The organism is Pseudoalteromonas sp. LC2018020214 (assembly GCF_016598755.1).
Lineage (GTDB): Bacteria > Pseudomonadota > Gammaproteobacteria > Enterobacterales > Alteromonadaceae > Pseudoalteromonas > Pseudoalteromonas distincta.
The window spans coordinates 1,326,447-1,441,789 of sequence record NZ_CP066804.1 but is presented as its reverse complement, the minus strand read 5'-3'; the positions used below and the strand labels follow the sequence as shown (position 1 = coordinate 1,441,789).

Sequence of the window (115,343 nt, the reverse complement as noted above, 5' to 3'; positions counted from 1 at the left end):
GTAAACCTTCAACGTCACCGGCTTTAAATACTCCAGCCACTTTAATACTGGCAAGCTCAGCTGATGAAAGCTCAAAACGTGTGGCTGTATAGCGGCTTACTTCATTTAAAGCATCGCTTAGCTCTTCTCCATTAAAAATAAGCATACCGTTTTGCCATGCCAAATCGCGCTGTACGTCGTTCATTGAAAGCTGCGTAATTGGCTTTGTAACACTTTGCTCAATAACTGCTTTTTCGCCTGAGGTAACAATATTGGCATTAATTTGACGAATTTTTTGCGTGCTATTATCTGCAAGTTGATAATCTTTAAAGTCATTTGCATCAACCGCTACACTTGGGTCGGTGATCATCACTTTGCCTTCAGTAACCACCAGTTCTAAATCTGATGAAGTATTGCGTTGTACATTAAATACCGTGCCTAACGCGGTAAAACTTTTATCACCAGCCATAACACTAAATGGACGCGTGGCATCTTTTGCTACATTAAAGCGCCCTTCCCCACGACTAAGTAATAACTGCCTGCGGCCTTTACTATAAGCAACTTCTAGTAAGCTATTAGTATTAAGCTGTACTATGGTGCCGTCTGGCAACACATACGTTGCTTGCTCGCCTACTTTTGTTTTGTAAATTTTAGTGTAATTAACTTTTGCAAGCTCTTGGTTGTAGCCATTTTCTAAATTAATTAATAAGTAGCTGCATACCATTAACGCTGCAAATAAGCTCGCTGCAATTGAGTAAGAAAAAATCCACTTGTTTTTTGATGTTTTAGTATTGTTTCGCTGAGGAAATAAATGACTTAATTCGTTTAATACTGAAAGCTCATCCCAAAGCTGAGCAAGCTCGTATATAGAGTCTTGATGTGCGGTGCTTTGCATCATCCATAATTTAAATTGCTCTTTTTCATCATCAGTTAAACCACGATCAATCGCGCTTATCCAATCACATGACTTTTCTAAGATTAAATCTTTTGAATTAAATTGATGAACATTACTCATTCTGCGACCCTCTTAACTGATATAGGATGTGCCTGAGCTTTAGGATTCGTTTGAGGGCTTTGCTCATGTTCACGCATGTACAACATGGTTTGTAACAACCCTTTGGCAATGTGTTTTTCAACAGTGCTTTGGCTTAACTGCATTTGGTCTGCTATCTCTTTTTGGCTCATACCGTAAACTTTTTTTAATATAAAGCATTTACGAATCGATGAGCTTAGTTGCTCAGTAGCTCTACAAAAAAGTAAGAAACGCTCTTTAGATGTGTATTCGTCTTCGAGCTTCATTGATTTGAGTAATACGGGCAATTCGTTATCGTTTTCTAACGAATCATTAAATTTATTGTCCCACTTAGCTATATGGTTGAGTGCTAGATGTTTTGCTGTTTTTAGCATATAACTGCGGGTAAACTGGATGTCTTGTTTTAAATCAGCTTCATAGCTTTTTACAAAAGTTTCTTGCACAATATCTTCTACATCGTCGGGTTGAACAATGCGCGATACAAAACGTTTGAGCTGTTTAGAAATATCAACAAATGTTGACGTGAACTTTACTTTTTTCGTCATCCTTAACATCCACCTGTTGTTATTTTTATTATTAGGGCGTGTTGGCCTTTCGTGGTTGAATTTGCAGCAGTACGTTTGGTATTTAGGCAAGGCAGAGCCTATGTAGTATGGTTATTCCCCATAAATAGGTGATAACGCAGCATAAATACCATACATGCGCTGCCCTTTGGGTTCAATCCACAAAGGTTAACACGCCCCAATAGATTACGAGTTTTTGACATAAAAACAAGCTCAAATGTTAATTCTGGGTTATTTAAATGCATAGGAAGATAAATGAGTAAATTTTTAGATTATATACGACTTAGTTTCTTTGCATTCGGTTTACTACTTGGAGTGCAAATACCTGCATTTGTAAGTGACTTTGGCCAAGCACTATCAGCCCAGTTAATTGAAGCTAATAATGCCGTTGCGCCTTTTAAAAGTGATGCAGCTAAGTATTTCAATAATGATTTAAATAAGCTAATAAAACACTATCAAAATATTGATGATGAAATTGTGAACAAAGGGGCAAGTAATATCAGTACTCTTTACGAGCGACAGCAAGATTTACAGATAGCCGTAAATAGGTTTGAGAAATCTCCGTATATATTTACTATGATCAGTGGCATGAGCGATATAAAGCAACAAGTATGGCAACGCTTTGAAGGTCAAATCATTTTGAAAAAAGACTCTATTATAGCCGCCATTGTTGCAGCCATAATTGTTGCCTTGCTTGCAGAGCTTACTGGTTATTTGTTTTTAACTGGAGTAAAACGCTCATTTAAACACTTATTCGCAGCTCAAAAATAATGATTTCATAAAATCATAAAATACATCGGTTTTGCGGGTTGTTAAACTATTTTGCGGACGTAAAAACCAAACCGGTGCATCATCTTGTGCCATTACCCCTGGCATAACTTCAACCAAAATACCGTTTTTAAGATCTTCATTAATCGCTATTTTTGACTTAATAGCGATACCATGACCTGCAATAGCAGCTTGTGTCATATTATCGGAGTTTGAAATAGTAAAACGAGTTTTAGCATTAAAGGTATGTATTTTTTTGTGTTCGTCAAAAAGCTTTAACTGGCGTTGCCACGGCAGGCAAACCCAATAATGTTCACTCAATTGCGTTAAATTTTCAGGCATGCCGTACTTTTCTATATAGCTAGGGGCTGCACACAGTATGCGACTATTGTTTACGATTTTACGAGAAAGTAATCCTGAGTCATTTAATTTTCCCACCCTAATTGCAACATCTTGCGCGTCATCAACCACATTTACAAAATGATCCGTTATTAAAAAATCAAGCTTTAGTTCAGGGTAAGCTTGCTCAAACTCATTGAGTTTAGGCATTACGTATTTTGAAAAAACCCAAGGCGGCATGGTCACGCGTAGTAAACCACTCACCGATGAGCTACGCGCGCCAATACTATGCTCAGCATCGTGAAGAGCTTCTATTATAGCCCCCACACGCGTATAAAATATTTCACCTGCGGGAGATAACCGTACTCGCCTGCTATCTCTAAAAACAAGTACTGTAGCAAGCTCACGCTCTAGTTTACTTAAGCGATGGCTCACCGTTGCAGGCGATAAACGCTGCTCGCGGGCAGCAGCAAGTACGCCCTTATTTTCAACTACAGCTATAAATGTTTCTAGGTCGCTTAAATTATACATAAAGATGCCATTGTGCACTTTTCAATGTTTAATATTTTCGAATGAAGCTTTCAGTATTGCAATGTTTATTTAAATATCTAAAACACTATAATTGCAAATAGTCTAATTATTGAGGTTCAATCATGAGTTTAAAAGCGCAAATAGATGCCTATAACGTACAAAAAGATGCCAAATTACCGGCTGACGTTTTGGCACTAATGAACACTACAAACGAAGAGCTAATTGCACAGCATATTAAAGACAATGCATTGCAAATTGGTCAAAAAGTAGAAAACTTTAGCTTAGCCAACCATAACGGCGAAAACATTGAGCTTGCAGATTTATTAAAAAAAGGCCCGGTAATTATTAGCTTTTACCGTGGTGGCTGGTGCCCATATTGTAATTTAGAACTAAAAGCACTTAACGACTACTTACCACAATTTAAAACTCAAAGTGCTCAGTTAGTCGCAATATCACCACAACTACCTGATGAAACTCTCTCAACTGCACAAAAAAACGACCTTGAATTTGACGTGCTTTGCGATGTGAGCAATAAAGTAGCTGAGCAATTTGGTTTATTGTTTACACTTGATGAGCGTATTCAAGCGTTATATACACAATTTGGTATTGATTTTGAACACTACTACGGCGATAAAAGCTTTAAATTACCGCTACCGGCCACCTATGTGATAAACCAAGAAGGTGTTATTACATACGCATTTTTAAGCGAAGATTACACCCTACGCGCAGAACCTATTGATGTTATGACAGCACTTGAATCGGAGAATAATTAATGTCTATTTTAAAATCGTTAAAAACACTTACTCTTTCACTACTTGTGGGCACAAGCCTTGTATCTGGTTATGCAGTCGCTGATGAACCAAAAGAACAAGCAAAACCTAAAGTGCTTATTTTTGATGTAAATGAAACCCTACTTGATTTAACGTCAATGCGTACCTCTATTGGTAAAGCGCTAGGCGGACGTGAAGATTTATTACCACTGTGGTTTTCAACTATGCTGCATCATTCATTAGTAGATACAGTAAGCGGTAGTTATCACGACTTTGGGCAAATCGGTGTGGCGTCACTTCTTATGGTTGCTCAAAACAACAACATTGATATTACAAGTAAACAAGCTAAAACAGCTATTGTTACGCCTCTTTTAACGCTTCCTCCACACAGCGATGTTAAAGAAGGACTGGCAAAACTCAAAGCACAGGGCTATAAGTTAGTAAGCCTTACAAATTCTTCAAACAAAGGTGTAAAGGCACAGTTTGAAAGCGCTGGTTTAATGTCTTACTTTGATGCGCGTTACAGCATTGAAGATATTAAAATTTACAAACCAGACTTACGTGCGTATGAGTGGGTACTTAAAAAGCTAAACGTAGCACCAAATGAAGCAATGATGGTTGCAGCCCATGGCTGGGATGTTGCTGGTGCAAAAGAAGCTGGCTTACAAACCACTTTTATAGCACGCCCAGGTAAAGCACTTTACCCATTAGCTAAAAAACCAGATCATGTTGTGAAAGATTTACATGAATTAGCCGCTCTACTTAAATAAGTACACGCTGATGAATCAATACCCAAGCGGCCAATGTTAGGATGACATTGGCCGCTTTTTTGTAACTAACCCTAAATATGTCTTAGTGTATTTATTTTCATAATTAGTATGTTAAAAATTGAATGTAAACAAAGCATTTAGCCCGCTATGCGTTATTTTATCTGCTAGCAATTTAGTACTCACAACGCTACTATTAAATAAATACGTGGTGGAGAACATAATGAATAGTGAAAGATTAGGTGAGTTTGAGCAGTACTTTCAAATTAATGAAAGTATAAGAGTAAATTTATTCCCCGTATCAAACGGACAAGTTCCTAAATCGCAGCTTGAGCTTGAAGACGACATTCCCCCACTATTTAGATTAGCAAATGAAGTAAGTGAGCTTGAGCAAAGCTCGTTACGCCCACTGCGTAACTTAGGCGATATAGCACAAGAGCTAGCTACTTTTTTACAAGCGCAGTCACGTAAAATAGATTTAATAATGAGCCATATTTTGGCCTCAGAACAAGCCCAAGATAACGCAATACAATGTGATAGCTACGGCGGTGGCGGTATTCGTTTTACATCACCCGAAGTACACTCAATTGGCCAAGCATTTAGAACCAAACTGTTTTTGCACCACGAGGCCTCTGCGGTTTATTGTTACACCGAAGTTGTGGCAGTAGAAAAACAAGATAGCGAACACTACCAATACACTATGCTCTTTACCGCAATTAGAACCACAGACCAAGAACTTATTGTTAGAGCGAGTTTACATGCTCAAACCCGACAACTTAAAAAACGTCAAGAACTTGATCAAAACCAAGGCGAGCTAAACAGTGATAATTAGCTGACATCTTTATGTAAAATGCTAAACTAGCGCCATCTTAATTAGTATATAAAATTCATGAACTTTAGACTTTTACCAGAATGGGCCGAGCAAGACGCTGTTATGCTTACATGGCCTCACAAAGACACCGATTGGGCCGACAACTTAGCGCGTGTAGAACCTGTATATATTGAACTTGCTAAACACATAACAACGCAGCAACAGCTTGTTATTGTGGCGCATAACAGTGCCTTAAAAGTGCATATTACAGCATTACTAAATAGTGCTAACGTCTCTCTTAATCGTGTTCATTTTGTAGTAACGCCTACTAACGATACATGGGCGCGCGATCATGGTCCGCTTACTTGCGCCGCAATTGATTCACCAGAGCAACTAAAAGTATATGATTTTACTTTTAATGGTTGGGGCAATAAGTTTGAAAGCGCATTAGACAATCAAATTAATCGTACTTTGGTAAAAGAGCTCAGCAGCGCACACAACCAATATCAAGCGCTCGATATGGTACTTGAAGGTGGCGGTATTGAAATAAACGAGCACGGTGTGTTGCTAACAACCAGCGAATGTTTGCTTAATAAAAACCGTAACCCTGATTTAAACCCAAATGATATTGAAGCACTTTTGAAAGAGCACTTAGGCGCGACGAGTTTTTTATGGGTTGAACATGGCTATTTAGCGGGCGATGACACCGACAGCCACATTGATACCTTAGTGCGTTTTGCACCAAATAATACCCTTGTATATGTGCAGTGTGACGATAAAACTGATGAGCACTTTAGCGCACTTGATGCGATGGAAAAACAACTAAAAACCTTTAAAACTGCCGATAACACCCCATATAACTTAATTGAGTTACCGTGGCCAAAAGCCGCTTATGACGATGAGCAAACACGCTTACCGGCTACCTACGCTAACTACTTAATTATTAATAATGCTGTGCTTGTGCCAACGTATAATGATGCCAATGATGAGCGTGCTCTTGCGCAAGTTCAAAAAGCATACCCACAACACACTATTATTGGCGTAAATTGCCAACCAATTATTGAACAATTTGGCAGCCTGCACTGTATTACAATGCAATTACCTCGTGGATTTTTAGCTGGAGCAGCACAATGACAAGCCCTGCAAAATTAACCGTTGCGTTAGTGCAACAAAGCAATACCGATAACGCTCAGGACAATATGGCAAAATCAATAAGTGCCATTCGTGAAGCCGCTCAAAAAGGTGCAAAACTGGTTGTACTCCAAGAGCTACACCGAAGCCTCTATTTTTGCCAAACCGAAAATGTTGACGTATTTGATTTAGCCGAAACCATTCCAGGCCCTAGCAGTAATGCCTTAGGTGAGCTTGCTAAAGAGCTAAGCATTGTTATTGTCGCGTCTTTATTTGAAAAACGCGCTACGGGCCTTTATCACAATACTGCGGTTGTATTAGAGCAAGACGGCAGTATTGCAGGTAAATACCGCAAAATGCATATTCCTGATGATCCAGGTTTTTACGAAAAATTTTACTTTACCCCAGGTGATATCGGTTTTGAGCCTATTCAAACCTCAGTAGGTAAATTAGGCGTGCTAGTATGTTGGGATCAATGGTTTCCTGAAGCTGCACGTTTAATGGCAATGGCTGGCGCTGAGGTATTAATTTACCCAACCGCTATCGGTTGGGATCCTAACGACGACATTGCTGAGCAAACTCGTCAAAAAGATGCGTGGGTTATTAGCCAGCGTGCCCATGCTGTTGCCAATGGCGTGCCGGTAATTAGCTGTAACCGCGTTGGCCATGAAAGTGACCCTAGTGCGCAAAGCGATGGTATTTCGTTTTGGGGCAATTCGTTTATTGCAGGCCCACAAGGTGAACTATTAGCAGAGGCTAATAATACTGATGAGCAAATTTTAGTAGTAGAAATTGATCAAAAACGCTCAGAAAACGTAAGACGTATTTGGCCTTTCTTACGTGACCGTAGAATTGATCACTATAAAGACCTAACAAAAATATACCGAGACTAAGTAATCTTAACTCAAGATGGCTCTTACTTGCTAAGAGCCAACTATAAATGGAGTAATAAATGGCGTTTGAGCAATGGGCAGCCTTGCCTTGGGTAAAATCTCATAAAGATAAAATTCAATGGGGCCAGCTAAGCGGAAGTGGTTTAAGTATTGCTATTGCTGAAGGCGTTAAACAACAAGATAACTTAGTCTTAATTGTTACGCCGGATACACCAAGTGCACTGCGCCTTGAAACAGAATTAGAATATTTATTACCCGATAACCCAGTCATGGTATTTCCTGATTGGGAAACTCTGCCATACGATCATTTTTCTCCCCATCAAGATATTATTTCAGCCCGTTTGGCCACTTTAAACACCTTAAAAAAAGAACAACAAAGTGTGTTAATTGTGCCTGTATCTACTTTAATGTTGCGCACAGCCCCGGCCTCATTTATTTACGGTTCAACAATAAACTTTAAAGTAGGCGACAAGCTAGACACACATAACTTTCGTGACAACTTAGAGCAAGCTGGTTATTTAAATGTTCAACAAGTAATGGAGCACGGCGAATACGCTATACGCGGCTCTATCGTTGACTTATACCCAATGGGTAGCCCACACCCATTTAGACTCGACTTTTTTGATGACGAACTCGATACCATTCGCTTATTTGATGTAGAAACACAGCGCTCTGATGAAAAAGTAGATAAAATTGAGCTACTTCCAGCGCATGAATTTCCTACTAACGACGCTGATATTGAACGCTTTAGAATAAGCTACCGTGAAAAATTTGGCGCAAGCTCGCAACAAGATTCAGTTTACATGCAAGTAAGCAAAGGTAACTGGCCTGCAGGTATTGAATACTACATGCCATTATTTTTTGAAAAGCTCGCGACTATTTTTGACTACCTGCCAGATACAACAACCGTTATGCAGCTGGGTGATTTAGAGCACGCGGCAGATAACTTTTGGCACGATGTAAATGTACGCTATGAAAACCGCAGAGTTGACCCACTTCGTCCATTACTTGAACCTAATGCGCTTTATCAGCCAATTGAAGAGCTGTTTTCTAATTTAGGCAATTTTGCACGTATTAGATTATCCCTTGCAAAGCTTGGCACTAAAGCAGGTAATAAAAACTTAAGCGTTAGCGAGCTGCCAGCCATTCGAATTGATCATAAACAGCATGAACCTTATGGCGCGTTTATAAATTATGTAGCAGAGCAAAAAAAGAAAAAAGGCCGCATATTACTCAGTGTTGAATCGGACGGTCGTCGCGAATCATTACTGAGCATTTTAAAACCAAGCGGTTTAAAATTTAAAGAATTTGAAACACTCGAACAATTTACAAAAAGCGCGAGTGATGTAGGTTTAATAGTAAGCCCGCTTGAACAAAGTGTCATACTTGGTACTAAACCAAGCCTTTCTATTATTACCGAGCAAGAACTGCTTGGCATAAAAGTATCTCAGCGCAGACGCCGCAAGCACAAGTACGAAGCCAGCCAAGATGCGCTAATCCGTAATTTAGCTGAGCTTAAAGAAGGCCAACCTGTTGTGCATCTTGATCACGGTGTTGGGCGTTACCAAGGTTTGCAAACAATTGATGCTGCAGGTGTAGTGACTGAGTTTGTTACGATTACTTACGCAAGTGAAGCTAAACTTTACGTGCCAGTATCTGCATTGCATATGCTTAGTCGCTACTCTGGCGGTGAAGAAGCCAGCGCCCCGCTGCATAAGCTTGGCTCAGATGCGTGGGAAAAAGCAAAAAAACGTGCGGCTGAAAAAGTTCGCGATGTCGCCGCTGAATTACTCGACATTTATGCTCAGCGCCAAGCAAAACCTGGTAATAAATTTACTCTAGACGCCCCTGCATATCGCCAATTTAGCGATAGCTTTCCGTTTGAAGAAACTGACGATCAGCGCAACGCCATAGAAGCCGTATTAGGTGATATGCAATCAAAACAAGCCATGGATCGCTTAGTGTGTGGTGACGTAGGCTTTGGTAAAACAGAAGTGGCCATGCGCGCTGCTTTTGTAGCAGTTAACGATGATAAGCAGGTAGCTATTTTAGTGCCCACCACCCTGCTGGCTCAACAACACTATGAAAACTTTAAAGACCGCTTTGCTGATTTTCCTATTGAAGTAGGTGTACTTTCGCGCTTTAACTCCACTAAAGAGCAAAAAGACACACTTGAAAAAATGGCCAATGGTAAGCTCGATATAGTTATTGGTACGCATAAGCTTATTCAGCAAGACATTAAATTTAACGATTTAGGCTTGTTAATTGTTGATGAAGAACATCGCTTTGGTGTTCGCCAAAAAGAGAAAATTAAAGCACTGCGCGCCGATGTAGACATACTCACACTGACTGCAACACCAATACCTCGTACACTCAACATGGCCATGAGCGGCATGCGCGATTTATCGATAATCGCAACGCCACCGGCTAAACGTTTAGCGGTAAAAACCTTTGTACGCCAACGCGATGTAGAACTAATACGCGAAGCGGTACTGCGAGAAATTAAACGCGGTGGCCAAGTTTACTTTTTACATAACAACGTAGAAACTATTGAGCGTGTTGCACAAGAAATTAGTGAATGGGTACCTGAAGCCAGTGTGACTACAGCCCATGGCCAAATGCGCGAGCAAGAGCTTGAGCAAATAATGACTGACTTTTACCATCAAAAATACAACGTGCTGGTATGTACCACGATTATCGAAACCGGTATTGATGTGCCTACGGCTAATACCATTATCATGGACAGAGCAGATAAACTCGGCCTTGCCCAGTTACACCAATTACGTGGACGAGTTGGGCGAAGCCACCATCAAGCGTATGCCTACTTACTAACAGGTGATCCTAAAGCGCTTTCTAAAGATGCGAGTAAACGCTTACAAGCAATTGAATCATTAGAGGATTTAGGTGCAGGTTTTGCCCTCGCTACACACGATTTAGAAATTCGTGGTGCGGGTGAGCTACTTGGCGATGATCAATCAGGCCAAATGCAAACCATCGGCTTTAGTTTGTATATGGAAATGCTCGAACAAGCAGTAAATGCGCTGCGCGAAGGTAAAGAGCCAACGCTTGAAAACCTACTTCAAAAACAAACCGAAGTAGATTTAAAACTGGCTGCATTATTACCTGATGACTACATACACGATGTTAATGCACGTTTGGGTATGTATAAGCGCATTGCAAGTTGTGCTAACCTTGATGATATGGATGAACTTCAGGTAGAACTAATAGACCGCTTTGGTTTACTACCTGATGCTGCTAAAAACCTATTTAGCCTACAATTATTAAAAATGAAGGCTAGTAATTTAGGTATAACTAAAATTGAGGCAAACCCAAAAGGTGGTTACTTTGAGTTTAGCCAAGATACCAAGGTTAACCCTAGCTTCATCATTGGCTTGATACAAAGTGCGCCTAAGGTGTACAAAATGGATGGCGCAAATAAACTGCGCTTTGCAATTAGTGAGGCAAATGCCCGCGAACGCTTAAAAATGGTCACTGCAATGATTGCAGATTTCGAAAAAAAGGTTAGCCATTAATGTTGCTAAAAAAATCGCTTATTGTTTTATGCTGCTTATTTAGCAGCACTGCATTTGCAGAACGCTGGTTTGAGGTTGAGGTGCTTGTATTTAAACAGCGCCCTGCCCCGTATTTACAAGAAGACTTTAGCCTTAAGCACAAAGCTATCGAAGATAAAAATACGTTAGACTTACTGACCCCTCTTTACACTGAACAAGCAATGCAGGCCTGCATAGATGGCGATGAGCGTTTTCAAAAACGCACTTTTACTGATTCATTAGTTAATTCAAACCCGCAATCGGGTGTATGTGACAACAGTATTAACTACCTACAAAGCTACGATGAGCTACCTGTAACGCCTTTAGCACCCGCTAAAGATGATATGCAGCAAACCTATTTATTAGCGCCGCAACAGCTGCAATTCAAAGCGCAGTATAGGCAACTAGACCGCAAAGGCTTAACACCTATTCTACATACTGGCTGGCGCTTTGAAGGTGCAAGCAAGTCACGCGCCCCAAGCATGCATTTAATAGCGGGTAAGCATCTTAAAAATGAACCCAATGTAACACCTAGCTATTCAAACCCTGATTTTGTAAGTTTATTGAATTCACAACCGGCGCTATTTAACGACCCAGATCAATCAAAAGCAGAATGGGAACTAGACGGTTTATTTAAAATACATTTACGACATTATTTATACATAACAGCTAATTTTGATATTAGCCAAAAGCTAGAAAACGGCGATATAGAGTCAGCCCGTTTTTCTCAGTTTAGACGTGTAATTAGTGGTGAAGTACATTACTTTGACCACCCACGAATGGGCATGATTGTCCAGATCAGAAAATTCAAACATTAATATTAAGTAGGATATAACAATGAAAAAACTCCTTATCATCGCAGCTACATTAAGCCTTGCGGCTTGTTCTAAGGTAAGTCTTGAAAATTATGAAAAAATTAAAGTAGGCATGGATAAGACTGAAGTTGAAACTATTTTAGGCAGTGCTGATAACTGTGTTGAAAAAACACTGCATACTAACTGTATATGGGGCGATGAAGCAAAAAATATCGAGATCACACTAGTATCAGACAAAGTAACTTTATATAGCAAACATGGCTTAGCTAATAAATAAACTGACCAAATATTAGGGGCTGATTGTATCAGCCCCTTTTTAAATTAATAAAACTCATTTTTTGGAGTAGATAAGCTCAATATTAACGATTTTACTGCGATTTAACGTTATTTTATAGCGTTGATAGAGTGTTTTATCTTCCTCAGTTAGAACAAGTACCATGTTTAATTGATAACGCCTTTCTACAGCCTGCTTAGAAATTTTATTACTGTCTAAATGATATAGCTTCCCTTCACCACGTTTTAAATAACGTGCAAATGGTGCAAGATTAAATTGTAGCGTGTGCTGTAGTGTATCGTAGCCGGGCAAAAATTCTTTCGCACTAACACGTGTCTCACTTGCAAAGTGTAACCACTGCGCAGCTTGTTTATTTTGTTGACGACGTTTTGAAAAAATAGATTTCACTTCTTTAGGTATTTTTTTAAAGCGCATGTATTCAAGCCAAATTAACTGACTCGCTACTTTGTCTTTGGTAATACTATTTTTAAAACTAAATCGCCACTTAGGTCGCCCTTGTACAATGGCTCGCCAAATCATACGTGTAATATCTTCTTTAAATATTTCACGTAGCCCGTAAATAACCCCTAAAATTAAAATAAGCGTCGCGGTTACTTCCGTAAACGTTGAGCGGGCATTAAGTATTACAACCATCACAAATGCCATAATAACGGCTGTTACAGTGCCTTTAACTAATCGTTTAAGGTAACTGTTAAGAAACCGCGTTTGACGCTGTAATATTACGCCGTGCTCAATCAAGCGTTGTAACAAGCGCATTTTATTTGTTATTCGATTTGCGTCTTGCATAGTGGTTTCAGAGTTGTAGCTTTTCTCTGCTCGATACGTATTTTCGCTTTTACAAAACTGCAGTAAATCGTTACGCTCTTTTGCATAATCGCTACTACGTGGGCCTTCATCTAAAAGCTTTAAAAAAGATTGCTCAACATGCCAACTTAAATAGTTATCAGCATTGGTAAAAAATGGCAGTAGTTTTTCGTCATCTGGTGTGTAGCGACGCAGCTTTTTTAAAAGCCCTTCGCTTTGCTCATATACCTCGTTAGCACGTTTATAAAAATCTTCGGCCTCATCAATTTTTAACGCGTCTTTTATATCGGCATCAAGGGCTAAACGTACTTGGTAACAAAATAAATTAAGGTTTTGCCGGTAATCTTGTTGCTCACCTTTGTTTTTACTAACAAAACGGCTTCGCACTAAAGGCAAGTGTATATTGTTAGCGTTATACGCTAAGTGCGATTTAAAGTGGTTATTAAAGTAAGATTCTTCGGTAAGTGTTTGCGGATTGATCCCCATTTCATTAGGGATAGAAAAATACAGATCTATGCGCTGTTCAGAACGAGGAGTTAGTTCTGGTTCAATGACAAAAGATAAGTTTTCATCTTGTTTTAACAATCAGTTCTCCTTCTAAAATATCGTTTTAGTGTACTTGTCTCCTTTATTTTGTTCAATAAAAAAGGCTCAGTAAAGACTGAGCCTTAATAAGATTAATGTGCTAGTTAAAATTTAACGTTTACACCAGCAAATACACGACGGCCAAGTACATCATATGTGTACGGGTCAGTATTAGAATCGTTGTTACCTGAGTAGTATGGTGGTTGCTTATCGAATAAGTTATTTACACCCGCAGTTAACGAAACCATGTCGCTGATAAAGTAAGAACCGCTCACATCATGGTAAACAACAGATGGTGTTGTTGGTGCATAACATGTAGATTCTTTACCTAAACAGCTGTAGCTATCCATTCCTGCAATGTAACGTGCTTTGTAGTTAGCAGACCAAGCATCACCTTTAACATCTAGCTCAAAGTTTGCTTTTACATCAGCATAACCACCTATACCAGAAGTAATTAAACCAGCGTAATCAATGCTTGATTCAATAACATCAACAGTGTACTCGTCAAGGTAAGTAACATCTAATGACGTATTCCAAGCAAGGCCAGCTAAATCAAATTTGTAATTTAAGTTTAAGTCATAACCTTTTGTTTGCTCATAACCTACGTTTTGTAGTTGGTTATTAAACGCGATACGACCTGTGCTTTGGTTAAAATCGATATTTGCTGAGCTACAAAGTGCTGTTGATTGATTCGCTAAAGAGCCATCTGTTGCAAGACATGAATCAACAATGTATTGGTTGTTTACTGTAGCAATAGCGTTTTCGATTTCAATGTCGTAGTAATCTAACGTCATTGAGAAACCTTCAAACCATTCTGGTTCGTAAACTACACCAACGGTAACTGTATCAGCTAATTCAGGTGTTAATTGGTCATTACCACCAACGGTTACTTCAGCCTGATCTTGTGCACCGGTGAAGCTAACTTGCTCATAAGATGGAGAATCACCTGAGTATAGCTCAGCGACTGTAGGAGCACGGAAAGCTGTAGAACGAACACCACGAAGCATTAATTCGTCGTTTACACGCCAAGTTAAACCAAGTTTCCACGTTTCATCAGAACCAAATGTGCTGTAATCAAAAGCACGGATCGCAGCGCTTAATTCTACATTTTGTGCAAGATAAGCATCTGCAACTAAAGGAATAGCCAGCTCAAGGTATGCTTCGTTTACATCAAAACGACCGCTTGTTGCATCAACGCGTGGGTCATTTGCAAGACCTTGTGAAGTGATCGAATCTGGTGTGTACCACGCTTTTTCTTCACGGCGTTCAAGACCTGCAGCAAAACCTACAAAGCCCGCAGGTACTTCCATTAACTCACCAGAAAGCGCAGCTGTAATCATAAATAATTGACTACCGCCTGAGTTTTGCTCAGTGTAAACATAATCACTAAAGCTACTGCTTGACCATGAAGCTTGTGAAAGTGGGTTAAAGTTACCAGCTTCAATTTCGCTTTGAATTGAACCCATATTGTGAAGGTTGCTTAAGCGATCTACTGAGTCATTACGACCAAAAATTACTGATGTATCCCACTCTAAACCGTTATCTAAATAACCTGCAGCACCGATAACAGAACGAACTGTATCAACTACTTGAGATGAATCACGTGTACCAGTGTCAACCATACGACGGCCGTAAGAAACTTCATCACCGTAATTAATATTTTGGTCGATTAAAGAATCACCCATCCACTCAGCGTAGTCAAAGTCGAACCATACTGGTTGAGGTGCTAATTGCTGCTCTGACCAACGTTTTGAGTATGTAAATTCAGAGTATAAACGCGTGTCATCAGTTAAATCAAAACTACCAATACCTGTAAGGTTTAAACGACGCATTGGCGTGTATAAGTAGCTAGATTGCGAATAGTTGTAAGCATCACTAGTACCAAAGTCGTGCCAACCATTATCAGCTTGACCTTGTAAAGATTCATCACCTGACCAAACATGGCCATTAGGAGTATAAGAAGAACCAGAACAGTACGGAGCACTGCCATCGCCATCTTCAGTTAATGGACAATCAGAAAAGCTACGATCAGCCTGAGAAGCATCGCCACGGTCTGTGTACTGCAAACCGATTACAACGTTACCACGACCGAAGTTACCACCCATTGTAATATCAAAAGACGTTTCATCTGCGTCACCTTCAGTAGTGATTGCTGATTTAACATTAAGGTCTAGGCCTTCAAAGTTATCTTTTAAGATAATATTTACAACACCCGCAACAGCATCAGTACCATAAACAGCAGATGCGCCATCTTTAAGTACTTCAATATGCTTGATCATAGATACTGGGATAGTATTTAAATCAACTGTAGAAGCTGCGCCTGTACCTGAGTTGATCATACGGCGGCCGTTTACAAGTACTAAAGTACGTTGTGAACCTAAACCACGTAAATCAATTGATGCATTACCACCAGAACCATTATTGATACCTGGGTTTGTCATTGCGCCGCCTGTAGCGGTCATTTTTTGTAGTACAGAATCTACTGATACTGCGCCTGAAGCAGCAATATCGTCAGCACCGATAATAGTAACTGGGCTAGCGGTTTCCATATCTGCGCGCTTAATGCGAGAACCCGTTACTTGAATTTTTTCGATTGCTTGTGCTGAGTCTTCAGCAGCAAGAACTTGCACACTTGAGAACATTGGAAATGCTGCGATTACAGCTAAACCAAGAGTTGATTTTTTCATGAAAGAACCCTACTTGTTGGAAATTTACCTTTATTGGTAATGCTCACTTTTTATTAGAATAGTGAGTCAGGTGGGCAACTTAGGCGCTTTTAACTGAACGAAAACTTAACGGCAGCTCAATTTATATCAAGAAATAAAATGGAATAACCATAGTAGGTACATAGGTTACATTATGTTTCAGTGTTAATTAATAAATACACTTCAAAAACAATACCTTGAAAAGATAAGGAAACATTAGAAACACACCTGAAACCAAAGTGATTCACTTTGTAATCAAATGTAATTAATTGAACTATGTACCAAAAACAGACAAATTAACAACTTAATCACAGCACATTATTAAAACCGCAAAACTAAATGTTAATTAATAACCATATTTATGCATACTTGGTGCTTAAATAGTCTTATTTAGCCTCTTTGGAAGGTTTTTTGATTAGATTTTTTATTCAGTCGTAATTAAAGTTGAACTTTTTGAGAGCACATATTCACTATTGAAGTTTTGTCAGTATTAAAACCTAAAAAGGCAATTTTATTGATCTTGTCACTCAAATAATCGTATGTATAAGAAAACGAACTCACATCAAAAATGTAAGCTGTATACAAGAGTTTGTTGTCGCAACTTTAATACGTTACGTAAAATGAGTAATTGAGTGTTTGTATTACAGAGGTGGCATTATCTTTAACGGTTAGTTCTAAATTCCAAAGCATATTTTGCTCTGAACAAATACCAACCATAGTATTACTTTGCCAAACATCATTATGTTTTTTAAATTTTTGGGGAATGTAACCCATGTACATAGTGATGCCTTTAAGCTTGGCATCTTGAATTGTAACGTTTGCAGGTAAGTCACTAAAGATAGTAAATGGGGTTTCGGGGGAAAGGTTTTTCTCGCTTAACCATACTTTAACATCATTTGAAAAAGTACACGGTAAATTGGCTTCGCACTGGGCGTTTTTAAGAAATTTTTCATCTGTATTTTTAGAAAAATCACACGCTGTTAATAAAAAAAACACCACAGTGAATAAACTTAACCTATATATAAGCATAACAATTTCGCACTAAAGAAAAGCAAATACTAATAATCGTGACTGTAAATAACAAGTCCGAGTGTTACTATTAGACCAAATTAGGCACAAACTGTATCAAAAAATAAACAACAAGCTCACAAAATTTGATTGATGTCATAATTTTATGTAATTGACCTATCTTTTTTAGGCCAAAAAATTTATCATTTCACCCGCAAAAAATAAGGGTTTCTCAAGTTTTTTTTCTGAAGTTTTCATGTATTGAAAGTTTTAGGTAACACGCTTGAGAAAAATAGTAGGCCCCACTTTTAATAGTGGGTAATTCATTTCTAAACGCATTTATTGCAGCGGAAGCCAGAAAATGAGCCAAACAGTAGCATCACAAACTGAGTATAACTATAAGGTTGTACGCCAATTCGCTATTATGACAGTGATTTGGGGCATCGTTGGCATGAGTATTGGGGTTCTGATTGCTGCCCAATTAGCTTGGCCAGCACTTAACTTTGATACACCATGGTTAACTTACTCTCGACTACGTCCGTTACACACGAACGCAGTAATTTTCGCATTTGGTACTAGTGCACTGTTTGCGACGTCTTATTACGTCGTACAACGTACTTGTCAAACGCGTCTTTTCTCAGACAAACTCGCCGCCTTTTCATTTTGGGGCTGGCAGCTAGTTATTGTATTAGCAGTAATTACATTACCACTTGGTATTACTAGCTCAAAAGAATACGCAGAACTTGAATGGCCAATCGATATTTTAATCGCTGTGGTTTGGATTGTTTACGCTATTGTATTCTTTGGTACTTTAATCAAGCGTAAAGTGTCGCACATTTATGTTGCTAACTGGTTCTATGCTGGTTTTATTATTACTGTTGCAGTACTACACATTGTAAACAGCATGGCAGTGCCTGTGTCGTTAACTAAATCATACTCAATCTACGCAGGTGCGGTAGATGCTATGGTTCAGTGGTGGTACGGTCATAACGCTGTAGGTTTCCTATTAACTGCTGGTTTCTTGGGTATGATGTATTACTTTGTACCAAAACAAGCAGGTCGCCCAGTTTACTCATACCGTTTATCGGTAGTTCACTTTTGGGCATTAATTTCATTATACATCTGGGCAGGTCCTCACCACCTTCACTACACTGCACTTCCTGATTGGACGCAAAGTTTAGGTATGGTTATGTCTATTATCCTATTCGTACCGTCTTGGGGTGGTATGATTAACGGTATTATGACCCTATCAGGCGCATGGCATAAACTGCGTACTGATCCAGTACTACGCTTCTTAGTTGTTTCATTGTCTTTCTACGGTATGTCTACGTTCGAAGGCCCTATGATGGCAATTAAATCTGTAAATGCGTTATCTCACTACACAGATTGGACAATCGGCCACGTACACTCAGGTGCACTAGGTTGGGTTGCTATGATTTCAATTGGTGCTATTTACCACTTAATTCCTGCGTTATTTGCTCAAGGTCGTATGTATAGCGTTAAATTGGTTAACACCCACTTCTGGTTACACACTGTAGGTGTTGTTTTATACATTGTTGCAATGTGGATCTCTGGTGTAATGCAAGGTCTAATGTGGCGTGCGGTAAATGCCGACGGTACATTAATGTACAGCTTTGTGCAGTCTTTAGAAGCGTCGCATCCTTTCTACATTATGCGTTTTGTAGGCGGTGTATTCATCGTAACAGGCATGTTAGTTATGGCTTATAACGTTTTCCGTACAATTTCAGCTGAGAAAGAATCTCTGAAGTTAGACGCGCAAGCACAATTAGCATAACGGAGTGAGATGATGAGCAATAAAAATTCACAAAACAAACATGAAATAGTAGAAAAGAACGTTGGCCTTATGGCTATTCTGACTGTTTTTGCTATCAGCTTTGGTGCATTAGTTGAAATTACTCCGCTAATGTTCCAAGACGACACAACTAAACCAGTAGAAGGCCTACGCCCTCTTAATGCTTTAGAAATGGAAGGCCGTGACATATATGTACGTGAAGGTTGTTATAACTGTCACTCACAAATGATCCGCCCTTTTCGTGATGAAGTTGAGCGTTACGGTCACTACTCTGTAGCAGGCGAGTCAGTATGGGATCACCCTTTCCAATGGGGTTCTAAACGTACTGGCCCTGACCTTGCTCGCGTTGGTAAACGTTACTCGGACGACTGGCATTATGCTCACTTAGTTGACCCACGTGCTGTGGTTCCTGAGTCGAATATGCCAGGTTTTCCTTGGTTAGCAGAGGATAAGGTAGATACAAGCCTGACTCTGAAAAAACTACAAATTTTCCGTGATACTTTTGCTATTAACCCAGAAAACCCTAAACACCCGGGCCTAGGTTATGGCAGCGACGAAGAACTTAAAGCTGATGTTGAAAAAGTTAACGCTATGAATAACGGCGAAGGCGCAACAGAAATCCAAGCTCTAATCGCGTATTTACAGCAACTTGGTACCCACTTGAAGTAAATTATTATGGATTACGGAACATACAGAGGCATTTTGACTCTGGTAATTTTAGTATTGTTTATTGTGATTGTTGTATGGGCATACAGCAAGCGTAGCAAAAATCGTTTTGATAGCGCTGCTAATGCCATTTTCGAAGATGAAAAAAAACATAACAACACACTCTCTAACGAGGAAAAGGAGTCTGAAAAATGACTAGCTTTTGGAGTATTTGGGTTATTGTATTAACCCTTGCATGCTTATGCATCATCTTTGGCCTATTAGTTTGGAACTTAAAAAACTATGCTGGCGTAAAAGAAGGTGAAAGCTGTGGACATGAATTTGACGGCATTGAAGAGCTAAATAATCCACTACCAAAATGGTGGACTTACATGTTTTTCGCAACTTTTATTTGGTCAGTATATTACCTTGCAGCTTACCCAGGTTTAGGCAACTGGGAAGGTTTAGGTAAATGGACTAGCTCTAATCAAGGTATTACGTCTTTAGCTGAATCTAAAAAAGCAGTTGCAGAGGCCAAAGCTGAAGGTCGTTTTGTTAAACTTGATAAAGAGTATGAAGCTGCAGAAGAACGCTTTGGTCCTATTTTTAATCGACTTGCACAAGTGCCGGTTTTAGATTTAGTTAATTCTAAGTTTGAAGGTGACGCAGCGCAGCAAGTTGCTCTAGAAAATGGTGACAAACATGAACAAACAGATGGTCAATTAGCCATCGAAATTGGTCAGCGTTTATTCTCACAAAACTGTGCGCAATGTCACGGCTCTGATGCACGTGGTGGAACCGGCTTCCCTAACCTAACAGATAAAGATTGGTTATATGGCGGTACACCAGACAAAATTAGAGAAACACTGCTTAATGGTCGTATAGCTGCAATGCCAGCTTGGGGCGATGCTCTTGGTGAGCAAGGCGTTAAAGAAATGACTGCACATGTGCTGAGCCTTTCTGGTCGTACTGTTAACCAAAAAGATGCTGCCGCAGGTAAAGCTAAGTTTGCTATGTGTGCTGCATGTCACGGTGCTGACGGTAAAGGGTCGGTTGCACATAACCTACCATTTGGCGCGCCTAACCTGACTGACAACATTTGGTTATACGGTGGTTCTCAACGTGCTGTTGAAGAAACGCTTAACCACGGCCGTGCTGGTGTAATGCCTGCTTGGAAAGACATTTTAGGTGAAGATAAGATTCACTTATTAACAGCCTACGTTTACAGTTTATCGCAAGATAAATAAGCACGCGGTTAATAAAATGTTTATAAATTAATTTATTTAATTCAATAGATTAATCCAGATCAAAAAAGCCTCCAGTCGGAGGCTTTTTTTTAGTCTTTTACGTATAATTCCTATAAAATAACGCTTCCTAAACTAATTTTAGAGACACTATGCAACCTACTCCGTGGTATAAAAATTTTTGGCCTTGGTTTTTAATCTTTTTTCCGTTAGTTGCCATTATTGGCTGTATTAGCTTATTTATTACGGCAATAGGTAACGGCCCAGATATGGTTGTTGACGACTACTACAAAAAAGGCAAAGCAATAAACTTAGAACTGACTAAGTTTGAAAAAGCAAAAGCACTTTACTTACATGGCGAATTAAATGTAACCAACGAGCGTGTAAGCTTTAAGTTTACAAAAGGTGACAGTAGCAACGTACATGTTTTAAAACTTTCGTTTTACCACCGTACTATTAAAGCGCATGACTTTGAGGCCACACTTACACCTAATGCCAATCAAGAATTTACTGCATTACTTGATAAGTATACGCCAGGTGCATATTCTGTATTTATTGAGCCAATTGATGGCAGCTGGAAACTAAAAGAAAACATTGTTCTACCGACGGCTGAAACCGTTTTAGTTACTCCTAACTATAAGTAATCATTACTATGTCTCACTCTTGCTTTCATTGCCTTGAAAGTGTGCCAAACGGATTTAGCGCAAACGTTATAATTGACGATATTGCCCAGCCAATGTGTTGCATTGGCTGCCAAGCAGTTGCGCAAAATATTGTTGATCAAGGTATGACTGATTATTATAAATACCGAACTGTTCGCGCAGGCAAGGTTGAGCAACTGGTACCTGAGCAACTCGCATTTATAAAAAGTTATGACAACGAAGACATTCAAGATGAATTTATAGCCACTAACGATAATATCTCAGAGGTATTGTTGAGTGTTGAAGGTATAACCTGCGCAGCGTGTGCATGGCTTATCGAAAAACAACTCTTAAACTTAAATACTGTAAAACGGGTTGATGTAAATACATCCACCAACCGCGCGATGATCCAATGGGATAAAACCAGCACCCCATTGAGCGAAATTATTACTTCCTTAGCCAAAATTGGTTATAAAGCCTACCCATTTCAATCAGATATTGAAGCTCAACAAAAGCAACAAACTGCCAAAGCCTATATTCGCCGCTTAGGTGTTGCAGGCTTAATGACCATGCAAGTTATGATGTTTGCGTTTGCCATGTACTTTGGCATGTTCTCAGGGATGGACAGCAATTTTGAGCAGTATTTTAGATGGATCAGCTTAGTACTTGCCTCTCCGGTTATTTTATATAGCGCACTGCCCTTTTTAACCAACGCCATAAATGGCTTAAAAGCAAAACAGCTCAATATGGATTTACCTGTATCGCTGGCTATTTTTGGTGCGTTTGGCGCAAGTTGTTACGCCACATTTATGCAAGTCGGCGAAGTATATTTTGAATCTGTGTGCATGTTTACCTTTTTACTTTTATTAGGTAAGTATCTTGAATTTAGAGCGCGTTTAAAAGCGAGCGAATTTACTGCCAACTTACAAAAATTATTGCCATTAACAGCCCGCACCATTAACGACAGTGGTGAAGAACTTATAATTGCAGCCAAAAAACTAAAACTTAATGACGTAGTACTCATTAAAGCGGGTGAAACAATCCCTGCCGACGGCGAGCTTATAAAGGGTAAAACTACAGTTGATGAATCAATGATGACGGGCGAACACCAACCCGTTACAAAATTTATCGGCCACAATGTCTACGCCGGTTGCGTTAACCACGACGGCGTTATTGAAATAAAAATTAATAAAATTGGTCAAAATACCCTTTTAAATCAAATTATCCGCTTGCAACACAGCGCATTAACTAAACGCCCTAAACTGGTTGAAATTACAGATAAAGTTGCGCAATGGTTTATAGCGTGCCTGCTTATATTTGCTTCACTTACAGCTATTGGCTGGTACCAAATTGACCCTGAACACGCATTTTGGATCACCATTTCGGTTTTAGTTGCTACCTGCCCATGTGCCTTGAGTTTAGCCATACCAACCGCACTTACATGCGCGGTTGCAACCTTGACCCGTAAAGGCGTATTAATAAAACAAGCGCATGTGCTCGAAACACTCTCACAAATTACGTTATTTGCCTTTGATAAAACAGGCACACTTACTCAAGGTAAATTTAGCCTTGATGAAGTAGATATACTCGATAAGCAATACACAAAAGCGCAAGTGCTAGATATGGCAGCTATGTTAGAGCGTTATTCTGAGCACCCTATAGCCAGCGCATTTGATGAAATTACTCCTGCTCACCACAATCTTAATAACGTTGAAGTGCATCCAGGTCTGGGAATTAGCGCACAAGATGCAAACAATCATTATGCAATTGGTAAAAGTGGTTGGTTTAATAGCAAAAAATCAAATGCACAAGCAAGCTTGTATATAAATAAGCAGGTTGTTGCACGTTTTTACTTTATTGATAAAGTAAAAAACGATGCTAAAAAGCTTATAGGCTCACTTCAATCGCAAAATTTAACATGTCATATGTTAACCGGTGACGCATCAGATGCTGGGCAAAAAGTAGCTAAACAACTTAACCTTGAAAGTGTGCAATCTGGGTGTTCGCCACAAGATAAACAAACAGCCGTTGAGCAATGGTCTTCACAAAATGAAGTCGTCGCAATGGTCGGCGATGGCGTTAACGACAGCCCTGTATTTGCCAGCGCGCATTTATCCATTGCAATGGAAACCGGTGCTGACATATCAAAAAATAGCGCCGATGTAGTGCTCCTTAATAGCGATTTAGCTTCAATTGATCATTTACTCAATGTGGCAAAACAAACCAGACGAATTATTAAGCAAAACCTTGCGCTGTCTTTATTGTATAATGCGTCCATATTACCATTGGCAGCGCTGGGCTTAGTCGCTCCGTGGATGGCTGTTATTGGCATGTCTGCCAGCTCAATTATTGTGATTAGTAATTCACTAAGGCTATTAAAGTTATGAGCATAATTTACATTTTGATCCCCATTGCCATTTTGTTTGTCATTATTGCTATAGGCGTTTTCTTTTGGGCCGTAAAAAGTGAGCAGTTTTCGGATTTAAACAAGCAAGGTCATAGTATTTTGTTTGAAGATGACAAAGAGCAACATAACAAAAGTAATGATTGACCCTCTTTACACCAGCGCATTTTTAATGGGGCTAATAGGTAGCGGTCATTGCATTGCCATGTGTGGCGGGATTGCAAGCTCATTACAACTGGCAAGTGATAAACGCAAAACATTTACCTATTCATTTGCCTATAATACCGGGCGTGCACTGAGCTACATGGCAGCAGGTGCACTTGTTGCTGGTATTAGCAGCCAATTTGCTAGGCAAAACACATCTTTTTCTTTAGCACTTTCATTCATTGCAGCTATTTTTATGCTCCTAGTCGGCGTGTATATAATGCGCTTAGGCCCTACGTTGCAATGGTTAGAAAAAATTGGTAAAACCTTAGTGTGGCAACACATTGTTAAGCTAAATAAATACTTAATGCCTATTAACTCCCCTTTTAAAGCTCTAGGTTACGGTGCATTGTGGGGCTGGCTGCCTTGTGGACTTGTATACTCAGCGCTTACATGGGCGATGATTAGCCCAAGTGCTCTAGACGGTGCTTTAGTGATGCTTTGTTTTGCTTTGGGCACTTTTCCCGCAATGATCACGTTAGGCGTTACCGCACAAAAACTAAATAGTATTATTAACCACCCGTGGACCCGAATTGTATTGGGCAGTGTTATAATCTGGTATGGTATCTACTTATTGATAATTGCAACTGACAAGCTGATACAATAACCTATTCGCAGTATTAACCTTTTATGGTTATTTTGCAGTCGTGTGTATAAAAATTTAAACGGATTAAATTATGGATTTCTCTCAAAGTCGCGCTAAAGGTAATTGTGCTATTAGCTGTAATAACTGCAGTATTAGTCAATTGTGCTTGCCATTTTCACTCAATGGCCAAGAAATGGATAAGCTAGACGAAATTATTGAGCGAAAAAAACCACTCCATAAAGGCGATTATCTATTTGAATCAGGCGCGCCTTTACAGGCTATTTATGCTGTACGCTCTGGCTCATTTAAATCGTACACATTATCAGAGCAAGGTGATGAGCAAATAACCGGGTTTCATTTAGCGGGTGACTTAGTAGGCTTTGACGCAATAAGCAAAATGGCGCACCAGAGTTTTTCACAAGCACTTGAAACGTCAATGGTATGCGAAATACCATTCGATACCCTTGACGAACTTGCTGGTAAATTACCAAAACTTCGTCAACAAATAATGCGCTTGATGAGCAGCGAAATTACATACGATCAAGAAATGCTGTTATTACTCAATAAAAAATCAGCAGAAGAACGCTTAGCTAGTTTTATTTATAACTTATCAGAGCGTTTTGGTGAACGTGGTTTTTCACGCAAAGAATTTAGATTTACCATGACTCGCGGTGAAATAGGTAACTACTTAGGCCTTACCGTAGAAACCATTAGCCGTTTATTAAGCCGTTTTCAAAAAGCCGACTTAATTAAAGTTGAAGGTAAATTTATTACAATTTTAGATAATGATGCCTTAGCTAAAACGGCGGCAATCGTTAAGCCTCGCTAAATTAAATAGTTTGATTTAGAACAACAATTTATATGCTACCCCTTTAACTGTTTTATATTTGCGTTACACTAATTGTACACCCGTTAGGCAAATGGAGTAGCATATGAACACTATTAAACGCATTATTGCGGTTATTGACCCTACCAAAGACGATCAACACGGTTTATCACGTTCAATAGACTTAGCCAAAAAATCTGGCGCAAGTATTACCGCCTTTATGACGGTTTACGACTTCTCTTATGAAATGACAACGATGCTATCTGGCGATGAACGCGAAGCAATGCGTGATGCCGTACTAAAAGATCGCCAGCTATGGCTTAACGATTTGGTTTCACCTTACAAAGATATAAATATTGACACCCAAGTGGTTTGGCATAACCGCCCTTATGAGGCCATAATCGATACTGTAATTGATCAAAAGTACGATTTAGTAATTAAAGGCACACATCAACATGGTGCACTTAAATCCGTTATTTTCACCCCTACCGACTGGCATTTAGTACGAAAATGCCCTGCCCCGGTGTTGTTTGTTAAAGAAATGGCATGGCCAGCAAACGGAAATATTTTAGCTGCTGTGAATGCGGTTAGTGAAAACGAAGAACATGTAGCACTTAATAAACGGGTAATTAAAGACGCACAATTTTTATGTGAACTTGCCAACGCAAAGCTTAATTTAGTTAATGCTTATCCTGCAACGCCCATAAATATAGCAATCGAAATTCCTGAGTTTAACCCTGGACTTTATAACGAATCAGTTAAAAAACACCACATTGAATCAACCAATGCACTTGCTGCTGAGTTTAATTTAAGCCAAGAGCAATGTTTTATTGAAGAAGGCCTACCAGAGGATGTAATCCCTGATGTAGCTAAGCGGTTAAATAGTGAATTAGTAGTTATAGGTACCGTTGGTCGTACAGGCTTAAGTGCCGCTTTAGTAGGTAATACAGCAGAGCATGTAATTGATAGCCTTGACTGCGATGTACTAGCACTCAAGCCCGATGGTTACGTAAGCCCGATGGCAAAGAAACTAGATTAATTAAAAATTTAGCAAGTAACAAACTGGATGTTACTTGCTAAAAATACCGTGTTTAATTACATCCTAAACTCGCATATTCAGGTGGTTTGGGTATAATACGCCCCTTTATTTTTAGCAAATAACTTTGCTGTATTGTTTTACTAGGGGGCGTAATTGTCACACTCAGATCAAGCTAAAGCTCAATTTAACTTAAATAAGCTACAAAAGCGTTTACGTCGCCAAACTGGTCAAGCCGTTATGGACTTCAATATGATTGAAGAAGGTGACCGTATAATGGTGTGTTTATCAGGTGGCAAAGACAGCTACACAATGCTTGAAATGCTTCAACATTTGAAACGTGTAGCACCTATAAAGTTTGATCTCGTTGTTGTAAACCTAGATCAAAAACAACCAGGTTTTCCTGAGCACGTTTTACCCCAGTATCTTGATAAATTAAATGTTGAATACAAAATTGTAGAAGAAGATACCTACAGCATTGTTACTGATATTATTCCTGAAGGTAAAACAACCTGTTCACTTTGCTCACGCTTACGCCGTGGTATTTTATACCGCACAGCAAATGAGTTAGGCGCAACTAAAATAGCCCTTGGCCACCATCGTGACGACATGATTGAAACGTTGTTTTTAAATATGTTTTACGGTGGAAAACTAAAAAGTATGCCGGCTAAATTAATGAGTGATAACGGCGAGCATATGGTTATTCGCCCACTGGCATACTGTAAAGAAAGCGATATAAGCCAATACGCATTTGCACAAGGTTATCCAATTATTCCGTGTAACCTATGTGGTTCGCAAGAAAACCTACAGCGTAAACATACAAAAGCAATGCTCGCTAAATGGGATGCTGAGCATCCAGGTCGTATTGAGAGTATTTTTACAGCAATGCAAAACGTCGTGCCTTCACACTTAGCTGATGCTGATTTGTTTGATTTTAAAAACTTACAAACAGGTGAAGTCATTGATGGTGGCGATATAGCTCTTGATAAGCTAGACATTCCTAAAGTGCCTGTTACTAATGAGCTTGATGAACAAGAAGCGCCAAGTGTAGTTACTATAAACCTAAGCTAACATATCTAAGCTAACAAATTTAAGGGGGTTGTATTTATGTACAACCCCCTTAAATTTACCAATTCAGCATTGCGTTGTCTTTTTAACTCTCAGCTAGGCCTTGTAAAAACTCCAAACTTAACTTTTCTTGTGCATTAGTCTGATACGGCAACTGCTGTAAACTGTCGTACGAAAAATCGTTTATATCAAAATGGCTTATTTCACTATTCCCAAAGCTGTTACGCTCACCTGGGCTTGGCGACATTCTTTCTATTACAAAGTCACTTAAGCGCATATCGGTAACGCCCTTAGGTAATACTGACCAATGAGCTTTTAAGTCTACGGTTTGGCTCCCTTGTGTTAAGCGTTCCTTAGATACCAAATGAGCAAGTGGTGTATCACCACTATATAAATTCGCCCTAACACGATACAAACCACTTTTTATCACCGTTAAATTAGCTGGCATAACCATGTTTTCATTTTGAGCATAAGCAATTTCAAAACCTGTTAAAGTAGCACTTGGTGGCATATATTGAATTTGCGCAACTACGGGTACTTTTTTACCGTCAACATCGCCCTGCACATACACTTGCAAACTACGAGGGTAATCTTCATCTTCTTTAAATGTAATAATTGCCTCACCGTCACGCGCATTGCCCGTATGGGTATTTAATACTTCCTTTGTATCAGTATTTGCAAGTTCAACGACCACTTTACCAAGCCCTTGAGCGCTTACCTTTATTGTTATTTCTTCTGGATATACAAAACGATATTGTTTGAGACTGACCGTTAAAGCATCGCCGCTTTCATCTATGGGGCTCGACACAGGATAAAATTGATTTGGCTTTAATCGATCTTCATCTAAAGGACTTAAAGGTTGGGAATAAGGAGGAAACTTAAGTGCACTTTCGTATTGCATCACCACTTGCTGCGCTGCTTTTGTTAGGTCTTCATTAAACGCAATTTGCTTTTTTGATTGTGGTTTTTTAGCTTTAGGCACATCTATAGGGATCACTTTTACAGGCGATAAGTCAGGTGCGTTCGCTCTGTGTTTAATCTGTGGTTTTATTGGCTCAGCAACTTTATGAGCATCATTTTTACCAGTAAACCATAGCGAGAATAAAATAGTGCTAATAATTAAAGCAACGACATAAAATTTTTTCATTTTTATATTTCAATCTTTTATAAGGCGTATAGTTTTTAATACCAACCTGCTTATATATGGGGTCTATTTAACGTTAAGAAAATTACGCTAGAACTAGGCAAAAATTTTTGTATCTAGTTGTTCTAAATAAAAATTTTTAACGACGTTATAGTGGAATTTAATTCGTTAAATTGATCAAAGATTTATGCAGATTGGTATAACTACACGCCTTCTATGTTATGGAATCACATTATAAATAAGTGCTGATGCACTTAAATTATTTGAATCCTTAATATAACGATATTGTTTTTTCCAAAACCAACTACCTGTAGTTTTATCAAACGTATTAAACCCTACGTTATTACCTTCAACATTTACGTTATTCATGGCTATTGTGACATTACCTTTACGCTGCGCGTTATGTATTTCGTTATGGCTATAACTGTCACTCATCATCATTGGATAATGATTTGGCATAAAGCTACTAACAGCATCACCTTGCGATTTTAAATGGCCATCTGTATCAATACTGCTGCTACAACTTCCAAACGAGCCAGCCGAACTTGCACCACATGAAGAGTGCGATGCTACAACCGAATCATCATTACCTTTTAAAAATCCACCTGTTAAACCTAAATACGCATTACCATCTGCCACAAAGCGTAATCTAGGTGTACGTGCATCAGGAAATGGCGATATTTTACGGGCATTATTCACTTTTAAATCGTGTAATACACCAACAGCTTCGGTTACATCGCTCCCTAGCCACCATTTGAGTGCTGCATCGACCGCAAAGTTCCATGATGCGCCAGTTAAAGCACTAACTGCTACATCAGCCAGCTCACTTCCACCGCCCGCGCCTGCTAAATCAAACGTCGCAACAATATTAAGCGGCTGTAAGCCTGCGTTTTCTAACCAGTTTTCTTGGTTATCAATAATATGGCGTGCAACTAAGTCGCCTGTTGAATGTGTTACAAATACACAGCCATCACTGCATAAATTAGAGCGTGAAATTTGCTTTAACTTTGGCCACACCCAATCGGTAGCAATTTTATCTTCAATACGTTCATAAGCAGGCCAATCAATTCGCTCATCTGCACGATTATTCCAGTACGATTGCCAATATGTTTCACCGTCATTAATTACATCACTACCCGACTTATTGGTTATTTGCGAAGTTTGTAACCCGTGAATTAATATAATTTTGTAGTCTTTACTCGCAGCAGAAAAGCTCATTAGCATAGCAAGCCCAGCACCAATTAGGTGACTTGGTTTAATTAATGTGTGTGTGCGCTTAGTGTTGTTCATATAATTCCTTAATGTTGTGTACGTAATATTTTATTATCATTTAAGGTATTCATACTAGGGCTTGTCAGCCTTGGCGTTCACCAGTATTAGGAACAAAGAACAAAAATGCAACAACTTATTATCATTTATAGGAATGAAAAAACTTATTACTTGTTATTTAATGGGTTAATAAAGAATAGTTGTTAAATTTAAAATTATCAGGGGTGTTTCGAGAGTAATATTGAGGGGGTTAGGTTGAGCGGGTACCGGTAAAGGTGCCCGCTTTAGAATAAGAACGTAACTAATCTAGCCGTTAGCTTTGAGTTCACTGGTAAATTGCCCAATCGCATTAACAACTTCTTGTGCGCCTTGCTGAATTTCCTGCATCACATCACCCGACTCTTTAGATAGTGCTAAACCTTGCTCTGCTTTTTCTTTACCTTTTTCTATTACAGCCACCGTATTTTGGGTTTGTGATTGATTACGCTGTACTACTTCTACTATTTCTTCTGTTGCTTTTGATGTACGAGATGCAAGCAATCGAACCTCGTCTGCAACAACAGCAAAGCCTCGACCTTGCTCGCCAGCTCTAGCCGCTTCAATTGCGGCATTTAGTGCTAATAAATTGGTTTGCTCTGCAATACTACTAATACTTTGTACAATACTCGATATTTGTTGCGACTGCTGATCAAGCGCTGAAATTTCACTTGCAGCTTGCTCCATGTTAATAGCCAGCTCGGTCATTACTGTAACCGTATCTTGTATAACGCTCGCGCCTTGCTCTGCTTTTTTATCCGTTTGGGTTGAGGTGCTATAAGCAATTTCGGCAGCCTGAGATATCGCAATTTCTTGATTTACTTGCTCTGTAATAACTGTTGCAAACTTCATTACTTTATAAAGCTCATTCGCGTCATTTGAGATTGGGTTATATGACGCTTCTAACCATACAACATTGCCGTATTTATCAACACGCTTAAAGCGCTCCGCTATAAACTGCCCTTCTCTTAATTTAGCCCAAAACTGTTGATACTCTTGGGAATTATACTCTGAAGCTTCACAAAATGTGCGATGGTGTTTTCCTATTAATTCACTTTCTTGATAACCCATTGCTGATAAAAACTGCTCATTTGCTTTTAAAACATGGCCTTCTAAATCAAATTCAATTACCGCCATAGAGCGATATATCGCTTTGATAGTGTCGCTTTGCTCGCGGGAAGCCGTAATTGTTTTTGTAAGCACACTCCCGAATATAGAAAAATAGAGCAACTGATCTTGCTCCCCTTTTACAGGATGTACTATTAAACGTAACCATTCAGCTTTACCATCACCGCGCGCAATTTGTAATGCACCGCCCCAATGTCCTTCTTTTTTTATAGCTTGCTGTAGGCTTTTAAATTCTGAAGATTGACGAGATGAATCAGTAATAAAATCATCAAAAGAGTTATTAGTAAGATCGTCTTCGTTGTAGCCTAAGTTTTCTAAAAACCTATCGTTGGCGTGCGAAATTCTGCCATCATAGAGAATGTTCAGTACTAACATCTCTCGGTAAAGCCCTTCCCACACTTGTTGTAATGGGTAAAGTTCAGCTTTTAGAGAAGCTATTTCGTTTTGTTTATTTTTAGAAAAAAACATTAATATCCTTACTAACACATTCAATATAAAATTAATTTTAGTATAGAAGACATTTATAATAACGCGATAAATAACAAGCAGTTTGAAGCTAAATTATTAATCAAAAATACAAACTAAGCTTAAAATTGTAACCTTTCATATAAACCAGATGCTCTAGATACGCTTTTATTCATTGCAAGTTGCAGTACTTTTTTGTCAGCCACCAGCTCAAACTTATTTTTAGCGCGGGTTATTCCCGTATACACTAATTGCCTGTTAATACCCATGCGCGCTTGTTTTAGCGGTGGCAGTACCATAGCGGTGTAACTAAACTCTGAACCTTGTGACTTATGAATAGTCATTACGTATACTTTATCGTGCGCAGGGAGTCGTGCTGGCGAAAATGCTCGTTGATTACCTTGCTCGTCAATAAATATGGCTTTGAGTTGATTACTTTCATCGGGCATTAAAATACCAATATCGCCGTTAAATAACTTAAGTTGATAATCGTTTTGGCTCACCATAATAGGCATACCCGTGTAGTGGTGAGTATTAGGGCTAACTGTTATTAAACCTTGCTGTTGCAATACGCGCTCTATTCGCTGATTTAAGCTATGCACGCCGTAATCGCCCTCTCGTACCGCAGCTAAAAGCTGATAACTCGCAAAAGCAGCGTGCACCTGTGCAACATCTGCACCTTGGGCAATTAAGTTAAGGTATTTTGCATAATGACTTGCTGCACTTTTAACAAGCTTTTCAATTGGTTTCGCTACAAAGTCGTAATCTAAAATTACATCGTTAAAACGCCCTTCAGTACTTTCTTGCTCAACGTAATTTAAAATACCGGTGTTATTTGTGTTTACCGCAAGTGCGAGTTGACCAATGCCGCTTTGTGCATCAAATCGATAACTGTGCTGTAAAAAAGCAACGCAATCTGCGAGTTTAAATTCACTCGTACTTTGCGCTACGAGCTTAGGTTCATTATTAAAACATAAGCTATTTAGCTCATCACAGCGTGCTTGCGAGTAGCGTGGCGTTTGCCCAAGTGTTAAACCTTGGCATAAATCGCTCATTACGCTGCCGGTATCTACCGAGGCAAGCTGATCTTTATCACCTAGGAGTATTAATCTCGCATGCGTAGGCAATGCTTCTATTAATTTAGCCATCAGCGATAAATCAACCATACTGGCTTCATCAATAATCAGCACATCTAAATGCAGCGGATTGCTTTTGTTATGTCTGAATTTATTAGTAAACGGTTTTACGCCCAATAAGCGATGAATAGTTTGAGCGCTTTGCGGTATCAGCGTTTTTATATCATCAGGAATCGTTGTGAGCTTATTTTTAGCGCCCAAAATAGACTCACTTAAACGTGCAGCGGCTTTACCAGTCGGTGCCACCAGCTTAATGCTAAGGGGCGCGGTTTTATAAAGTGACTGTAAAATAGCCAGTAACTTAGTCACTGTGGTAGTTTTACCTGTGCCAGGACCACCCGTGATCACGCTAAAGCCTTTGGTGGCAGCAATCGCACACGCCACTTTTTGCCAATCAGTTTCAATTGCAGAATCAGCAGGAAAATAGGTATTTAAAAGTTCTGCCAATATTTCATTATTAATATTGAGCTTTCGCTCGCTCATACTTAGTAATCTATCTGCGAGTGTTTGCTCATAACCGGCAAGGCGCGCAAAATAAAGTCGCTCTTTAAACAGTTGCAGTGGTTTATTTTCGCCCACGCTTTCATGGTTTTGTAAATAACTAAGCGCTGTATGTACATTAAAGTCATCACTAAACGGGCTTAGCGTACTGGGTACATTGCCATCGAGTTTATTAAAGTCACTGTTGCGCAAGTTAAAAGGATTACTCCAATCAACCTCATTTAAAGTTAGGCAGCTATGCTGGCTTTGCTGCGATAAGCACAGCAATAAAATAATATAAAACAGCTCATTGTGAGTTTGCTCAATGTCATTAGCACACAGTAACTCTGCGAGCTTAACATCAACTACACGTAGTCGGTTTTGTGCTAATAAATACTCAAGTAATGGGACTTCGATAATCGTATTATTTAACACAATGTCCTCTAATGGGGCATCTTGTGCTACATTTTTTGAAGTAAGAGGCTCTACGGCTTCATTATTAAGTGTCTCGTCTATATCGTCAAACAAGCCAGGTTGCTCATTTAAATCGCTCATAGCATGGCTCCTTGGCTAAATAAGCCATCTAAAATAATCACTTGTTCTTCAGTTAGCTTTTTAAAGTACACGCCTTGCCCTGCGGGCATCCCACGTAAAAACGTGTAATACACGCCGCCTAAATGGGTTTCTATTGAGTAATCAGCTATGCGTTGTTTTAATAAACGATGCAGTGCTACGGTGTAAATTAAATACTGTAAATGATACTGATGACTGCTCATCGCTTGCTCAAGCATATCGCCTTCGTAATCAGCTGGCGTACTGCCTAAATAATTAGACTTATAATCTAAAATATAATATTTGCCTTGGTAGCAAAATATTAAATCGACAAAGCCTTTTAACAAGCCCTTTACGTGCGAAAATTCAAGCTTACTTTGCGTAAAGCCAAAATGTTTAATTAGCATTTCGTTTAGCTTAGGTGCGCTTAAACTCTCAAGAGGTAAATTAAATTCCATTTCGACTAGGCAATCTTTGGGTGTAAGCACACCCAATGAAAGAAGCCCGTTTTCTAAAGAGCTGTGATCTAGGGGGCACGCAAGAACATCAAGTACCCACTTTTCAGCCACTTCTCGCCATTGCTCACCTATGTGGTACTTTTCAAGGCTGCGCTTAACTACTTCAGATAAGTTTTGCTCAGTATTAGTTGGGTGAACTATTGGGCTAGTAAAATCTATTTGTTCAAATATTTCGTGTAAACAGCTACCGGGCTTTGCCCCTTTAGGAAAACTATAAGGTGATGGTAGTTCGTCCTCTTGCACTGCAAACTCGTCTTTTTCGTGGTCTTCATCACTTCGCCCTGGGGCTAATTGGTCGCTGTGCTTTTTAAAGCTCAACGCACTAAAGCTGGTTGCTCGCCAGTTACGCTCAATATTTGCTGTTACTTTATTAACACTTAACGTTTGCTGCGCGCTTTCACTGTTATTAAAACAAAGTGTTCCCTGCTCTAATAATGTTTGTGAGGTAAATCGCTGATAGCTCATCGCGCTGTTAGCGTCGCAAAACTCACTTAAATGCGTGCGCCATGTTTGGCTACTGGCAAGTTCAAGCCCTGCAAATAAAACATGCCCAAGTGCACTACTTTGCATAGCCAAGCGGCTACTTTGTCCTTGCCCAATGTTATAAACACCAAGCGCACAAAAATGTACGGCGCGAGTAAGTGCTACATAAAGCAGGCGTAAATCTTCAGCTAGGCGTTCTTGTTCTGCTTTTTGAAGGGCATCTTCGTCTTTACTTAAATCGAAAACTAGCTTGCCATTATTATGATAAAGCGCTTCTTTTGTTTCGCGATAGCCACTGGCAAACGGCATAAATACCAAAGGGTATTCAAGCCCCTTTGAGGCATGCATAGTGACAATTTTAACTAGGTTCGCGTCACTTTCTAGGCGTACTTGTACTGTTTCACCGTCTTGTTGGCTTACCTTTTGTGCAAACCATCGCAGTAAACGTAGCGTACCTTCAAGCTCTATTTGTTTTTGCTGAAGTATTTCGCCCAAGTGCCTAAAGTCTGTCAGCCAACGCTCAACGTTATATCCCAGCCCTTGCCATTTAGCGCTAAGCTGGTTATGGCTCATTAAACGCTCAAGCATTGCCATAGCGCCTTGCTTGTTCCAAATGTGGCTAAGTTGTGCAAAAAAGTTTAAGTAGTCTTGCCATTTATTTTCATCATCAGCGAGTGCATGTATTTCGTTATAACTTAAACAAAATAGCGGACCCGCTAAAACACCGCGCAGTAATGACTCGTCATATTGACCATGCAGCGCTGTTAAAAAGTTAAGTAGGTGATGGCTAAGCTCTTGGCTAAAAACGCTTTCTCGCGATAAATACACACTGGAAATTTTGGCATCATCTAGCGCTTTTTTCATTATTTGCGCTTCAACACGGTCGCGCACTAATATACAAATATCGGCAGCGCTTACAGGGTTACTGCCAATGCACGCGTCCCCCTGTTTTGCTTTTTCAAGCAGGGTGACTATTTTATTAGCAAAGTGAGTGGCTAAATGCGCTTGCCCTACACCTTTGTTAGTTGGTTTGTTCTTTTCATCGGCGGCTTCATCCACAAATACATTAAATTCGAATGCGGTCGCGGCTTTGCCATCAATTAAAAAAGAGTCTTCCGCTTTTTTACCTTTAGCAGCTACTGCGTTAAAGGGGATGGCGTCGTTATAAATAAAGCTGTTAGCGTGTTTGCCAAATAAACTATTAACGCTATTGACTATATCGGTGCTTGAGCGAAAGTTAGTACCCAGCGTAAATTGCTGATCAGTCTGTACAGCTTCTTTTGCGCCAATATACGTAAAAATATCCGCGCCCCTAAAGCCATAAATAGCCTGCTTGGGGTCGCCTATCATGGCAAGCGTGGTATTTTGTTGCCCATAAATTTTACTAAAAATACCGTACTGAATCGGATCGGTATCTTGGAATTCATCAATCATGGCAACCGGAAATAACTGCGCAATTTTTTGCGCTAGTACGTCGCCTTGCTCGTTATTAAGCGCACTGTGTAAATTGGTCAATAAGTCATCTGGGGTGATAACGCTTTGCTCTTGTTTACGCTTAACTATTGCGGCTTTTACCCAGCGTGCTGCATGTTGTACAACGGCTATTTTGAGCCCTTGGTTTATGGTGTTGTTAAGGGCGGCAAGCTCGTCAAACTGACTCAGTAATGGATGCACAAATAATGGCTGATTTTTTTTATAATTGCTCACATCGCTTAAGTTTTCTGTACTCCACACTTCAAACGAATACTTGCTAGTGCCAAATTCAAAAAACAAATCGCCGCCTAAACAAAATGCTTCAAGCGCACCCAGGCTGCTTTTTCGTGCTGGCGTTTTGGACCCGCTTAAACCCGAGCCTTTAATAGCACCGATAAACTCTTGCTCTAACACCGCTTTTTTAAATGCAGGCACACGGGTTATGTACTCGTCACGGGCTTTCCATACATCATCTAAATTTATTTGTGGTGTAATGTGCGCATTAGCTTTGTTTAAAATGCTCGCCACTTGAGCAAATAAAGACTCTGGTGCGGCAAATACATCTAAAATAGCATCGGTGCGTTCTTTATTAAGTGGGTATACAAACGCACGCCAAAAATCTTTAATAGTTTCGAGTAATATGTCGCGCTCATCTAAAATAAATTCGAGATTAAACGCCACACCCGACTCAAACGCATGTTGCTTTAGCATCCGCTGACAAAAGCCATGAATAGTAAAAATAGCGGCTTCGTCCATTGATTTAGCAGCTGCATCGAGTAAATCAAACGCGCGGTGCTTATCATCAATTTTGGCAATTACGCCTTCAATGAGTTCGTCGTTTGGGTCTTGCCCAAGCAATGCGTCGCGCGCAGCAATAATTCGGCTACGTACGCGGTCTTTAATTTCTTGAGTGGCGGCGTCGGTAAAGGTTACTACCAAAATTTGCTCAACACTGAGCGGCGTATTTAACTCACCTTCTATTTGCATACCTAGTAAGTAACGTAAATACAGCCCCGTAATTGTATAAGTTTTACCAGTACCCGCACTGGCTTCTATTAAACTTTGACCAATGAGCGGCATAGTAAGAGGATTAAGCGCTTGCATGGTCACTCTCCTTTGCGTGTTCAAATAAAGGCGTGAGCAATTTATCACTCCATTTTATAAATTCTTCTTGGCAGTCGTTTAGCGATTGCACCGTTAAGCGAATATACGGATTTTCGCCCTCGCCTCGCCCTATGTATTGCGGGCTAAATTTGCTCATTGCTTTTGTTATATCGCCGCCGCTTTTAACGTATTCATAACCACTTACCGGAAAAAATGGCACAGGCTCTGCGCGCAGCGCTTTGTATAACTCAAACCAATCAAGTAACAATGCATCGGCATCAGCTTTATTAATTGGCGCAAAGGTAATTTGCTTATCGAGCCCAAGTAACAATGTTTCTACTTGTTGATCCATACTTTGCGCTGCGAGGTGATAGATAAAGCCTTTAATTAAATCTTTCGCTTTAATACTCGCACTACGGTAAAACACTTGTTTTTGCAAATACACATGATTGAGCCAGCCCTCTATTTTAGTGCCTTCAATGGTAAGCAAAACTTCTATTGGCTCACTTTTTCCGCCTTTAATGTGCTCTTTTACTTGCCCTGCAAGCGCATCAACTCGGTGCTCCATACTCTCAAATATGAGGCTGCCTATATTGGCTTGAGGTAACTCACCCCGCTGCAGTATTTGCTCGGTACTCAGTGGTTGCTCGTTTATATTGGCTTTAAGTATTTCATCAAGGTAAAAATAACGGCGCAGCGCATCTAGGCTAAAGGGTTCTTCGTCTTTTGCTACTTCGTTAAATTGTGGCAGGCGTAAGCCTAGTGTTTGTTGATAAAAGCTCTCTTGTGCGCTGCACACACTTCTAATAAACACATCGAGATCTAGCTGATCTGGCACAGTCACATCAAGCGCAATAACCGGCTCTGGTTTAATTGACTCACTTGGTAGCCAAATTGGATTGTAACTGTGGTTGCTCAGCACAGTATTGGTTTGCTCATCGGCTAAATAGTAATGGCTATTAAAGGGCTGTAAATGCTGCTGATTAATTAGACATGCGGGCAGCGTTTTTTCACTCTTTTCGTTTAATACAAAACTACGCCCAATATATTCTAACAGCTCACTTACAAGCGTTGATGGCATGCGCGGTTGGTTATCAAAACACGAGCGACCAATGTAACTCATGTATAAGTTGTCGCGGGCACTCAGTAGCGCTTCTAAAAATAAGTAGCGGTCATCTAATTTACGTGATCGGTCACCTTTTTGCTTTTTAGAATAAGGCACCAAGTCAAAACCAATGGGCTGTACGTTACGCGGGTAGTCAGCATCGTTTAAACCCAGCATACACACCACTTTAAATGGCACGGCGCGCATGGGCATAAGCGTACAAAAGTTTACTTGCCCAACCAAAAACCGCTGCCCTACGCCTTTTTCTTGAATGCCTTGTTTAACTAAGTAACTAACAATACGCTGCGAAACCGCTTTACTGTAATCGCCGTTGTCATGGTGTTTTTGTAACTCTTCGAGCACGTTTTGAAGTACTAATAAATCCCAGCTGTCGTCGCTTTCACTTTCGTATATAGCGTTTAGTAGCTCGCTTAAAATATGCGCTTTATTGGTGAGCGTATCATCGGGCGTTAGCTGCTCTTTAAAGCTTTGCAGTACATCAATAAAGTGCACGAGCTTATTGAGAGTATCAAGCGCCATACCTTCTACTTCATCAGCGCTGTAAATACCGTTAAACGGGCATTGTTCGTCGCGCATGGCAATACCAAGCAGTAAACGGTTGAGCCCATGTTGCCAGGTATTTAAATCGATAGCGGGTAAATCAAAGCTGCTTTTATGCGCTGCGTTTATACCCCATTTAACACCTACACGTTCAAGCCAGTATTGAATTTGCTCGTATTCGTGTGCTTCAAGCCCAAATTTTTCGGCTATTTGCGTCACTTGTAATAAATCGAGAATATCCGATACACCAAAGCGCGAAAACGGTAAGTTAGCTAAACTCGCAAATGAACTAAGGACAGGCTTTTCTTGCTCTATGGCTAAATCGGCCAATGCATAAGGAATAAAGCGGCTGCCTTGTGCCCCGCCAAATACGGCTTCAATATAAGGGCTGTAAGTGCCTACATCGGGCATCATGACAATTATGTCTTTGGGGGTAAGCGTTGGGTTTTGATTAAATAAGTTAAGTAAGTAGTCGTGCAAGCGCTCAACTTCTCTAAGCGGTGTATGGCAATCGCTGAGCGTAATGCTGGTGTCGGTTGCGCTGATTGGTAATTTACCTTCGTCGTTTATAAACCACTCTTTGTTATCGGTAAGAGACTCCCCCTTAAACGCAAGTTGATAAATCTCGCTTTGTACTTGCCCTAGTAAGGTGTCGTCAAACACATCAATAAAACCATCAATCCAACGGGCATCTAACTGTACAAGTTGTTCAAAATAGTCGCGACCTAATTTACCCCACGACGATAACAACGGATTACCTATAAAGTAGTATTCTTCATCTGGATTGGTTTGTTTTTTTTGTTGTGCTTCCACCAGCGGCATTTTGGCGTATTTAGCGCTTATTTTAGCTGCTGTTTTTTCATCAATAATATCGCCCCAGTAATGCTCACTCGGGTTAAAAAAGAATAATATAACCTCGGTTTTTTTACTCAGCGCTTCAAACACCTCAAGCTGGGAGCTGGCAATCGCCGATATACCAAATAAACTAATGCGTTGTGGCAGTAAGCTATTGTCCATGGTCTCAAGTGCTGCAAGTAATTGCCCTTGCATGTTAGCGCGATGAAATTGGCTTTGCTCAAGTTCTTGGCTTAGCTTTACAATGCGTCGCCATAAATCAGGTTGCCATGGGGCAATGGCTACATCTACGTCATCAAGCTCATCTTTGCCGCTATCCCATGTGGCTATCCAATGCGGTCGGTACATTAAATATTGGTCGTACACATCGGCTATTTTTTCGCATAGCGCAAAGGTTTTTTGCCCGTCAATATCGCCCTCTAAATAGGTTTTTAGCGGCAAATAAAGCGGTTCATCAATGCAGGTTGGTAAAATTGCAAACAGTTTCCAAGCAAGGTTGGGCTTATTAAATGCCGACTCTTTAGGAACATTTGGCAGTAATTGCTGATACAACTGCCAAATAAAGCTCGACGGCAGCGGAAAATCTACCTGCGCTGCGACCCCTAAGTTTTCGCTCAAACCTATTTTTAACCACTGCGACATACCCGGCGATTGCACTAGCACCACTTCTTTGTCGAACGGGCTTTGCAATGGGTTTATTTTTAACAGCTGGTGGAACTGCGCTTGCAGGGCTTCCATGCGGTTTGATTGAATAATATTTAGCATATAACACTGACCTTGCTTGAGATAAAACCAGTGTAAGATATTTTCAATATTAGGGGTAGCTCAAACAGGTAATTGATATTAATAAATCAGAGAGTTAGCAAGTAATTTAAACGCACAGCATTAATTTTGATCACTGTGCGTTTTTGTTTATAGAATAATGTTATTTATAAGGGCTAATACTTGATAAACTAAAGTCACTTTGCATTATTACTTCGCCATCAACGCCTTTTAATTTAAGTGAAATAGTGGGATCAGTTTGCTGCCAATCAATGCTTAAATCACCATAATTTACGTTATGAGTAAAATTCCCTACTCGGTGCTTGTTAGGGCTTACGTCTTTCCATTTTTCAGTTAAGCCTGAGCTGGTCATCTCAATCAATGGGTAATCAAGGTTTTGCTGATACTTTGATATTTCACCCCAGTGCGTATCGCCGCTGATGATCACTACCCCATTTACCTTATGCTTTTTAATCAATGCAAATAAACGGTTTCTATCTTCAGGAAAGTTTGCCCATGACTCCCAACCTGTAAAGTCAGGTAAAAGCTGTAAGCTTGAGGCAATCAATTTTATTGCAGCAGGCTTTTTAAGCTCTTGTTCAAGCCATTGCCACTGGGCTTCACCTAGCATTGATGCGCCCTTCACTTCACTAGGACTATACGGGCCTTGGTTATTTAACTTACGTTTAGTGTAGTATTCAAGCTCGCTTACATGGTTTAGCGCATCACGATTCCAACGTAAATCAGGCATTATTACTTGTATGGTTTGCTCATTTTCACCATACATGTACGAGGTATAAATTCCATCAGGGCGAGTGCGACGCGCTGAGTTTACAGGTTCATCCCAAAAATTAAGCATAATTTGACGTGATAGCTCTTTGTGCGGATACTCTCTACCTGCATCGTTTTGGCCATAATCGTGGTCATCCCACATAGCAATAATAGGCGTTTGCGCTTTTAACGTTTTAAAACCAGGCTTTGCCCCTAAACGTTGGTACTTATCGGCAAGTACATCCATATCGTTGGTATCGCCGTAGATATTGTCACCCAAAAATATAAACAAATCGCCTTTCTCTTTGTTAATTGCATTAAATATGGGTATCTTTTTATCTTGATGCCCACACGAACCAAATAGAATTTTAGATGGCGCGGCAGTAACACCTGTACTAATAACCAAACTCAACACCAAGGCAATTAGGGTTAATGGTTTTAATTGGTTCTTCATTTTAAAATCTCGCTAATAGCAGGCGCCATATTTGAATTTATTTCATTTGGGTTCTGCCCAAGCGCCTTTAAAACGGTCGCCGCTATTTGCGCTTGTTTAAGCTCATTTTTAGTTTTAATTAAGCCACTACCTTTTATTGCGGGGCCAATGGCCGCAAGCCAAATATGTTCAGAGCCGATAATTCCTTCTGGGTAGGTATTTTCACCTAACTCTAGCTCAGCAAGTGCACGTTTAGAGCTGTGATGTTGCCAATCGTTGGCATTATTGCCACGGCCGTGATCAGTAGTAATAATTAGTGTGGTGTTATTTTTATAACCCGCTGTAGTTTGAATGGTTGCCCATAAGTCTTTTATAAACGCGTCACTTTGCCTTGCCGATTTAAGGTATTGATCGTAATGACCATCATGCGCAAAGTCATCAGTTTCGCCTAAGCTTATCACTAACAACTTAGGCTTTTTAGCCAACATATACGCTTTAGCAAAGCGATATGTAAAACTGTCTAGTCGTACGTTATACCAAGGACTGGGGATTTCGTTTTGTAGCGCATTTAACAGTGGCGCATCTGTGAATAAATTCTCTTCAATTGACATAAAACCTGCATTTACATACACGTTACTGCGCTTAGTATTTACAATGTATGGAAATACATCCCAACTGCCAAATAAGGCTGTGCTACCTTTAAACCCAGGTAACTTATCTAAACGCTCTAAAATAGTTTTATTTGGGTTGAGCACTTTGTTATTACTATTTATATTTTCGTCAACTTCACCGGTGAGTATTTCGTTATAACCAGGGTATGAAAAATACCACGGGTTACTTACCGACATAGTAGAGCCGTTAGCTCTATCGCCAATTATAATGCCTTTTTTAGCCACTACTTGCGTTAAAAAAGGCATTAGTAATTGCTGGCGCTCATTTGCTGTTTTTGCCCAAAACTGGGTCTTTAATTGCTCTGGCTTTTTAACAAAATCAGTATTATTAATTAAGCTATTATCAGCCCCATTAAATACTTCTTGCCAGCGTACTCCATCAAGCGTTACCAGCACTACATTTTGCGCAGCTGTTGCAAAGTTACTCGCTAATACACTTAAGCTAAATAGTGTTACTTTTAAAATCGTTTTCATCGCGTTTTGCGCCCTTTGATATAATAAAGCCCATCAATGATGGGCTTTATTTTAATTCAATTACTAAAACTTAATTAAAAATCAGCGGTAAATGTAACTGCTGCGGTGCGAGGCGCACCAATGTAGTAAGTAGCGCCGTTACCGGTACCACCTGCTAAGTAGCTTTTGTCAGTAACGTTATAAACAACAAACGATACGTCAATGGCTTTAAACGGACCTGCATCTACGTCAGTTGAATAACCTGCATTAAAATCAAGTACGGTGTAGCCGTCTACTTTATTACGCGTGCGAGTGTCTTCGTCTTGCCATGCACCTAAGCGCTCACCGGTGTATTTAGCCGATAAACCAACACGAAAGCCATCGCTAAAGTAATCGGTAGATACCACAAATAAATCCTCTGATGAATCGATTATGCTGTCGCCTTTTCTAAAGCTCGGTGCTACCTCATTACCACTTTCATCTTTTAATATTACACCCTGTGAATCGTATGCATTTGGATCATCGGATGAATACTCAGAACTGCTATTAGTATACGACGAGTACACGCTCCAGCTTGGTGTTAACATATAGCTTGCTGCAAGCTCAAGCCCATTTGAGTCAATACCCCCTACATTTACGTACGAGCCATTTGTACCAATGGTGTAATCAATCCCATCTGTGCCACTACCAGGGGCAATAAAGGTAATGCGGTTATCAAACTTAACACTGTAAGCCGTTGCTGTAAGGGTTAATCTATCGGCTTGGTAACGTACACCAAAGTCGATGTTGTCGGCAGTTTCTGGCTCTATGTTTGTAAGTGTTGAGCTATCTCGCTCAAGCACACCGTCTTTTATTGCGGAAAAATTCTCGCTGTAACTAGCAAATAATTCTGTGCTGTTATTTAGCTGATACAATACACCACCACTAAATAACACGTCTGAGTCGCTATCTACTTTATCTGATCTTTCGTTAGCAAAGTGGTCGTACTTTTGTAATTCAACTAAATATTGTTTTGCACCAATATTTAATGTTAAGTCACCAAAATTAATCGAGTCTTGTAGGTACCATTTGAATGTATCGGTATCAAAAGTGTTTTTGTATTGTGTCCAGTAAGGCGTGCTATCAAAGTGATGATAAATACGCGCGTCAATTACTTTGTGCCAATCACGCGACTCGTCACGTTCGCTTTGCTCATACCAAAAGCCCGCTTCGATATCGTGATCACCAAATGTAGCTTGGTAATTTGCCGTTACACCTAAACGATCTTTGTTGTAATGCGTATGGCGGTAAGACATAACAGGCGTTGCTGTTGCATCGTAACACGCAGGATTTAAACCAGGACCCGACTCCCATGGCCAGCTCAAACTTTGCGTACAATCGGCATTTGGTGCAAGCGGGTTGCCTTCACTATCAGCAAAACCATAAGAGCCTGCATTAGTGCCACCCTCGGTTGTTGGGTTGCCATTTTCATCAACCGGCGTTGTTAAATAAGGTGGGATCCAATCGCCGCGACCTGAATTTTTATGATAATAAGGGCTAACAGTTAATAATGAAGTTGGCGAAATAGCGTATTCAAATTTTAAATAGCCTAAGGTATTTTCACGAAGCGTTCCCCAACCTTCTGCAAACATTTGGTCAAAATGCGGAACTCCTGTCCAATTCCATGTTAGCTGATCCCAATCGGGTGTTTGTTCAAACTGCTCAAGGCTTACGCTGTTATAGTTTGTCTCGCTTACATCATCGTAAGATAAACGACCAGTAAGTGTTAAATCGTCAAAATTAGATACAAACTTAAGCTCAGCGTGTTGGTTGTCTTTGCCCCCATTACTGCCTGAACCAATCCAGCGGCTTGTATCTGTTTGCGAGTAACTTACGTACGCTTGTGTGTTATTAAAAACAGTGCCTGTTTCGTGTTTAATATAATAACGCGTGGCATCGTGGCTACCTGATGTATAAGCAAAGGTAGTGCCTTTTTCAAGGCTTGGGTCTTTACTTACAAAGTTAAATGTCCCGCCTAGTGCTTCAAGTGAAGCCGACTTAATATCAGACGTACCTTGACCTACTTCTACTGTTGCTAAATTTTCACTCTCCAAGTAACGGTTAGCTTTAGCACCACCGCCGTAATTAGAGCCACCATTGGGAATGCCATCAACGGTCATACCTAATTGTTGTTGGTTTCCATCAATACTAAAACCACGCATAGTGATTGTAGTAGACCAATCGTCGCCACCAAATGCATCACCTTCGTTTATGCTAATACCTGGTAAGTTATCAATAACCGATAATATACTCGATACCGAACTTTGCTGCTCAAGCATTGCAGGCTCAATAACATTGTTAGCGTAGCTCGTTGGTTTAGCTACAACGGTTACTTCTTCTATGGTGCTGTCGTTAGCATAAGTAGATGTTGATACAGCCATGGCAACTGCCATGCTCAATAGCGATTTGTTTTTTAAAGCGTACATTGTTGTCCCGTTTAGTTTTAATTATGAAATATGAAAACGAGCACAGTATGAATTTTAAATATGACAACGAGGATGAACTTTATTTACATAAAGGTTAAACAAATATGGAAGATTTATGGCGGGAATATGTACAAAAAAAGACACCCAAAGGTTTAGCTTTGGGTGCCTTAATTATTTTCTAGAACTTATTACAAATAGTAATTTATTTCAATTCAGCTAGCATTTCATCGCTGTAAGGTACTAGTTCTTCACCGTTTGCAATTTTGCTAATGTAATCTGGGTTTGCGATAAGTGGGCGACCAATCGCGATTAAATCAAACTTAGCATCGTTAATTGCCTCTTTTGCTGACTCAAAACTATAGCTGCCTACGCCTACTAATGTACCTTTGTAGCCTGCACGTAAAAATTCAGACGTCGTTTTACCTTCAAGCGACTCAAACGCTGTACTGTCGTCAAAAATACCGCCGTGTAAGTATGCTAAATCTCTCTTCTCAAGCTCTGGTAATAAGTAATCAAATACCGCTTTATCACGGTTATCTTCGCTCATATTAAAATAAGCACCCGGTGTAACACGTAAAGCAGTACGCTCATTACCTACAGCGGCGATAACTGCATCGGTTACTTCTAGTGCAAAACGCGACATATTTTCAGGCGTTTGACCGTATTCGTCGCTGCGTGTATTTGCAGCGTAATGTAAAAACTGGTCAATCAAATACCCGTTAGCACCGTGAATTTCTACCCCGTCAAAACCCGCTTCAATCGCATTTTCTGCCGCCTTTGCGTAATCAGCTACAAGGCCCTTAATGTCATCTATAGTCGCTGCTTTTGGTGTGATGTATGTAAGCTCACGCATACGAGGCACAGAGCCTTCAACGCCAATTGCCGATGGTGCCAGTACATCGCCATCAAAAAAGTGAGGATGTGCAACACGGCCAACATGCCAAAGCTGTGCAAACATTTTGCCGCCATTAGCGTGCACTGCGTCTGTTACTTTTTTCCAACCTTGAATTTGCTCACTGGTAAATAAACCCGGTGTATTTGGGTAACCTTGCGCATCTGGACGAATAATAGTTGCTTCGCTAATAATTAAACCGGTTTCGGCACGGCGAGCATAATATTCAACCATATCTTGTGTTGGCACTAAGTTATCGTCAGCCATACAACGCGTTAATGGTGCCATAAGTACGCGGTTTTTAAGCTCAATCGTGTTATTTAGTTTAAACGGAGCAAGTAGATCAGTAGTCATTTTTCAATCCTTCATTAAGTATATGCTTACTACAATGTGGCCTTTTTACAAACATTCAAGCTTATTTTGAATGATCGCTCAAATTAGTTGTGACATATACTGATCAATATACAAATTAGATCTGCATTGCTGAAATTAAATAGCAACTTTTCAACACTCTGTCATATAACTCGATATACTTGTGTGCATATAATTTAGATATAGTAATTAAGAGTGAGCTAATTATGACAACGCCAAATTTAAGCGAAGAACAAGCAGTAATTTTAGGGCTTGGGGCAAAAAAACGCCTAGCCTATATGTTCGAAACCGTACAACAATTTAAACAAGTATGGATTTTAAACGACGATGATGGCTGCGTTATGCTTGCCAACGAAGATGACGACTGTGTTCCAGTTTGGCCAACTCGCGAATTTGCAGAGGCATGGGCAACTGGCGAATGGGTTGGTTGTAGCGCTAAAGCAATTCCACTTGCTGATTGGTTTAGTCGCTGGACACCAGGCCTTGAAGAGGATGATTTACTTATTGCTGCCTTTCCTACTGAGGAAGACGACGGCACGATATTGTTTTCAGATGAGTTTGAAAAACAATTAAGAGCACCGAAGAAAAAATATTAAACCTAATTACTAAATTTAAAACGCGGCCACTGTAAAGTAGGCCGCATTTTTATACGTTTATGTCAGTGAATCAATTTTATTTAACAATTCAACTTTATACTCATCTGTTGCATCAGCACTAAAAGTAATAAACATACCTATCAGCACTTGGTTTTTGTACTGCTGTAAATCAATATACCCGTTAACCCAATCTTGGCGAGCTAGTCGCTGACAACCAAACAGCTGCTTTGCTAACCATTTACTATCAACAAGACCATTCAAAAAGCCTTTTTCTTTAGCTGAAATACATAGCTGCTCTGCTATTTTTAGCGATTGACTAAAAATGCCTGTCGGTTGTTTATGTTCAAATAAATTACTACGCTCACCAGCAACAAACGCAGCTCGGTAAAACGCTTCATCCTTTTTAAATAATTCGAGTAAGTTATCTATAAACGCAATAGCGGCTTCTATTGGGTTTGTCATGTCGGGCTGTAGTATAACTTTTTCAATGCGAATGACCATTTCTTCGACCAGCACTTTGAAGATATCATGCTTTTTACCAAATAAATTATGAATAGTTGGTATTGAAACACCTGCAACAGTGGCTAATTCGCTTAATGTAAACGCATCAAAGCCTTTAGAGGCAATAAGATTTCGGGCATGCTTTAGTATATCAACCTTTCTCAACTCTTTGTTTTCTTGTCTTTTTTTATTACCCCGAGCGATATTTAGTTGCTCCATTTATTTTCTCCATAGAAAAACAGCTTGACCACAGTTTTTATTGTGGGTTAAGTTTTACTTGCAATAAAAACTGTGGAATACGTTAAGGACACATTATGACTAAAAGTATAACAAGATCGATTGATGCATGCGCCTCACATTACGGTGAAAATGCCAATGAAATGCGAGAATATTTACTTAATGGCGAAAAAAATGCTTTAGCTATGAATAATAGAGGCCCTATTGAGTTTGATGAATATGGTGATTTAGCACAAAACATTAAAAGCCAATACCAAGAATACGGCTTTTATATATTCGAAAACGTAATTGATAAAAAAGAGCTCGCCGAGATAGAAATAGAACTAGCCCAATTAAAAAAAACCTTCCCTTTAGAACCGTATGGAAAAACAACCGCAGATGGAAAACCAGCGTTAGGTGCTGATAATCAAGCACCTAATTTAATTTGGTCAAAATCACTTGGAGATCCACTTGGCGGAACCGCAATCGCTAATGGCCGACACCAAGTAAAATTATTTGAACCTGAAGCTGCTGACGATCTGCCTGCGTTTTCGCCTTTTGTATTGCTTGGCTCACTGCAGTTTTCTGAGTCATGCTTAAGAACGTACGCGCACCCTCAATTATTAAAAGTGGCCGAGGCAATAAATGGTAAGGATTTTGCCCCATTTCATGAATGTCTTTTTATTAAAGATCCTGGCGTAGGCGCTGCCGTTTCATGGCACCAAGATGGTGATACTCATTGGGAAAATGAAAATTTTGATCAAGACATACACGGCTTTAACTTTATGGCGCAAGTTTTTGGCAGTACTGCTGTAAATGGTGTGTGGGTTTTACCTAAAAGTCATAAGGTTGGTAGGGTTGATATTAAAAAAATGGTTGCAGAAGCAGGCAGTGAGCGCTTAATTGGAATGGTGCCTTTAATTTGTAATCCCGGTGATGTTGTTATTTGTAATAGACAGCTTTTGCATGGTTCCTTTGCTAACTCTGGATTTGAGCCTCGCGTTACTATTAACTTTGGGTTCCATAAACGTTCATCTGTATTAGGTGTCATGGGCTCTGGAATGCACTGTGAAGCTAAAGTTTACGATGAGTCACTTATTGAGCAGAGATCAAAAGTACTTGGCTATGCAATAGATGCTAGAAAACAGCACTTCCCTGACGAAACACCTTATCAATATCAACCTTTTGTTGAAGCCAATAAAACCTTTGATTGGGATGAACAGGCAAAACAAGAGATTAAAGATTATAACTTACTTGATTTAAGTATATAAAATCACTTAGCTCCTAATAATTTTAGGAGCTAATATTGAGTTGGATATCAATATGACTATAAAAAATGGAATATACCCAGTGATCCACACTCCTCTTTTAGAAGATGAGAGTATCGATTTTAAAGGGTTTGATAAATGTTTAGGTTATTACCTAGGTACAGATATACACGGCTTAACAATTTTAGGTAGTGGTGGTGAACTCCCTTATTTTTCTGATCAAGAACAACTTAAAATTGTTCAGTACACTTACAATAAAGTGCAAAATAAAAAGCCACTTATCATAGGCGTAAACGCATACAGTAGCGCGCAAGCAATTGAAAAAATTACTGCTTATAAAGGTTACTCGAGTTATATATTACTGTTATTAACTCCTTACTATAAATCAAGCTTTGAAAACTACTTAAAAGCGATTGAGAACATAGCGCAGCATTCAACTTCACCTATCCTTTTTTATTATTTCCCTCAGATTACAGGGCATTATTTTTCAAACCAACAATTAATAAAACTGCTATGTATTAAAAATATTATAGGTATTAAAGATAGCTCATTACATCTAGCAACAGCGCGCACCGTTTTAAATAAATTGCCTGATACTCGTTACTTTAGCGGATTAACTTTGGTGTACGAACATATAGCTGCCCATGGTGCTGCGGGTGCAATTTGTCCTATAGCAACTATTTTACCCATGCAGGCTGCTGCATTTTTTGAAGATTTAAATCTAAATAACACTAAAGAGATAAATAAACGTCGTACAGTATTAAAATCTGTATTGCCGATTGCTAATAATTTAAATATTTCAGTAAGTGTGCAAAACTCACTGCTTAATATTTTAATTCGTAGTCCTAAACCACTAATAAAGTCAGTAACCAGCCCTCATGCAAATATTAAAGAAGCACTCAGCCTTTTGGGATTACCAATACACGCAACGGTAAGAAGCCCTTTAGCGCCTATCAATTATGAATCAAAAGAAAAAATAGCTAAAATTTTAGCTTCTATAAAAATCTAAATTGTACTAATAGTTAATTTCTAAATGCCAAGTAAGCCTGCGTAATTGCATCTGGATTTTCTACTTGCGGATAATGCCCAAGCTCTACAAACTCTTGTACGCGCGCATTGGGAGTAAGCTTTTTATAATGCTCAATCATGTGCTTACCAGAGATGGGATCTTCTGCGCCTGCTATAAACGTAAGTGGTATATTACTATTTATGATGGCACCAACCCAGCGTTCTCTGTTTTGCTGCCTCTGCTTTATATAACTAATGAGTTTAGGCATAACCGCTAAACCATCTTTATAAATTAGCAACTCCCAAAGTGTGTCTACCACTTGTTTTGAAGGAGGTGTACTTTTACTAAAAATAGTAACTAAATTATTGGCAAATTTTTGTTTATTCATTAATTTTGGCACTATCCAACCTAGCTTTGAAAGTAAAAGCTTTTGTATAAATAATGGTTTATGCACCTCAGGAAATAACCCACCATTTAAAAAACACACGCTGTTTATTTTAAAGTCACTTTGGCTAACCACTTGCCTTGCTAATAACTCTTGAGCCACTGTATCGCCATAGTCATGAGCTAAAATATGTACATCATTAATATTTAACGTTTTTAAAAATTGGGTATATAAGTCAGCTTGTTCGGTAATTTTATAAGTAGCGTTTATTGGTTTATCTGACAAACCAAAACCTAGCATATCGAGCGTAATTACAAAATAATGTTCACTAAGTGTTTGCCACATACCTTCCCAATCCCAGCTAGCACTTGGAAAGCCATGTATTAAAAGCAGCGCAGGCTTAGTTATATCACCAGCTATTTTTGTAAATATTTGATGGCCAGAAATATGAGTGAATTGGCCCTGCGATTGCCACTGTTGAAGAGAAAACATATATTAGCTTTATTTTTATTATCTATTTGTTAGTTTTATCATAGTGGTAGTTAATAAAGGAAATAAAACCAATGTATAAAATTGCATTGGCTTATTAAAAGTCATGTCAAAATTTAATAGTGTAATCTATATAAACTCGGTGGTCGGCTCTGTCGCCTTTAACACCATCAACGCTGCCTGATTTTTCGGTTGTATAATCTACAAATAACCAGCGCAAACTTAAGCCTTTTATTTTCTCAACTTTATAGCGCGTATCTACAGCCCAATATTTTTCGTCAGCTGTGCCAGCTAACTTACCCAGCGCAGAGTTTTCAGCATCGCTACCGCTTGTGTAGTAAAACTTTGTTGTTAAACCTGGCGATACTGCTTTTAAATCAATGCCAAAACGTGCCTGCCACGTTGCCTCGTTTTGATTTGTTAAATCGGCACCAATCAATGAGCGAGTTGGAAATGGGTTTGTACCATGATCGCCACTAAAGTTATCTTCAATCCAAGCATCACTTACCTTAGTAAATGCCGCACCTACACTCCAAATATCTTTTTTCCAATCAGCATCTAAGTAATAGGCAAATCCATCGTTTTCACTTCTAGTTAAACCTGTTAATGCGCCAGTTGCATCTTCATCATCTAAATCGCCGCCCTCTGCGCCTGTTACAAATAAATCACCATCATCTTGTGAGGTAAATATGCCAGTTGAAAGGGTTAACTTACTTTGCTCAAGTTTAATGTCGTAACTGATTTTTAATCCCATTTTACTTAGATAATTGTGGGAATTTAAATATTCAGCCTCTAATGTTACATCGTCTTTTTTATGCGTAGCACCTACGCCCCAAATTACGCTAATGGCGCCAAGTGCCGATTGATCGGTAGAAAAGTCTTCCCATTTTTCATCATGTCGACGGCTCCATTTGTCGTATACGTAACCATATAATTTAGTGTTGCCGATTTTATAGTCGCCAAAAACACCTCGAAACGTATTAGGAATAGCACGGCTGCCTGAGCTTTTTAAAAGCATGCTTTTGGTTTTTTGCCCACCTACTTTAACGTGACCGTTTTTGCCCAATTTAAAATCTAAAAAATATTGACCAAATTTAGAAAAGCTATCGTCTACTCCACCACTCTCATTACCTGCTGGTAAAATATTACCTGCGGCAGAACCTGTAGAGTTAATATTCATTACTGTGTAAGTCGATACACCCACACTCAATAAATCGTTTATATAACCCGATGTGTAATTGAGCTCTATACCTTGAGCAAAAGTTGAATCGTCACTTGCGTCGTTCTCGTAGTCACGGTCAAAATAAATTGATCTAAGTTTTATATTAAATTCATCTTGTTCTGTCAGCCCATTAACAGCAGCATACGAAGGAATAGAAATACATGTTAATACAGCGCCTGTTGCCGCAAGTAATTTAGATACTCGGTGAGCCATAGTTATCTCCGTTATCTTGTTTTTTAAGTTTGTTACTGTGCAGCACATAGGGATGTGTATGCTTTTTGACCTACACGGCAAACATGTCATAGGGTAATTACATTTCAAGTAATTACCTTTCTTTCATGCTAGTAAATATAGAACAATATAAATTTATAATGTTTTAATTTTTATATTATAAAATAGTAATAGTTTGTTTTATTTCGGATGAATTGTAAAAATTGGTAAAGATTACCTCTTGCTCACTCGTATCTAAGTCGCTAATTTTATTTAAAAAAGCATCATGATATTAATTGAATTTTACTTGATTTAAACTTACCTAAGTAAAGTTATGAGCAGCTAATTTCTTCTAAAAATCAATAAGCACAAAAACCAGCGCCTTTTGCTACTACTTTTGTTGGTATCTATAAAGTGATGCAGAATTTATAAATTATTATATTTATATGCACTTTAATTTTATCTTGAGGCTTAAAATCAACTTTTTAGACTCCCCCTACTCTAAACCTCTATAAAATATATACATTCCAATTAATAACAAAGTTGTGTCTTGAATAATAGGTGCTATATTTATCACGTTATTAAAATAGAAACACATTTACTGCGACTCATGAAAAAGGATTAATTAATGATTCAAGCACGACCGGTTAATAAAGGGTTATTAATCTCACTGCTTCCTCACGTCATTTTATTAGTTGCGGGCATTATACTTACCTACTTTGCTCATATTAAACACCAAGAAGCCATAAAAAATAAAATAAACAATGCGCTTGATAACCGCCTATCATCGCTTTCTACAGGTATTAACAGTAGGCTCGATTTGTATCAATATGGGCTATTTGGTTTAAAGGGCTTTGTACATGGGATAGGTGCAAATAATTTAAACTATCAAGCCATAACTAACTACTCTGGGAGCCGTAACTACGCTAAAGAATTCCCTGGAGCTAATGGTATTGGCTATATAAAAAAAGTTGGCGTTGAGCAATTAAATAAATTTTTGAATGATGCAAAAAACGATAGACCCGATCAGACATTTAATTTGAATACACTCGTAGCGACTAGTGATGAGCATTTTATAATTCAATATATTTTTCCTGAGCAAAAAAACTTACAAGCAATTGGATTAGATATTGGATCTGAGAGCATACGCAAACAGGCAGCACTAAATGCTGCTATAAATAATACAACCCAATTAACGGCGCCACTGACTTTAGTACAAGCGAATAAACTCTCGCAACAAGGCTTTTTAATATTAGTGCCAATATATAAAACCATTACTATTTCTGATAATAAAAAACAGCGCCTTAATGAGCTTTTAGGTTGGGCATATTCGCCGTTGTTAATTGATAAAATTTTAGACTCACTTTCACACCTTGATGAAAATCAACTAACGATAAGTGATATCAATAACGATACTGAGACTGATTTTTTTAGTTATGGCATAAAAAGCAAAACTAACGATTATCAATTAACTAAAATTATAAAATTAATGGGTAGAACGTGGAAAATTACCATTGATGCCTCAGACGCCTTTATTTATAACCTTCATCTCCCTAGTCGGTATCAAGCCATTGTTAATGGCTCTTTCGCCACTATTGGCTGTATGTTTGTAGTTTTTTTAATGCAATTGTTTATTTTTAGAAGAAACCAAAGAATTAAGAGAAAAACACTTCAGGCTAAAAAAAATAAACTCGCATTGCAGCAAGCAAATTTAAAACTAGAAAGCGAAGTTAAACAACGTACGCAAGAAATAGCCGATATGAGCATGCTCCAACAAAGTATTTTAAACAGTGCTAGTTATTCAATTATTGCGACCGACACAAACGGCTTAATCACTCTATTTAATCCCGCCTCAGAAAAGTTATTAGGCTACAAAGCGCAAGATGTTATTGGTATTAAAGACCCAAGCATATTTCATTTAAAAGAAGAAATTATAAAAAAGGCTAAACTACTTAGTGCTGAATTAAATAAACCCGTACCCCCTGGTTTTGAAGTATTTATCTTAAAAGCAACAGCAACAGAGCCAGATATTAATCAATGGACATATATTTCTTCTACAGGCGAGCAAATACAAGTTAATTTAAGTGTCACTTCGTTGTTAAATAACGAAGGAGACACCGTTGGCTACTTAGGTATTGCTTACGATTTAACAGAACAAATTGACCACGAGCAAGCCCTTGGTCACTCAAAAGAACTTGCTGAGCAAGCATCGCAAGCAAAGTCTGAATTTTTAGCAAATATGAGCCACGAAATACGAACCCCGATGAACGGTATACTTGGCACATTACAACTATTACAAGAACAACCGCTTAATGAAAAATCAGAAGAGTATTTAAAAAAATCACTGTATTCAACTCGAGCACTCACCACCATTATTAACGATATTCTTGATTTTTCTAAAATAGAGGCTGGCAAGCTCTCATTAGAGAATAAGCCTTTTGACTTTTTTGAACTTATTCATCACTTAGAGTCAGACTTAGGTGTGCAAGCAACAGATAAAAACATTTACCTTAAATTTGTGATTGATATTGAGCACAAGCATTGGGTGGGCGACCCAGTTAGACTCAGACAGGTATTTTTAAACTTAATATCTAACGCGATTAAGTTTACATCTCAAGGTGGCGTTACAGTAACCTTTAGGCTAACTGAGGAAAGCAGAATATGTTGTTGTATATCAGACACCGGGATTGGAATTTCTGAGCAAGCAATTGATCGATTGTTTGAGCGCTTTGAACAAGCTGAGCAATCAACCACGCGTGAATATGGTGGTACGGGCCTTGGCTTACCCATCACTAAATCATTAATAGGCCTGATGAATGGCGAAATTAAAGTAACAAGCCAGTTAGGTTCAGGGAGTCAGTTTTATGTGTACTTACCATTAAAACAAGCGCAGGTGGGTGACAGCACATTAACAACCAAAAATATTGAGCTTCCTGACCTATCTGGAAAAATTATTTTATTAGCTGAAGATAATAAAATAAATCAGCTTGTTGCAGCTGCGATGCTTGAACCAACTAAAGCCACCATTATTATTGCCAACAATGGTTTAGAAGCGATTTCATTATACGAGTTACACAAACCAGACATTATTTTTATGGACATTCAAATGCCAAAAATGGATGGTCTTCAGGCATGTAAAAAAATTAAGGCGCTTAATAGCGAACAAATTGTTATTGCATTAACTGCTAATGTTTTTACAGAACAAAAAGAAATATACAGGCAGTTATTTGATGGTTACGTTTCAAAACCAATCGAAAAACATGAACTTGTCAGCATGTTATCGACACTTTGCTTAGTAAATAATTAGTCATACTGAAGGCATTAAAAAACCCAGTTATTGTTACCTTTCGATATTAATAACTGGGCTCTAAGAATAATGGTGGAGGGAGAGGGATTCGAACCCTCGTTAGGGATAAACCTAAACACACTTTCCAGGCGTGCGCCTTCAGCCACTCAGCCATCCCTCCACGGTGCTGCAATTGTGTAATGCAACAGCGCGCTATAGTATGAAATAGACCCTTAAGGTGCAAGGCATTTTTAAATTTGGGCCTTTAAATGCTTACTAATCAAGCAACACTTACCTATAGGCACAAAAAAACGGCTAAATCTAAGACTTAACCGTTTTTAATTTATACTTTAAAAGTTACTTAGCCATGCTCGCAGTAAACTCAAGCATGCGATTTAAGGATTTAAGTGCGCCTTCGCGTAAATCCATATCAACGAATACTTCTTTGCCTTTAGGACTTATGAGGGCTTCCTCAATCGCTTTTAAGCCATTCATTGCCATCCAAGGGCAATGTGCGCAACTTTTACATGAAGCGCCCTCACCTGCCGTAGGAGCCGCAAAAAACTCTTTATCTGGACATAGTTGCTGCATTTTATAAAAGATGCCGCGATCGGTTGCTACAATAAACTTTTTATTGTCCATTGTTTGCGCTGCTTTGATTAATTGGCTCGTAGATCCAACCGAATCGGCAAGAGCAACTATTTCTGCTGGTGACTCAGGATGAACTAATACGCCTGCATCTGGGTGTAGCGCTTTCATGTCTTTAAGTGCTTTTGTTTTAAACTCGTCATGTACAATACATGCGCCATTCCACATAAGCATATCAGCACCGGTATTTTTTTGAATATAACTACCAAGGTGCTTATCTGGGCCCCAAATTATTTTTTCGCCTTGCTCATCGAGGTGCTCTACTATTTCAAGTGCACATGATGAAGTTACAATCCAATCTGCACGTGCTTTAACAGCCGTAGACGTGTTTGCATATACAACGACTTTACGATCTGGGTGCTGATCGCAAAACGCAGAGAACTCGTCTATCGGGCAACCAATATCTAACGAACATGTTGCTTCAAGCGTTGGCATAACAACCGTTTTATTTGGCGTTAAAATTTTGGCTGTTTCGCCCATAAATTTTACGCCAGCAACAATAATCATATCTGCGTCGTGACGTGCACCAAAACGCGCCATTTCTAGCGAGTCGGCAACGCAGCCGCCGGTTTCTTCAGCAAGTGCTTGAATTTCAGGATCGGTATAATAATGGGCAACAAGTACTGCATTTTTATCTTTTAGTAATTGTTTTATACGCGCTTTATATTCGCCTTGCTCGTCTTGTGTTAACGGTGCTGGCTTAGGGGGAAAAATATAACCTTCAGGCATAATAGTTTGAGCTAGACTCATGTTCTCGACCACTTATCTACAGTGCATTAATTAGGGCGAATTATACGAGAATATGAAAGCAAATAACAGCAAACTAGTAAGGCTGTTTATAAAAAATAAAGTGGGAAATTAAAAAAGAATATAAAGGAAAGTATTAGAGAGTGGTGGGTCATGATGGATTTGAACCATCGACCAATTGATTAAAAGTCAACTGCTCTACCAACTGAGCTAATGACCCGCTCTAATATAAATCTGCTTTGTAAAAAGCTGCGTAAATCCGCCGATTAAACTGTCATAGAATGGTGGGTTATGATGGATTTGAACCATCGACCAATTGATTAAAAGTCAACTGCTCTACCAACTGAGCTAATAACCCAATCTATGCGCTTATTCAATTATGAATGAAGCTTACGTATATCCGCCGATTGATACCAAACACTATTCATAAGGAATAAAGAATGGTGGGTCATGATGGATTTGAACCATCGACCAATTGATTAAAAGTCAACTGCTCTACCAACTGAGCTAATGACCCGCTCTTATATAACTTTTCATAGAATGGTGGGTTATGATGGATTTGAACCATCGACCAATTGATTAAAAGTCAACTGCTCTACCAACTGAGCTAATAACCCGCTCTATGCACTTATTCAATTATGAATGAAGCTTACGTAAATCCGCCGATTGATGCCAAACACTATTCATAAGGAATAAAGAATGGTGGGTCATGATGGATTTGAACCATCGACCAATTGATTAAAAGTCAACTGCTCTACCAACTGAGCTAATGACCCGCTCTATTGTTGCGTTTAAATGCAACTTACTACTTTGCGTAAATCCGCCGATTGGAACCAATCATTATTCGCAAGGAATAAAGAATGGTGGGTTATGATGGATTTGAACCATCGACCAATTGATTAAAAGTCAACTGCTCTACCAACTGAGCTAATAACCCATTCCAGTTGCTAACTTATTACTAAGTTAAGCCTACGTGAATCCGCCGATTGATGCCAAACCGTATTCACAAGGAATAAAGAATGGTGGGTCATGATGGATTTGAACCATCGACCAATTGATTAAAAGTCAACTGCTCTACCAACTGAGCTAATGACCCGCTCTGACGTTGCGTTTTATAACAACTTAGTATTGTACGTAAATCCGCCGATAAAAGACCATTCAAAGAATGGTGGGTTATGATGGATTTGAACCATCGACCAATTGATTAAAAGTCAACTGCTCTACCAACTGAGCTAATAACCCGCTCTTTTTGTCGCATTTCGAGTGGGGTAACCATTCGTTTGCTGCGGGCGCTTATAATACTTATTTATAAAATGAGTGCAACCGAAATTGTCTCTTTTTTTAAGTTTTTATGTCTAGATGCACAAAATTAAACCGTTTATGCTCAAACTACATGCAAATCCAAGATTCTTCGAGAGTTTCCATGTAGTTTGCTCGCCTTAACTAGAAATTTAATCGCTGGTGAACTTTAGTTTCCCAAACGATCAGTTGCTAGTTTTGCAGCGGTAGTACTTGGGTATTGATTGATAAGATCGCTCAATATTTTTTGTGCTTGCGCCGCTGAACCTTGATCTTGTAAAAGTGTGCCTAACTTTAGCATTGCATCAGGGCGTTTATTAGAATTTGGAAATTCGTTAACAACCACTTTAAAATGCTCCACCGCTTTTACGCCATCATTTTTAATAGTAAGCAACTGCCCTAACCAATAATGCGCGTTAGACGCATATACAGAGTTTGGATAGGTAGTTAAAAACGTTTGAAATTCAGGAATCGCTTGATCATAACGTTTATCTTTCATTATTAACGCAACAGCACGCTCGTACGCTTCATTTTCAGATAAGTCACTGCTGTAGCTCTGTGCATCGTTTGGCTGCGCCTGATCGACTACTGGAGCTGCTGTTGGCTGTGTATAAGCCTGGCTCACGCGGTTTTCAATCTCTTGATACAACTCACGCTGACGCTGCAGTACTTTTTCAAGTTTGTAGCTTTGCTCTTCAGTTACACCGCGAATTTGACTTACTTCGTCTTGTAACAAGTTAAGTTGTTGCTGTAACTCTACTTGTAAAAAGTTACGCGACTGCATCATATTCTCAAGTGACGCTAATCGCTTCTCAATACTTGATTGTGAACTTGCAGCTTCTGAAACAGGAGCGGGAGCAGCCATTAACTGGGTGCTCCCGCTCAATATCATGGCTGCCAAAATAATTTTCGGCTTCATAATATCTCTTATCTTAGTAAACTAGTACCGCACGGCGGTTTTTAGCGAAAGCTGATTCAGTGCGAGATTTAACCATTGGCTTCTCTTCACCGTAGCTTACCACTGACATTTGGCTAGCTGAAACACCTAAGCTTAATAGGTATTTTTCAACTGCTTGGCCACGGTGCTCACCTAGTGCAATGTTGTACTCTGGAGTACCGCGCTCATCTGCGTGGCCTTCAATTAGTACTTTAACTGATGGGTTTTGAACTAAAAACTCAGCATGTGCACGAAGTAAATCAGCGTACTTACCTTCAACAGTCGCTTTATCAAAGTCAAAGTAAATTACTTGCTCTTGACGAAGTGCTTCGTACTTTTGACGAAGTTGCTCTTCTGCTTGTTGCTCAGGAGAGATTGTAGCTACTTCAACTGTATCAGTGTTAGTTGATTGCTCAACAACGCCTTGATTTGATTGGTTTGCAGCACCTTCATCAATATCAGAAGATGAGCTACAAGCTGCTAATGTCATTACTGGCACAGCAATTAGCAGGCCTTTAAGTATTTTGTTAAGTTGCATTGAGTAGATTCCTATTTTGAGTAAACCAGTAATATTACTGTAAGTATGGCGACCAAGCTGGTGCCTTTACTTGTCCGTCTAGCACAGGTAACCGTGCTTTAAATCGGCCGTCCATCGATACTAGCGCAAGTACCTGTTTATTATTATGGAGCGTGCTGTATATAATCATCGAACCATTTGGCGCTATGCTCGGTGATTCATCTAGGCGTGTTCTCGTTAATACTTGAAACGCACCTGTAGCCAGCTCTTTCTTAGCAAGATGGTACTGCCCGTTGGTACGGTTAACCATCACTAATTCTTTTCCATCTGGTGTTATAGAACCAGCAAGGTTCATATCACCATCAAAGGTGAGTCGTTGTGACCTACCTGTTTTTAAATTTAACTTATAAATCTGAGCATTACCACCCCTTTCAGATGTAAACACAATATCTTGGCCATTAGGGTGCCAAGATGGCTCAGTATCTATGCTACGATGATTTGTTAAGCGTGTTTCTTTACGTGTAGCAAGGTCAAGCATGTAAACTTCTGTCGCACCCGTCTTATCTTTAGAAAGCACTAATAATAGCTTTTTGCCATCTGGCGAAAACTGCGGTGCACCATTAATACCACGGTAGCTTGCTATTATTTCACGCTTACCTGTGTATATATCTTGAATGTAAATTTGGCTTTGACGGTTTTCAAACGTTACATACGCTAGTTTAGTACCATTTGGTGACCATGCTGGCGACATTAATGGTTCTTTTGAACGAAGTAATACCTGTTCGTTAAAACCATCGTAATCAGCAACGACTAGCTGATAAGGTTTAGGCTCGTTATCACGTACTATTACATATGCAATTTTAGTTAAAAACGCGCCCTTTTCACCCGTTAGCTTTTCATAAATAACATCACTGATTCGATGAGAGTAACGGCGAAAACCACTCTCGCCAATAACACTTTCACGCGCTTCTAAAATATGATCTTGGCTTTTAACTAACTTACCGTTACTCATCATTTGCGTATTGCCACCGGTAATTTGGCCGCGAATCACATCAACTAACTCATAACGAACTAAATAACGCCCATCAGTTTGTTGTTCAACCTCACCAACAAGAACAGCTTCAACACCTTTATTAACCCAAGACGCATAATCAATTTCGCCATCTTTACTTGGCTGTTGCGGCATTTGCGCCACATCAACAGGTTTAAACTTACCACTGCGCATTAAATCGGCAGCAATAACACCACTTAGCTTTTCAGGAATTGGACCAACACCTTGGTATTTAAAAGGTACAATGGCAATAGGCCTTGCACCGTCTACACCTTCTGTTATTACAATTTCAAGCGCTGCATTAGCAACACCCGTAAACCCAAACAGTAAAACTAAACAGGCTATTTTTATTTTGTTGAACATATCATTCCTTTAAAATTCTGGCTTGATTGTTAAATTAATATTCTTAAGTTTTTCGAATACGTCTTTATCTTTAGATACCGGTAATGTGTCAGCCATGCGCACTGCTCTTAATGCAGCTTCACATACTAACTTGTCGCCACCTAACGATTTAACTTGCGTTACTAAACCATTAAAGCCCAAACGAATATTAACTCGGCACTGTTGGTTTTTCATTTTTTCATCAATCAGTAAGTTTTGCTGAATACGCGCCATAATTAATGCACGGTACTTATCAACTTCGCTCACCACTTGTTGCTGACGTATTTTACTACGGGCAGCCTGCTCTTTGGCAAGTTGCTCTTGTAACATTTGCTCTTGCATTGCTTGCTGGCGTTTACGTTCGGCCTCAGCAGCACGCTCTTTTGCTTCCTCTTCACGCTTTTTGCGCTCAGCTTCTGCTTTTTTAAGTGCTTCTTCTTCAGCTTTGCGTTTGTCAGCTGCTGCTTTTGCTGCGTTTTCAGCTTCTTGCTTTTGCTTTTCGGCTTGCTTAGCTTTAGCACGCTCTTTTTGCTCAATGGCACGTGCTTTTTTAGCTTCTGCCTCGGCTTGCGCTTTTTCTTTCTCTTTAGCTTTACGCTCTTGCTCTAGCTTTTTAATATTACGTGCTTCTGATTCGCGTTGCTTTCGTGCATTGGCCGCTCTGCGTTCTAAATCACGGATACGTTTATCTTCAGCACTTTTTTTATCTTTTTCTTTCTTTTGAAGCTCAGCAATTTTTTGCTCAACTTGTTTTTGATCAACTGTAACGGCTGATACCGCTTTATCTGGCTTAGGTATAGCCGAATTAAGCGTTACTTCCATTACTTTAGGTGTTGGCGGATGAATATTTGCAGAAGCATACAAAAATCCACCAATCCCTAAATGAAGTACTATTGATTTTACTACTGAACTATTCATACAGCTACTTCCCCTCAAAGGATTCAGTCATTAATCCTACTGATGGTACGCCTGCATTTTTCAAAAAATCCATTAGTAATAATACTTCTTGATACGACACCTTACCCGAGCCTTTAATCATTACCGGCACGTCAGGATTTTTCATTAGCTGTAATTTTATAACCGCCGCTACATCAAGTGCTTCCATAGGCTCTTCAGGATCAGTACCTACACTCACGTAATATTTACCTTGTGCATCTATTGAGGCAATAATAGGCGGAGTATCTTTAGTATCAACTAAATCAGACTCTTCCATTTTAGGTAAATCAACTTTTACACCATGCGTTATAAGGGGTGCTGTAGCCATAAATATTATAAGTAGTACCAACATTACATCAATGTAAGGTACTACATTAATCTCTGCGACCGGACGGCGCTTTTTACGCTGATACATTCGCTTGTGCCTCTATTTGTGTAGCTGCTTGACGGTGTAAAATATTAGCAAACTCTTCCATAAAGTTAATATAGTGAGACTCAAGCTTTTCAACACTGTTTGAAAAACGGTTATAAGCAATAACAGCAGGGATCGCCGCAAATAAACCCATAGCAGTCGCAATAAGTGCCTCTGCAATACCAGGTGCTACCATTTGTAATGTAGCTTGCTTAACTTCACCTAGTGCAATAAAGGCATTCATTATACCCCACACTGTACCAAACAAACCGATGTACGGACTTATAGAACCTACTGTTGCTAAAAACGATAGGCTAGATTCCATTTTTTCAATTTCACGAGAAAGCGCAACACGCATAGAGCGGTGCGTTCCTTCCATAACAATACTCGCACTTTGAAATGTATTCTTTTTATGGCGAGCAAACTCTTTAAAGCCCGAAGTAAACAAAGCTTCAATGCCTTGAGACTGACCGCTGCGTGACGATATCTCGTTATATAATTTGCTTAAATCAATACCCGACCAAAACTTTTGCTCAAATTTCTTAGCATTTATTAGCGCATCCGATATTGCTTTTTTACGTTGAAATATAATTGTCCACGACATTACAGACATGGCAACTAGCCCTAACATTACTAATTGAACAAGCAAACTTGCTTCTAAAATTAGATCTAAAAAATTAAGCCCTGATCCCACGTTAAACTCCTAAATAATTTCAAAATACGGCAAATTGGTTAATTTGTGTAAATATGACCGCTTACACGGCCAAAAGTTGCATCTAGTGTATCTAGTCCATTTCAAGCTGACAACGGTATTGCTATGAATAGGCAACAAAAAACGTTAAAAAAACAGCTTTAGTTGGCATTTCCCTTTACCTCAGTATTTTATTTAAACTTTTAAACTAACTCGCTAACTATAAATATGCGTAAATATATACATGAAACGTCATAAAATGCGCCGTTTATTCAAAATAAGAGCATAAACACTCAAAACCTATAAGCCTCACCTGCACGTAATAGTAAAACTAATACCGAGCTATAACGAAATAAATTACTTAAGTTATAAATTTCATAAACTTATAAATTTAACGATTAATTAACGCACAAGATTCAAACAACAATAAAATTCACTAAATTAGTTTTTCTAATCTGAAAATACAAATTTTCTAGTTTGAACAAAAAAGTAAACTTACGTATTATTCTCCCATACCGAGCTAGCGCACTGAATGAGATAGTTTCATTAAGCCAAGTTCTTAGTAATAGGATATTTTATCGTATTACATTGTTTTACTCTTTCTGGATAAAACCAAATTTAGTAAAACGTAGTTCCCCTGGATTACTTCCTTCAACTTGTTGTTTGCCCGCATTTTTTGCGGGCTTTTTTTTGCCTGCAATTTAGTGCGCTACATATTTCATACCAACCTGCATAAATCTTTGATCAATTTAACGAATTAAATTGCACTATAACGTCGTTAAAAATTTTTTATTTAGAACAACTAGATACAAAAATTTTTGCCTAGTTCTAGCGTAATTTTCTTAACGTTAAGTAGACCCCATATATAAGCAGATTGGTATTATTTATAAACTAATAATTGCCCTACCTAATTTACAATAAGAAATCGCTTACTAGTTTGAATGGTACGCAGGATAGCTTCGCGAGTCTTAACGCCCTGTGAATTAACAGTTAACTATAAAGCGTATTAGTATTTTGAAATAACATTTGCAACAGTGTGTTGAGGTTTTGGGTATAATAATTTGAAACAAAGGGATACTGAGACAATTACCTGCTGCGCAATAAAACACAGCAAGTAAAGTATATAGGCTAGTCTTTTTTAGGAAGTAAACCAAAGTGATGGTATGCACTGTCAGACACTATGCGCCCGCGTGGTGTACGCTGAATAAATCCTTGCTGGATTAAAAATGGTTCTATTACATCTTCTATTGTTTCGCGCTCTTCACCAATAGCAGCCGCTACATTGTCGAGCCCTACTGGGCCGCCCATAAATTTTTCGATTATGGCGAGTAAATATTTGCGGTCCATATAATCAAAACCACTTTTATCTACGTCAATCATATCAAGGGCTTGCTTAGCTACATCGGCGTTTACTGTGCCGTCAGATTTTACTTGAGTGTAATCGCGTACACGGCGCAATAAGCGGTTTGCAATACGTGGTGTGCCGCGCGAGCGCTGCGCGATTTCGGTAGCGCCATCGTCACACATTTCTAAACCAAGATAATGTGCAGAGCGCCCTACTATGTGCGATAAATCTTCTACAGAATAAAACTCTAATCGCTGCACAATTCCAAAACGGTCACGCAGTGGCGATGTAAGCGAGCCTGCTCGTGTGGTTGCACCAATAAGTGTAAATGCAGGTAAGTCTAATTTAATAGAACGCGCAGCTGGGCCTTCACCAATCATTATATCAAGCTGGTAGTCTTCCATTGCGGGATACAGTATTTCTTCAACTTGCGGGCTTAGCCTGTGTATTTCATCGATAAACAGTACATCGCCTTCTTCTAAATTAGTAAGTAGAGCAGCTAAATCGCCTGCTTTTTCAAGTACAGGGCCTGATGTTGTTTTAATACTTACGTGTAATTCATTGGCTACAATATTTGCAAGCGTGGTTTTACCAAGCCCAGGTGGGCCAAATATTAATAAATGATCGAGCGCTTCACCACGGGTTCGGGCAGCTTCAATAAAAATTTCCATTTGCTGCTTAACATGAGGCTGGCCTCTGTAGTCGGCTAAAAGTTTTGGTCTGATTGCACGATCTATAGAGTCTTCATTTGTTTTTTCAGTCGCATCAATTAAGCGATCCGCTTCAATCATGGGTTACTCACAACATAGATTTTAAAGATTCTCTAATAAGAACCTCAGTAGACATATCGGGTTTACTTATCGATTTTACTGCTTTTTGAGCTTGTGGCAATTTATAACCTAATGCAAGCAGTGCCGATACGGCATCATCCGCTGCATTATTAGCAATTGTCGCATCGCTCATTGGCTCTATTACTGCGCTGTCACTAAATGGCGTAAATAAATCATTACCCCAATCTTTTAGCCTGTCTTTCATTTCGAGTACTAAACGCTCGGCTGTTTTTTTACCTACACCGGGTAATTTAACAAGCGATGTTGAGTCTTCGTTATTTACACAACTTACAAATTGTTTTGCCGACATGCCCGATAAAATAGCTAAGCCAAGTTTTGGCCCTACGCCATTTGCTTTTAATAGCTCTCTAAACAAAGCACGTTCAACTTTATTATTAAAACCAAATAATAGTTGAGCATCTTCACGCACTACAAAGTGAGTGTAAACAATCGCATTTTCACCAATTTTTGGTAAGTCGTAAAAACAGGTCATTGGCATTTGTACTTCGTAACCTACACCACTTACTTCGAGTAATATTTCTGGTGGCTGTTTTTCGACTAAAATACCATTTAAGCGGCCTATCATAATTATTTCCTTAAACGTCCTCTAACGGTTTTGCTTGCGCTGCCCGCTAGTTTAATTAAATTTTGTTCTGAGTGGGCGTGGCAAATCGCAATAGCGAGTGCATCAGCTGCATCGGCCTGTGGCGTACCGGGTAATTTTAAAATATTTTTTACCATGTGTTGCACTTGTGTTTTATCTGCGCCACCGTTGCCTACTACTGCTTGCTTAATTTGCCTAGCTGAGTATTCAAATACGGGTAAGTCGGCCATTGCCGCGCCAACAATCGCAGCGCCTCTAGCTTGGCCTAGTTTTAAAGCTGAATCGGGGTTGTGCGCCATAAATACTTTTTCAATGGCAAAGGTTTCTGGCGAAAACTGCTCAATAAGCTGTGTAATGCCTTGGTAGATCATTTTAAGCCTAACCGGAAAAGGATGATCGGCTAACTTAATACAGCCACTGCCTAAGTATGTAAATTTAGAACCTTGATGGGCAACAACACCATATCCGGTCAAACGTGAACCAGGATCGATCCCTAAAATGATGGCCAAACAGCGCTCCATTGTTATTATTTTTAAATTACGCTAATAATGCCAGAGCACTGTATAAATTACCAGTACAAAGAAAAACAAAAATGCCCACGTACTAGGTGGGCATTTACAGAGCATGTTAGTTTAAGCTTACCCTAGGGCACGCACTAATCCTTGGGTGTTTTGTTTAAGTGTTCGGGCAATCATTAAATAGCCTAAACCTGCCACAAATACGCCGCCAGCTACCGGACCTATAATCCATATATGCGGGTGTAACTTACCTGCTAAATCAAACATTTGTTGCTGCACAATTAAAAGCGCTATATCACTAAAAAATGCGGCAACTAAGCCAGCTAAACCGCCGAGTAATAAAAACTCGTACAAGGTCGCGTTTTTAATTAATCGGCTTTTAGCGCCAAGCGTTCTGAGTATTACAATTTCTTGCATGCGCTCACCTAAACTAGCTTGCACTTGCGATATAAGTACAAGCGCGCCACACAGCACAACAATGGCAAGTACAAAGCCAATGGCGAGCGATACTTGCGAAATAGTTGTTTGGATTTGCTTAACAAAGTTATCAATATCAATGGCTGTAATAGTAGGGTAAGTACGCAATAACTGGCTAAAGTCACGCTTTTGATCTGGGTTTATACGTACCGACGAAATATACGTCGCCGGAAAATCTGCAAGTACATCTGGGCTTAAAATAATAAAAAAGTTAGGTTTAAGCGTGGCCCAATTAACTTTGCGCACACTGGTAATTTTAGCGTCGAACGACTGCGAACCAATTAAAAATGTGAGCGTATCGCCTATCTCAACATCTAAACGCTCAAGCATCGACTCCTCTACTGAGGCTTCAGCCATCGCATTCTCACCAAACCACGTACCTTGTGTTACTTCATTTTGGTCAGGCACATCTTTAAGCCATGTAAGATTTAGCTCGCGGCCAATACCTGCACGTGCTTCTTCGTCTTTTTTCTCGTTGTCTTGCAGCGATACTGAACGTGCTACCAACTCGCCATTCACCGCATTTACGCGCCCACGAATAGTGGGATAAAACTCTGATACTTGAATAGCTTTTTGAGCTAAATATTCATTAATTGGCTCAAGCTCATTTTGCGTAATATTAACTAAAAACGCATTAGGCGCGTCGCTTGGAAGTTGCGACTGCCAATCAGATATCATGTCGTTTTTAAGTACCACTAAAAACAGCAGTAATTTAATCGCTAACGAAAAACTAATTAACTGTACCGCGTTCACATTTGCACGCTTTTGGATAGATGCAATTGCAAGCGACCAACTGTTACCTGGCTTAAGTCCTAATTTTCGACCGCCACCAAATATTAATTTAGATACTAAAAACAACACACCAATTAGCGCAAGTGTTGATATAAACAAAATAAGCGTTATTTTTATGTTGTTACTAAATAACCACATTAATAAAAATACAGTTAGCGCACTCATGCCTAAATGCACACGACTTACTGCCAACTTGTCACCTAAGTTACGGCGCAGAACTCTAAGCGGTGGAATATCAAATAAATCAAATAACGGTTTAATAGAAAACATAACAGCACAAATTACGCCAGTGCTTATAGCCACCAGCCAAGGTTTAAAGCCACCTAAAGGTAACTCTGTGCCCATACTTTTTGATAAGTAACTTGTTGCTATTTCTTGCAAGCCATAACCAATTAACAGCCCTATACTTACCGCCATTGCACATACAAGTAATAAATGAAGCATGTATATTTTGCGGATCATTGAGCGGCTACCGCCGAGCGTTTTCATCATCGCTACTGGGTCGTATTGGCGTTCACAATAACGTTTTGCTGAAACAGCTATAGCCACTGCTGCCAAAATAATACCTAATAGGCCTGCAAGTAATAAAAAGCTCTCTGCGCGGTTTAAACTATTTGAAATAGGTGATTGGCGGTCTTTAACGCCGTACCATTGTTGGTTTTCTTTCATTTGTGGTTTAAGCCACTCGTAAAAGCTATTTATGTCGGCCTCACTGCCTGCATAAAGTTGGCGGTAATAAACACGACTACCCGGCTGCACAACTTCGGTTTTTGCCACATCGTCAATATTGATAAGCACGCGGCGGCTGCTCGAAAATACATTAAATGGCGCATCGGGCTCTTCTACAATAACTTTTGAAACATTAAATAATGCAGCACCAAGCTCTACTTGCGCGCCTATATCAATATTTAAACTGTAAAATACCGATTCACTTAGCCACACATTACCAGGCGTTGGTCCGCTATTAGCAACTTTAGTTTCACCGGTTAGGGTATCTTTAACTTTTAACTGCCCTTTTAACGGGTACGCATTAGATGCCGCTTTTACTGAGCTAAACTGCATTTCATCATCGGCAAACAACATAGTGTCGAAGTACACCATTTGCGCCGTTTTTAAATTTTGGCTCTGTGCTTTAGTAATAAAAGCGGTGTCCAGAACATGGTCGCTTGCAAGTACACGGTCTGCTGCAATAAAAGCACTGCTTTTTTGCGCAATACTTTGCCCTATTCGCTCAGTAACCATCGACAGTGTAAGCACGGTTAACACAGCAAGAGCGATAGCTGCGCTTATAACCGTGAGCTCACCACGGCGAAATTCTCGCGAAAATAATTTAAGCGCTAACTTAACCCACATTAGCAACGTCCTCTACTTGGCTTTTTACCAGTAAGCCCGCTTCTATTTGAATAATGTGCTCACATTTTTGTGCAAGCCCTTCATCGTGAGTAACCAAAATAAGCGTAGTGCCGTGTTGCGTGTTTAAATCAAATAATAAGGATTCAATCATTTTACCGTTTTTGCTGTCTAAATTAGCCGAAGGCTCATCAGCAAATAGTATTTTAGGTGTACCAATAAATGCTCGCGCAATAGCAACACGTTGCTGTTCACCGCCAGAGAGTTGCGACGGGTAATGATCAATTCGATGGCTCAAGCCTACTTTTTCAAGTAATGCAATTGCTTGCTCTTTTGCATCACTTTCACCAGCGAGCTCTGCTGGCAGCATAACGTTTTCTAGTGCCGTTAAGCTTTGTACTAACATAAACGATTGAAATACAAATCCAATTTTAGCCGCGCGCAGTGCAGCACGCTCTTCTTCATCTAAATTGTGTAATGGTTCACCATCTAAAAATATTTCACCGCTGCTGGCGGTGTCCAGCCCTGCTAATAAACTGAGTAACGTAGATTTACCAGAGCCCGACGTGCCAACAATAGCAACAGACTCGCCATGCTTGACATTAAAGCTGATGTCGCTGAGGATGGGCAGCTCACCTTCAAAGGTAGAGACTACTTTAGACAAACCATTAACCTGAATTATATTTAATTGAGAAAGCGCTGACATATGACTCATTCAATCCTTCGTTTAGTATTCATTTTATTTTTAGTTATCAAACCGCTGAGCGCAGCAGCCGACAACACGATTTTAATACTCGGTGACAGTTTAAGCGCAGCCTACGGACTTCAACAAGAAGAAGGCTGGGTAAAATTGTTACAAGATAAATACGATGACGAACAAGCCGACATTGAACTTATCAACGCCAGTATTAGTGGCGAAACATCTGGTGGAGCCCTACGCCGTTTAGATGCATTGCTTGAGCAATACGAACCCACTCATGTACTTATTGAGCTAGGTGCTAATGACGGTTTACGTGGTTTTCCAGTCAAAAAAATGCAAACTAACTTAACGTCTCTTATTCAAAAAAGCCAAGCAGCTAATGCGATGACCGCCTTAATGGAGATTTACATTCCCCCTAATTACGGTCCGCGTTATAGCAAAATGTTTACTGACACTTTTTCGCGCGTTAGCGAAGAAACAAATGCGCATTTAATGAACTTTTTTATGCTAGATATTGCCAGCCAATCTGATCTAATGCAAAACGATAGTTTACACCCTAACAAAAAAGCTCAGCCATTAATACGAGATGAGATGTATGACTCGATCAAAAAGTGGTTAAATAAAGACTAGCTAATTAATACACCGCAAGGGCGTCTTTTTAGGCCTCTTGCGTAATAAACACCCAAACAAACAATCGCTTATTGATTTTTAAAAAAATACACGTACTATTGCAAACAACGTCGGTATGTAGCGCAGCTTGGTAGCGCACTGTCATGGGGTGGCAGGGGTCGAGAGTTCGAATCTCTCCATACCGACCATTAATACCAATCCGCAATAATACTTAATCATTTTGCGGGGCTAAACGTGTCGCTACCTGTGTTAAAAAATTCTCATTTAGAACAACTAAATAGCGAATTTTTTGCCTAGCTATCAACACGTTTTTCCATCCTAAAAATAGATCACTTAATTAAGCGAATTGGTATAAACTCCTTCTATATCAATAAATTAAACTTCTCTTCAAAATATAGCCAAAATCCATCTGTTTTGATTCTACAATTTATCCGTAGCACTATCTTATTTATCTAAGCGCACTTAATAAAACTGAGTTTAGCTGGCTAGTTTTGTGGTTTTTGAGGGGGGTTGTATTTGATTGTTATTAACTTGAAGTGGCCTTTGTGGGATCTATATGAAGCATTTAATTTCAATTTATTGAAATTAAAATAAAAAAGCGCTCTAAGCGCTTTTTATTAAAGTACTAGTGCTTGCGCCCTACACCATTACGTACCATATCTTGCCCTGTTTGGAATACATCTTCTGTAATACTGCGCGCTAAAAGTAATTTTTGATTATCGTCAAACACGGCTACAAAACGACTACCATCACTATTGTTTGTTGCCATACCAACGCCCGAAACACCTTTAAGGCCAAGACCGCCGTTTTCTACATTTAATAAAAAGCTTTCTAATTCGACTAGACTGGAAATTACATCATTTTCTTTATTCATTTTAACACTCTTTTAGTAAGGCTTTTAAATCATTATGGTGGCTATTTTATAGAGAAGAGCCAAAAACTTAAACCCTTGGCTCAGGTTAGTCACTAAATCGACTTTATAGCTAACTCTAAATTGCTTAGCGCACAACCAAACTCTTTTGCATTTACGCGATGATACTGTGTGTCACTCGTTGCTGTAAGGCTAATTATAAACTCGTCTTGTTGGGCTACCGCACTTTGCTCTTGGCTTAGGCACATCGCTTGAGTAAGTGAACGCAGTTTTGAATTTGTTAAAATTGAGCCAAAACGCTGCACTGGCAGTGGAGGTATTTTTATAGCGGGTAACGCTTCATCTATTGTGCGTGCGCTTAAGGTAAACGTATTATTGGTAATTTCAATTACACTATTTGTAGGCCAGTACGAGTAGCTATAGCTCTTACTCTCAGGTTGGGCTTTACCTTGGTTAGCCAAATGCACTACACCACTTTTGCCTATTACGGTTATTAAACTACCTTCTGGTGATTTAATAACAACCAAAGCCGTATTTTCATCAATACCAAAACCATGTTGAATCTCTGTTTTAATATTTTTGACTTCGTTTTTATTTAGCGCTGCTGCAAGCCTAAATGTACGGTTTTGTTCGCTAAATTGAGTATCTAGTACACCAAAATTAAAGCTGCCAAGTCCACCAGCATTAGTGTTATTTTCACCTTTACGAAGTGCCTCAAGGCTTGTCGTATTTGTAAGCATACCCGTCACTTTACTTTGGATTGCAGCACCGGCTCCTTCACCTACAATTACTGGGCGAGTTTGCAATGCTTGCGTCCACGGGTATGGGTTATTGTTTTGATCAAATAATACCTTGTGAGTTAATGCTGCATTACCGCTATTAAACATAACGCCGGTACTGCTTTTAATAAGTGATACAAGTGCATTAGTGCCACTTTTACATAAAGCGTATTCGGCCTTTGTGCGATCGGGATAAATCACTTCACGGTTATACACATTCATTAATGTATTTCTAAGCGCTGGTAATTCATCGCACGAGTTACTCGTAATCGCTTTAGCAAGCGCTGGCGTTAGTGCTAACCATTGAGTGTTTATATTTGATTGTGCCAAAAGACTTTGCGCTACATCTGCCGACTCATAAGGGTCGCGGCTCGAAGCCGTAATAGCAAGCATGGTGGGTTTTGCGTTATTAACTTTTAAACTGCCCGACACAAATTGTAAAATATTATTAGTCGCAACCTCATTATTAAAATCTGTATTTACTTGCTCTTTTAAACGCTCACCGTTTTTATTAAGTAGCGGTACTTCTAGCATATCAAATACAAAGTTGTACTCTTGCTGAGTTAGACTTTCTAATTGCTGATTATTTATATCGCGCCAATGCCAGAGTAAATCAGTTTTTGATACGCTATTTGACGATTTACTTTGTATGGTTTTAAGTGTTTTTAATACAGCCGTTTTTGCCTCAACATTATTAGTAGGCCAATGCTGCGCGATGTTTTTTATTTGAGAGCTGCTAAGTGTATATAAATTATGTGACTTACCATCAATAACAGCCTCTTTTTGGCAATTATTGAGCTTGGCGCTAGTACAGGTAGTAAGCTCTGACCCCACTAAAATTAAAGTTTGGCTTTGCTCTTGAGCCACTGCATTTATTGAAAATCCTGCACCGACCAATGCCACTACCATACCCAGTAACTTCGGCTGTTGATCACGTAAAAATGCACATATCATAATGTAAACTCTAATATAAATAATAAAACTAATGTGCTGTAGTTTAACAGCTAGCCACTTTCGCCTAAATATATTTTTATAAATGTTAAATAATTCAAGTCTCTGAAAAACGTTAGGGTTAAGCACTGCATTTAAATACATTGTTTAGTTTGCCCTTTTGTCTTTGTAAATATTATCTAAACAAATTTAAACGGGGCATTTATTGACCAATTTCATTGTTTAAATTACGGTGGTGAATTATTTTATGTAACTGGGGTGAAATATGGACTTTTCTAATGAAGAGATAAATTTTTTTGCTGAGTTATTTAAGCCTAATAAAAAGTCACATGCTCACAACAGTCACGTTTTAACGTTACAAAGTTCAGTACCAGCCAATATTGCTCACTTACTTAATAGCGCTAATTTAACCCTGCTCGCAGAGGTTGCACACTACCAGTTATGGTTTCCGTTGGACTTAAAAATTGATAGCGCCGGTATAATCAAACCTATTTTAAACGCCCCCGAAGTAATAGACACACAAGGCACACTGCGCAGTTGGCGCTGGAGTGAGCTAAATATTAAAAGCCAAGGGTTTAAAATTGAATCAATATCAAACACGGGGATGTTTTTAAAACCCCTCAGAAAAGGTAACCATTTAAATAAATCGCAGCACATGGAATTTATTTTGCCTAACAAACAAAGTATTTCGATGGAAATAGAACCCGTAAGGCAAAGCACGCAAGGTATAGCCGCTAAAATAACGCAAATCCATAGCGGTCAAGAGCAACTAAGAGCTTACCTATTTGAAGAACATAAACGTCAACATGCTAAATTATACGAGAATGGCCAATTAGTTGAGCAGCTAATTTAATAGGTGTTTACCCCGCTATACTTGCATTTAGTTGGCTTTATTTAACCCCCTCTCAATGTTAATCTGTACCCTTATTAATAAATCATAAGGATATGACAATGCCAGGTGCTTTTGCGCACATCACTGCTGTTAATATTGCAACGCAAACCAAGTCACTCGCTAAAATGGATATGCCTAAAAAAGCAAAGCTTATTTTAAGCCAACGCCAAGCATACCTTGAACTAGGCTGTGTAGCCCCCGATTATCCTTACTTAGCTGTAGCGCAGCCTGGCCAAAATGCGTGGGCCGACCTAATGCACTATGAGCACACAGGCGATTTACTTAAAGCCATGATTGAACACTGTAAAACACTTAAAGGTGAAGCATTTGAGAAATGTTTTGCTTGGTTATGCGGTTATATGGCCCATGTTGCTGCGGATATAACGGTGCATCCGGTTGTTGAATTAAAAGTAGGCCCGTATGAGCAAAACCAAACGGCGCACCGTACCTGCGAAATGAATCAAGACGCGTTTATTTGGCAACGTTTAAACTTAGGTGAGTTAGGTTATGCTGACCGCGTGCAACAAAATATTGGATCTTGTACTAACAAAGACGATAATTTTGATACCGATATTGCAAAAATTTGGCAACATGCTTTATTAACGGTTCACCCAAGCTACGCAGCACAACACGCTCCTAACTTTAATTCATGGCATAACGGTTTTCAGCTTGTGGTAAATAATGTTGAAGAAAGCTATCGATTATTTGCCTGTGCACGCCATGTTGCTGCTGATTTAGGCTTGTTTTATCCTCGCCCAAACGAAGTAGACCCCACTTTTATTGAACAACTAAAAACGCCGCACGAGCCTATGCATTACAACGATATTTTTGACTTTGCCGTTAGTAACATTCAGCACTACATAACCATTATTGCCAATGCCGTATTTTTAGATACTGATTACAGTGCAATTAAAAATTGGAACCTAGATACAGGCTACGATGAAGACAACACGATGACGGTATGGAGCAAATAAAATGAAACACTTACTTTGTATAAGCCTCATGGTATTACTTAGCGGTTGCTACACTCCTAAAAACAACAATCCAGAAGTGATGGCCGACTTAGCCTCACAATTAAAAGATATTGCTACAGCCGTTGATGGCACACTAAAATTTAGTGAAACATCCTATTCAACAACTGATGAATTGTTAAAAGCTGCTGTTAAAAACGATTTAAGCAAACTTGCACCCTTTGGGGAATACACGCTTATTGTAAACGTACAAGATGATAACGCAGTGCTACTTTTATGTGATGCCAATACTGCTTTAATTGAAGATGCAGGCTGTACTGCTCAATCAGATATACAGCATTGGGGAGCAGGAGTTATTCATCAGTGCAAAATAACTATAAACGCCCAACAGCTCTGTAACTAGGTAATAAAATACCTGCTATACATTTAAAGTTGAGCCGTCATCTCTTTGGGGTTAAACACTAAGCCATGGCGGCTAACATGCTCTGCAAAATTTTCGGCTGGCATTGGTTTCGCAAAGTAAAAGCCCTGAAATTCTTTACACCCCATTTGCGTCATTATTGCTACTTGCTCTTGGGTTTCTACTCCTTCGGCTACACACTTAATATCAAGCTCTTCACACATAACGTGCACCGCTTTAACTAAACTTTTTTGACGCGTAGAGCTCGTTACTTGGCTGATTAATGAGCGATCTAACTTAAGCTTGTTAATAGGATAATCGGCAAGGCGTGCAATATTAGAATACCCCACTCCAAAATCATCAACCGAAATAGTAAAACCCCACGATTGCAGTGTTTGCATAAGCTTTAGCGAATGCGCTTGGTTTGCCTCAAGAGAGGTTTCAGTCAGTTCTAACTCTATTTGAGGTGGCTTTACGTTAAAGTCGGCAAGGTATTTAACCAGTTTTGACATGAAATCGGTTTGGCTAAAATCAATTAGAGATATATTTATTGCCACCGGCACACTCGGTAAACCCGCCTTAGTCCAATTGGCAATTTGTGCGCAGACTTTTTGAATAATCAGATCGGTTAATCTACTGACCATTCTGTATTCTTCAGCAATAGGAATAAATACCACTGGCGACACATTACCTAGTATGGGACTGTTCCAACGCGCTAAAGCTTCAAGCCCTATACATTGACCCGTTGCATCTACTTTAGGTTGATAGTGTACCGACAAATCGCCCTGCTGAAGCGCTTCATCTAATAACATCGAAATTTCGTATTTTTCGATAAAAGCTTGTGATTGTTTTTCGTTATAACCACTTAGAGGCATATTACAGTTTGCAACTTTAAGTGCTTCGCACGCATTGCTAAGTACTGTTGTGCTGCTTTTTCCGTGATCAGGATACTTTGCAAAACCAAATAAAAATGATTGCTGACACTTAGTGCCAAACACATTATAAGTTTTATCTAATGTATTTTTTATTTGCATTAATAGCTTATCTTCAAGCTCGTTTTGCGAGTTTGCGCCAATTATAAAAGCAAGCTTTCCTACTCCTATATGGGCACACAACAACGGCCCATCTGCCATCGCCTTTAAACGCTTATACGCGTTAATAAGTAATGCTTGAGAGTCGGCTTTAGTGAGCTTTAAATTTAAGTATTCACTATTTGCACTTTGGGTAACAACGATAAAAAAACCTTTTTGGTATTTGCTTGTTAATCTGTCGCATTGCAGCTCAAACCATTCTCTATTAGGTAGTTTTGTTTGCGAGTCTCTAAAGCGTAAACGTTTATTTTCTTGTTCCATCATCGATAAATTTTGTTTAATTAGCTGCTCTTGCGTGCAATCGTAAAAGTCGTATACACGGTAGTTTGTATTCATTGTTATTTGCTGGTAGCAGGCTTTAAAATAGCTTTTTTTGTACTTCACAATTTTATTTTGAGCATTAGGGGCGTCAAAAACTAAAGTAGGAAATAAATGAGAAAGGTTAACGCATTCTTCTTTTAATTCTTTTTTTATACCAAACATATCAATAGCGTGTTGATTAAAATCAGTAATGACAAGATTTTCGTCAACAATAATTTTGGCTTTATTTGATTCGGTGAACAGGCTTCGATAAAGCTCATTTTTATCTTTAAGGTGTGTATTAGCGCTTATCATTGTTTTGTTTAAACGCTTAGCAGCCACAATTGTGCGTGCTACAGCAAGGGGAATACAAATGTTAAAAAATAAGAATATTAGCCCTGTAATGTATAAGCTGGCATCGGGAAGTTGTTGAGCAATGCCAGTTAAGCCCGATACATCAACGTTATTGATGATCATATAAAACGGTACAATGTTTAATACGCCATAAGCAAGGGCTGTTCTATAACCAAGTAGCATAAGTGCGATTATTGGGCAGGAATACATATACATAGAGCCCACTTTAGCAAGCTCTAAGTCTGTTAAAAATAAGTTCATCGACACGCTAGCAGCTACAATAGCGATTAAAAGTACATGAGCGCTGAAGTGATAAAAACGCTTACTTGCTATAAGCAAACCGCATACAGTCGCAAAAAAACTGCTTGTTAATACAACAATATAAATTAAGTTAAACTCAATAGCGCTTGCGTACGTGTGGCACACCACAGCAAAACATAACACCATTACTAATGATAGAATAATGCGCAGTGCACTTATTCGCCAATTAGCAACCTGATCAGGGGCTGAATAGTGATCGTTTAATAAAAAGAACCTATTGAAAAAATGCATAATAAACAACAGTTAAAGCTCATTCTTCTATTAGACATTGATAACTTGTTAAAATCAATCAAATGAATATAATTTCTATTTACATTGTTCTATAAAATAGACAGGTGTAAACCTGCTCGTTAGCCGTTAAACATTCATTTTTCGAGTGTTTTTACAGTTATCCTCTTTAAGCGCGAAACCACTGCATCCTAAAAATTCACCGTGCTTAGATTTACGTTTACGCATTTCGCGACCACACTTTTCACAAATTGGATGCTGCGTTTTACACTCTGTATTCACACATTGTGAATACGTGCTTTTATCAACCGATGGGCTACTACAGCTTTTACACACTCGTAGTTTAGTTTCGCAAATCTGCGTATTAGTACAGCTATAATAATCACCATACTGACCCGTTTTTGGCACAATTAATCCGTCGCTGCACGTATTACACTCTCTTTGCTTTAGTTGCGACTTGTTAAACAACGTGGAGCCGATTTGAATAGGATAATCGTCATTTACTAGTTCTTTTACAAACGCTGAGCATGCATAAGGGTCTGCAATTAAATACGCTTTATGTTTTGCGCGCGTAATACCTACATAAAGCAAACGCCTTTCTTCTGAGTGAGTGAATTCATCTTGCTCTGGTAATAACGACTCCACCAGCACGTTATTTTGATTATCGCTAGGAAACCCTAATTTACCTTGTTCAAAACCAATAATAATACAGTAATCGGCTTCAAGCCCCTTAGCGCTATGCAATGTCCAAAAATAAAGAGGGTTTGTATGCTTTTTATCTTTTAAATGCTGCTGCACGCTATTTAACATGTATCGGTATCGACTAAGTATGGCAATGCTCGCTGATGCATCATTTTTTTGAATAGTGCTTATGCTCTGCTGTACTTTTATTTCTATCGATTTAGTGCCTTGGTATAAATCGTCTAACAAAATAACTTGTGGTGTGGTTACTTGCGTATGTGTGCTGATCTGCTTTTTATATTGCTCAGGGTTTTGCATTACAAAGCGCCCCGCTACATCGCTAATGCTATTGTTGTATCTAAATGTTTTTTGCAACATAGTAAGTGAGTGGCTGCCCACTAATTCATTAAAGCGTGTAGTAAGCGCTAAATTACCACCCGAGAACCGATAAATTGCTTGCCAGTCATCACCTACCGCAGTAAAGCGTATTCCGTTACCATATTTTAATATCGCATTTAAAAAGCCCATACGCGCACTTGATATATCTTGAAACTCATCAACTAAAATGTGGCTCCACGGAACATTAAAATCTCCGCTTACTATCGCCTTTGTCGCTTGAATAATCATGTCGTCAAAATCAATGGTATTTTGCGTGCTTAGTTCATTTATATAGGCGTCATGAATTTGCACTAACAAGTTTGCATATTGTTGATAGTTTTTAATACCACTTTGCTTGATGCGCTGCGCTATTTGCGTATTACTTAGTTGCTCTACACGAATAGCTTGTAAGCATTTTATGTACTTATCAATGCCTTGCTGCAACTGTCCTGAGTTATTTAAAGTATGAAATATTTCGTCGCTACTTAAAGGTGCTAATTCAACATTATGCTGCTTTAATTGCTTTGCGAGAGTTTGCTCAAGCTTTCCTTCTACCCAGTTGTAATGAAAGGTCTCGAGTAAAGTGGTGCCATTTTTTTTATGTAACTTACGCTTAAATGCAATTTGCTCGTTATAGTGTTTTTTATCTATATCGGCACGAGTATTCCCTTGCCTATCAATGCCAAAGTGCTCTAAGTAAATATCGTATTGAGGTATATAAAAGTCTGGTTGATATTGCCCACTTAGCTCTGCGCCTTGATTAAAGTGATAATTCACCTCATAACTGTGCGCCACGCAATTCAAATGTAGCCAGTTTGAAATAAGCACTTCCTGATAACTTTTTACTTTATGTCCCGCAAGGCTACGGTATTCGTTATCGCGTACGTACCGCTCGTACTGTGCATTATCTTTAAAGCTAAATATATCAATCGGCTCATGGAGTAAATCTACAAATGCTTTTAAAAACTGTGGCTCGGTTTGTATTTTTTTACTTACCCACCCAGTTAACCAACTATTTAATTGAACTGGGTCGGTTGCAAATTTTGACAACTCGATTGGCTTTTTAGCACTTTGTAATAATTTAAGCCCAAGCGCATGAAACGTTAAAATAGTGGGTACTTTGGTATGCAAGTTTGCATGCGTGGCGCGTTTAATAAAGCGCTCTTTAAGCTCATTTGCTGCTGTTTTATTATAGGCCAGCACCAAAATTTGCTCAGGCTTGGCAATATCACACGCTATTAAATCTAACGATTTTGCTACCATCACAGATGTTTTACCTGTGCCTGCTGCCGCTAATACTAGGTTTTTATCGTTATCGCGTATTACCGCTAAGCGCTGCTCTGTTGTTAATGGATTTGACTCTACTTGATTAAAAAAGTCATTTTTAAGAGTTAGCTGTTTTTTTTCATATTTATGGCGCAGCTGTGTGATTGCATCGTGAGTATTGGGTGTGGAGCTCAGTATATTTAAAAATTTAATACTGCTTGGCGATAAGTGTTGTTGCCATGTGTTTGTACTTTGAGCGTATTGTTTAGCAAGTAAAAATACCTCGTTATTAAGTATTTTTATGGAACTATCACGTAAAAACTCATCTAAAGCATAACGCTTTAGCAAAGCCTTGGCGTTATTTACTTTTTGCTCAAGCATGGCTGAAAATTGCGTGTTAAGGGCGGTATTTAAAGACTTAGCTTGCGCTTTGTTTAAAAAGCTAATTGATGTATTGCTACTATCGCACAAATTAATTTTGGCGCTAAATAAACGATTTTTAAGTATTGAGTAATTATAAAAGTCTTTAATTAAAAATGTCCGCGAAGGAGCACTTCTAAAATGCACAACAAGGCGCTCTTGTTCAATAGTTACGTGTTTAATACGGGTAAAAAAACGGCCTAGCCAACTTGGAGTAGCAATATACTGCGCCATAATACTCAATATGAAGATATGCTTTGACTTGATTGTAACATACTCTTTTATATTACATTTAACGCTAAATAGTAGTCATTTATCGAGCAACCTCTTAGCAGGCTGACTTTTAAAACTTAATATTAGCATTTTACTCACAACCATTAACAATTTTAAACATTTACAAATAGCGTGTTGTGTAACAATGCACAAATACACTTAATATATTTACTAGGTATATCCGCAATTAAACAATTACTTATAGCTAATTCAGTGGTTAAAAGGAGCTAACATGCTTAAAAAGTGCATTACCACAACTGCTTTAATTTTATTATTATGCGCATGTACATCAGAAACAGAGTCGAATTTAATAAAAACAAAAGGAATTTGGGCAGGCTTTGAGCTGGTTTCTGACGGTAACCGCACGCGTGTTAACGCAGAACTAAATGCGGGCGATGCTAATGGCTCAAACATTGTTTTAAGCGATAGCGACTCATTACAAGCTGTTGTTAATAACACTGCTATTGTACTTACAAAAGATACCGACTTTTTAGACGTTGATTACCAAGCGTATATAAATGCCACTGACGATAACCAACAGTTTGATATTAAATTTAAACGAGACGATGGCATAAATGCGAATTCAGGTGTGGAACTACCTTTAAATTTTATTATTTTAACCCCGAGTAACAACCAAACTTTTAGTATTAATAGTCTCCTTACAGTTCAGTTAGATGGCACTGATCCCAATAGTACTAGTCAAGTAGAACTTAGCAGTAGCTGCACTAACAATAATAATGAAACACTTTTACAATCAATGCTTTTTGCGCTTGGCACTTCGCGCCTTGAAATAGATTTGCAAAGCTTAGATATGTTTAGCAGCTCGCAAGTAGATCAAAGTAAAACGTGTAGTTTAACCGTTAGTGTAAAGCGTGAACGAGTAGGTAGTATTTCGGGTGAGTTCGCAAACCAAAGTTATATTAAAGCCCAGCAATCACGCGCTATTAAAAATATGACTTTAACGTTTTAATTTGCACGCTAATTTACTCAGCGTTAAGCTACGCCTTTATTAAGTAATTTTACCAATTGTAATTGCCCTCCTTATTTATAGGAGAACAAATAACAGTTGATATAAAGGTTTATTATGACTAACAGCACATACCCTATTGGCACACCAGGCAAAAAATGGAATAACAACGATAAAGCCCAGTGGTTAGCACGCCAAAACATTAAACGCAGTTACCAAAACGAAGTCGTAACGCTAATTAATGACCTTAAAAGCACCTTAGATATAGAGCAATACGGCGAGCTTAATTACGCCGCTGGTACTTACCCATTATATATATTAAAAACGCCTAACTTTAATGCCAATAAACCAACTGTTTTAATCACCGGTGGTGTACATGGCTACGAAACCAGTGGCGTACATGGCGCACTTAGATTTGCTAAAACATCTGCTATGCAACACTCTGAGCAGTTTAATATTGTTGTTGCGCCCTGCATTAGCCCTTGGGGATATGAAACAATAAATCGCTGGAACCCTGATGCTATTGATCCTAACCGCTCATTTTACGAAGGCAGCCCAGCACAAGAGTCAGCAGCTATTATGGCGTTTGTAAAATCACTCGATGTAGACTTAGTTGCTCATATTGATTTACACGAAACAACCGACAGCGATAACAGTGAATTTAGACCCGCACTTGCTGCCCGTGAAGGCACAACAAACACTAATTGGAACATACCTGATGGGTTTTATTTAGTGGCCGATACCAATAAGCCTGAGCCTGAATTTCAAAAAGTAATTATCGAAGATGTAGCAAAGGTCACGCACATTGCACCGAGTGATGAAAATAACCAGTTAATAGGCGTCCCTCAAGAGCAATTTAGCGTTATTAATTACGCAGCACGCGATTTAGGTTTGTGTATGGGCTTTACAGATGCACCCTATGTAACCACAACAGAGGTATACCCTGATAGCCCAACAGCCACAGATGAAGAATGTATTTTGGCGCAAGTAGCGGTTATTAAAAGCGCCCTTAACTATATTAAAGCACTTTAATAAGTTTGCAGCCGCTTGTACCCTCTTGGCTGCTAAACTAAATTTAGATAAAAAGCTAATTTAGGAGGTATTAATGGAATACAAAAATAAAAACGGACACGTTAATTTATCGCTTGAAAATAATATAGTTATTGCACAATTTAGCGGAAACCTAGAACTTGAGCTTTTAAGTAATTTTAAAATAGCGCTTTTTGAAACCATTCAATCATTTAAAGGCGAGAAATGGGGTTATATAAGTGACTCATCAAACGTTGTAGCTGCAACCCCGCAGGCCGAGCAAGAAATGGTAGCCATAAGCCACAACATGCAGCAGAATAACTGTTTAATTAGCGCGTTTGTGCTTACATCACCTATTGCTATAAGCCAAATGCAACGAATAATGCAAAACGCCAAAAGAGACGTTTCTTTCAAAGATTGTCTTTTTGATAACCTAGAATCGGCAAAGCATTTTATTTTAAATGAATTAAACAACGACTTGAGCTAGGTAAAGCTCAAGCCATTGTTTATATAGAGCTTATATACTGTACTAATTTTTATAAAATTGACTGTCTTTGGTTATAGTAATGCTGGCATCTTCTTGCGCTGTTACTACAAATTGTAACTTACTCACTTTGTGCGCAATATTGTAACCATCGGCTGTTACAGTAACGGGGACTCTTTTCATTGCACCTGGCTGTATAAGTGTAGAACTTGGACTTGAGAGTGTTGCTTCTGGCAAGCCCTCTATGGCAATACTGTAATGCAGAGCTTGCTGCGTTTTATTAATAATAGTAAGTGTATAAGGGTTTTCTACCAGGCCCTCGTAGTTCACTCTATAAAGCGCATTCCTATCGCGTAGTACTGAGGCTTCTATTGGTGTACGTTGCAGCATCCATGCAAACATAGAAATTATTAACAAAGCCGTTAATGCGCCGTATCCTATTAGTTTTAATCTAAATGGATTGGTTTTTTTACCTTCCATTTGTTTTTCACTGGCGTATTTAATTAAGCCTTTTTGATAACCAAATTTCTCCATAGTATCGTCGCAAGCATCAATACATAAGCCACAGTTTATACATTCATATTGTAAGCCATTTCGAATGTCTATACCTGCCGGGCAAACCTCTACACATAAGTTACAGTCTACACAGTCACCTAAGTTAAGCTCTTTTGGATCGGCTTTGCGTTTACGCGGTCCACGACTTTCACCTCGCTCGTTATCATATGTAACAAGCAACGTATCTTTATCAAACATAACAGCCTGAAAACGAGAATAAGGGCAAGCAATAGTGCACATTTTTTCGCGTAAAAACCCTGCATTACCGTAAGTGCAAAAAGCGAATAAAAACACCCAAAAGCTCGTAATACCTGACCATTCAAATGTAAGCATTTCCATATACAAACTTTTTGCTGGAATAAAATACGCCATAAACGAGGTGGCGGTTAAAACTGAAATAACAATCCACGCACTGTGCTTAGTTATTTTTTTGCGCCAAGTACTTAGCGTCCACTGAGATTTATCTAATTTAATTCGCTGATTTCGCGTGCCTTCAATGCGCTGCTCTACCCACGAAAACATGAGCATCCATATTGTTTGCGGGCACGTGTATCCACACCAAACCCGACCAAGCCAGTTGGTTACAAAAAATAACGCAAAAGCCCCCACCATGAATAGCAGGGCTAAAATCATAAAATCTTGAGGAAGGAGTGTTAAACCGAAAATAGTAAAGGTTTGCGTTGCCACATCAAGCAGCACAGCTTGTTGACCGTTATATTGGATCCACGGTATTGCAATAAAAGTTAGCATTAACAGCCAGCCTAAATTACGGCGTATGCGCTGAAAAAACCCTTTCTGCTCGCGGATATAAATTGGCCCTTCGGTGTTATAGGGCTTAATGATCATGTCTTCTTCTTTAATATCAAACTTCATAGTACTTGCTTCATAATGACGGGTATTAAGCAAGTATTTGCAACTTTCAGACCAAACTGAAAATTTAACTACTTAATTGATATTAAAGAAATTATTTTGAAAAAATAAAAAACAACCTCGCGATATAAAGCGTACTTCGCGATATATCACGAATTTTTAGCGATCCCTAACTTTCGCATTTTTGAGCGTAGTGTACTCTCAGGTAAGCCCAATTTAACTGCTGCTCCTTTATCACCTGATATTTGCCAGTGCGATAACACAAGAACAGAGGTTATATGCTGCTTTTGCGCTTCATCGAGCGTAAGTGAAGGATTAATAATAACTTCACCACCCGCTTGCAAAGGCTGACTTAGCTGAAGTACCGCTTGATTAGATAAAATAGCTTCGCGTTCAAGTACATTTTGCAGCTCTCTAATATTACCTGGCCAATCATAAGCCTGCAGCTGCGTAATTGCTTTTTTACTTAGCCCTTTTAAGTTTTTCCCGAGCCGTTTATTTATCTGCGCAATTAAATTAGCGCATAAATAAGGAATATCCTCTTTTCGATCTTTAAGGGCGGGTACTTTTATAGGAAATACATTGAGCCGATAATACAAATCAATTCTAAACGTGCCTTTTTGTACCATTTCCCACAGGTCGCGATTAGTCGCTGCAATGACTCTAATGTTTACTTTTAGCGTATTACTGCCACCCACACGTTCAAACTCTTGTTCTTGCAAGACTCTCAGTAATTTACTTTGCGCCTCAAGTGGAAGCTCTGCTATCTCATCTAAAAACAAGGTGCCTTTATCAGCAAGTTCAAAGCGCCCTTTACGACGTTCATTGGCACCTGTAAACGCGCCCTTTTCATGGCCAAACAATTCCGACTCTAGCAAGCTCGGGGTAAATGCAGCGCAATTAACTTTTATAAAGGCCTGTTCGCTACGTTTGCTCAGCCTATACAAGTTACGGGCTACCAACTCTTTACCCGTGCCATTTTCGCCAAGTATAAGCACTGTGCTGTCGGTTTCACTTACCAGTTTTATTTGATCTAACATGGTTTGAAATATATGGCTTTGTCCAACTAGCCCTGAGTCTTGCCAGTCTTCGTTGAGCTCTGCAATTAAGTAGTTGTTTTCATCTTTTAGCTGCTCACTTAAGTGCTTTACTTGAGTAAGTGCCTCTTGCAGTGCATTTTGTGTTTGCTGTTGCAGTGATATATCGCGAAATACCGCTACAGCACCAATTAACTTATCATTTTGATAAACCGGTGTTGAGGTGTATTCTACTGCAAATGAGCTACCGTCTTTGCGCCAAAAAACTTCATTTTTAACTTCACGACGCTTTCCGTCAAACATGGTGCAGTAAATTTGGCATTCATCAGCGGGATAAGGTGTGCCATCAGCATGAGTATGGTGATGATATTGGTGTATTTTTTTACCTAATAGTTCCTCAGCGCACCAACCTGTCATGCGCTCAGCGGCAGGATTAACAAATACCGCATTACCCAATAGGTCAAAACCGTATATGCCCTCACCAACTGCGTTTAGCAATAATTTAGGATCGTTTAAAAATTGTTTTATCATAAAATACACCTCGCGAAATATCGCGAGCATTATGGCGATTTTATACGCTAAGTGCACTCATTACTTAAAGTGCACTTACGCGTAAGTTAAAACGCTATAAATAGTGCTTAAATAACGTTTTTACATCTATTTTTGCACCTAGCCTTGCGGCTATTAAATAAAGTCCTGCAAGTTTTCGGTGGATAAATAGCGCATCAACGGGCGGTGTATGCCATTGTTGAGATTGCGCACTAAGGGCAAGCCCTGCATTTTTAATTTTGAGCGCGAGTTCGCTATTTTTAAAATCAAATTCCCCTTCTGCTCTTAGCGGCTCGCACGCCATTAAAAATAAATCAATGACGTTGTTTTTATACTCGTCAACTAAGTCATTTTTAAAATAACCTATGTGTGATGCCGCTTTAAGTACACCTTCTCGGTTGTTTTCGCTACCCGCTTTAAATAAGGCTAAGTACGCTAAGCTAAGCTCGGTTGATATTTCTCGCGTTGCACCAAAATCAAATAAAACAATTTTTTGGGTCTCAAGCTGATAATGAAAGTTGGCAAAGTTAGGGTCGGTTTGAATTAATTTAAATTCAAACATTTCTTTAAAAAACAAATCAATAAGTTGCTCTGCAACAAAGCTTTTTTGACTATCTGGTAGCTCTGTAATGCTCTCAATAGGTTCTGCTTTTATATATTCCATAGTTAGCACTTGTTGTGTGCTGTGCTCTGGATATACGTTGGGTACTTTAAAGTGGGGATTAGTTGCTAATGCATTTTTATAACGTATTAAGTACTGAGCCTCACGTTTATAATCAGCCTCAGCTAATAACTGTGCCTTAGCCTCACCAATAAGTGGTTTAATATTAAGATCTTTTGGCAATAAACGAGAAATCGTTAATAAAGAAATAACGTTATCGACATCACTTACTACACTTTTTGCAATACCAGGGTATTGAATTTTAACAGCAAGCTGATCGCCATTTTCTTTATAAGCTAAATGAACTTGCCCTATAGAAGCCGCTGCAAAAGGTCTTAACTCAATATGAGAAAAACGCGCTAGCCACTCATCCCCCCATTGCTCTTTTAACACTTCAACAAGCTGCTTATGAGGCATTGGGTTGGCATCTGAGCGAAGTAAAGCAAGTAACTGAGCTAATTCAGGACTAAGTAGATCACCCGCATCCATTGAGAGCAATTGCCCGAGCTTCATTGCAGCGCCACGTAAATGTGATAGCTGTGTGGCTAGTTTTTCAATGTTTTTAGGTTGTAGCAGTAAGCTTTTATTATCCCAACCTTTACCTGTTAGCGCGCTCTTAGCACCATCAACTAACATGTTGGTAGCAACACCTGTGGCAAGTGAGCCTAATTTTGCAAATCGAGAAAGCCGAGAAGTGGGGACAGTACGAGGAGCCGCCATAATATTAAAACCTAATTAGCCTGAAAGTCAGGCTAATTAATACGTATATTGTAAGTAGGTAGATCTACTTATAGACGAGGTACTAGCTTAATTGCGCCTTCAACCACTTTCATATCAAGTGGAAGTTTACTAAGTAGCATCATTTTAGGGTCATCCATGTTTAATGTATAAACTGGGTTAACCGCTAAAAAAGCATTAATAACATCCATTGCTTGGCTATCAAGCGCACCTAAATTACCTTTAAAACCGCCGGCATCTACACTCGAATCAAGTAATTTAATATTACGTAAAAACACTGCTTTTTTCTCACTGTCGTAAAATGGGCTACCTTCAATTTGCAGCTTTAAACGCACAGGGTATTTAAGTGCGAATGCATTAATTTCAGCGCTCGAATCGGCACCAAGCACAACAACATCGCGGTTATCAGGACCAATGTTGACACTTAAGTCGTTTACATCAAACTGAACGGGTAAACCCATTAAGCTTACTTTTTCACTTAACTTTGGTAATTGCTTACCCAGTACAGATTCAACCTCAGAGTTGGTAAATGAATATACTGATATGCCTTGCGTGGTATTACAGGCAGTTAAAAATAACGCTGCAATAATAACTAAAATTCTCATGAGAACCCTTTTGTTTATGAATTAGTGATACATAAAAAAGCCGCTATTAAAGCGGCTTAGTAAAATAGTAACCAGCACATATTATGCTGGTTTTATTAAGCTGCAAGTGTCGCTTTAAGTCGCGTTAGTGTGTCAGGTTCAACTGAACCGTCACTGAGCGCTAATAACTGTTTTAAATAATAGTTTAAATCAGCATGATCGCCACGATGTTTGTCATCTAGCATGGCTACTTGTTCTGCCATTCTAAGTGACTTATCGGTTGAACTTACGTTCGCTAGTATTTCCATGCGAGTAATAAGTTGCTCTTTACTTAATGTTGTTTTAAGCGGTGCTTGATACTGACTTGGTAACGCTTCATTGTTTTCAAGTGCAGTAATTAATGCATCTAAATTAGCTTGCTCAGATTTACTTGTAAGCAATGCAAGCTTGTCTTCAATAGCAGCTAGTAGCTTAGTAACCTTTGGCGCTAACGATCTAAATTGCGTGTACTCTTTCACTTTTGTTTCGAGGTCGTGCAACTGCGCTCTTTGATTAACATCACTAAGTGCTGCTTCAAGCTCAGCAAGTTCTGCAATTGCTTGCTTATCTGACTCGTTTTGCTCGAGTTTTTGCTGCTCAAACTCACTACTACGCTTGGTAAATGTTTCATCGTTATACTGACGAAACTTTTGCCATAACGCATTTTCAGCTTTTAAACCAGCAAAGCCAATGGTTTGCCATTGCTGCTGCATTTGCTTCAACTCTTGGCAAGCAGCGGCTAAATCATCGCTTTGTGATAATTGCTGCGCTTTTTCTACTAACTCATTTTTAAGTGCTGCATTACTTTTATGAAATGCGTTTAATAAAGCCAGTACTTGTTGTTGCTCATTTTTATAACGATCGTTTAGTGTACGGTATGTTTTAGGGTCAACTTTACCCACACTACGCCACGCTTTATTTAAACGATTGTATTGGCTTTCATATTGTTTCCAATCAAAGTCATCCTCAGCAGTTGGCTGTAAATGGAGCGCATGCATGTCGTTAATAATATTTTCACGTTGTGCTTTTGATGCTTCGCGTTGCACTTCTTGCTCTGCGAAGTAACTACGGCAAGGCGCAAATAACAACTCGATTTGTTCATCAAACTGCACGCCTTGTTGCTTTTCTTCATCTGTATCTAAACGACCTAACTCATTCCAGCGTTTACGTAGCGCTTTTACTTGCTCTGCGCGTTGTTGTGGGTCTGTACACTCTTCGCTTACTAATGCACTTACTTCTTCTAATAAAGCTTTACGCTTTGGTGCTGCAGCGTATTTTTGCCAATCTTTCGCATCTGCAAGTTGCGCTTCAAGGTCTGCTTTTATATTCACAAGTGGCTGCTGATATTGCTCAGTAAGTGTATTAAATAACTCTTCAAAGCCTTTAAACACGCCAAAAGCAACATTAAAACGACCTTCTTCAATTAGGCGCTTAACATCACGAGCTTTGCGCTTTGCTTGGCTTTGGTTTTTTTCAAGTGGCTTAACTAGCTCATTCATTGGTGCTAAAAATTGCTTTTTATGCCCATTTAACTGTGTTTTAAAGGTACTTTGCAGTGCGCCATCTAAAATATTCAAATGATTACGCGCTGCTTTAAAGCCATTATTAAATTCAGTTAGAGTTGCATCGTATTGTGCTAAATCTTCTGCTGGCTTAATTTCGCATAATGCTGCAAAAGCGAGTTTGTACTCTTTAATAGCCGTTGTTAGCTCGGGTAATTTAGCAACTTGAGTAAATAGTTTTTCTAACTTGCTTACAGCGAGTTTTGATTGTGCATTATTAGCAAGTTCTGTTTCGCTAATAGCTTGCTTAGCTTGCGCTACTTTTGCATCAAGCCAATCTTGTTGAATTTGCTCTGGAGTTTCAAGACCAAGCTGTAAGGCATTTTCAATTTCTTCACCTAGAGCTTCAAGTGTTGCAAGTGCTAATAATTGACGCTGTTGTTGCGCTAATTGCTGCTGCTCTTTGTCATGTACTGCTTTTAGCTGTTCAATGTGTGCATCTAACTTAGTAGTAATAGAAATGTATTTTTCATCAAGCAGTTTTACACGCTCATCACTTAACCATTTAAGCTCAAGTGCTTGCCACTGGGCCATTAATTCGCCGGCTTGTGAATTTACAACACCAAAATCTGTTTTTTCACGTAAAGCATTTAACTTAGCTAAAATAACACGTGTTGCACTTTCAACCTGAAGTGGCATTTCAATTGCTAAACGCTCATTTTCAATATGCGTTTCAAGTGCTGCTTTTGCATCACCTTTTGCATGTTTTACTAATGGCTTAATTAATTGATGGGTAATAACAAGTTCAACTAACTGAGTTTGTAGCTCTTCGCTACCTTCCTTAAATGCTTTTTCTACTAATTTTGGATTTGCTAAACGTTTTAATAATTTAACGCGTACTTGCAGTTCTTTTTCTGCAAATGCTAACTTTTCGAGTGTTTTAACAGGTGCAAAACGCTCTATGTATTCACTTTTGATTTGCGCTGTTAGTGTACTTTCGCTATTTAAAACAGCATTAGATATTTGCAGCTCTGCTATATCTTTTAATGCTTGATCTTGTTTATACGCTTTCCACCATAGCGGCAAATTATTTACCTTTTGCAGCGCTTTACGGCGAATTTCAGCTGAGCTATCTTCAAGTGCTAACGTGTTTAATATGGTTGCATCACGTTCAATGTCTAATTTTTCGATAGCATCAAGACGTACTTGTTGCTTTGGGTGTTTCCACTTAGGTGTAAAAAGGTGCTTAAAGATCATGTTCACTAAACCTAGCTATTTCGTTGTCTGATTTAAATTCTTTTTGTAGTTGAGCTTTTGTCTTTTGGATCATTTCACCATTAGCACCAATCGTAAATTGCTCGTTTGATTGAGCCACCTTTGCTTGATACAACATAACCAACTGCACTGTTTGTTGCTTTTGTTCATCTGATAAAACGGTACCGTCTGGCCACTTGCCAGTAGAAGCACCGTATTGTAAGCGTTCGAATAATTCGGGAGTAATATTTTGTACAAGATTGTCGATGTTCATGTCATTTTTTCTTTTTTAGAGTCACTAAAATAATACGATTTACAAGGTACCAAATACAGCCTATGCCTATCGCGGCAGTGTAAGCATACCACTGAAGTGTTTCTTCTTGCGGTTGTAAAAAGTACAAGCAGAAAAAACCACCTAAAAATAAGATAAGCGCCAAAAAGGAGTGATTTATAAACATCTGCTTTTTTTTAATTCGCTGTTCGCGCTGAAGTTGTAAAACTTGCTCGTCGTTTAGCTCTGCAATGTTGCTTTTGCAATGCGGACATTGCTTATGTTTATCTGAAATTGATTTTGCACATTTTGGGCAACGAATAATCGCCATACTTCTCTCCATACTACGCATAAAAAAAGCGCCTTTCGGCGCCTTTATTGTACTTGTTTTATTTCTCGTTGTCTTTTTTGAATTCAAACCAACAACTGATTTAGGGGCTATAATTTTCTAAGTTGCCCACTAAGTTTAATTACTCAGCGTCTTTTGACTGTTTCTCTAGACGCTTTTCCCAAAACGAGGCGTTTTTAATCCCTAATTTAACTGGATCAAATGTGATTTTTCCGCCTTTTTTCTTCTGATCCTCATAATCGCTCAAACATAACAAAGCTGGCTTAGCTACAAAGAAAATAGCTAAAATACCCAATATGTTAATCCAAGCCATTAAGCCAACACCAATATCTCCAATAGTCCAGATATAACCTGAATTATTAACCATACCGTATGCAACCATGAACATAATCACAAATTTCACAAGGACAAGCGGGATATTGCCTTTAAAGTAACGATTTAAGTAAGCAATATTTGTCTCTGCAATGAAGTAATAAGCAAGTATTGTGGTAAAGGCAAAGAAGAATAATGCAATACCGACAAATGCTTGTCCAAAGCTGCCAAATACACTAAATAAAGCCATTTGAGTAAAGGCTGCTGAGCCTACTTCAGTGGCTGCATCTACATTTTGTACAATAAACTGTCCTGCTGGTAAATCACCCACAACATTATATTGCTGCGTTATTAAAATCATTAATGCTGTTGCAGTACATACAAAAATGGTATCAACATAAACCGAAAAAGCTTGTACTAAACCCTGTTGAGCTGGGTGATCAACCTCTGCAGCAGCTGCAGCATGAGGCCCACTACCTTGGCCAGCTTCATTAGAATATATACCACGCTTAACACCCCAACCAATAGCAGCACCAAAACCTGCCTGCGCAGTAAATGCATCACTAATAATTAAATAGAATATATCAGCTACTTTATCTAAATTTAAAAATACTACGATTAATGCCAGTACTATGTAACCAAGCGCCATAAATGGCACTACAACTTGCGTAAAGTTTGCAATACGCTTTATACCGCCAAAAATAATAAACGCTAAAACAATAAGGATGATTGCTAAAGCGACTAACTTAAAGCTACCTACGTCACCAAAGCTAGTAGTAACCATGTTGCCACTGCCAAACACTTGGGTAAACGCATTACCTACTGCATTTGCTTGCACGCCAGGTAGAAAAACACCACAGGCAATAATCGCTGAAACAGCAAATAAAACAGCTAGCCACTTTTGCCCTAAACAACGGTCAAAATAGTACGCTGGGCCACCACGGTATTGCCCATCTTCTTCTGCTTTATAAATTTGGCCTAAAGTAGACTCTGCGTATGCAGTACTTGCACCTAAAAATGCAACAACCCACATCCAAAAAATTGCGCCTGGTCCACCAAAGCCGATAGCGGCAGCAACACCAGCAATATTACCAACGCCTACTCGTCCAGACAACGATACTGCAAGGGCTTGAAAAGATGAGATACCTTTATCAGACGTGTTAGGACTAAATAATAACTTACACATTTCTTTAAAATGTCTAACTTGAGCAAATCGAGTTAATACTGAATAAAACAAGCCTGCGCCTAGGCATAAATAGATGAGTGCATTACTCCAAACAACATCATTAACAGCACTTACAAAAGCTTCCATGGATATCCTCTATAGTTATATTTATTATTTTTAATTACGAGACTCTGCTTTAGCTACTACGCTACATAAGCTTTACGAAATAAGGTTTTACCTCTCCCGTCCCGACTCATGATTTAATTAATCTTAACTTAAGTAACCTAACTTTGTTAACACTTAATTTTCAAAATATATAATTACACACTTGGCGAAAGGCACTACATCTGTAGTATTTAAATGAAAGTAGATTGATTTGTACCGATACGGTGATGATACGCAGCGAAGAAGCGTTGAAAACGTTTTAAGAATAAAGCTGCTATATGATTATTATTTTTTTATACAAAGGGTTTTATTAAAAGCAAAAAGGGTATCAAAACTATTGATACCCTTTTAGATAAGCGTTTTATCTTAAATCATCAACAACATTAACAATAGCCGCTAACGTATCTTGACCAAATTGATACGAACGACGGTCTGACCAGCCATAATCTGGATCAGGTAAATCGTTGTTATCTTTAAATGGCATTTCAATTGTGTACGTTAATGCTTTAAATTCTTCAGCCGTGGCTGATGAACCTACAGTTAGGTTAGCTTGACCTGGCTCATCTTTTGGATAGCCATGCTCATCTTGAAACTCTGGTGTAATAGTTAAAAGCGCAGCTTTAAAGCTATCTTCTAAGCCTTTTAAGCGTTCATCGTAACTTGGAATACCTTCACTGCCTGCCACAAAGTTATATGGGATAGCTTCATCGCCGTGTATGTCTAAGTGCATATCTAAGCCAGCTTCGCGCATTTTATTAAGCACTAAGTAAACCTCAGGGCTGTTTTCCATACTTGGTGTTTGCCATTCACGGTTTAAGTTAACACCTTTAGCGTTAGTACGAAGGTGTCCACGTGCGCTGCCGTCTGGATTCATATTAGGCACAACGTAAAATACTGCTTTTGATAAGAGCGCAGCTGCATGTGGGTCTTCGTCATCAAGAAGTTTGTGCAGTAGACCTTCAACATACCACTGCGCCATTGTTTCACCTGGGTGTTGACGTGCTGTGATCCAAATGGCTTTCTTGTCTTCACTTGGCTCACCAATTTTAAGCACACTCATATCGCGGCCATCGAGTGTTTCACCAAGCGTTATTAATTGGCAAGCGCCTTGGCTTTGTGCCCAAGATAATAGATCTAAATGGCGGTCGTAACTGTATGGTGCAAAGTAAGCAAAATATACGCTGCCGCACTCTGGTTCAATTTCAAAGCTTAATGTGCCATTTTCATAGCTTGATGGTACACGAAACCATGTTTGGCGGTCATATGATGCAACGGCTTGATACCCTTCCCAACCATCTGGGTAAGCTGATTTATCAAGCTCATTAATATTTAACTTATGCAATTGGTAAGGTGTTGTTTCAAGACGAAAGTGAAACCACTGATAAAATTCAGACTGGTGATCTTTATTAATTTCTAATTGAATATTTAAAGGATCGGTGGCTTCAATAACTTTGATATTACCACTGTCGAAATTGCTGCTGATTTTCATGAAAAAACCTTTAGGTTGAATAAGTTTATCTGCTTATTAATTCACAGAACTGACATTATTTTATAAATAGTAAAACGAATGTGCACTTTCTTAATTAAAGCCTATCACAAGGCATACGCTTTAAAAATAATACACGACCAAAAAAGCCAGCAACATGCTGGCTTTTAAGTCACTGCAAATAAATTAGCGAGGTAAGCTTGGGAATGACACTTCGGCCATATCGCGCATACAACGAACTACTTGGCAGCTGTAACCAAATTCATTGTCGTACCATACATATAAAACAATACGGTTATCTTCAACAATTGTTGCTTGTGAATCAACAACACCTGCGTAACGGCTACCTACTAAATCGGTAGATACAATTTCCGTTGATGCAGTGTAATCAATTTGATCACGTAAGTCTGAATGAAGTGCTGTATCGCGTAAAAATGCGTTTAGCTCTTCAACTGATGTGCTTGTTGCTAAGTTAAGATTTAAAATAGCTAGCGACACATTAGGTGTAGGTACGCGGATTGCGTTACCTGTTAACTTGCCTTCAAGCTCTGGTAATGCTTTTGAAACCGCTTTTGCAGCACCTGTTTCAGTAATTACCATATTAAGTGCTGCGGCACGGCCACGGCGCTCTGCTTTGTGGTAGTTATCAATAAGGTTTTGATCGTTCGTGTACGAGTGTACAGTTTCAACATGGCCATTATTGATACCAAACTTATCGTTTAGTGCTTTAAGCGTTGGTGTAATTGCATTGGTTGTACAGCTTGCTGCACAAACAATTTTATCTTCAGGTAAAATATCTTTGTTATTAACACCATATACGATGTTTTTGATATTACCCTTTGCAGGAGCTGTTAATAATACTTTTGCAGCGCCCTTACACTCTAGATGCTGGCCAAGGCCCGCTTCGTCTTTCCAAATACCTGTGTTATCAACAATTAAAGCATTATCGATACCGTATTGAGTGTAATCAATTTCGCTAGGAGAGTTAGCGTAAATAACTTGAATGTAGCTACCGTTAGCTTTAATTGCATTGCGTTCTTTATCAATCGTGATTGAGCCATTGAATGGACCGTGAATTGAATCACGACGCAGTAAGCTTGCACGCTTTTCAAGATCCCCATCTTTACCACCACGCACAACAATAGCGCGCAAACGTAAATCTGAATATGGACCTGATTTTTCAATTAATAAGCGCGCTAATAAACGACCGATACGACCAAAACCATACAATACTACATCGCGTGGCTCTTTCGCTGGTGAGTCTGTTATTTCTGCAAGTTCATCTTTTACAAACTCTTCTACTGAACGACCTTTTGCGGCTTCAGTGAACAAATAGCTATATGCAAGCTTACCAATATCAATACGTGCTGAGTTTAATTCCATTTTGCTGATAGCTTCTAAAAATGGGAAGCTTTCGCGCAAACGTAATTTAGTGCCTTCAAACTGAGCAACGGTTTTGTGAGATTTGATAATATCGATAGTACTGGCATTTACGAGAGGACGGCCATATACAGCGATTTCGATACCACGATTACGGTAAAGCTTACCAATGATTGGTTGCATGCTTTCTGCGTAATCTTGGCGCTCTTGCCAACTATTTGTGTATTCTAACTCGTGAGATGAGGTCATTTTATTTACCTAAGTTTATCATTTTGAACGGATAGCCTTTAAAAATGCACTATATTTTGAGAGTAATGCACTTCAGGCAGGGCTATTCTAATTTAAACTGAAGTTATTCTCTACTGTTAGGCGTTAAATGATTGCGTTAGAATAACAAAGTAAATATTCATTTGGGGTTAAGGAATGCTTAAAAAAGCAAGTGTACTATTGGGTTTGCTAACATTGGCAGGGTGTGAAGAGCCGTTAACACTCGCACAAGTGTGCAAAGAAACACCTGGCTTTTGTAGCGACTTAAACAAAGACAGTCACTGCAAGGATGAGCGTTCTGATGTAATTATCAAACGCTACATAGAATACAAAGACCCTACTGATGAAAATAAATACCAATTACTCAAGGACTTTGAATCTTATAACCAATGCATAACTTTGGCCGCTAAAATTGAACATATTAAGTTAAAAGCTAAAAAAACGTCACGTATTGATGGTCAATTAACGAGTATTAAAGAAATGACTCGGTTATATCAAGATACCCAAAATACAAACCACCCAGGTTTGCTCTACTACCAATGGTCACGAAATAACAACCAAAGTGCGTTGACTAAATTATTGGCTATAGAAAATGATAAAAGTGTAACACAAAGTGCCGAAATGCAATTTTTTTTAGCATCGTACTATATTAAATTTGATGATGAAAAAACCATTGATTTACTTTATAAAACTCTAGAGCTCAATAAAAAAGACAACATACCGAATCCGGAAGTGTATACATCACTTATTAGTCTTTTTTATAAACATGATAAGTTTAAGCACGCATATATATTTTCTAAAGTAGCGAAAATGTCGGGGATTGAAAATATTGATGTATTTGAAATTGAGCAGAAATTAGTCGCAAATGGTAAAAGCTTAGATAGCCTAGATGTACTTGCAGAGCAAACATTTCAGCAAATAATGGCAGGTGATTTTGTATCTCCTCGAGAGTTTTAATTTATAATCGCAAAAATAACCTAATACCAATCTGCTTATGTATGGGGTCTATTTAACGTTAAGAAAATTACGCTAGAACTAGGCAAAAACTTTTGTATCTAGTTGTTCTAGATAAAAATATTTTAACGACGTTATAGTGCTATTTAATTCGTTAAATTGATCAAAGATTTATGCAGGTTGGTATAATTTAATAACTAGGTTATTCAGGCAAATAAAAAGGCAGCTTACGCTGCCTTTTTTTATTTTGCTTTGCTTGTGCCCACTTCTACGCGGGTTTTAAGCTTTTGACCTGGTCGAAAAGTCACCACGCGACGTGCCGAAATAGGAATATCTTCGCCTGTTTTCGGGTTGCGGCCTGGTCTTTCTTTTTTGTCTCGAAGATCAAAGTTACCAAATCCAGAGAGCTTAACCTGCTCGCCTTTTTCTAGCGCTGAGCGGATTTCTTCAAAAAACGCTTCAACTAAATCTTTGGCATCTTTTTTATTGATCCCGAGCTTTTCAAATAGGTGTTCAGCTATGTCGGCTTTAGTAAGCGCCATATCTAGTCCCTCAACGATGCATTAAACTGTTCGGCCAATTCGGCCACCACGTTATCAACTACTAGATTGATATCTTTCTCTTCGAGTGTTCTATCAACCGCTTGCAGTGTTAGAGCAATCGCCAAACTCTTATAATTTGGCTCAATACCTTTGCCCTTATACACATCGAATAAGTTTAGGTCAACCAATTGATTTCCGCCAACTTTTTCGATCACGCTTAAAATGTCGCCAGATTTAACGCTGTCTGCCACTAAAATCGCGATGTCGCGGCGATTTGAAGGGAATTTAGACACCCCTTCTGCTTGCGGTAAATTTCTTTTTTCTATTGCTGACATTTCAATTTCAAAAACAAAAGTTGCGTTGTTGATATCTAACGACTTTTGAGCTTGAGGATGTAAAGCACCAAAAAAACCAACCTTTTTACCATCAACATATATTACTGCTGATTGACCAGGGTGAAGTCCATCTGACTGCTCGGCTTTAATTTCAAAGCGAGTAATGTCATTGGTAATTGCAAGTAAGGCTTCAACATCACCTTTTAAATCGTAAAAATCAACATTACGTTTTTCTTCAACCCAATGCTCGCCATTTACAAGGCCTGTTATAACACCGCCAATAACCGGCACTTGGTAAACACCGTTTTCTGCACTTTCGTCGCTTATAAATTTAAGACCATGTTCGAATAAACGAATACGAGGCTGTTGGCGATTTTGGTTATAAGCTACAGACGCTAATAAACCGGGCATTAAACTTACACGCATTGCTGACATTTCAATTGAAATAGGATGCGGTAATACCATTGCTTTACACTCTGGGTGTAAAATAGCTTGTGCTTTAGGGTCTACAAAGCTGTATGTAATTGCTTCTTGGTAACCACGAGTCACTAACGTATTGCGGAACTTGCTAAGCGCAATAGTTGCTTCGTTATGTGTCGTCATTTTAAGTTTTGCAGTTGGTGCAACATTTGGAATGCTGTTGTAACCGTAAACACGTGCTACTTCTTCAATTAAATCTTCTTCGATGCGAATATCAAAACGGTAGCTTGGTACGTCCGCACTCCAGCTTTCATTTTCTACTTTAACATCAAGACCTAAACGCGTAAGAATATCTGTTACTTTAGCATCTTCAATATGATGACCAATAACACGGTCTAAACGTGCACGACGAAGACGTACTTCAGTCACTTTTGGTAGCTTATCAGCCGCAACAGCTTCAACTACAGGGCCTGCTTGACCACCTACAATCTCGAGAAGAAGTGCTGTTGCACGTTCCATTGCATCGTGTTGTAGAGCAAAATCAACACCGCGTTCATAACGGTGTGAAGCATCAGTGTGCAAACCGTAGCTACGTGCTTGCCCTGCGATTGCAACAGGATTAAAAAATGCGCTTTCAAGTAATATATCAGATGTTTTATCTGTAACACCTGATTGCTCACCACCAAAAATACCTGCAATTGCAAGTGCTTTATTGTGATCGGCTATCACAAGTGTTGTGTCGTTTAATTTAGCGGTATTACCGTCTAATAAAACAAGTTCTTCGCCTGCGTTTGCACTACGAACTTTAATACCACCTTCAATCGCATTTAAATCAAACGCGTGCATTGGGTGACCAAGTTCAAGTAATACATAGTTAGTAACATCAACTACAGGATCGATTGAACGTACGCCACTACGACGTAATTTTTCAACCATCCAAAGTGGTGTTTCAGCATCAAGGTTAATGCCTTTTATCACACGGCCAAGGTAACGAGGACATGCATCTTCATTAACTAGCTCAATTGATACTTTGTCATCAATTGTTGGCGTAACCGCTGGGATATCTAATACATTTACGTCAATGCTATTTAAAACACCTACTTCACGAGCAAGGCCTTTAATGCCTAAACAATCACCACGATTTGGTGTTAAGTCAACATCAATAATATTGTCATCAAGACCTAGATAGTCACGTAAATCAGTGCCTACTGGTGCATCGCTTGGCAATTCCATAATGCCGTCGCCTTCTTCGCTAATACCTAGCTCAACAAAAGCACATAGCATTCCGTTTGAAGGTTGGCCGCGTAGTTTGGCTTTTTTAATTTTAAAGTCACCAGGAAGTACAGCGCCCACAGTTGCAACAGCAACTTTAATACCTAAACGACAATTTGGTGCACCACACACGATATCAAGTAGCTCATCGCCACCTACGTTAATTTTGGTAACACGCAGTTTATCTGCATCAGGGTGTTGTCCACATTCAACAACTTCACCAACAACTACGCCATTAAATTTGGCAGCAGCAGGCTCAACACCATCAACTTCTAGACCAGCCATTGAAAGCTGTTCCGAAAGAGCTTGCGTATCAATAGCAGGATTAACCCACTCTCTTAACCACTTTTCACTAAATTTCATTTTATTGTTTCACTCTTAACGGAACTGGTTCAGGAATTTTAAGTCATTTTCGAAAAATGCACGCAAATCGTTTACGCCATAGCGCAACATAGTTAAACGCTCTACACCCATGCCAAAGGCAAAGCCGGTGTATTTTTCTGGGTCAATGCCCACAGACTTAAGTACATTTGGATGTACCATGCCGCAGCCTAGTACTTCTAACCACTTACCGTCTTTACCCATAACATCTACTTCAGCTGAAGGTTCTGTAAATGGGAAGAATGAAGGACGGAAACGAATTTCCATATCTTCTTCAAAGAAGTTACGTAAAAAATCATGCAAAATACCTTTTAACTCAGTAAAGCTAACATCGGTATCAACCATTAAACCTTCAACCTGGTGGAACATTGGTGTATGTGTTTGGTCGTAATCATTACGGTATACACGTCCAGGTGAAATAATGCGCAGTGGTGGCTGCTCAGTTTCCATAGTACGAATTTGCACGCCACTGGTTTGTGTGCGTAGTACTAATTTAGGATTGAAATAAAAGGTATCATGATCAGCACGTGCTGGGTGGTGCTCTGGGATATTTAGCGCATCGAAGTTATGAAAATCGTCTTCGATTTCTGGACCAGATTTAACTTCAAAACCTAACTCACCAAAAAAGCTTTCTATACGCTCAATAGTGCGCGTAACTGGGTGTAAACCGCCGGTAGGCATAACACGCCCTGGTAGAGTTACATCTATAGTTTCAGCAGCTAGCTTTTCTTCAAGTGCTTTACTTGCAAGCAATTCACGCTTTTCGTTAATAGCAACTTGCACATCTTGTTTAGCTTGGTTTATAACTTGGCCTGCTTCTTTACGTTCTTCAGGTGCTATTTTACCTAACGTTTTAAGTAAGCTAGTGATTTCGCCTTTTTTACCAAGGTAATTAACCCTGATATCTTCTAACTGCGCTATTTCACTGGCACTGGCTACCGCCTCAAGTGCTTGCGCTAATATGTTTTCTAAGTTCATTCGATACCTGATCTTTCACAGAAGGTGATTGCTTAAGAGCGTGTTGGCCTTTCAAGATTGCTTTCAACTGTGTGATTGGCAAATAAATAAGGTTAGGCATTGGGCTGTAGTTTCTACATAACTCATGCAATAACGCTAAATAAAGACCAAACACGTGTTGTTTGAAGTGTTTATCTTGAAGGCTACTCTCTTTGTTGTTCGGGTTTTACATATAAAAACTATGCTAATGTCCTCACGACGCGATTAAAGCACACTTAAGTTAAACAAATTCCAATCAGGAAAGGTAAACACGCTCTGATAATAGCTTATGATAACTGAAAGCAGGGTCTAGATTCTAGACCTACTACAGCTTTAACGTTGATTTTATAAAAGGAATAGTTAATTTTCGCTGTGCAGCCATAGATGCATGATCTAATTTGTCGAGTACATCTAATAAAGCTCGCATATCACGGCTTAAACGGGTTAATAAAAAGCGTGCACACTCATCACTTAATTCAAGGCCGCGCATGTGAGCGCGCTTAACAAGCGCTTGTGCTTTATCGTCATCACTCATAGAACGAATTTGAAAGGTTGTTCCCCACGTTAGACGAGACTCTAAGTCAGGCAGAGATATATTGAGCATGCTAGGAAGTAAATCAGCAGTTACTACTAACATTTTACCGGGTTCGTTAAACCGGTTAAAAAAGTTAAATAGTGCTTTTTCCCACGCATCATTCCCTGCAACTAAATGCACGTCATCAATACATAGAACATCAAGCGCTTCTAAACCGTCTAATACCATAGGTCCAAAGTCAATTACTTCGCGCATAGACAGCAGCATATTAGATAAGCCACGCTCTTGTGCTTTTATGCAGGTTGCATACAAAAGGTGAGACTTGCCCGAATCACCTAAACCACATAGGTATGTATACTGAAACGTTTTTGCTAATTTGGAAAAGCTATCTTTTAGGTGATTAACCTCCAAAGAGTCTTCTCCCCCAAAATATGATGCAAAGGTTTCGTCATCCGGTAAAGTAACCGGTAGTGCCATTTGCATCGGCTCAGACATTAGCATTATGGTGTTACCCATTGATACTCTAAGCTATTTTTATCAACAACATGATAAAATGCGCGTGGATCCTCATAATCTTTAAATGAAGAGTCTAGCCCTAACCCTTTTTTAAGATCACTCAAGTTACCAGTATGGTTTAGTTTAAATTCAACAAATTCCGGTGTTTTACGAACAATTTTGACTTGCGTAACAACACTTAGGCTCAATAATCTTCGTTTCGATAATTCTATATCAACAAAACTTTGTGTGCCTTTTAGCGTGAGCGTAGCAGTTGCTTGTTCATAATAAGCATTTGGATCAATTGCATACTCGCTTGCAAGGCCTCGTGCTAAGGTGTCAATCATCTGGCTAACTATTTGCTGCTTATCACCGGTTAATCGATTTGAATCAAATTGATCATCATTAGTAAAACGCCAATCTAAAATCCAATTTTCGCTATCTGCTTCTTTATACATTCTAGCTGTAATACTTCGCTCAGCACTGTAGCGTCTAGAGGCCTCTTCTACTGGTTCTGAAAAGTTACCCCACACCTCAGGAATGCCTACTAGACGTCGATCTTGTAAATCAAGTAATGGAACAACAACAGGTAAACCACGACGCCCTGCTTTGTCATAAATTAACTGCTCTAACTGCGGATAACTTTCTTGTGTTACTAATTCTCTGCGCCAATTGTCTTCAATACCTAACCATATTGCGACTAATGGACGTTGTACTCCCCATAAAGGTAAGTTTAACTCTTTGATTAGCGCGTTGATCTTTCGAGCTTCAAATTTAACAACGAGTTTCAATTGTCCATTTGCTCTCTCGTCATATTCAAACTTAAGCATATAATCAGAAATATCTTTAGTACGTTGCTGCGCTAATTTATTTTGATCCGCAGTTTCATCACCGCTTACTTTCACTAAAACATTAAGCAAAGCTTTACGACTCGCAGCTAATCGAGTATCTCGTGATTTGTCATCCACTTTTAAAATATCTTGATATAGATCAGTTACTTCAACTGCCGACACAGAAAAACAAAATAAAATGGATATGGCGCTAATTAATAATCTATACACAGGCTGTTAGTTCTTGGTTTTAAACTGATTTGATCCTAAATCAAAGACAGTAACAAAGCAAAATTAAATTTGTTATCTAAGGAAATGAGAGTAATTAGCTTTTATAAAAAATAAAAAAATTAAATTAACGTCAGAAGTCGCTAAGCTCCCCGACCTACGTGATGGGTGTTGATGTGAATGTGTGTTAATTGCGCGTATTTCACTTTTCTGCAGGCGTAAAAAAGCCCGACTATTTCTAGTCGGGCTTTCTACAATTTGAAGCCTGGTAATGTCCTACTTTCACATAGTAAATGCTACACTATCATCGGCGCTGTTTCGTTTCACTACTGAGTTCGGCATGGAATCAGGTGGGTCCAAAACGCTATTGTCACCAAGCAAATTTGGGCGTTAATACGTATTTCTGCGCATTAACTGAATTTGGAAAATATCTGATAATATTTTTTAAGTTTTTCTTTAAGTAATTTCTACTTTAGTCATATTAACTTCTGTCAAACTGTCGCATAAAACGCGTTTGGCGTTGTATGGTTAAGCCTCACGGGTAATTAGTACAAGTTAGCTTAATGGCTCACACCACTTCCACATCTTGCCTATCAACGTTGTAGTCTTCAACGGCCCTTCAGAGACTTTAAAAGTCTAGTGAGAACTCATCTCGAGGCCTGCTTCGCGCTTAGATGCTTTCAGCGCTTATCAGTTCCGAACGTAGCTACCGGGCAATGCCATTGGCATGACAACCCGAACACCAGCGGTTCGTTCACTCCGGTCCTCTCGTACTAGGAGCAACCCCTCTCAATTCTCAAACGCCCACGGCAGATAGGGACCGAACTGTCTCACGACGTTCTAAACCCAGCTCGCGTACCACTTTAAATGGCGAACAGCCATACCCTTGGGACCGACTTCAGCCCCAGGATGTGATGAGCCGACATCGAGGTGCCAAACACCGCCGTCGATATGAACTCTTGGGCGGTATCAGCCTGTTATCCCCGGAGTACCTTTTATCCGTTGAGCGATGGCCCTTCCATTCAGAACCACCGGATCACTATGACCTACTTTCGTACCTGCTCGACGTGTCTGTCTCGCAGTTAAGCTGGCTTCTACCATTACACTAACCGTACGATGTCCGACCGTACTTAGCCAACCTTCGTGCTCCTCCGTTACTCTTTAGGAGGAGACCGCCCCAGTCAAACTACCCACCAGGCACTGTCCGTAACCCCGATTCAGGGGCCAACGTTAGAACATCAAAACTACAAGGGTGGTATTTCAAGGTTGACTCAACAACAACGTCGTCGCTGCTTCAAAGTCTCCCACCTATCCTACACATGGTTTCATGTTCAGTGCCAAGCTGTAGTAAAGGTTCACGGGGTCTTTCCGTCTAGCCGCGGGTACACAGCATCTTCACTGCGATTTCAATTTCACTGAGTCTCGGGTGGAGACAGCGTGGCCATGGTTACACCATTCGTGCAGGTCGGAACTTACCCGACAAGGAATTTCGCTACCTTAGGACCGTTATAGTTACGGCCGCCGTTTACCGGGGCTTCGATCAAGAGCTTCTCCCTAAGGATAACCCCATCAATTAACCTTCCGGCACCGGGCAGGTGTCACACCGTATACGTCATCTTGCGATTTTGCACAGTGCTGTGTTTTTAATAAACAGTCCCAGCCACCTGGTCACTGCGGCTCCCGTCCGCTTAGAGAGCAAGTCTCATCACAGATAGGAGCGTACCTTCTCCCGAAGTTACGGTACGATTTTGCCTAGTTCCTTCACCCGAGTTCTCTCAAGCGCCTTAGTATTCTCTACCTGACCACCTGTGTCGGTTTGGGGTACGATTCCATATAATCTGAAGCTTAGAGGCTTTTCCTGGAAGTATGGCATCAACAACTTCATCACCGTAGTGACTCGTCTCGTGTCTCAGTCTTAATAGCAACCCGGATTTACCTAAGTCGCCAACCTACTCACTTTCACATGGACTACCAACGCCATGCTTGTTTAGCCTGCTCCGTCCCCCCATCGCAATTATATCGAGTACAGAAATATTAATCTGTTTCCCATCGACTACGCCTTTCGGCCTCGCCTTAGGGGTCGACTTACCCTACCCTGATTAACATGGGATAGGAACCCTTGGTCTTCCGGCGTGGGAGTTTTTCACTCCCATTATCGTTACTCATGTCAGCATTCGCACTTCTGATACGTCCAGCATACCTCCCGGTACACCTTCAACCGCTTACAGAACGCTCCCCTACCACTCAGAATAAATTCTGAATCCGCAGCTTCGGTGCATAGTTTAGCCCCGTTACATCTTCCGCGCAGACCGACTCGACCAGTGAGCTATTACGCTTTCTTTAAAGGATGGCTGCTTCTAACCTCCTGGCTGTCTGGGCCTTTCCATCGTTTCCCACTTAACTATGACTTTGGGACCTTAGCTGGCGGTCTGGGTTGTTCCCTCTTCACGACGGACGTTAGCACCCGCCGTGTGTCTCCCGGATATTACTTTACGGTATTCGGAGTTTGCAAAGGGTTGGTAAGTCGGGATGACCCCTAGCCTTAACAGTGCTCTACCCCCCGTAAGTATTCGTCCGAGGCTCTACCTAAATAGATTTCGGGGAGAACCAGCTATCTCCCGGTTTGATTAGCCTTTCACTCCTAGCCACAGGTCATCCCCTAACTTTTCAACGTTAGTGGGTTCGGTCCTCCAGTTGATGTTACTCAACCTTCAACCTGCCCATGGCTGAATCACCGGGTTTCGGGTCTATACCTTGCAACTAGTCGCCCAGTTAAGACTCGGTTTCCCTACGGCTACCCTATTCGGTTAACCTCGCTACAAAATATAAGTCGCTGACCCATTATACAAAGGTACGCAGTCACCCAACAAGTGGGCTCCTACTGCTTGTACGTACACGGTTTCAGGTTCTATTTCACTCCCACACAGGGTTCTTTTCGCCTTTCCCTCACGGTACTGGTTCACTATCGGTCAGTTGGGAGTATTTAGCCTTAGATGATGGTCCACCTATATTCAGTCAAAGTTTCACGTGCTCCGACCTACTCGATTTCACTTAAAATGTCTTTTCATGTACGGGACTATCACCCTGTATCGTGGCACTTTCCAGAGCCTTCCATTAACACATAATAAGCTTAAGGGCTGTTCCGATTTCGCTCGCCGCTACTTTCGGAATCTCGGTTGATTTCTTTTCCTACGGGTACTTAGATGTTTCAGTTCTCCGCGTTCGCCTCGTTAACCTATGTATTCAGTTAACGATACCTGCAAGCAGGTGGGTTTCCCCATTCGGAAATCCTAGTCTCAAGCGCTTTTTACTAGCTTGACTAGGCTTATCGCAAGTTAATACGTCCTTCATCGCCTCCAACTGCCAAGGCATCCACCGTGTACGCTTAGTCACTTAACCATACAACCCAAACGGGTCTTTGTTTTGTGACAGTTTAACTTCGCCAGAAGTTAATATTGAATACTAAAGTAGATACCAATCAATCAACTCATAAGAGTTAATTAAATGGCACTGAATGGTACTGCTACCATTCTTTTTTTTTTTACTTTTGAAAACTCTTGATAAATACAATGTATCTATCAGAATTTTATTATCAGCTTTTCCAAATTTTTAAAGAGCATATTAATTAGTTATTCCGAAGAACACGCACTAATTAACAATCATCTGTGTGGACACTACGAACAAATAAGTTCTAAATCGTATAAGGAGGTGATCCAGCCCCAGGTTCCCCTAGGGCTACCTTGTTACGACTTCACCCCAGTCATGAATCACTCCGTGGTAAACGTCCTCCCGAGGGTTAGACTATCTACTTCTGGAGCAACCCACTCCCATGGTGTGACGGGCGGTGTGTACAAGGCCCGGGAACGTATTCACCGCGTCATTCTGATACGCGATTACTAGCGATTCCGACTTCATGGAGTCGAGTTGCAGACTCAAATCCGGACTACGACGCACTTTAAGTGATTCGCTTACTCTCGCGAGTTCGCAGCACTCTGTATGCGCCATTGTAGCACGTGTGTAGCCCTACACGTAAGGGCCATGATGACTTGACGTCGTCCCCACCTTCCTCCGGTTTATCACCGGCAGTCTCCTTAGAGTTCTCAGCATTACCTGCTAGCAACTAAGGATAGGGGTTGCGCTCGTTGCGGGACTTAACCCAACATCTCACAACACGAGCTGACGACAGCCATGCAGCACCTGTATCAGAGTTCCCGAAGGCACCAAACCATCTCTGGTAAGTTCTCTGTATGTCAAGTGTAGGTAAGGTTCTTCGCGTTGCATCGAATTAAACCACATGCTCCACCGCTTGTGCGGGCCCCGTCAATTCATTTGAGTTTTAACCTTGCGGCCGTACTCCCCAGGCGGTCTACTTAATGCGTTAGCTTTGAAAAACAGAACCGAGGCTCCGCTTCTAGTAGACATCGTTTACGGCGTGGACTACCGGGGTATCTAATCCCGTTTGCTCCCCACGCTTTCGTACATGAGCGTCAGTGTTGACCCAGGTGGCTGCCTTCGCCATCGGTATTCCTTCAGATCTCTACGCATTTCACCGCTACACCTGAAATTCTACCACCCTCTATCACACTCTAGTTTGCCAGTTCGAAATGCAGTTCCCAGGTTGAGCCCGGGGCTTTCACATCTCGCTTAACAAACCGCCTGCGTACGCTTTACGCCCAGTAATTCCGATTAACGCTCGCACCCTCCGTATTACCGCGGCTGCTGGCACGGAGTTAGCCGGTGCTTCTTCTGTCAGTAACGTCACAGCTAGCAGGTATTAACTACTAACCTTTCCTCCTGACTGAAAGTGCTTTACAACCCGAAGGCCTTCTTCACACACGCGGCATGGCTGCATCAGGCTTGCGCCCATTGTGCAATATTCCCACTGCTGCCTCCCCCGTAGGAGTCTGGGCCGTGTCTCAGTCCCAGTGTGGCTGATCATCCTCTCAAACCAGCTAGGGATCGTCGCCTTGGTGAGCCATTACCTCACCAACTAGCTAATCCCACTTGGGCCAATCTAAAGGCGAGAGCCGAAGCCCCCTTGGTCCGTAGACATTATGCGGTATTAGCAGTCGTTTCCAACTGTTGTCCCCACCTCAAGGCATGTTCCCAAGCATTACTCACCCGTCCGCCGCTCGTCAGCAAAGTAGCAAGCTACTTTCTGTTACCGCTCGACTTGCATGTGTTAGGCCTGCCGCCAGCGTTCAATCTGAGCCATGATCAAACTCTTCAATTAAAAAGTTTTATGTCTTTCGACAGCTCAATGAATTCTGAATTTTTGTTTTTGTTGCCAAAAACGAATTGACTGTGCGTTATTATTTTCACTTTTAAAAAGTGAAATCAAAACAGCTCAAGGCTGAATCTTTTAATAACATATGGTCACTCAGTTTCAATTGAGACTCTAATTTGTTTGCCTCACTACCTAAGTAGCTTGGCTGTTAGAACTCAATCTGTACGAGTGCCCACACAGATGATTGCTTTATATTGTTGTTAAAGAACGTTTTGAGTCGCTTTAGCGTCTCAAGGGATGCGAATAATACACCCTTTATTTTTCGAGTCAACACTTAGTTTTAAACTTTCTTTCGACAATTTAAAACCGAAGTTTTATTTAACTCTCTGAGTAGTTCGTGCCTCGCTATGCTTCGGCGTTTCCCGTCTCAGTGGGGTCGCATTATAGGGAGCGGCGGATTTTACGCAAGCGTTATTTGCATAAAATAGTAATTAAAATTAAGCTCCAAGCAAGCGCACACGATAAACACAAGTTACCCACAAAACCCTGTTGATAACTCTGTTTTTGAACTTTAAAACTAAACACTTTTATCCTGATGTGATAAGTTGCGGTCACTTTTTTTAACTCATGTATTTAGGCAGTATCCATGACAGACATAATAAATAGTATAAGTGCCCTTCTATGGGGGCAAGTTCTCGTCTACTTATTAATAGCAGCGGGCCTCTTCTTTTACTTTTCGACTAGGCTTTATTCAATTTGTGCAATTCCACATATGTTCAAAGTTATGTTTGGTTCTCGTAAATGTGCCGATAACGAAATTTCATCCTTTCAGGCTTTTTGTACTTCATTAGCAGCTCGTGTCGGTACTGGTAATATGGCAGGTGTTGCTGTTGCCTTATACCTAGGTGGCCCAGTGCTATTTTCTGGATGTGGCTTATTGCATTAATAGGTATGGCTACAAGTTTTGCCGAGTACTTTAGCTCAGGCTTATAAAACAAAAGATGCAGATGGTAATTTTAGAGGTGGCCCTGCTTATTATATGCAAAACGGTTTAGGCAAACGTTGGATGGGAACTTTATTCTCGTTATGTTTAATTTTAGCCTTTGGTTTAGTATTTAACGCAGTACAGTCAAACTCTATTGCTGCATTTGAAAGTAGCGTTTGATGTACCTAAGTATATAGTAGGCATTTGCTTGGTTGTTGGCTCTGGCATCATTATTTTTGGTGGCCTAAAAACAATTTCTCGCTTTGCTGAAATGGTTGTGCCATTTATGGCATTAGCTTACCTGCTGGTTGCACTTTATGTATGCGCCATTAACTTTACTGCACCTGATGATGTGCTAGTGCTTATTATAAAAAGTGCTTTTGGTATTGAACAAGCTGGTGCTGGTGCTATTGGATACGGTGTCACACGATGATCCAAGGCATAAAGCGTGGTTTATTCTCAAACGAAGCCGGTATGGGTAGTGCAGCTAACGCCGCGGCTACTGCGACGCCTTACCCTCCTCACCCAGCATCACAAGGTTATGTGCAAATGTTAGGCGTATTTATTGATACTATTGTTATTTGTACAGCGACTGCTTCTCTTATTTTACTATCGCAGCAATTAGTACCTGAATCTGGTGTTATGGGGATTGAACTTACACAAGCAGCATTACAAGAACATGTCGGTGACTGGGGTACTTACTTTATTGCCATTGCTATATTGTTTTTTTTGCTTTTACTTCTATTGTGGCTAATTACTCTTACGCTGAAACAAATTTAATGTTTTTAGAACACAACTCTAATAAAGGGATGTTTATCTTTAGACTTGTTGTTTTAGGCATGGTGATGTTTGGTGCTGTTGGTGAGCTTGGTTTAATTTGGACGCTGGCAGATATATCAATGGGTCTAATGGCCATTGTAAACGTTATAGCGCTATTTATGCTTTCAGGTGTTGTTGTATGGCTCTCTAAAGATTACAACGAACAACGCAAAAAGGCTTAATACCCACCTTTGACAAAAGTAAGCATCCTAAACTTGCTAAAGAGGTTGACCCAGCGGCCTGGGAATAGAAAATAATCAGCGAGCTACGGCTCGCTTTTTTAGTTCTAAAATAACAAATACTACGCTTAATCATCTCATTGCTTATAAATAAAAAGTTATATTAATTTTAAAACTATTTTATATTTAATTACGTAGGACATATGAATTAAGTTATCTATAAAAAGAGAGCCGATGGATGACATGACAAAAAAATACAGTATAGACACTACTGATTACCAAGTTGGGCAAGATAATGTACAAAAGTGGGGATTTGATATCCATAATCCAGTATTTGGTATAAGCGCCTTCTTAGTTGTTTTATTTGTAATACTTACCCTAGTTTTTGACCCTACCGTTACCCGTGATGCACTAACCTCGACTAAAGACGCAATAATTAATCAATTTGATAGTTACTTTATGTTACTAGCCAATGCCTTTGTGATCTTTTGCGTTATTTTAGCATTTTCTCCTTTAGGTAAAATTCGGTTGGGTGGCGTAAAGCTCGTCCTGAACATGGTTACATGTCATGGCTTTCAATGCTCTTTGCAGCAGGAATGGGGATTGGCTTACTGTTTTGGGGAGTTGCTGAGCCAACTGCATATTATACTGGTTGGTATCATATGCCTATGGGCGTTGAGCCAAACTCACCGCAAGCACACTCTTTAGCTTTGGGTGCAACCATGTACCACTGGGGTTTACATGGATGGGCGATTTACGCTGTTGTTGGATTAAGCTTGGCTTTTTTTGCATTTAATAAAGGCCTTCCTTTATCTATACGTTCTGTTTTTTTTTCCATTATTTGGTGATCGCGCATGGGGGTGGCTTGGTCATATCATAGATATACTCGCTGTACTGTCTACTTTATTTGGTTTAGCTACATCGCTAGGCCTTGGCGCTCAACAAGCTACCAGCGGGATAAATTATCTGTTAGGCACTGATTACGGGACTGCTTTTCAAATATCTGTTATAGGTTTAGTAACGTGTATTGCAATATTTTCAGTTATTAGAGGTATTGAGGGCGGTGTTAAAGTACTGAGCAATGTTAATTTAATTTGTGCATTTATTTTATTATTAGCTGTTATTGCCCTTACTTTCTCAGATGCAATTACTGCTGTTTGGTTTACCCTTGGGGCGTACGTAGAGCACTTTGTACCTTTGAGCAATCCATTCAATAGACCCGATGAAGATTGGATGCACTCTTGGACTGTGTTTTATTGGGCATGGTGGATATCATGGTCGCCGTTTGTTGGGATGTTTATTGCCCGAGTTTCAAAGGGGCACACTGTACGCGTTTTTACTCGTCGTCATTGGCCTACCAACGCTTCTTAGTTTGGTTTGGATGGGCGTATTCGGAAATATGGCAATTACACAAGTTATAGATAAAGTTGGCCCACTTGGACAAAATGGTTTAACTGATATCTCAGTGACTTTATTTCAAGTATACGAGCAGTTACCTCTTTCTAGTTTTATTTCTATTATTTCTATAGCACTCGTTTTGGTGTTTTTATAACGTCGTCTGATTCAGGATCGCTTGTAATAGATGGTATAACTGCGGGCGGTAAAATAGATGCACCAGTGCCACAACGTATATTTTGGGCTACAGTCGAAGGCGTGATTGCAGCAGTATTGCTCTGGGTTGGTGGCTCGCAAGCATTGCAAGCGCTTCAGTCGGGCGTAGTTACTACAGCTTTGCCGTTTTCAATAGTACTTATTTTAATGTGTGTTGCGCTTATTCAAGGCTTGTTGAGCGAGTATCCAATTTACAAAGCTCAGAGTAAACTGCAATAACAATTTATCCTTTATAAGCGATCCTCAAGGGTCGCTTATAAAATCTTCGCAATTGGTATAACTAAGTGCTTAACGCATTCCTTATAATCCTACCTTAAATTTATTTTAGACACCGCACTTCTATTACATTCATTAATGCCACCCCTCGTTAAAACTTAGGTGCAGGAGTAATTGCCAAGAAAATTAAATAACCAGCGTTCTGATTTTTTGCTCTGTTATAAACAAGTGCTCTTATACCAATTCGCTTAATTAAGTGATCTATTTTGAGGATGGAAAAACGTGTTGATAGCTAGGATAAAAATCGCTATTTAGTTGCTCTCGGCAATTGCTCCTGCATTGCTCTACCTTCTGCATCCATGCAGTCGTAAATGAGAATTTTTAACACAGGTAGCGACACGTTTAGCCCCGCAAAATAATTAAGTATTATTGCGGATTGGTATTATTCACAATTAATTATACCAATTCAGTTAATTAACCAGCTGGGATAAAAGTAATAACGGTTAATTACAAACAGGAGCTTTATAAATGTATGATGATGAAACTCTAAGATAATAAAAAGAAATAGATTTTAAAGGTAAGTAGGTATTAAAAATAAGATTAGAGAATTTAAGTAAGAATAATTTTTGAATGTTTTAAAATTAGAAGCAATTTAGAATTTAAGTGAATTTAATCTGAGGATTTTAGTAAAGATGGTGCCCGAGGCCGGACTTGAACCGGCACGACTTGTTAGTCGAGGGATTTTAAATCCCTTGTGTCTACCAATTCCACCACTCGGGCATCGAGTTTGCTAATTAAAGCGTGTGGAGTAAATTATATGGAGGCGGAACCCGAGTCGAACCGGGGTAAACGGATTTGCAATCCGGTGCATGGCCACTCTGCCATTCCGCCTAAATATTTCCAAATAATTTGGAGCGGTACACGAGGCTCGAACTCGTGACCTCGACCTTGGCAAGGTCGCGCTCTACCAACTGAGCTAGTACCGCAAAATACTATTTTATCAACTTTAAATTATCTTGGTTAAACAATTTAAAGTGGTGCCCGAGGCCGGACTTGAACCGGCACGACTTGTTAGTCGAGGGATTTTAAATCCCTTGTGTCTACCAATTCCACCACTCGGGCATCGAGTTTGCTTTTTAAAAAAGTGGATAAAACTAATATGGAGCGGTACACGAGGCTCGAACTCGTGACCTCGACCTTGGCAAGGTCGCGCTCTACCAACTGAGCTAGTACCGCATCATATTAATTCTAAATTAACCATTTTATAAATTACACTTGGTAATGCAATTAAACCACAAAGTGGTGCCCGAGGCCGGACTTGAACCGGCACGACTTGTTAGTCGAGGGATTTTAAATCCCTTGTGTCTACCAATTCCACCACTCGGGCATCGAGTTTGCTAATTAAAGCGTGTGGAGTGTTGAAATGGAGGCGGAACCCGGAGTCGAACCGAGGTAGACGGATTTGCAATCCGGTGCATGGCCACTCTGCCATTCCGCCCCAGTACGGGGTATTAACCTTAAGATAAACTTGGAGCGGTACACGAGGCTCGAACTCGTGACCTCGACCTTGGCAAGGTCGCGCTCTACCAACTGAGCTAGTACCGCATTTTATTTATCAGTTATTTGAATTAGCACATGATGATTTATGTGAACATTCAGGTAACTGATTAATTACCGTTTCGTTTATCTCGGGGCTATGCCCTCTCAACACGGACGCATTCTACAGAGATTATTAAACGCGTCAATACAAAAATGCTAGTTTTGAACTGTTTGCTTGTTTTTTATCTAAAACGGTGCGTTATTATACATTTAGAGTTAATTTTTAGTCAATTCACCCCATGCTGCACGTAAATATTGCATCATAGAACTCAAGGTTAAAAAGGTCGCAATGTACAGTAGTCCAAAACTTAAATAGTTCATCCATGTATCATATTGCCAAATCAAACCGATAATGGCTAACATTTGTGCAGCCGTCTTAATTTTACCCATGTTTGATACAGCGACATTACCACGCTTACCCTGCTCTGCCATCCATTCACGAAGTGCAGATATTATCAATTTCACGGCTTATTATAATAAGAGCAGGTATAGTCATGTACATTGACTGGTACTGATCAGATAACGCTACAAGTGCCGCACATACCATTACTTTATCAGCAACAGGATCTAAAAAAGCACCAAAAGGGGTTGATTGCTCAAGCTTTCTTGCTAAATAACCGTCTAGTATATCGGTGATTGATGCAAGCCAAAAAATAAAGGCGGCAGCAAAAAGCCCAGCTATAAGGCAAATAAAATATCACCAAAAAAACGGGGATAAGAAAAAGTCTAAATGTTGTGAGTGTGTTTGGAATATTCCACATAACTACTTGGATATGTCTTTTTGCTATATATTCGCATGTGTAGGGCTAGCCCTTGTCATGCAAATGGTTAAATATCTTCTCAGCCATGTCAGGGCTGATCCCAGAACTTTCTTTAACTGTTCTATATT

Annotated in this window: 82 protein-coding genes, 18 tRNA genes, 3 rRNA genes and 4 pseudogenes (2 of these 107 cut by a window edge); 35 read left to right on the top strand and 72 right to left on the bottom strand. The window is 39.5% G+C overall.

Translation table 11 applies throughout. The annotated features are described in order from the left end of the window. Both JG479_RS06360 and JG479_RS06355 read right to left on the bottom strand, forming a co-directional pair. Positions 1–994: the 5' portion of a FecR family protein gene (locus JG479_RS06360; protein ID WP_200220147.1), read on the bottom strand. 86 nt of this gene lie to the left of the window's left edge; the window shows 994 of its 1,080 coding nt (coding positions 1–994); it begins with the start codon at positions 992–994; the stop codon falls past the left edge of the window. Beyond that, positions 991–1,557, bottom strand: coding sequence for an RNA polymerase sigma factor (locus tag JG479_RS06355; protein ID WP_002961494.1), 567 nt, complete (start codon positions 1,555–1,557; stop codon positions 991–993). Before JG479_RS06355 ends, JG479_RS06360 begins: the two co-directional genes overlap by 4 nt. Positions 1,558–1,830: 273 nt before the next feature. On the opposite strand from JG479_RS06355, the gene JG479_RS06350 reads away from it, so the two are divergent. After that, positions 1,831–2,346 (top strand): DUF2937 family protein, encoded by a 516-nt coding sequence (locus JG479_RS06350; protein WP_200220146.1) that lies wholly within the window; start codon positions 1,831–1,833, stop codon positions 2,344–2,346. Here JG479_RS06350 and JG479_RS06345 read toward each other — a convergent pair. Then, a complete protein-coding gene (locus JG479_RS06345; protein WP_002961497.1) occupies positions 2,326–3,213 on the bottom strand; it encodes a LysR family transcriptional regulator in 888 nt (295 codons plus the stop codon). The two genes, JG479_RS06350 and JG479_RS06345, sit on opposite strands and share 21 nt — an antisense overlap. 122 nt (positions 3,214–3,335) lie before the next feature. On the opposite strand from JG479_RS06345, the gene JG479_RS06340 reads away from it, so the two are divergent. The 8 genes from JG479_RS06340 to JG479_RS06305 all read left to right on the top strand — a co-directional run bounded on the left by JG479_RS06340 (position 3,336) and on the right by JG479_RS06305 (position 12,228). Continuing rightward, positions 3,336–3,986, top strand: coding sequence for a peroxiredoxin-like family protein (locus JG479_RS06340; RefSeq protein ID WP_039490073.1), 651 nt, complete (start codon positions 3,336–3,338; stop codon positions 3,984–3,986). Then, positions 3,986–4,753, top strand: coding sequence for a haloacid dehalogenase type II (locus JG479_RS06335; RefSeq protein ID WP_200220145.1), 768 nt, complete (start codon positions 3,986–3,988; stop codon positions 4,751–4,753). Before JG479_RS06340 ends, JG479_RS06335 begins: the two co-directional genes overlap by 1 nt. A 220-nt stretch (positions 4,754–4,973) precedes the next feature. Then, positions 4,974–5,582: a PilZ domain-containing protein gene (locus tag JG479_RS06330; protein WP_200220144.1), complete on the top strand. Its 609-nt coding sequence runs from the start codon at positions 4,974–4,976 to the stop codon at positions 5,580–5,582. Positions 5,583–5,639: 57 nt separating this feature from the next. Then, positions 5,640–6,695, top strand: a complete 1,056-nt coding sequence (locus tag JG479_RS06325) for an agmatine deiminase family protein (RefSeq protein WP_200220143.1) — start codon at positions 5,640–5,642, stop codon at positions 6,693–6,695. Next, complete coding sequence (locus tag JG479_RS06320; protein WP_039490077.1) at positions 6,692–7,585, top strand: carbon-nitrogen hydrolase; 894 nt, start codon at positions 6,692–6,694, stop codon at positions 7,583–7,585. The genes JG479_RS06325 and JG479_RS06320 overlap by 4 nt, the downstream gene beginning before the upstream one ends. 59 nt (positions 7,586–7,644) lie before the next feature. After that, positions 7,645–11,118: a transcription-repair coupling factor gene (mfd, locus tag JG479_RS06315; RefSeq protein WP_200220142.1), complete on the top strand. Its 3,474-nt coding sequence runs from the start codon at positions 7,645–7,647 to the stop codon at positions 11,116–11,118. Further along, the gene (locus JG479_RS06310) at positions 11,118–11,954 is read left to right on the top strand and encodes a peptidoglycan binding protein CsiV (RefSeq protein WP_182755755.1); all 837 of its coding nucleotides are present in this window, start codon (positions 11,118–11,120) and stop codon (positions 11,952–11,954) included. The genes mfd and JG479_RS06310 overlap by 1 nt, the downstream gene beginning before the upstream one ends. 19 nt (positions 11,955–11,973) lie before the next feature. Beyond that, on the top strand, positions 11,974–12,228 hold the full coding sequence (locus JG479_RS06305; RefSeq protein WP_002961511.1) for a hypothetical protein: 255 nt from the start codon (positions 11,974–11,976) through the stop codon (positions 12,226–12,228). Positions 12,229–12,282: 54 nt separating this feature from the next. On the opposite strand, the gene JG479_RS06300 is transcribed toward JG479_RS06305, so the two are convergent. The 3 genes from JG479_RS06300 to JG479_RS06290 all read right to left on the bottom strand — a co-directional run bounded on the left by JG479_RS06300 (position 12,283) and on the right by JG479_RS06290 (position 17,369). Beyond that, a complete protein-coding gene (locus JG479_RS06300; RefSeq protein ID WP_024597376.1) occupies positions 12,283–13,635 on the bottom strand; it encodes a hypothetical protein in 1,353 nt (450 codons plus the stop codon). A gap of 104 nt (positions 13,636–13,739) precedes the next feature. Further along, entirely contained in the window at positions 13,740–16,322 is a 2,583-nt protein-coding gene (locus JG479_RS06295; RefSeq protein ID WP_182671753.1) for a TonB-dependent receptor, read from the bottom strand. A gap of 621 nt (positions 16,323–16,943) precedes the next feature. After that, positions 16,944–17,369 (bottom strand): hypothetical protein, encoded by a 426-nt coding sequence (locus JG479_RS06290; RefSeq protein ID WP_200220141.1) that lies wholly within the window; start codon positions 17,367–17,369, stop codon positions 16,944–16,946. A 340-nt stretch (positions 17,370–17,709) separates the two neighbouring features. Between JG479_RS06290 and ccoN the strand changes: the two genes are divergently transcribed. The 11 genes from ccoN to ttcA all read left to right on the top strand — a co-directional run bounded on the left by ccoN (position 17,710) and on the right by ttcA (position 27,818). Next, positions 17,710–19,143: a cytochrome-c oxidase, cbb3-type subunit I gene (gene ccoN, locus JG479_RS06285; RefSeq protein WP_002961515.1), complete on the top strand. Its 1,434-nt coding sequence runs from the start codon at positions 17,710–17,712 to the stop codon at positions 19,141–19,143. A 12-nt stretch (positions 19,144–19,155) separates the two neighbouring features. Beyond that, a complete protein-coding gene (gene ccoO / locus JG479_RS06280; protein WP_024597379.1) occupies positions 19,156–19,830 on the top strand; it encodes a cytochrome-c oxidase, cbb3-type subunit II in 675 nt (224 codons plus the stop codon). 6 nt (positions 19,831–19,836) lie between these two features. Next, a complete protein-coding gene (locus tag JG479_RS06275; RefSeq protein WP_024597380.1) occupies positions 19,837–20,022 on the top strand; it encodes a CcoQ/FixQ family Cbb3-type cytochrome c oxidase assembly chaperone in 186 nt (61 codons plus the stop codon). Beyond that, complete coding sequence (ccoP, locus tag JG479_RS06270; RefSeq protein ID WP_039490091.1) at positions 20,019–21,053, top strand: cytochrome-c oxidase, cbb3-type subunit III; 1,035 nt, start codon at positions 20,019–20,021, stop codon at positions 21,051–21,053. The genes JG479_RS06275 and ccoP overlap by 4 nt, the downstream gene beginning before the upstream one ends. A gap of 149 nt (positions 21,054–21,202) precedes the next feature. Further along, entirely contained in the window at positions 21,203–21,694 is a 492-nt protein-coding gene (locus JG479_RS06265; RefSeq protein ID WP_002963075.1) for a FixH family protein, read from the top strand. Between the two features lie 8 nt (positions 21,695–21,702). Beyond that, complete coding sequence (locus JG479_RS06260; RefSeq protein ID WP_200220140.1) at positions 21,703–24,078, top strand: heavy metal translocating P-type ATPase; 2,376 nt, start codon at positions 21,703–21,705, stop codon at positions 24,076–24,078. Beyond that, the gene (ccoS, locus tag JG479_RS06255) at positions 24,075–24,242 is read left to right on the top strand and encodes a cbb3-type cytochrome oxidase assembly protein CcoS (protein ID WP_002963071.1); all 168 of its coding nucleotides are present in this window, start codon (positions 24,075–24,077) and stop codon (positions 24,240–24,242) included. Before JG479_RS06260 ends, ccoS begins: the two co-directional genes overlap by 4 nt. Continuing rightward, positions 24,235–24,906 (top strand): sulfite exporter TauE/SafE family protein, encoded by a 672-nt coding sequence (locus JG479_RS06250; protein ID WP_200220139.1) that lies wholly within the window; start codon positions 24,235–24,237, stop codon positions 24,904–24,906. The genes ccoS and JG479_RS06250 overlap by 8 nt, the downstream gene beginning before the upstream one ends. A gap of 70 nt (positions 24,907–24,976) precedes the next feature. After that, entirely contained in the window at positions 24,977–25,714 is a 738-nt protein-coding gene (locus JG479_RS06245; protein WP_002963069.1) for an FNR family transcription factor, read from the top strand. Between the two features lie 103 nt (positions 25,715–25,817). Next, positions 25,818–26,750 carry a universal stress protein UspE gene (gene uspE / locus JG479_RS06240; protein ID WP_039490097.1) on the top strand — a complete coding sequence of 311 codons (933 nt, stop codon included), beginning with the start codon at positions 25,818–25,820 and terminating at the stop codon, positions 26,748–26,750. A 153-nt stretch (positions 26,751–26,903) separates the two neighbouring features. Next, complete coding sequence (gene ttcA, locus JG479_RS06235; RefSeq protein ID WP_138488884.1) at positions 26,904–27,818, top strand: tRNA 2-thiocytidine(32) synthetase TtcA; 915 nt, start codon at positions 26,904–26,906, stop codon at positions 27,816–27,818. Between the two features lie 82 nt (positions 27,819–27,900). On the opposite strand, the gene JG479_RS06230 is transcribed toward ttcA, so the two are convergent. The 10 genes from JG479_RS06230 to JG479_RS06185 form a co-directional block, all read right to left on the bottom strand. Next, positions 27,901–28,962 carry a hypothetical protein gene (locus JG479_RS06230; protein WP_200220138.1) on the bottom strand — a complete coding sequence of 354 codons (1,062 nt, stop codon included), beginning with the start codon at positions 28,960–28,962 and terminating at the stop codon, positions 27,901–27,903. Positions 28,963–29,178: 216 nt separating this feature from the next. Beyond that, on the bottom strand, positions 29,179–30,249 hold the full coding sequence (locus JG479_RS06225) for a hypothetical protein (RefSeq protein WP_002963298.1): 1,071 nt from the start codon (positions 30,247–30,249) through the stop codon (positions 29,179–29,181). 285 nt (positions 30,250–30,534) lie between these two features. Beyond that, entirely contained in the window at positions 30,535–31,860 is a 1,326-nt protein-coding gene (locus JG479_RS20220; protein ID WP_138488882.1) for a methyl-accepting chemotaxis protein, read from the bottom strand. A gap of 119 nt (positions 31,861–31,979) precedes the next feature. Beyond that, positions 31,980–34,028, bottom strand: coding sequence for an exodeoxyribonuclease V subunit alpha (recD, locus tag JG479_RS06215; RefSeq protein WP_200220137.1), 2,049 nt, complete (start codon positions 34,026–34,028; stop codon positions 31,980–31,982). Continuing rightward, positions 34,025–37,603: an exodeoxyribonuclease V subunit beta gene (recB, locus tag JG479_RS06210; protein WP_200220136.1), complete on the bottom strand. Its 3,579-nt coding sequence runs from the start codon at positions 37,601–37,603 to the stop codon at positions 34,025–34,027. The genes recD and recB overlap by 4 nt, the downstream gene beginning before the upstream one ends. Next, positions 37,590–40,889, bottom strand: coding sequence for an exodeoxyribonuclease V subunit gamma (gene recC, locus JG479_RS06205; RefSeq protein ID WP_200220135.1), 3,300 nt, complete (start codon positions 40,887–40,889; stop codon positions 37,590–37,592). The genes recB and recC overlap by 14 nt, the downstream gene beginning before the upstream one ends. Before the next feature lie 160 nt (positions 40,890–41,049). Then, complete coding sequence (locus JG479_RS06200) at positions 41,050–42,111, bottom strand: alkaline phosphatase D family protein (protein ID WP_200220134.1); 1,062 nt, start codon at positions 42,109–42,111, stop codon at positions 41,050–41,052. Next, positions 42,108–43,235 (bottom strand): alkaline phosphatase family protein, encoded by a 1,128-nt coding sequence (locus tag JG479_RS06195; protein WP_149602866.1) that lies wholly within the window; start codon positions 43,233–43,235, stop codon positions 42,108–42,110. The genes JG479_RS06200 and JG479_RS06195 overlap by 4 nt, the downstream gene beginning before the upstream one ends. Positions 43,236–43,309: 74 nt before the next feature. Continuing rightward, complete coding sequence (locus tag JG479_RS06190) at positions 43,310–45,679, bottom strand: TonB-dependent receptor domain-containing protein (protein WP_200220133.1); 2,370 nt, start codon at positions 45,677–45,679, stop codon at positions 43,310–43,312. A 202-nt stretch (positions 45,680–45,881) separates the two neighbouring features. Continuing rightward, positions 45,882–46,925 carry an alkene reductase gene (locus JG479_RS06185; RefSeq protein WP_138488875.1) on the bottom strand — a complete coding sequence of 348 codons (1,044 nt, stop codon included), beginning with the start codon at positions 46,923–46,925 and terminating at the stop codon, positions 45,882–45,884. Positions 46,926–47,149: 224 nt separating this feature from the next. Here JG479_RS06185 and JG479_RS06180 point away from each other — a divergent pair, with 224 nt between their 5' ends. After that, positions 47,150–47,539 carry a DUF2750 domain-containing protein gene (locus JG479_RS06180; RefSeq protein ID WP_033028320.1) on the top strand — a complete coding sequence of 130 codons (390 nt, stop codon included), beginning with the start codon at positions 47,150–47,152 and terminating at the stop codon, positions 47,537–47,539. A 57-nt stretch (positions 47,540–47,596) separates the two neighbouring features. Here the strand turns inward: JG479_RS06180 and JG479_RS06175 are convergent, their stop codons facing one another. Continuing rightward, positions 47,597–48,259 (bottom strand): TetR/AcrR family transcriptional regulator, encoded by a 663-nt coding sequence (locus JG479_RS06175; RefSeq protein WP_033028321.1) that lies wholly within the window; start codon positions 48,257–48,259, stop codon positions 47,597–47,599. Between the two features lie 95 nt (positions 48,260–48,354). Between JG479_RS06175 and JG479_RS06170 the strand changes: the two genes are divergently transcribed. Continuing rightward, a complete protein-coding gene (locus JG479_RS06170) occupies positions 48,355–49,527 on the top strand; it encodes a phytanoyl-CoA dioxygenase family protein (protein WP_200220132.1) in 1,173 nt (390 codons plus the stop codon). Positions 49,528–49,579: 52 nt separating this feature from the next. After that, positions 49,580–50,533 (top strand): dihydrodipicolinate synthase family protein, encoded by a 954-nt coding sequence (locus JG479_RS06165; protein ID WP_200220131.1) that lies wholly within the window; start codon positions 49,580–49,582, stop codon positions 50,531–50,533. A gap of 13 nt (positions 50,534–50,546) precedes the next feature. Here the strand turns inward: JG479_RS06165 and JG479_RS06160 are convergent, their stop codons facing one another. Both JG479_RS06160 and JG479_RS06155 read right to left on the bottom strand, forming a co-directional pair. Then, entirely contained in the window at positions 50,547–51,410 is an 864-nt protein-coding gene (locus JG479_RS06160; RefSeq protein WP_039490125.1) for an alpha/beta fold hydrolase, read from the bottom strand. Between the two features lie 106 nt (positions 51,411–51,516). After that, positions 51,517–52,842 (bottom strand): OprD family outer membrane porin, encoded by a 1,326-nt coding sequence (locus JG479_RS06155; RefSeq protein ID WP_200220130.1) that lies wholly within the window; start codon positions 52,840–52,842, stop codon positions 51,517–51,519. Positions 52,843–53,467: 625 nt separating this feature from the next. Here JG479_RS06155 and JG479_RS06150 point away from each other — a divergent pair. Then, a complete protein-coding gene (locus tag JG479_RS06150) occupies positions 53,468–56,146 on the top strand; it encodes a CHASE domain-containing protein (protein WP_200220129.1) in 2,679 nt (892 codons plus the stop codon). A gap of 70 nt (positions 56,147–56,216) precedes the next feature. Here the strand turns inward: JG479_RS06150 and JG479_RS06145 are convergent. The 21 genes from JG479_RS06145 to JG479_RS06045 all read right to left on the bottom strand — a co-directional run bounded on the left by JG479_RS06145 (position 56,217) and on the right by JG479_RS06045 (position 70,366). Beyond that, positions 56,217–56,306, bottom strand: a tRNA-Ser gene (locus JG479_RS06145). A gap of 176 nt (positions 56,307–56,482) precedes the next feature. Then, a complete protein-coding gene (nadA, locus tag JG479_RS06140) occupies positions 56,483–57,523 on the bottom strand; it encodes a quinolinate synthase NadA (protein WP_002962419.1) in 1,041 nt (346 codons plus the stop codon). Positions 57,524–57,664: 141 nt separating this feature from the next. After that, positions 57,665–57,740: transfer RNA gene (locus JG479_RS06135), tRNA-Lys, on the bottom strand. Positions 57,741–57,802: 62 nt separating this feature from the next. Then, positions 57,803–57,878, bottom strand: a tRNA-Lys gene (locus JG479_RS06130). An 83-nt stretch (positions 57,879–57,961) separates the two neighbouring features. Then, positions 57,962–58,037, bottom strand: a tRNA-Lys gene (locus JG479_RS06125). 24 nt (positions 58,038–58,061) lie between these two features. Next, positions 58,062–58,137 (bottom strand) — tRNA-Lys (locus tag JG479_RS06120). A gap of 83 nt (positions 58,138–58,220) precedes the next feature. Next, positions 58,221–58,296, bottom strand: a tRNA-Lys gene (locus tag JG479_RS06115). Between the two features lie 85 nt (positions 58,297–58,381). After that, positions 58,382–58,457 (bottom strand) — tRNA-Lys (locus JG479_RS06110). An 83-nt stretch (positions 58,458–58,540) separates the two neighbouring features. Beyond that, a tRNA-Lys gene (locus JG479_RS06105) sits at positions 58,541–58,616 on the bottom strand. A 70-nt stretch (positions 58,617–58,686) separates the two neighbouring features. Further along, a tRNA-Lys gene (locus tag JG479_RS06100) sits at positions 58,687–58,762 on the bottom strand. 226 nt (positions 58,763–58,988) lie between these two features. Beyond that, entirely contained in the window at positions 58,989–59,738 is a 750-nt protein-coding gene (ybgF, locus tag JG479_RS06095; RefSeq protein WP_033021320.1) for a tol-pal system protein YbgF, read from the bottom strand. Between the two features lie 13 nt (positions 59,739–59,751). Beyond that, on the bottom strand, positions 59,752–60,294 hold the full coding sequence (gene pal / locus JG479_RS06090) for a peptidoglycan-associated lipoprotein Pal (protein ID WP_002960636.1): 543 nt from the start codon (positions 60,292–60,294) through the stop codon (positions 59,752–59,754). Positions 60,295–60,328: 34 nt separating this feature from the next. Beyond that, on the bottom strand, positions 60,329–61,687 hold the full coding sequence (tolB, locus tag JG479_RS06085; RefSeq protein WP_182682632.1) for a Tol-Pal system beta propeller repeat protein TolB: 1,359 nt from the start codon (positions 61,685–61,687) through the stop codon (positions 60,329–60,331). Positions 61,688–61,696: 9 nt separating this feature from the next. Continuing rightward, entirely contained in the window at positions 61,697–62,623 is a 927-nt protein-coding gene (gene tolA / locus JG479_RS06080; RefSeq protein WP_200220128.1) for a cell envelope integrity protein TolA, read from the bottom strand. A 4-nt stretch (positions 62,624–62,627) separates the two neighbouring features. Then, positions 62,628–63,056, bottom strand: coding sequence for a protein TolR (tolR, locus tag JG479_RS06075; protein ID WP_002960641.1), 429 nt, complete (start codon positions 63,054–63,056; stop codon positions 62,628–62,630). Next, a complete protein-coding gene (gene tolQ, locus JG479_RS06070; RefSeq protein ID WP_002960643.1) occupies positions 63,043–63,747 on the bottom strand; it encodes a protein TolQ in 705 nt (234 codons plus the stop codon). The genes tolR and tolQ overlap by 14 nt, the downstream gene beginning before the upstream one ends. 1,125 nt (positions 63,748–64,872) lie before the next feature. Further along, positions 64,873–65,880 (bottom strand): Holliday junction branch migration DNA helicase RuvB, encoded by a 1,008-nt coding sequence (ruvB, locus tag JG479_RS06065; RefSeq protein ID WP_002960645.1) that lies wholly within the window; start codon positions 65,878–65,880, stop codon positions 64,873–64,875. 7 nt (positions 65,881–65,887) lie between these two features. After that, complete coding sequence (gene ruvA, locus JG479_RS06060) at positions 65,888–66,505, bottom strand: Holliday junction branch migration protein RuvA (protein WP_002960647.1); 618 nt, start codon at positions 66,503–66,505, stop codon at positions 65,888–65,890. Positions 66,506–66,507: 2 nt separating this feature from the next. Beyond that, positions 66,508–67,032 (bottom strand): crossover junction endodeoxyribonuclease RuvC, encoded by a 525-nt coding sequence (ruvC, locus tag JG479_RS06055; protein ID WP_002960649.1) that lies wholly within the window; start codon positions 67,030–67,032, stop codon positions 66,508–66,510. A gap of 129 nt (positions 67,033–67,161) precedes the next feature. Next, positions 67,162–69,663, bottom strand: coding sequence for an ABC transporter permease (locus JG479_RS06050; protein ID WP_039490138.1), 2,502 nt, complete (start codon positions 69,661–69,663; stop codon positions 67,162–67,164). Further along, a complete protein-coding gene (locus JG479_RS06045) occupies positions 69,653–70,366 on the bottom strand; it encodes an ABC transporter ATP-binding protein (RefSeq protein WP_008137049.1) in 714 nt (237 codons plus the stop codon). The genes JG479_RS06050 and JG479_RS06045 overlap by 11 nt, the downstream gene beginning before the upstream one ends. Here JG479_RS06045 and JG479_RS06040 point away from each other — a divergent pair, their 5' ends adjacent. Beyond that, complete coding sequence (locus JG479_RS06040; RefSeq protein WP_002960656.1) at positions 70,367–70,990, top strand: arylesterase; 624 nt, start codon at positions 70,367–70,369, stop codon at positions 70,988–70,990. It abuts the gene before it with no gap. A gap of 111 nt (positions 70,991–71,101) precedes the next feature. Beyond that, positions 71,102–71,178, top strand: a tRNA-Pro gene (locus tag JG479_RS06035). A gap of 437 nt (positions 71,179–71,615) precedes the next feature. Here the strand turns inward: JG479_RS06035 and JG479_RS06030 are convergent. Then, positions 71,616–71,864: a hypothetical protein gene (locus JG479_RS06030; protein WP_193226263.1), complete on the bottom strand. Its 249-nt coding sequence runs from the start codon at positions 71,862–71,864 to the stop codon at positions 71,616–71,618. Positions 71,865–71,956: 92 nt separating this feature from the next. After that, positions 71,957–73,594, bottom strand: a complete 1,638-nt coding sequence (locus tag JG479_RS06025; protein ID WP_200220127.1) for a cyanophycinase — start codon at positions 73,592–73,594, stop codon at positions 71,957–71,959. A gap of 262 nt (positions 73,595–73,856) precedes the next feature. On the opposite strand from JG479_RS06025, the gene JG479_RS06020 reads away from it, so the two are divergent. The 3 genes from JG479_RS06020 to JG479_RS06010 all read left to right on the top strand — a co-directional run bounded on the left by JG479_RS06020 (position 73,857) and on the right by JG479_RS06010 (position 75,857). After that, on the top strand, positions 73,857–74,444 hold the full coding sequence (locus JG479_RS06020; RefSeq protein ID WP_149602905.1) for a hypothetical protein: 588 nt from the start codon (positions 73,857–73,859) through the stop codon (positions 74,442–74,444). A gap of 98 nt (positions 74,445–74,542) precedes the next feature. Beyond that, positions 74,543–75,457, top strand: coding sequence for a zinc dependent phospholipase C family protein (locus JG479_RS06015; RefSeq protein ID WP_200220126.1), 915 nt, complete (start codon positions 74,543–74,545; stop codon positions 75,455–75,457). A gap of 1 nt (position 75,458) precedes the next feature. Further along, positions 75,459–75,857 (top strand): hypothetical protein, encoded by a 399-nt coding sequence (locus tag JG479_RS06010; RefSeq protein WP_039490150.1) that lies wholly within the window; start codon positions 75,459–75,461, stop codon positions 75,855–75,857. Between the two features lie 23 nt (positions 75,858–75,880). Here the strand turns inward: JG479_RS06010 and JG479_RS06005 are convergent, their stop codons facing one another. Together JG479_RS06005 and JG479_RS06000 are read right to left on the bottom strand one after the other, a co-directional pair. Beyond that, positions 75,881–78,151, bottom strand: coding sequence for a sensor domain-containing protein (locus JG479_RS06005; protein WP_138488831.1), 2,271 nt, complete (start codon positions 78,149–78,151; stop codon positions 75,881–75,883). A 126-nt stretch (positions 78,152–78,277) separates the two neighbouring features. Then, on the bottom strand, positions 78,278–81,127 hold the full coding sequence (locus tag JG479_RS06000; protein ID WP_200220125.1) for a UvrD-helicase domain-containing protein: 2,850 nt from the start codon (positions 81,125–81,127) through the stop codon (positions 78,278–78,280). Positions 81,128–81,398: 271 nt separating this feature from the next. On the opposite strand from JG479_RS06000, the gene JG479_RS05995 reads away from it, so the two are divergent. From JG479_RS05995 to JG479_RS05985, 3 genes are all read left to right on the top strand, one after another. Next, positions 81,399–82,136, top strand: a complete 738-nt coding sequence (locus JG479_RS05995; protein WP_200220124.1) for a hypothetical protein — start codon at positions 81,399–81,401, stop codon at positions 82,134–82,136. 114 nt (positions 82,137–82,250) lie between these two features. Continuing rightward, positions 82,251–83,165 carry a M14 family metallopeptidase gene (locus tag JG479_RS05990; protein WP_200220123.1) on the top strand — a complete coding sequence of 305 codons (915 nt, stop codon included), beginning with the start codon at positions 82,251–82,253 and terminating at the stop codon, positions 83,163–83,165. 73 nt (positions 83,166–83,238) lie between these two features. Further along, positions 83,239–83,649, top strand: a complete 411-nt coding sequence (locus tag JG479_RS05985; RefSeq protein WP_039490155.1) for a hypothetical protein — start codon at positions 83,239–83,241, stop codon at positions 83,647–83,649. A gap of 42 nt (positions 83,650–83,691) precedes the next feature. Here JG479_RS05985 and ccoG read toward each other — a convergent pair whose 3' ends face one another. From ccoG to JG479_RS05935, 10 genes are all read right to left on the bottom strand, one after another. Then, complete coding sequence (gene ccoG / locus JG479_RS05980; RefSeq protein ID WP_138488826.1) at positions 83,692–85,074, bottom strand: cytochrome c oxidase accessory protein CcoG; 1,383 nt, start codon at positions 85,072–85,074, stop codon at positions 83,692–83,694. A 146-nt stretch (positions 85,075–85,220) separates the two neighbouring features. Beyond that, entirely contained in the window at positions 85,221–86,639 is a 1,419-nt protein-coding gene (locus JG479_RS05975; RefSeq protein WP_200220122.1) for a sigma-54 interaction domain-containing protein, read from the bottom strand. A gap of 94 nt (positions 86,640–86,733) precedes the next feature. After that, on the bottom strand, positions 86,734–88,038 hold the full coding sequence (locus tag JG479_RS05970) for an ABC1 kinase family protein (protein WP_200220121.1): 1,305 nt from the start codon (positions 88,036–88,038) through the stop codon (positions 86,734–86,736). A gap of 68 nt (positions 88,039–88,106) precedes the next feature. Further along, the gene (locus JG479_RS05965; RefSeq protein ID WP_002960677.1) at positions 88,107–88,661 is read right to left on the bottom strand and encodes a DUF1439 domain-containing protein; all 555 of its coding nucleotides are present in this window, start codon (positions 88,659–88,661) and stop codon (positions 88,107–88,109) included. 95 nt (positions 88,662–88,756) lie between these two features. Continuing rightward, positions 88,757–91,438, bottom strand: coding sequence for a DUF349 domain-containing protein (locus tag JG479_RS05960; RefSeq protein ID WP_200220120.1), 2,682 nt, complete (start codon positions 91,436–91,438; stop codon positions 88,757–88,759). Further along, the gene (locus JG479_RS05955) at positions 91,428–91,709 is read right to left on the bottom strand and encodes a YeaC family protein (RefSeq protein ID WP_007378333.1); all 282 of its coding nucleotides are present in this window, start codon (positions 91,707–91,709) and stop codon (positions 91,428–91,430) included. The genes JG479_RS05960 and JG479_RS05955 overlap by 11 nt, the downstream gene beginning before the upstream one ends. Position 91,710: 1 nt before the next feature. Further along, the gene (locus tag JG479_RS05950; RefSeq protein WP_200220119.1) at positions 91,711–92,037 is read right to left on the bottom strand and encodes a hypothetical protein; all 327 of its coding nucleotides are present in this window, start codon (positions 92,035–92,037) and stop codon (positions 91,711–91,713) included. 139 nt (positions 92,038–92,176) lie between these two features. Beyond that, on the bottom strand, positions 92,177–93,679 hold the full coding sequence (locus JG479_RS05945) for an alanine/glycine:cation symporter family protein (RefSeq protein ID WP_200220118.1): 1,503 nt from the start codon (positions 93,677–93,679) through the stop codon (positions 92,177–92,179). Between the two features lie 379 nt (positions 93,680–94,058). Beyond that, a complete protein-coding gene (locus tag JG479_RS05940; protein WP_200220117.1) occupies positions 94,059–95,186 on the bottom strand; it encodes a M14 family metallopeptidase in 1,128 nt (375 codons plus the stop codon). Positions 95,187–95,369: 183 nt separating this feature from the next. Beyond that, entirely contained in the window at positions 95,370–96,812 is a 1,443-nt protein-coding gene (locus tag JG479_RS05935) for a glyceraldehyde-3-phosphate dehydrogenase (RefSeq protein WP_002960684.1), read from the bottom strand. A 174-nt stretch (positions 96,813–96,986) separates the two neighbouring features. On the opposite strand from JG479_RS05935, the gene JG479_RS05930 reads away from it, so the two are divergent. Next, positions 96,987–97,787: a DUF2989 domain-containing protein gene (locus tag JG479_RS05930; protein WP_193226254.1), complete on the top strand. Its 801-nt coding sequence runs from the start codon at positions 96,987–96,989 to the stop codon at positions 97,785–97,787. A gap of 239 nt (positions 97,788–98,026) precedes the next feature. Here JG479_RS05930 and ihfA read toward each other — a convergent pair whose 3' ends face one another. The 8 genes from ihfA to JG479_RS05890 all read right to left on the bottom strand — a co-directional run bounded on the left by ihfA (position 98,027) and on the right by JG479_RS05890 (position 109,051). After that, positions 98,027–98,326: an integration host factor subunit alpha gene (ihfA, locus tag JG479_RS05925; RefSeq protein WP_002960690.1), complete on the bottom strand. Its 300-nt coding sequence runs from the start codon at positions 98,324–98,326 to the stop codon at positions 98,027–98,029. 2 nt (positions 98,327–98,328) lie between these two features. Next, positions 98,329–100,716: a phenylalanine--tRNA ligase subunit beta gene (gene pheT, locus JG479_RS05920; protein WP_002960691.1), complete on the bottom strand. Its 2,388-nt coding sequence runs from the start codon at positions 100,714–100,716 to the stop codon at positions 98,329–98,331. A 15-nt stretch (positions 100,717–100,731) separates the two neighbouring features. Continuing rightward, on the bottom strand, positions 100,732–101,712 hold the full coding sequence (gene pheS / locus JG479_RS05915; RefSeq protein WP_039486289.1) for a phenylalanine--tRNA ligase subunit alpha: 981 nt from the start codon (positions 101,710–101,712) through the stop codon (positions 100,732–100,734). A 343-nt stretch (positions 101,713–102,055) separates the two neighbouring features. Then, positions 102,056–102,766 carry a DnaA regulatory inactivator Hda gene (gene hda / locus JG479_RS05910; RefSeq protein WP_002960693.1) on the bottom strand — a complete coding sequence of 237 codons (711 nt, stop codon included), beginning with the start codon at positions 102,764–102,766 and terminating at the stop codon, positions 102,056–102,058. Continuing rightward, complete coding sequence (locus tag JG479_RS05905; protein ID WP_200220116.1) at positions 102,766–103,821, bottom strand: DUF2066 domain-containing protein; 1,056 nt, start codon at positions 103,819–103,821, stop codon at positions 102,766–102,768. The genes hda and JG479_RS05905 overlap by 1 nt, the downstream gene beginning before the upstream one ends. A gap of 260 nt (positions 103,822–104,081) precedes the next feature. Next, positions 104,082–104,196, bottom strand: a 5S ribosomal RNA gene (gene rrf, locus JG479_RS05900). Between the two features lie 146 nt (positions 104,197–104,342). Next, a 23S ribosomal RNA gene (locus tag JG479_RS05895) occupies positions 104,343–107,217 on the bottom strand. Between the two features lie 302 nt (positions 107,218–107,519). After that, a 16S ribosomal RNA gene (locus JG479_RS05890) occupies positions 107,520–109,051 on the bottom strand. Together the 16S, 23S and 5S rRNA genes form the textbook arrangement of a ribosomal RNA operon. A 640-nt stretch (positions 109,052–109,691) precedes the next feature. Between JG479_RS05890 and JG479_RS05885 the strand changes: the two are divergent. After that, positions 109,692–111,099, top strand: a pseudogene (locus JG479_RS05885) (alanine/glycine:cation symporter family protein). A 163-nt stretch (positions 111,100–111,262) separates the two neighbouring features. Then, a pseudogene (locus JG479_RS05880) lies at positions 111,263–112,858 on the top strand (BCCT family transporter). 690 nt (positions 112,859–113,548) lie between these two features. On the opposite strand, the gene JG479_RS05875 reads toward JG479_RS05880, so the two are convergent. The 10 genes and pseudogenes from JG479_RS05875 to uvrC form a co-directional block, all read right to left on the bottom strand. Beyond that, a tRNA-Leu gene (locus JG479_RS05875) sits at positions 113,549–113,635 on the bottom strand. Positions 113,636–113,673: 38 nt separating this feature from the next. Further along, positions 113,674–113,746 (bottom strand) — tRNA-Cys (locus tag JG479_RS05870). Positions 113,747–113,765: 19 nt separating this feature from the next. Continuing rightward, positions 113,766–113,841: transfer RNA gene (locus tag JG479_RS05865), tRNA-Gly, on the bottom strand. A gap of 49 nt (positions 113,842–113,890) precedes the next feature. Then, positions 113,891–113,977: transfer RNA gene (locus tag JG479_RS05860), tRNA-Leu, on the bottom strand. 38 nt (positions 113,978–114,015) lie between these two features. Further along, positions 114,016–114,091 (bottom strand) — tRNA-Gly (locus JG479_RS05855). A 64-nt stretch (positions 114,092–114,155) separates the two neighbouring features. Further along, positions 114,156–114,242, bottom strand: a tRNA-Leu gene (locus JG479_RS05850). A 37-nt stretch (positions 114,243–114,279) separates the two neighbouring features. Further along, positions 114,280–114,353, bottom strand: a tRNA-Cys gene (locus JG479_RS05845). A 31-nt stretch (positions 114,354–114,384) separates the two neighbouring features. Continuing rightward, positions 114,385–114,460 (bottom strand) — tRNA-Gly (locus JG479_RS05840). A 210-nt stretch (positions 114,461–114,670) separates the two neighbouring features. Further along, positions 114,671–115,215: pseudogene (gene pgsA, locus JG479_RS05835) on the bottom strand (CDP-diacylglycerol--glycerol-3-phosphate 3-phosphatidyltransferase). Positions 115,216–115,260: 45 nt separating this feature from the next. Further along, positions 115,261–115,343: pseudogene (gene uvrC / locus JG479_RS05830) on the bottom strand (excinuclease ABC subunit UvrC) (it continues 1,739 nt past the right edge of the window).

Bases quoted from the DNA above. Each gene is read 5' to 3' on its own strand.
- JG479_RS06355 (WP_002961494.1), bottom strand. From the start codon at position 1,557: ATGACGAAAAAAGTAAAGTTCACGTCAACATTTGTTGATATTTCTAAA.
- JG479_RS06350 (WP_200220146.1), top strand. From the start codon at position 1,831: ATGAGTAAATTTTTAGATTATATACGACTTAGTTTCTTTGCATTCGGT.
- JG479_RS06345 (WP_002961497.1), bottom strand. From the start codon at position 3,213: ATGTATAATTTAAGCGACCTAGAAACATTTATAGCTGTAGTTGAAAAT.
- JG479_RS06340 (WP_039490073.1), top strand. From the start codon at position 3,336: ATGAGTTTAAAAGCGCAAATAGATGCCTATAACGTACAAAAAGATGCC.
- JG479_RS06335 (WP_200220145.1), top strand. From the start codon at position 3,986: ATGTCTATTTTAAAATCGTTAAAAACACTTACTCTTTCACTACTTGTG.
- JG479_RS06330 (WP_200220144.1), top strand. From the start codon at position 4,974: ATGAATAGTGAAAGATTAGGTGAGTTTGAGCAGTACTTTCAAATTAAT.
- JG479_RS06325 (WP_200220143.1), top strand. From the start codon at position 5,640: ATGAACTTTAGACTTTTACCAGAATGGGCCGAGCAAGACGCTGTTATG.
- JG479_RS06320 (WP_039490077.1), top strand. From the start codon at position 6,692: ATGACAAGCCCTGCAAAATTAACCGTTGCGTTAGTGCAACAAAGCAAT.
- mfd (WP_200220142.1), top strand. From the start codon at position 7,645: ATGGCGTTTGAGCAATGGGCAGCCTTGCCTTGGGTAAAATCTCATAAA.
- JG479_RS06310 (WP_182755755.1), top strand. From the start codon at position 11,118: ATGTTGCTAAAAAAATCGCTTATTGTTTTATGCTGCTTATTTAGCAGC.
- JG479_RS06305 (WP_002961511.1), top strand. From the start codon at position 11,974: ATGAAAAAACTCCTTATCATCGCAGCTACATTAAGCCTTGCGGCTTGT.
- JG479_RS06295 (WP_182671753.1), bottom strand. From the start codon at position 16,322: ATGAAAAAATCAACTCTTGGTTTAGCTGTAATCGCAGCATTTCCAATG.
- JG479_RS06290 (WP_200220141.1), bottom strand. From the start codon at position 17,369: ATGCTTATATATAGGTTAAGTTTATTCACTGTGGTGTTTTTTTTATTA.
- ccoN (WP_002961515.1), top strand. From the start codon at position 17,710: ATGAGCCAAACAGTAGCATCACAAACTGAGTATAACTATAAGGTTGTA.
- ccoO (WP_024597379.1), top strand. From the start codon at position 19,156: ATGAGCAATAAAAATTCACAAAACAAACATGAAATAGTAGAAAAGAAC.
- JG479_RS06275 (WP_024597380.1), top strand. From the start codon at position 19,837: ATGGATTACGGAACATACAGAGGCATTTTGACTCTGGTAATTTTAGTA.
- ccoP (WP_039490091.1), top strand. From the start codon at position 20,019: ATGACTAGCTTTTGGAGTATTTGGGTTATTGTATTAACCCTTGCATGC.
- JG479_RS06265 (WP_002963075.1), top strand. From the start codon at position 21,203: ATGCAACCTACTCCGTGGTATAAAAATTTTTGGCCTTGGTTTTTAATC.
- JG479_RS06260 (WP_200220140.1), top strand. From the start codon at position 21,703: ATGTCTCACTCTTGCTTTCATTGCCTTGAAAGTGTGCCAAACGGATTT.
- ccoS (WP_002963071.1), top strand. From the start codon at position 24,075: ATGAGCATAATTTACATTTTGATCCCCATTGCCATTTTGTTTGTCATT.
- JG479_RS06250 (WP_200220139.1), top strand. From the start codon at position 24,235: ATGATTGACCCTCTTTACACCAGCGCATTTTTAATGGGGCTAATAGGT.
- JG479_RS06245 (WP_002963069.1), top strand. From the start codon at position 24,977: ATGGATTTCTCTCAAAGTCGCGCTAAAGGTAATTGTGCTATTAGCTGT.
- uspE (WP_039490097.1), top strand. From the start codon at position 25,818: ATGAACACTATTAAACGCATTATTGCGGTTATTGACCCTACCAAAGAC.
- JG479_RS06230 (WP_200220138.1), bottom strand. From the start codon at position 28,962: ATGAAAAAATTTTATGTCGTTGCTTTAATTATTAGCACTATTTTATTC.
- JG479_RS06225 (WP_002963298.1), bottom strand. From the start codon at position 30,249: ATGAACAACACTAAGCGCACACACACATTAATTAAACCAAGTCACCTA.
- JG479_RS20220 (WP_138488882.1), bottom strand. From the start codon at position 31,860: ATGTTTTTTTCTAAAAATAAACAAAACGAAATAGCTTCTCTAAAAGCT.
- recD (WP_200220137.1), bottom strand. From the start codon at position 34,028: ATGAGCGATTTAAATGAGCAACCTGGCTTGTTTGACGATATAGACGAG.
- recB (WP_200220136.1), bottom strand. From the start codon at position 37,603: ATGCAAGCGCTTAATCCTCTTACTATGCCGCTCATTGGTCAAAGTTTA.
- recC (WP_200220135.1), bottom strand. From the start codon at position 40,889: ATGCTAAATATTATTCAATCAAACCGCATGGAAGCCCTGCAAGCGCAG.
- JG479_RS06200 (WP_200220134.1), bottom strand. From the start codon at position 42,111: ATGAAGAACCAATTAAAACCATTAACCCTAATTGCCTTGGTGTTGAGT.
- JG479_RS06195 (WP_149602866.1), bottom strand. From the start codon at position 43,235: ATGAAAACGATTTTAAAAGTAACACTATTTAGCTTAAGTGTATTAGCG.
- JG479_RS06190 (WP_200220133.1), bottom strand. From the start codon at position 45,679: ATGTACGCTTTAAAAAACAAATCGCTATTGAGCATGGCAGTTGCCATG.
- JG479_RS06185 (WP_138488875.1), bottom strand. From the start codon at position 46,925: ATGACTACTGATCTACTTGCTCCGTTTAAACTAAATAACACGATTGAG.
- JG479_RS06180 (WP_033028320.1), top strand. From the start codon at position 47,150: ATGACAACGCCAAATTTAAGCGAAGAACAAGCAGTAATTTTAGGGCTT.
- JG479_RS06175 (WP_033028321.1), bottom strand. From the start codon at position 48,259: ATGGAGCAACTAAATATCGCTCGGGGTAATAAAAAAAGACAAGAAAAC.
- JG479_RS06170 (WP_200220132.1), top strand. From the start codon at position 48,355: ATGACTAAAAGTATAACAAGATCGATTGATGCATGCGCCTCACATTAC.
- JG479_RS06165 (WP_200220131.1), top strand. From the start codon at position 49,580: ATGACTATAAAAAATGGAATATACCCAGTGATCCACACTCCTCTTTTA.
- JG479_RS06160 (WP_039490125.1), bottom strand. From the start codon at position 51,410: ATGTTTTCTCTTCAACAGTGGCAATCGCAGGGCCAATTCACTCATATT.
- JG479_RS06155 (WP_200220130.1), bottom strand. From the start codon at position 52,842: ATGGCTCACCGAGTATCTAAATTACTTGCGGCAACAGGCGCTGTATTA.
- JG479_RS06150 (WP_200220129.1), top strand. From the start codon at position 53,468: ATGATTCAAGCACGACCGGTTAATAAAGGGTTATTAATCTCACTGCTT.
- nadA (WP_002962419.1), bottom strand. From the start codon at position 57,523: ATGAGTCTAGCTCAAACTATTATGCCTGAAGGTTATATTTTTCCCCCT.
- ybgF (WP_033021320.1), bottom strand. From the start codon at position 59,738: ATGAAGCCGAAAATTATTTTGGCAGCCATGATATTGAGCGGGAGCACC.
- pal (WP_002960636.1), bottom strand. From the start codon at position 60,294: ATGCAACTTAACAAAATACTTAAAGGCCTGCTAATTGCTGTGCCAGTA.
- tolB (WP_182682632.1), bottom strand. From the start codon at position 61,687: ATGTTCAACAAAATAAAAATAGCCTGTTTAGTTTTACTGTTTGGGTTT.
- tolA (WP_200220128.1), bottom strand. From the start codon at position 62,623: ATGAATAGTTCAGTAGTAAAATCAATAGTACTTCATTTAGGGATTGGT.
- tolR (WP_002960641.1), bottom strand. From the start codon at position 63,056: ATGTATCAGCGTAAAAAGCGCCGTCCGGTCGCAGAGATTAATGTAGTA.
- ruvB (WP_002960645.1), bottom strand. From the start codon at position 65,880: ATGATTGAAGCGGATCGCTTAATTGATGCGACTGAAAAAACAAATGAA.
- ruvA (WP_002960647.1), bottom strand. From the start codon at position 66,505: ATGATAGGCCGCTTAAATGGTATTTTAGTCGAAAAACAGCCACCAGAA.
- JG479_RS06050 (WP_039490138.1), bottom strand. From the start codon at position 69,663: ATGTGGGTTAAGTTAGCGCTTAAATTATTTTCGCGAGAATTTCGCCGT.
- JG479_RS06045 (WP_008137049.1), bottom strand. From the start codon at position 70,366: ATGTCAGCGCTTTCTCAATTAAATATAATTCAGGTTAATGGTTTGTCT.
- JG479_RS06040 (WP_002960656.1), top strand. From the start codon at position 70,367: ATGACTCATTCAATCCTTCGTTTAGTATTCATTTTATTTTTAGTTATC.
- JG479_RS06030 (WP_193226263.1), bottom strand. From the start codon at position 71,864: ATGAATAAAGAAAATGATGTAATTTCCAGTCTAGTCGAATTAGAAAGC.
- JG479_RS06025 (WP_200220127.1), bottom strand. From the start codon at position 73,594: ATGATATGTGCATTTTTACGTGATCAACAGCCGAAGTTACTGGGTATG.
- JG479_RS06020 (WP_149602905.1), top strand. From the start codon at position 73,857: ATGGACTTTTCTAATGAAGAGATAAATTTTTTTGCTGAGTTATTTAAG.
- JG479_RS06015 (WP_200220126.1), top strand. From the start codon at position 74,543: ATGCCAGGTGCTTTTGCGCACATCACTGCTGTTAATATTGCAACGCAA.
- JG479_RS06010 (WP_039490150.1), top strand. From the start codon at position 75,459: ATGAAACACTTACTTTGTATAAGCCTCATGGTATTACTTAGCGGTTGC.
- JG479_RS06005 (WP_138488831.1), bottom strand. From the start codon at position 78,151: ATGCATTTTTTCAATAGGTTCTTTTTATTAAACGATCACTATTCAGCC.
- JG479_RS06000 (WP_200220125.1), bottom strand. From the start codon at position 81,127: ATGGCGCAGTATATTGCTACTCCAAGTTGGCTAGGCCGTTTTTTTACC.
- JG479_RS05995 (WP_200220124.1), top strand. From the start codon at position 81,399: ATGCTTAAAAAGTGCATTACCACAACTGCTTTAATTTTATTATTATGC.
- JG479_RS05990 (WP_200220123.1), top strand. From the start codon at position 82,251: ATGACTAACAGCACATACCCTATTGGCACACCAGGCAAAAAATGGAAT.
- JG479_RS05985 (WP_039490155.1), top strand. From the start codon at position 83,239: ATGGAATACAAAAATAAAAACGGACACGTTAATTTATCGCTTGAAAAT.
- ccoG (WP_138488826.1), bottom strand. From the start codon at position 85,074: ATGAAGTTTGATATTAAAGAAGAAGACATGATCATTAAGCCCTATAAC.
- JG479_RS05975 (WP_200220122.1), bottom strand. From the start codon at position 86,639: ATGATAAAACAATTTTTAAACGATCCTAAATTATTGCTAAACGCAGTT.
- JG479_RS05970 (WP_200220121.1), bottom strand. From the start codon at position 88,038: ATGGCGGCTCCTCGTACTGTCCCCACTTCTCGGCTTTCTCGATTTGCA.
- JG479_RS05965 (WP_002960677.1), bottom strand. From the start codon at position 88,661: ATGAGAATTTTAGTTATTATTGCAGCGTTATTTTTAACTGCCTGTAAT.
- JG479_RS05960 (WP_200220120.1), bottom strand. From the start codon at position 91,438: ATGATCTTTAAGCACCTTTTTACACCTAAGTGGAAACACCCAAAGCAA.
- JG479_RS05955 (WP_007378333.1), bottom strand. From the start codon at position 91,709: ATGAACATCGACAATCTTGTACAAAATATTACTCCCGAATTATTCGAA.
- JG479_RS05950 (WP_200220119.1), bottom strand. From the start codon at position 92,037: ATGGCGATTATTCGTTGCCCAAAATGTGCAAAATCAATTTCAGATAAA.
- JG479_RS05945 (WP_200220118.1), bottom strand. From the start codon at position 93,679: ATGGAAGCTTTTGTAAGTGCTGTTAATGATGTTGTTTGGAGTAATGCA.
- JG479_RS05940 (WP_200220117.1), bottom strand. From the start codon at position 95,186: ATGAAAATCAGCAGCAATTTCGACAGTGGTAATATCAAAGTTATTGAA.
- JG479_RS05935 (WP_002960684.1), bottom strand. From the start codon at position 96,812: ATGACCTCATCTCACGAGTTAGAATACACAAATAGTTGGCAAGAGCGC.
- JG479_RS05930 (WP_193226254.1), top strand. From the start codon at position 96,987: ATGCTTAAAAAAGCAAGTGTACTATTGGGTTTGCTAACATTGGCAGGG.
- ihfA (WP_002960690.1), bottom strand. From the start codon at position 98,326: ATGGCGCTTACTAAAGCCGACATAGCTGAACACCTATTTGAAAAGCTC.
- pheT (WP_002960691.1), bottom strand. From the start codon at position 100,716: ATGAAATTTAGTGAAAAGTGGTTAAGAGAGTGGGTTAATCCTGCTATT.
- pheS (WP_039486289.1), bottom strand. From the start codon at position 101,712: ATGAACTTAGAAAACATATTAGCGCAAGCACTTGAGGCGGTAGCCAGT.
- hda (WP_002960693.1), bottom strand. From the start codon at position 102,766: ATGCTAATGTCTGAGCCGATGCAAATGGCACTACCGGTTACTTTACCG.